General features: G+C 64.3%; 107 protein-coding genes and 2 pseudogenes (1 of these 109 only partly in view). 42 read left to right on the top strand and 67 right to left on the bottom strand.

The genetic code is table 11. The annotated features are described in order from the left end of the window. The 4 genes from AS156_RS13475 to AS156_RS13460 form a co-directional block, all read right to left on the bottom strand. Positions 1-464, bottom strand: the 5' portion of a protein-coding gene (locus AS156_RS13475) for an ABC transporter ATP-binding protein (protein WP_066504774.1). It extends 265 nt beyond the left edge of the window; only the first 464 of its 729 coding nucleotides appear in the window; it begins with the start codon at positions 462-464; its stop codon lies beyond the left edge, outside the window. Beyond that, complete coding sequence (locus AS156_RS13470; protein WP_066504505.1) at positions 464-2,239, bottom strand: branched-chain amino acid ABC transporter ATP-binding protein/permease; 1,776 nt, start codon at positions 2,237-2,239, stop codon at positions 464-466. The genes AS156_RS13475 and AS156_RS13470 overlap by 1 nt, the downstream gene beginning before the upstream one ends. Further along, the gene (locus AS156_RS13465) at positions 2,236-3,111 is read right to left on the bottom strand and encodes a branched-chain amino acid ABC transporter permease (protein ID WP_066504502.1); all 876 of its coding nucleotides are present in this window, start codon (positions 3,109-3,111) and stop codon (positions 2,236-2,238) included. Before AS156_RS13465 ends, AS156_RS13470 begins: the two co-directional genes overlap by 4 nt. An 86-nt stretch (positions 3,112-3,197) precedes the next feature. Further along, positions 3,198-4,343, bottom strand: a complete 1,146-nt coding sequence (locus AS156_RS13460; RefSeq protein ID WP_066504499.1) for an ABC transporter substrate-binding protein — start codon at positions 4,341-4,343, stop codon at positions 3,198-3,200. Between the two features lie 292 nt (positions 4,344-4,635). Here AS156_RS13460 and AS156_RS44325 point away from each other — a divergent pair. Both AS156_RS44325 and AS156_RS13455 read left to right on the top strand, forming a co-directional pair. Then, positions 4,636-4,851 (top strand): annotated as a pseudogene (locus AS156_RS44325) (GntR family transcriptional regulator); the annotation flags it as partial. Between the two features lie 63 nt (positions 4,852-4,914). After that, the gene (locus tag AS156_RS13455) at positions 4,915-5,631 is read left to right on the top strand and encodes a GntR family transcriptional regulator (protein ID WP_245312797.1); all 717 of its coding nucleotides are present in this window, start codon (positions 4,915-4,917) and stop codon (positions 5,629-5,631) included. A gap of 29 nt (positions 5,632-5,660) precedes the next feature. Here AS156_RS13455 and hpaR read toward each other — a convergent pair whose 3' ends face one another. Then, a complete protein-coding gene (gene hpaR / locus AS156_RS13450; protein WP_136626200.1) occupies positions 5,661-6,197 on the bottom strand; it encodes a homoprotocatechuate degradation operon regulator HpaR in 537 nt (178 codons plus the stop codon). A gap of 110 nt (positions 6,198-6,307) precedes the next feature. On the opposite strand from hpaR, the gene hpaH reads away from it, so the two are divergent. The 6 genes from hpaH to AS156_RS13420 all read left to right on the top strand — a co-directional run bounded on the left by hpaH (position 6,308) and on the right by AS156_RS13420 (position 12,852). Further along, positions 6,308-7,114: a 2-oxo-hept-4-ene-1,7-dioate hydratase gene (gene hpaH, locus AS156_RS13445; RefSeq protein ID WP_066504489.1), complete on the top strand. Its 807-nt coding sequence runs from the start codon at positions 6,308-6,310 to the stop codon at positions 7,112-7,114. 29 nt (positions 7,115-7,143) lie between these two features. Continuing rightward, a complete protein-coding gene (locus AS156_RS13440) occupies positions 7,144-7,542 on the top strand; it encodes a 5-carboxymethyl-2-hydroxymuconate Delta-isomerase (protein ID WP_066504487.1) in 399 nt (132 codons plus the stop codon). Then, a complete protein-coding gene (gene hpaE / locus AS156_RS13435; RefSeq protein WP_066504485.1) occupies positions 7,535-9,076 on the top strand; it encodes a 5-carboxymethyl-2-hydroxymuconate semialdehyde dehydrogenase in 1,542 nt (513 codons plus the stop codon). Before AS156_RS13440 ends, hpaE begins: the two co-directional genes overlap by 8 nt. A 105-nt stretch (positions 9,077-9,181) precedes the next feature. Further along, entirely contained in the window at positions 9,182-10,165 is a 984-nt protein-coding gene (gene hpaD, locus AS156_RS13430) for a 3,4-dihydroxyphenylacetate 2,3-dioxygenase (RefSeq protein WP_066504483.1), read from the top strand. Between the two features lie 166 nt (positions 10,166-10,331). Then, the gene (locus tag AS156_RS13425) at positions 10,332-11,207 is read left to right on the top strand and encodes a fumarylacetoacetate hydrolase family protein (RefSeq protein ID WP_066504475.1); all 876 of its coding nucleotides are present in this window, start codon (positions 10,332-10,334) and stop codon (positions 11,205-11,207) included. Between the two features lie 16 nt (positions 11,208-11,223). Further along, positions 11,224-12,852, top strand: coding sequence for a thiamine pyrophosphate-dependent enzyme (locus AS156_RS13420; RefSeq protein ID WP_066504473.1), 1,629 nt, complete (start codon positions 11,224-11,226; stop codon positions 12,850-12,852). A gap of 232 nt (positions 12,853-13,084) precedes the next feature. Here AS156_RS13420 and alkB read toward each other — a convergent pair whose 3' ends face one another. The 9 genes from alkB to AS156_RS13375 all read right to left on the bottom strand — a co-directional run bounded on the left by alkB (position 13,085) and on the right by AS156_RS13375 (position 21,365). Beyond that, complete coding sequence (alkB, locus tag AS156_RS13415) at positions 13,085-13,756, bottom strand: DNA oxidative demethylase AlkB (RefSeq protein WP_066504768.1); 672 nt, start codon at positions 13,754-13,756, stop codon at positions 13,085-13,087. A gap of 12 nt (positions 13,757-13,768) precedes the next feature. Next, on the bottom strand, positions 13,769-14,515 hold the full coding sequence (locus AS156_RS13410; protein WP_066504470.1) for a 2OG-Fe(II) oxygenase: 747 nt from the start codon (positions 14,513-14,515) through the stop codon (positions 13,769-13,771). A gap of 158 nt (positions 14,516-14,673) precedes the next feature. After that, positions 14,674-15,360, bottom strand: coding sequence for a DUF2848 domain-containing protein (locus AS156_RS13405; RefSeq protein WP_066504468.1), 687 nt, complete (start codon positions 15,358-15,360; stop codon positions 14,674-14,676). After that, positions 15,353-16,702, bottom strand: a complete 1,350-nt coding sequence (locus AS156_RS13400) for an amidase (protein ID WP_066504459.1) — start codon at positions 16,700-16,702, stop codon at positions 15,353-15,355. The genes AS156_RS13405 and AS156_RS13400 overlap by 8 nt, the downstream gene beginning before the upstream one ends. Before the next feature lie 91 nt (positions 16,703-16,793). Beyond that, on the bottom strand, positions 16,794-17,513 hold the full coding sequence (locus tag AS156_RS13395; RefSeq protein WP_066504457.1) for an ABC transporter ATP-binding protein: 720 nt from the start codon (positions 17,511-17,513) through the stop codon (positions 16,794-16,796). Then, on the bottom strand, positions 17,503-18,246 hold the full coding sequence (locus AS156_RS13390) for an ABC transporter ATP-binding protein (protein WP_066504456.1): 744 nt from the start codon (positions 18,244-18,246) through the stop codon (positions 17,503-17,505). The genes AS156_RS13395 and AS156_RS13390 overlap by 11 nt, the downstream gene beginning before the upstream one ends. Further along, a complete protein-coding gene (locus AS156_RS13385) occupies positions 18,236-19,156 on the bottom strand; it encodes a branched-chain amino acid ABC transporter permease (RefSeq protein WP_066504454.1) in 921 nt (306 codons plus the stop codon). The genes AS156_RS13390 and AS156_RS13385 overlap by 11 nt, the downstream gene beginning before the upstream one ends. Continuing rightward, entirely contained in the window at positions 19,149-20,072 is a 924-nt protein-coding gene (locus AS156_RS13380) for a branched-chain amino acid ABC transporter permease (RefSeq protein WP_066504452.1), read from the bottom strand. Before AS156_RS13380 ends, AS156_RS13385 begins: the two co-directional genes overlap by 8 nt. A 45-nt stretch (positions 20,073-20,117) precedes the next feature. Beyond that, the gene (locus AS156_RS13375) at positions 20,118-21,365 is read right to left on the bottom strand and encodes an ABC transporter substrate-binding protein (RefSeq protein ID WP_066504450.1); all 1,248 of its coding nucleotides are present in this window, start codon (positions 21,363-21,365) and stop codon (positions 20,118-20,120) included. A 208-nt stretch (positions 21,366-21,573) separates the two neighbouring features. Here AS156_RS13375 and AS156_RS13370 point away from each other — a divergent pair, with 208 nt between their 5' ends. The 4 genes from AS156_RS13370 to AS156_RS13355 all read left to right on the top strand — a co-directional run bounded on the left by AS156_RS13370 (position 21,574) and on the right by AS156_RS13355 (position 25,467). Further along, positions 21,574-21,987, top strand: coding sequence for a Zn-ribbon domain-containing OB-fold protein (locus AS156_RS13370; protein ID WP_066504448.1), 414 nt, complete (start codon positions 21,574-21,576; stop codon positions 21,985-21,987). A 4-nt stretch (positions 21,988-21,991) separates the two neighbouring features. Further along, positions 21,992-23,131 (top strand): thiolase C-terminal domain-containing protein, encoded by a 1,140-nt coding sequence (locus AS156_RS13365; protein ID WP_066504446.1) that lies wholly within the window; start codon positions 21,992-21,994, stop codon positions 23,129-23,131. A gap of 151 nt (positions 23,132-23,282) precedes the next feature. Next, positions 23,283-24,197 (top strand): SDR family oxidoreductase, encoded by a 915-nt coding sequence (locus AS156_RS13360; protein ID WP_066504444.1) that lies wholly within the window; start codon positions 23,283-23,285, stop codon positions 24,195-24,197. A 160-nt stretch (positions 24,198-24,357) separates the two neighbouring features. Next, positions 24,358-25,467 carry an SMP-30/gluconolactonase/LRE family protein gene (locus AS156_RS13355; protein WP_136626199.1) on the top strand — a complete coding sequence of 370 codons (1,110 nt, stop codon included), beginning with the start codon at positions 24,358-24,360 and terminating at the stop codon, positions 25,465-25,467. A gap of 108 nt (positions 25,468-25,575) precedes the next feature. Here AS156_RS13355 and ppc read toward each other — a convergent pair whose 3' ends face one another. The 3 genes from ppc to AS156_RS13340 form a co-directional block, all read right to left on the bottom strand. Next, positions 25,576-28,398: a phosphoenolpyruvate carboxylase gene (ppc, locus tag AS156_RS13350; RefSeq protein WP_066504442.1), complete on the bottom strand. Its 2,823-nt coding sequence runs from the start codon at positions 28,396-28,398 to the stop codon at positions 25,576-25,578. A gap of 125 nt (positions 28,399-28,523) precedes the next feature. Further along, entirely contained in the window at positions 28,524-30,071 is a 1,548-nt protein-coding gene (locus tag AS156_RS13345) for an acyl-CoA synthetase (protein ID WP_066504439.1), read from the bottom strand. A gap of 139 nt (positions 30,072-30,210) precedes the next feature. Further along, positions 30,211-31,023 carry a crotonase/enoyl-CoA hydratase family protein gene (locus AS156_RS13340; protein WP_066504437.1) on the bottom strand — a complete coding sequence of 271 codons (813 nt, stop codon included), beginning with the start codon at positions 31,021-31,023 and terminating at the stop codon, positions 30,211-30,213. Positions 31,024-31,125: 102 nt separating this feature from the next. Here AS156_RS13340 and AS156_RS13335 point away from each other — a divergent pair, with 102 nt between their 5' ends. Further along, positions 31,126-32,001, top strand: a complete 876-nt coding sequence (locus AS156_RS13335; RefSeq protein WP_066504434.1) for an SDR family oxidoreductase — start codon at positions 31,126-31,128, stop codon at positions 31,999-32,001. A 252-nt stretch (positions 32,002-32,253) separates the two neighbouring features. Further along, positions 32,254-33,834, top strand: coding sequence for a fatty acid--CoA ligase (locus AS156_RS13330; RefSeq protein ID WP_066504432.1), 1,581 nt, complete (start codon positions 32,254-32,256; stop codon positions 33,832-33,834). A gap of 196 nt (positions 33,835-34,030) precedes the next feature. Here the strand turns inward: AS156_RS13330 and AS156_RS13320 are convergent, their stop codons facing one another. Then, complete coding sequence (locus tag AS156_RS13320; protein WP_066504426.1) at positions 34,031-34,510, bottom strand: GFA family protein; 480 nt, start codon at positions 34,508-34,510, stop codon at positions 34,031-34,033. 22 nt (positions 34,511-34,532) lie between these two features. Then, a complete protein-coding gene (locus tag AS156_RS13315; protein WP_066504424.1) occupies positions 34,533-35,807 on the bottom strand; it encodes an acyl-CoA dehydrogenase family protein in 1,275 nt (424 codons plus the stop codon). A 220-nt stretch (positions 35,808-36,027) separates the two neighbouring features. Here AS156_RS13315 and AS156_RS13310 point away from each other — a divergent pair, with 220 nt between their 5' ends. Then, positions 36,028-36,807 (top strand): enoyl-CoA hydratase-related protein, encoded by a 780-nt coding sequence (locus tag AS156_RS13310; protein ID WP_066504422.1) that lies wholly within the window; start codon positions 36,028-36,030, stop codon positions 36,805-36,807. Between the two features lie 214 nt (positions 36,808-37,021). Here the strand turns inward: AS156_RS13310 and AS156_RS13305 are convergent, their stop codons facing one another. The 3 genes from AS156_RS13305 to AS156_RS13295 are packed head-to-tail and all read right to left on the bottom strand — an operon-like array spanning position 37,022 to position 39,225. Beyond that, positions 37,022-37,393, bottom strand: a complete 372-nt coding sequence (locus AS156_RS13305; RefSeq protein WP_066504417.1) for a DUF6285 domain-containing protein — start codon at positions 37,391-37,393, stop codon at positions 37,022-37,024. A gap of 60 nt (positions 37,394-37,453) precedes the next feature. Then, on the bottom strand, positions 37,454-38,437 hold the full coding sequence (locus tag AS156_RS13300; protein ID WP_066504414.1) for a phosphotransferase family protein: 984 nt from the start codon (positions 38,435-38,437) through the stop codon (positions 37,454-37,456). Continuing rightward, a complete protein-coding gene (locus AS156_RS13295) occupies positions 38,434-39,225 on the bottom strand; it encodes an enoyl-CoA hydratase/isomerase (protein WP_066504764.1) in 792 nt (263 codons plus the stop codon). Before AS156_RS13295 ends, AS156_RS13300 begins: the two co-directional genes overlap by 4 nt. Before the next feature lie 154 nt (positions 39,226-39,379). On the opposite strand from AS156_RS13295, the gene AS156_RS13290 reads away from it, so the two are divergent. The 5 genes from AS156_RS13290 to AS156_RS13270 all read left to right on the top strand — a co-directional run bounded on the left by AS156_RS13290 (position 39,380) and on the right by AS156_RS13270 (position 43,946). Further along, on the top strand, positions 39,380-40,162 hold the full coding sequence (locus AS156_RS13290) for an SDR family NAD(P)-dependent oxidoreductase (RefSeq protein WP_066504413.1): 783 nt from the start codon (positions 39,380-39,382) through the stop codon (positions 40,160-40,162). Between the two features lie 917 nt (positions 40,163-41,079). After that, positions 41,080-41,457, top strand: a complete 378-nt coding sequence (locus AS156_RS13285; protein ID WP_066504411.1) for a VOC family protein — start codon at positions 41,080-41,082, stop codon at positions 41,455-41,457. Between the two features lie 169 nt (positions 41,458-41,626). After that, entirely contained in the window at positions 41,627-42,901 is a 1,275-nt protein-coding gene (locus AS156_RS13280; RefSeq protein WP_066504408.1) for an acyl-CoA dehydrogenase family protein, read from the top strand. A gap of 136 nt (positions 42,902-43,037) precedes the next feature. Then, positions 43,038-43,655: a flavin reductase family protein gene (locus tag AS156_RS13275; RefSeq protein WP_066504406.1), complete on the top strand. Its 618-nt coding sequence runs from the start codon at positions 43,038-43,040 to the stop codon at positions 43,653-43,655. Between the two features lie 15 nt (positions 43,656-43,670). Next, positions 43,671-43,946 (top strand): GNAT family N-acetyltransferase, encoded by a 276-nt coding sequence (locus tag AS156_RS13270; RefSeq protein ID WP_066504404.1) that lies wholly within the window; start codon positions 43,671-43,673, stop codon positions 43,944-43,946. 107 nt (positions 43,947-44,053) lie between these two features. On the opposite strand, the gene yghU is transcribed toward AS156_RS13270, so the two are convergent. Then, the gene (gene yghU, locus AS156_RS13265) at positions 44,054-44,932 is read right to left on the bottom strand and encodes a glutathione-dependent disulfide-bond oxidoreductase (protein WP_066504401.1); all 879 of its coding nucleotides are present in this window, start codon (positions 44,930-44,932) and stop codon (positions 44,054-44,056) included. 292 nt (positions 44,933-45,224) lie between these two features. Beyond that, positions 45,225-46,883: a flavin-containing monooxygenase gene (locus AS156_RS13260; RefSeq protein ID WP_066504400.1), complete on the bottom strand. Its 1,659-nt coding sequence runs from the start codon at positions 46,881-46,883 to the stop codon at positions 45,225-45,227. Positions 46,884-47,158: 275 nt separating this feature from the next. On the opposite strand from AS156_RS13260, the gene AS156_RS13255 reads away from it, so the two are divergent. Together AS156_RS13255 and AS156_RS13250 are read left to right on the top strand one after the other, a co-directional pair. Then, positions 47,159-48,292 (top strand): nitronate monooxygenase, encoded by a 1,134-nt coding sequence (locus AS156_RS13255; protein WP_066504397.1) that lies wholly within the window; start codon positions 47,159-47,161, stop codon positions 48,290-48,292. A 174-nt stretch (positions 48,293-48,466) separates the two neighbouring features. After that, positions 48,467-49,978, top strand: a complete 1,512-nt coding sequence (locus AS156_RS13250; RefSeq protein WP_066504395.1) for an acetyl-CoA acetyltransferase — start codon at positions 48,467-48,469, stop codon at positions 49,976-49,978. Between the two features lie 123 nt (positions 49,979-50,101). Here AS156_RS13250 and AS156_RS13245 read toward each other — a convergent pair whose 3' ends face one another. The 6 genes from AS156_RS13245 to ltnD form a co-directional block, all read right to left on the bottom strand. Further along, the gene (locus tag AS156_RS13245) at positions 50,102-51,304 is read right to left on the bottom strand and encodes an efflux RND transporter periplasmic adaptor subunit (protein WP_066504393.1); all 1,203 of its coding nucleotides are present in this window, start codon (positions 51,302-51,304) and stop codon (positions 50,102-50,104) included. Then, positions 51,291-54,470 (bottom strand): efflux RND transporter permease subunit, encoded by a 3,180-nt coding sequence (locus AS156_RS13240; RefSeq protein ID WP_066504390.1) that lies wholly within the window; start codon positions 54,468-54,470, stop codon positions 51,291-51,293. Before AS156_RS13240 ends, AS156_RS13245 begins: the two co-directional genes overlap by 14 nt. Positions 54,471-54,858: 388 nt before the next feature. Beyond that, the gene (locus tag AS156_RS13235) at positions 54,859-56,550 is read right to left on the bottom strand and encodes a methyl-accepting chemotaxis protein (RefSeq protein WP_066504387.1); all 1,692 of its coding nucleotides are present in this window, start codon (positions 56,548-56,550) and stop codon (positions 54,859-54,861) included. Positions 56,551-56,719: 169 nt separating this feature from the next. Then, positions 56,720-58,009, bottom strand: coding sequence for a 3-oxo-tetronate kinase (gene otnK, locus AS156_RS13230; RefSeq protein WP_066504383.1), 1,290 nt, complete (start codon positions 58,007-58,009; stop codon positions 56,720-56,722). After that, positions 58,006-58,788 carry a 2-oxo-tetronate isomerase gene (gene otnI / locus AS156_RS13225; RefSeq protein ID WP_066504380.1) on the bottom strand — a complete coding sequence of 261 codons (783 nt, stop codon included), beginning with the start codon at positions 58,786-58,788 and terminating at the stop codon, positions 58,006-58,008. Before otnI ends, otnK begins: the two co-directional genes overlap by 4 nt. A 12-nt stretch (positions 58,789-58,800) precedes the next feature. Next, positions 58,801-59,712 carry an L-threonate dehydrogenase gene (gene ltnD, locus AS156_RS13220; RefSeq protein ID WP_066504378.1) on the bottom strand — a complete coding sequence of 304 codons (912 nt, stop codon included), beginning with the start codon at positions 59,710-59,712 and terminating at the stop codon, positions 58,801-58,803. A 144-nt stretch (positions 59,713-59,856) separates the two neighbouring features. On the opposite strand from ltnD, the gene otnC reads away from it, so the two are divergent. Next, positions 59,857-60,513, top strand: a complete 657-nt coding sequence (gene otnC, locus AS156_RS13215; protein ID WP_066504760.1) for a 3-oxo-tetronate 4-phosphate decarboxylase — start codon at positions 59,857-59,859, stop codon at positions 60,511-60,513. 18 nt (positions 60,514-60,531) lie between these two features. Next, positions 60,532-60,840, top strand: coding sequence for a hypothetical protein (locus AS156_RS13210; protein ID WP_066504375.1), 309 nt, complete (start codon positions 60,532-60,534; stop codon positions 60,838-60,840). A gap of 237 nt (positions 60,841-61,077) precedes the next feature. On the opposite strand, the gene AS156_RS13205 is transcribed toward AS156_RS13210, so the two are convergent. The 6 genes from AS156_RS13205 to AS156_RS13180 all read right to left on the bottom strand — a co-directional run bounded on the left by AS156_RS13205 (position 61,078) and on the right by AS156_RS13180 (position 66,824). After that, a complete protein-coding gene (locus AS156_RS13205; RefSeq protein ID WP_066504373.1) occupies positions 61,078-61,782 on the bottom strand; it encodes an ABC transporter ATP-binding protein in 705 nt (234 codons plus the stop codon). Continuing rightward, complete coding sequence (locus AS156_RS13200; protein ID WP_066504372.1) at positions 61,766-62,527, bottom strand: ABC transporter ATP-binding protein; 762 nt, start codon at positions 62,525-62,527, stop codon at positions 61,766-61,768. The genes AS156_RS13205 and AS156_RS13200 overlap by 17 nt, the downstream gene beginning before the upstream one ends. Beyond that, a complete protein-coding gene (locus tag AS156_RS13195) occupies positions 62,524-63,501 on the bottom strand; it encodes a branched-chain amino acid ABC transporter permease (protein WP_066504371.1) in 978 nt (325 codons plus the stop codon). The genes AS156_RS13200 and AS156_RS13195 overlap by 4 nt, the downstream gene beginning before the upstream one ends. Next, positions 63,501-64,379, bottom strand: a complete 879-nt coding sequence (locus tag AS156_RS13190; protein WP_066504748.1) for a branched-chain amino acid ABC transporter permease — start codon at positions 64,377-64,379, stop codon at positions 63,501-63,503. The genes AS156_RS13195 and AS156_RS13190 overlap by 1 nt, the downstream gene beginning before the upstream one ends. Positions 64,380-64,671: 292 nt before the next feature. Further along, positions 64,672-65,919 (bottom strand): ABC transporter substrate-binding protein, encoded by a 1,248-nt coding sequence (locus AS156_RS13185; protein WP_066504367.1) that lies wholly within the window; start codon positions 65,917-65,919, stop codon positions 64,672-64,674. 89 nt (positions 65,920-66,008) lie between these two features. Next, entirely contained in the window at positions 66,009-66,824 is an 816-nt protein-coding gene (locus AS156_RS13180; RefSeq protein WP_066504365.1) for a putative hydro-lyase, read from the bottom strand. Positions 66,825-66,944: 120 nt separating this feature from the next. On the opposite strand from AS156_RS13180, the gene AS156_RS13175 reads away from it, so the two are divergent. The 3 genes from AS156_RS13175 (at position 66,945) to AS156_RS13165 (ending at position 70,173) form a co-directional block, all read left to right on the top strand. Next, positions 66,945-67,862, top strand: a complete 918-nt coding sequence (locus AS156_RS13175) for a LysR family transcriptional regulator (protein ID WP_066504364.1) — start codon at positions 66,945-66,947, stop codon at positions 67,860-67,862. A 122-nt stretch (positions 67,863-67,984) separates the two neighbouring features. Beyond that, positions 67,985-69,235: a Zn-dependent hydrolase gene (locus tag AS156_RS13170; protein ID WP_066504363.1), complete on the top strand. Its 1,251-nt coding sequence runs from the start codon at positions 67,985-67,987 to the stop codon at positions 69,233-69,235. A 26-nt stretch (positions 69,236-69,261) separates the two neighbouring features. Further along, on the top strand, positions 69,262-70,173 hold the full coding sequence (locus AS156_RS13165; protein WP_066504362.1) for an NAD(P)-dependent oxidoreductase: 912 nt from the start codon (positions 69,262-69,264) through the stop codon (positions 70,171-70,173). Positions 70,174-70,397: 224 nt separating this feature from the next. Here the strand turns inward: AS156_RS13165 and AS156_RS13160 are convergent, their stop codons facing one another. After that, a complete protein-coding gene (locus AS156_RS13160; RefSeq protein ID WP_066504361.1) occupies positions 70,398-71,477 on the bottom strand; it encodes a tartrate dehydrogenase in 1,080 nt (359 codons plus the stop codon). A gap of 170 nt (positions 71,478-71,647) precedes the next feature. Between AS156_RS13160 and AS156_RS13155 the strand changes: the two genes are divergently transcribed. Then, on the top strand, positions 71,648-72,424 hold the full coding sequence (locus tag AS156_RS13155) for an SDR family oxidoreductase (RefSeq protein ID WP_066504359.1): 777 nt from the start codon (positions 71,648-71,650) through the stop codon (positions 72,422-72,424). A gap of 70 nt (positions 72,425-72,494) precedes the next feature. Then, positions 72,495-73,967, top strand: a complete 1,473-nt coding sequence (locus tag AS156_RS13150) for an amidase (protein ID WP_066504358.1) — start codon at positions 72,495-72,497, stop codon at positions 73,965-73,967. A 6-nt stretch (positions 73,968-73,973) separates the two neighbouring features. Here AS156_RS13150 and AS156_RS13145 read toward each other — a convergent pair whose 3' ends face one another. Beyond that, the gene (locus AS156_RS13145; protein WP_066504354.1) at positions 73,974-74,603 is read right to left on the bottom strand and encodes a TetR/AcrR family transcriptional regulator; all 630 of its coding nucleotides are present in this window, start codon (positions 74,601-74,603) and stop codon (positions 73,974-73,976) included. 436 nt (positions 74,604-75,039) lie between these two features. Here AS156_RS13145 and AS156_RS13140 point away from each other — a divergent pair, with 436 nt between their 5' ends. Both AS156_RS13140 and AS156_RS13135 read left to right on the top strand, forming a co-directional pair. Further along, positions 75,040-75,387 carry a hypothetical protein gene (locus tag AS156_RS13140; RefSeq protein ID WP_136626197.1) on the top strand — a complete coding sequence of 116 codons (348 nt, stop codon included), beginning with the start codon at positions 75,040-75,042 and terminating at the stop codon, positions 75,385-75,387. A gap of 73 nt (positions 75,388-75,460) precedes the next feature. Beyond that, a pseudogene (locus AS156_RS13135) lies at positions 75,461-76,130 on the top strand (NAD-dependent epimerase/dehydratase family protein); the annotation flags it as partial. Here the strand turns inward: AS156_RS13135 and gspM are convergent. From gspM to AS156_RS13090, 9 genes are all read right to left on the bottom strand, one after another. After that, entirely contained in the window at positions 76,115-76,663 is a 549-nt protein-coding gene (gene gspM, locus AS156_RS13130) for a type II secretion system protein GspM (protein WP_066504350.1), read from the bottom strand. The pseudogene AS156_RS13135 and the gene gspM overlap by 16 nt on opposite strands. Further along, positions 76,663-77,670, bottom strand: a complete 1,008-nt coding sequence (locus AS156_RS13125; RefSeq protein WP_160331093.1) for a PilN domain-containing protein — start codon at positions 77,668-77,670, stop codon at positions 76,663-76,665. Before AS156_RS13125 ends, gspM begins: the two co-directional genes overlap by 1 nt. 37 nt (positions 77,671-77,707) lie before the next feature. After that, positions 77,708-78,583: a type II secretion system protein GspK gene (locus AS156_RS13120; protein ID WP_160331092.1), complete on the bottom strand. Its 876-nt coding sequence runs from the start codon at positions 78,581-78,583 to the stop codon at positions 77,708-77,710. A 134-nt stretch (positions 78,584-78,717) separates the two neighbouring features. Further along, positions 78,718-79,488, bottom strand: a complete 771-nt coding sequence (locus AS156_RS13115) for a PulJ/GspJ family protein (RefSeq protein WP_066504347.1) — start codon at positions 79,486-79,488, stop codon at positions 78,718-78,720. After that, on the bottom strand, positions 79,485-79,988 hold the full coding sequence (locus AS156_RS42030; protein ID WP_136626196.1) for a prepilin-type N-terminal cleavage/methylation domain-containing protein: 504 nt from the start codon (positions 79,986-79,988) through the stop codon (positions 79,485-79,487). The genes AS156_RS13115 and AS156_RS42030 overlap by 4 nt, the downstream gene beginning before the upstream one ends. After that, the gene (locus AS156_RS13105; protein WP_066504343.1) at positions 79,936-80,388 is read right to left on the bottom strand and encodes a prepilin-type N-terminal cleavage/methylation domain-containing protein; all 453 of its coding nucleotides are present in this window, start codon (positions 80,386-80,388) and stop codon (positions 79,936-79,938) included. The genes AS156_RS42030 and AS156_RS13105 overlap by 53 nt, the downstream gene beginning before the upstream one ends. Continuing rightward, positions 80,366-80,836, bottom strand: a complete 471-nt coding sequence (gene gspG / locus AS156_RS13100; RefSeq protein WP_082747491.1) for a type II secretion system major pseudopilin GspG — start codon at positions 80,834-80,836, stop codon at positions 80,366-80,368. Before gspG ends, AS156_RS13105 begins: the two co-directional genes overlap by 23 nt. Then, positions 80,833-82,014, bottom strand: a complete 1,182-nt coding sequence (locus AS156_RS13095; protein WP_283807919.1) for a type II secretion system F family protein — start codon at positions 82,012-82,014, stop codon at positions 80,833-80,835. Before AS156_RS13095 ends, gspG begins: the two co-directional genes overlap by 4 nt. 31 nt (positions 82,015-82,045) lie before the next feature. Next, positions 82,046-83,722, bottom strand: coding sequence for a GspE/PulE family protein (locus tag AS156_RS13090; protein WP_066504339.1), 1,677 nt, complete (start codon positions 83,720-83,722; stop codon positions 82,046-82,048). Between the two features lie 107 nt (positions 83,723-83,829). On the opposite strand from AS156_RS13090, the gene AS156_RS13085 reads away from it, so the two are divergent. Continuing rightward, on the top strand, positions 83,830-84,423 hold the full coding sequence (locus AS156_RS13085) for a prepilin peptidase (protein WP_082747502.1): 594 nt from the start codon (positions 83,830-83,832) through the stop codon (positions 84,421-84,423). 82 nt (positions 84,424-84,505) lie between these two features. Here AS156_RS13085 and AS156_RS13080 read toward each other — a convergent pair whose 3' ends face one another. Both AS156_RS13080 and AS156_RS13075 read right to left on the bottom strand, forming a co-directional pair. Further along, positions 84,506-84,724: a hypothetical protein gene (locus AS156_RS13080; RefSeq protein WP_066504338.1), complete on the bottom strand. Its 219-nt coding sequence runs from the start codon at positions 84,722-84,724 to the stop codon at positions 84,506-84,508. 208 nt (positions 84,725-84,932) lie between these two features. After that, on the bottom strand, positions 84,933-85,547 hold the full coding sequence (locus AS156_RS13075) for a hypothetical protein (RefSeq protein WP_136626195.1): 615 nt from the start codon (positions 85,545-85,547) through the stop codon (positions 84,933-84,935). Between the two features lie 201 nt (positions 85,548-85,748). On the opposite strand from AS156_RS13075, the gene AS156_RS13070 reads away from it, so the two are divergent. From AS156_RS13070 to AS156_RS13030, 8 genes are all read left to right on the top strand, one after another. Continuing rightward, positions 85,749-87,869, top strand: a complete 2,121-nt coding sequence (locus AS156_RS13070; protein WP_066504333.1) for a hypothetical protein — start codon at positions 85,749-85,751, stop codon at positions 87,867-87,869. Positions 87,870-87,986: 117 nt separating this feature from the next. Continuing rightward, positions 87,987-90,305: a type II secretion system secretin GspD gene (gene gspD / locus AS156_RS13065; RefSeq protein WP_082747490.1), complete on the top strand. Its 2,319-nt coding sequence runs from the start codon at positions 87,987-87,989 to the stop codon at positions 90,303-90,305. 40 nt (positions 90,306-90,345) lie between these two features. Next, complete coding sequence (locus AS156_RS13060) at positions 90,346-91,431, top strand: SEL1-like repeat protein (RefSeq protein WP_066504329.1); 1,086 nt, start codon at positions 90,346-90,348, stop codon at positions 91,429-91,431. Between the two features lie 439 nt (positions 91,432-91,870). Further along, positions 91,871-92,077, top strand: coding sequence for a ferredoxin (locus tag AS156_RS13050; RefSeq protein WP_066504325.1), 207 nt, complete (start codon positions 91,871-91,873; stop codon positions 92,075-92,077). Between the two features lie 71 nt (positions 92,078-92,148). Next, positions 92,149-93,375: a cytochrome P450 gene (locus tag AS156_RS13045; protein ID WP_066504316.1), complete on the top strand. Its 1,227-nt coding sequence runs from the start codon at positions 92,149-92,151 to the stop codon at positions 93,373-93,375. A gap of 86 nt (positions 93,376-93,461) precedes the next feature. Further along, positions 93,462-94,784, top strand: coding sequence for an MFS transporter (locus AS156_RS13040; protein ID WP_066504313.1), 1,323 nt, complete (start codon positions 93,462-93,464; stop codon positions 94,782-94,784). Positions 94,785-94,795: 11 nt separating this feature from the next. Further along, complete coding sequence (locus AS156_RS13035) at positions 94,796-95,461, top strand: sulfite oxidase-like oxidoreductase (RefSeq protein ID WP_066504310.1); 666 nt, start codon at positions 94,796-94,798, stop codon at positions 95,459-95,461. Positions 95,462-95,488: 27 nt separating this feature from the next. Next, positions 95,489-96,712 (top strand): bifunctional alpha/beta hydrolase/OsmC family protein, encoded by a 1,224-nt coding sequence (locus tag AS156_RS13030; RefSeq protein WP_066504309.1) that lies wholly within the window; start codon positions 95,489-95,491, stop codon positions 96,710-96,712. Between the two features lie 213 nt (positions 96,713-96,925). Here AS156_RS13030 and pdxR read toward each other — a convergent pair whose 3' ends face one another. Further along, a complete protein-coding gene (gene pdxR / locus AS156_RS13025; protein ID WP_066504740.1) occupies positions 96,926-98,380 on the bottom strand; it encodes a MocR-like pyridoxine biosynthesis transcription factor PdxR in 1,455 nt (484 codons plus the stop codon). Positions 98,381-98,445: 65 nt separating this feature from the next. Here pdxR and AS156_RS13020 point away from each other — a divergent pair, with 65 nt between their 5' ends. Beyond that, a complete protein-coding gene (locus tag AS156_RS13020) occupies positions 98,446-99,372 on the top strand; it encodes a DMT family transporter (protein ID WP_066504308.1) in 927 nt (308 codons plus the stop codon). Positions 99,373-99,374: 2 nt separating this feature from the next. Here the strand turns inward: AS156_RS13020 and AS156_RS13015 are convergent, their stop codons facing one another. The 16 genes from AS156_RS13015 to AS156_RS12940 all read right to left on the bottom strand — a co-directional run bounded on the left by AS156_RS13015 (position 99,375) and on the right by AS156_RS12940 (position 113,645). After that, positions 99,375-100,430 (bottom strand): YeeE/YedE family protein, encoded by a 1,056-nt coding sequence (locus AS156_RS13015; RefSeq protein ID WP_066504305.1) that lies wholly within the window; start codon positions 100,428-100,430, stop codon positions 99,375-99,377. Positions 100,431-100,539: 109 nt separating this feature from the next. Next, on the bottom strand, positions 100,540-101,553 hold the full coding sequence (locus tag AS156_RS13010) for a quinone oxidoreductase family protein (RefSeq protein WP_066504304.1): 1,014 nt from the start codon (positions 101,551-101,553) through the stop codon (positions 100,540-100,542). A 33-nt stretch (positions 101,554-101,586) separates the two neighbouring features. Then, positions 101,587-102,918, bottom strand: a complete 1,332-nt coding sequence (gene paaK, locus AS156_RS13005) for a phenylacetate--CoA ligase PaaK (protein ID WP_066504737.1) — start codon at positions 102,916-102,918, stop codon at positions 101,587-101,589. Positions 102,919-102,941: 23 nt separating this feature from the next. Continuing rightward, entirely contained in the window at positions 102,942-103,397 is a 456-nt protein-coding gene (gene paaI / locus AS156_RS13000) for a hydroxyphenylacetyl-CoA thioesterase PaaI (RefSeq protein ID WP_066504302.1), read from the bottom strand. A gap of 131 nt (positions 103,398-103,528) precedes the next feature. Beyond that, positions 103,529-104,605, bottom strand: coding sequence for a 1,2-phenylacetyl-CoA epoxidase subunit PaaE (gene paaE, locus AS156_RS12995; protein ID WP_066504301.1), 1,077 nt, complete (start codon positions 104,603-104,605; stop codon positions 103,529-103,531). A gap of 2 nt (positions 104,606-104,607) precedes the next feature. Continuing rightward, positions 104,608-105,111, bottom strand: a complete 504-nt coding sequence (gene paaD / locus AS156_RS12990) for a 1,2-phenylacetyl-CoA epoxidase subunit PaaD (RefSeq protein WP_066504300.1) — start codon at positions 105,109-105,111, stop codon at positions 104,608-104,610. Further along, positions 105,105-105,881, bottom strand: a complete 777-nt coding sequence (paaC, locus tag AS156_RS12985) for a 1,2-phenylacetyl-CoA epoxidase subunit PaaC (protein ID WP_066504299.1) — start codon at positions 105,879-105,881, stop codon at positions 105,105-105,107. The genes paaD and paaC overlap by 7 nt, the downstream gene beginning before the upstream one ends. 147 nt (positions 105,882-106,028) lie before the next feature. Next, positions 106,029-106,316 carry a 1,2-phenylacetyl-CoA epoxidase subunit PaaB gene (gene paaB / locus AS156_RS12980; RefSeq protein ID WP_066504298.1) on the bottom strand — a complete coding sequence of 96 codons (288 nt, stop codon included), beginning with the start codon at positions 106,314-106,316 and terminating at the stop codon, positions 106,029-106,031. Positions 106,317-106,329: 13 nt separating this feature from the next. Next, on the bottom strand, positions 106,330-107,322 hold the full coding sequence (gene paaA, locus AS156_RS12975; protein ID WP_066504296.1) for a 1,2-phenylacetyl-CoA epoxidase subunit PaaA: 993 nt from the start codon (positions 107,320-107,322) through the stop codon (positions 106,330-106,332). A gap of 75 nt (positions 107,323-107,397) precedes the next feature. Further along, positions 107,398-108,267, bottom strand: a complete 870-nt coding sequence (gene paaX / locus AS156_RS12970) for a phenylacetic acid degradation operon negative regulatory protein PaaX (protein ID WP_066504293.1) — start codon at positions 108,265-108,267, stop codon at positions 107,398-107,400. A gap of 244 nt (positions 108,268-108,511) precedes the next feature. After that, positions 108,512-109,282, bottom strand: coding sequence for an esterase/lipase family protein (locus AS156_RS12965; protein WP_066504290.1), 771 nt, complete (start codon positions 109,280-109,282; stop codon positions 108,512-108,514). Between the two features lie 203 nt (positions 109,283-109,485). Further along, a complete protein-coding gene (locus tag AS156_RS12960; protein WP_066504287.1) occupies positions 109,486-110,769 on the bottom strand; it encodes a DUF445 domain-containing protein in 1,284 nt (427 codons plus the stop codon). A gap of 161 nt (positions 110,770-110,930) precedes the next feature. Further along, complete coding sequence (locus tag AS156_RS12955) at positions 110,931-111,407, bottom strand: phasin (protein WP_066504286.1); 477 nt, start codon at positions 111,405-111,407, stop codon at positions 110,931-110,933. 188 nt (positions 111,408-111,595) lie between these two features. Then, the gene (locus AS156_RS12950; protein WP_066504284.1) at positions 111,596-112,186 is read right to left on the bottom strand and encodes a GNAT family N-acetyltransferase; all 591 of its coding nucleotides are present in this window, start codon (positions 112,184-112,186) and stop codon (positions 111,596-111,598) included. After that, complete coding sequence (locus AS156_RS12945) at positions 112,183-113,265, bottom strand: PHA/PHB synthase family protein (protein WP_066504281.1); 1,083 nt, start codon at positions 113,263-113,265, stop codon at positions 112,183-112,185. The genes AS156_RS12950 and AS156_RS12945 overlap by 4 nt, the downstream gene beginning before the upstream one ends. Next, positions 113,262-113,645: a hypothetical protein gene (locus AS156_RS12940; RefSeq protein ID WP_066504278.1), complete on the bottom strand. Its 384-nt coding sequence runs from the start codon at positions 113,643-113,645 to the stop codon at positions 113,262-113,264. Before AS156_RS12940 ends, AS156_RS12945 begins: the two co-directional genes overlap by 4 nt. Before the next feature lie 172 nt (positions 113,646-113,817). Here AS156_RS12940 and AS156_RS12935 point away from each other — a divergent pair, with 172 nt between their 5' ends. Continuing rightward, on the top strand, positions 113,818-114,744 hold the full coding sequence (locus AS156_RS12935) for an alpha/beta fold hydrolase (protein WP_082747487.1): 927 nt from the start codon (positions 113,818-113,820) through the stop codon (positions 114,742-114,744). Here the strand turns inward: AS156_RS12935 and AS156_RS12930 are convergent. Then, positions 114,692-115,343 (bottom strand): spermidine synthase family protein (locus tag AS156_RS12930; protein WP_245312775.1); only part of this gene is annotated, 652 nt, incomplete at its 5' end. The two genes, AS156_RS12935 and AS156_RS12930, sit on opposite strands and share 53 nt — an antisense overlap.

The raw sequence follows: 115,343 nt of genomic DNA, 5'->3' as shown, positions 1-115,343 counted from the left end.
TTGGCCATCAACCCGCGGGCGACCGCCACCATTTGCAGCTGACCGCCGGACAGCGTCCAGCCGAGCGCGTTGGAGAACGTCCGGATGTCCGGGAAGAGGTCGAACATCGCGTCGGCCTCGCGCGAGATCTGCGACGCCGACACCTTCCGGTTCGACGCGCCGAGCATGATGTTCTCTTTCACCGTGAGACCCGGGAACACGCGGCGGCCTTCCGGCACATGCGAGATGCCGAGCCGGACAATCGCTTCCGGCCCGAGGCCCGCGATCGAGTGACCGTCGAACAGGATGTCGCCGGAAGCGGGTTTCTCGAGACCGGAGATCGCGCGCAGCGTGGTCGATTTGCCGGCGCCGTTGGCGCCGAGCAGCGTCACCACCTGCCCCTGCTCCACGGCGATCGTGATGCCGCGTAGCGCTTCGATCTCGCCGTAGCGGACCACGAGATTGCGGATTTCGAGCAGCGGCATCATTCGCTCCCGAGATAGGCGGAGACGACGTCGGGATGGCGCAGCACCGCCATGGACTCGCCGTCCGCGATGCGGCGTCCGAAGTTCAGCACCGTGATGTGCTGGGCGGCTTCCGAAACCAGCGTCATGTCGTGATCGATGATCAGGATGGTGAGCCCCTGTGCCGCGATGCGCTTGAGCAGTTCGTGCAGCTCGAGCTTCTCGGTCGAGTTGAGGCCGGCGGCCGGCTCGTCGAGCAAGAGGAGCGTCGGGTTGGCCGCGAGCGCGCGTGCGATCTCGATCAGGCGCTGGTGGCCGTAGGAGAAGCTCGAGATCAGCTCGTTGGCGCGGTTGCCGAGACCGACGAAGGTCAAGGCCTCCATCGCGCGCTCGGTCAGCGCGTCCTCGCCTTTGCCGATCATGGTGTTGCCGGGACGCTCCGCTCCGATCTCGACGTTCTCCAGCGCCGTCATCGAGCGGAACAGGCGGATGTTCTGGAAGGTGCGCCCCAACCCTGCCGCCGTGCGCTGATGCGGCGCCATGTTGGTGATGTCGGTGCCGTCGAGCACGATCTTGCCTGCGGTGGCCTTGTAGAGGCCGGACAGCACGTTCAGCGTCGTGGTCTTGCCGGAGCCGTTCGGGCCGATCAACGCATGCACGCCGCCACGCTTCACCGCGATGTCGACACCGTCGACTGCCTTCAGGCCACCAAAATGCTTCGTGAGCCCGGTCACCTTAAGGACGATATCGCCGCCGGAGGTCGCCGGCTTGAGCTGCAGCGCGGCCGCGACCGGCGGCGCCTTGGTGTGCGCGCGCCAGCGCGTGAAGGCGTCGGAAACGAAGCCCCAGATGCCGTCTGGCATGAAGCGGATGATCAGGATCACGAACAGGCCGTAGATCGCAAGATAGAGCCCCGGCACGCTCTTGAGGAAGCGCAGCCATTCCGGAATCAGGATCAGAAGCCCGGTGCCGATCACCGATCCGACCGGCGAGGCCACACCGCCGAGCAGCGACATGGTCAGGAACCCGATCGATTCCGCGAACGAGAATTGATCCGGGCTGACATAGGCGAAGCCGCCGGCGAACAGGCCGCCGGCCAAACCGCCGAGCAGCGCGCAGATCCCGAAGGCATAGATCTTGGTGCGGAAGACGTCGATGCCGTTGACCCCGGCCGCGAGCTCGTTATCGCGCACGGCGCGCATCGAACGTCCGAGCTTGGTGTCCGGCAGGTGCCAGACCAGATAGCCGACGATCGCGAGCACCGCGACGCAGAAGGCGAGATAGCTCTGCGAGGACTGGAACAGCTCGGGCCGCGTGATGTTGGAGACGCCGTCCGGCCCGTGCGTCAGCCAGATGGCGTTGATCATCACCAGCGTCACGATCTGCTGGAACGAGATCGTCACCATGGCGAGGTAGTGGCCGCCGAGCCGCAGCGTCGACATGCCCAGGAACGCGCCGGCGATCAGCGCGATCATGCAGCCGCCGACCAGGCAGGGCCAGAAGCTCAAATGCAGGTCGGCGGTGCCAAGACCGACCGCATAGGCGCCGAAACCGAAGAACGTCGCCTGCGCCAGGTTGATCTGGCCGCAGAGACCGAGCACGACTGACAACCCGAACACCGCGATCGAGAAGGTCGTCGCCTGCAGCAAGATATTGAGGACGTAGCCGTCGAAGCCCATGCTGCCGGCAAGCGCGACCAGTACGGCTGCGCCGATAAAATACGGCAGATGACGGATGATCAGCGGCTTCGAACGCACCGCAGGCACCGGGACCTGAATGTTGTCGCTGGCGCTCATGCTTTCTCCGCGACACGTTCGCCGAAGATGCCCTGCGGCCGGAAGATCAGGAAGGCGATCAGCACCAGGAAGGCGAAGCCGTCCTTGTACGGCACCGAGATATAGGCGGCGCCGAAGGTCTCGATCACGCCGAGCGCGAGGCCGCCGATGATGGCGCCGGTGACGTCACCGAAGCCACCAATGATGGTCGCGGCAAACGCCTTCAGCGCGATCGTCGAGCCCATCTGGATCGACACGAACAGCACAGGCGCGACCAGGATGCCGGCGAGACCGCCGAGCACGGCCGAATAGATGAAGGTGATCATGATCATGGTGGAGACGGAAATGCCGAGCAGCGAGGCCATTTCCTTGTCCTGCGAGGTGGCCTGCAGCTTCTTGCCGAGCAGCGTCTTCTCGAAGAACCAGAAATTGAACAGCACCAGCAGGATCGTGACCGCGATGATCAACAGATACTGGCTATCGAGATAGACCGGGCCGAGCTGGATGCCGGGCGTATCGAACCAGCCCTGCAGCACCTGTGGCTGCGGGCCGTAGATCGCCAGCACCGAATTCGACAGCAGGATCGAGGCGCCGATGGTGGCGATGATCACGGGCAGATAGGTGCGGTGGCGCAACGGATAGTAGACGCCGAGATTGAAGATGACGCCGAGCAGCGCCATGCCGGCGAGCGCGATCAGGAACGACAGCCAATAGGGCCAGCCGAGATCGACGGAGAACACCACCATGAGGTAGGCCGCGACCATGGAGAATTCGCCCTGCGCGAAGTTCACCACATTGGTGGCGCGGAAGATCAGCACGAAGCCGAGCGCGACCAGCGCGTAGACCGCGCCGATGCCGATGCCCGTGAACAGGAGTTGAAGGACCAGATCCATGACAAGCGTTCGGTTGAAGGGGAACTCGTTGCAACGGATGACCGACGCGGCCTCCCCGGCGACCGCCGGGGAGGCCCTCGCCCGCGTCAGTCGTTGGACTCGATGTGCTTGTCGAAGACGATCTTGCCCTTGTCGTTCTTCACGATGTTGTAGCCGTGCAGTCCGTCGCCGTTCTGGTCGAAATTGTATTCGCCCTCGGCACCCGGGAATTTCTTGATCGCCAGGATCGCGTCGCGGATCTTCTCGGGCTCGGTCGAACCGGCCTTGTTGATCGCCGCGGCGAGCACCGTGACGGCGTCATAGGTCCAGGCGCTCTGGTTGTCGGGCGCGACCTTCGTCGCATCGCGATAGATCTTGCCGAACGCCTTCGAGGCGTCGCTGGAATCCTCTGCGTAATCGGCGACACCATAGGTATTGTAGAGCGCAGGACCGGCGAGCTTGAGCGCGGTGATGTTGACGATCGAGGGCGAGCCGACCCACGGAATATTCACGCCGAGCTGACGCAACTGGCGGGCGAAGATGCCGAGATCGTTCTCGAAGGTGAAGTACGAGCCGAGGATATCGGCGCCGGACTGCTTGATCGCGAGCACGACGGGCGTGAAGTCCTGGCTCTGGTTGGCATAGCCCTGGTCGAGCACGGGCGGCGCGCCGAGCTTCTGCAGCGCTTCAGTCAGCGCCTTGCCGCCGGCGGTGCCGAACGCGTCGGTCGAATGCAGCACGGCCCACTTCTTCTTGCCGAGCGTGCTGACGCCGTATTCGGCGATGACGCGGCCGGAATAGCTGTCATTCGGGCGGAAGCGGAACAGCCACTTGTTGCCCATATGGGTGAGGTTCGGATCGGTGCCGCCGATCATCACCGGCTTGCCGAGCTTCAACACGTCGGGCGCCATCGCGTGGACCTGAGTGGAGCGGATCGAGCCGAGGAAGCCGACGATGTCGGACTGGGAGGCGAGCTTGGAAAACGCCAGCACGATGCCGGGATTGGTGGTCTGATCGTCCTCGACGATCAGTTCGCCCTGCTTGCCGAGGATGCCGCCGGCCTTGTTGACGGCCTCGAGCGCGAGCTTGGCGCCCTTGATGGCGTAGCCGCCGGATTCGGCCGCGGGGCCGGTGACGGGCGCGCACATGCCGATCTTGATGGTCGCACCTTGCGCATGCGCGCTCCGCAGCAGCGCAGGAGCGGCGAGACCTGCCGCCAAGCCGGCGGAAAACTCACGTCTCGTCAGTTTCATTCAATCCTCCCTGTATAACGCCGAACTTGATGTCGGCTGCATTGAGACGAGCTGGACGCGTAGACTTGTTGCCTCACCCTTGGTCATCACACAGCGCGACGAACAAACGTTTGCGCCGCTGCAGCGCACCCGACGTGCAACGGCGATAATCAATCTAAGCGTATCCCGGCAGCTAATCATGATTGTACATTGCACGCAATAGTCAAAAGTTCATCATAGGCGGTGCGTAAATGCCTGCAACGAGCGACCTCAGCGAGATCACGTGATAGTGTGACCGGCGGGGCAGCCTTCCATGTCGATGCCAAGAGCGAAATCGCAGACCAGACGGAAACAGCCGGCCTATGCGCTGATCAAGGACGCATTGGCAAAGCGCATTCGCACCGGCGACGTTCCGGCCGGCACCGTTCTCTCCGAATCGGCGATCGCGAGTTTGTTCGGCTCCAGCCGCTCCCCGGTGCGCCAAGCCTTCGAGCAGTTGGAGCACAGCGGCCTGGTGCGCCGCTTCGACGGCCGCGGCGTCATCGCCGGCAAGCGCAAGGCCGAACCTCGGCGCGTCCCGATCACGGCGACAATGCTGGGGCTGACCAACGGGCCGGTCGAGGCAGTCAGAAGCGACGCCTGGGACGCCCTCTACTACGAGCTCGAACGTGAAATCATCTATCGGTCGATGTTCGGACGCTTTCGCGTCAGCGAACTCGCGCTGGCGCGACATTTCAGGGTGGGACGCACGGTTGCCCGCAACCTGCTGCTGCGCGCGCAGGCGATCGGAATCCTGGAGAAGGGCGCCAAGGCCCACTGGTATGTCGTGCCACTGGACGAGGATCGCGTGCGCGACATCTTCGAGCTGCGCTCAACTCTCGAACCGCTGTTACTGAAATCGGCCACGACGAGGATCCCGACGGCAATGCTGGACCGGATGGCGGAACGGCTGCGCGAGGGAATCCAGCTCCGCGACCGTATCGGCGTCGGCGAACTCGACGAGATCGAGGGCGACCTCCATATCCGGTGCCTGGGTTACGGCATCAATCGCGAGATGATCGAAGCCCTCAAGCGCTCACACTGCGCGTTCGTGATCGGCAAGCACATCCAGGTGGCCCTGACCGCGCCGCAGATCGATTCCTTCATGGAAGAGCATCTGGTGATCATTGAAGCATTGCGCGCGCGCGACGCCGACGCAGCCGCCGCAACAATGCGCCGTCATATCGAGTGGTCTCATTCGAAAGTTGCCCGCTGGATTGCCGAATTCCGTGCCATCAACGTGATTTCGCGCGTTCCTTACATGGCCTAGCAGGCAACCATGATCGTACGAACTCTCGATCACTCGTCGGCCTCGACCTCGCCGTCATCGGCGGATGTCATTCCGGCCAGGCTCGCCTCCAGCAAGCCCAGCATCTCCTGGAGTTCCGCAAGCCTGCGCGCACCGTAACGTTTGGTGATCGTGGCGTAGATGGCTTCCGACGTCGGCGCCACCGCCTCGATCAGCTTCAGACCCTTCGGCGAGATCGAGACGACCGCGCGCCGCAGATCGTTCTCCGCCGCCTTGCGCTCGATCAGTTGACGAGCCTCGAGATCGCGCAGGATCCGCGACAGGCTCGGCCCCAGCAGAAACGCCACACGCGCGAGCTCGGTGACTTCGATCTCGTCGACCGAAGTCAGCGCGCGCAGGATCCGCCATTGCTGTTCGGTCAGTCCATGATTGCGCAGCGAGGGGCGGAACTGCCGCATCACCGCCTCGCGCGCGCGGAGCAGCGACATCGGCAGCGAGCGCGAGAACTCGCGCATAGGCGCGCGGCGGGTTGCCCCGGTCTCGGCCGGCGCCGATCGCATGTCGTTCGATGATTTCTTGCGCGCCATCCCTCAACCCACTGCCACGAATTTTCGCGTTGCAGCATAGCCTGATTCAGTTTGCGGGAATTCACTTAACATGTTAATCATCTCCCGACATCCAAATTTGTGTATTACGCATGGCCCTCTCCCAAGACGATATCCGCGCTGCCGCCGCAAGCCTCGACCAGGCGGAAAAGACCCGCAAGCAGATCCGCCAGCTCTCGCTGCAATATCCCGGCATTACCCTTGAAGATGCCTACGCGATTCAGAAGGCCTGGGTCGAGATGAAGGTGGCGCAGGGCCGCGTCGTCAAGGGCCACAAGATCGGCCTGACCTCGAAGGCGATGCAGAGCGCGCTGAATATCGACGAGCCCGATTCCGGCATCCTGCTCGACGACATGTTCTTTGCCGATGGCGGGCTGGTGCCGAGCGATCGCTTCATCGGAACGCGCGTCGAAGCCGAGCTCGCCTTCGTGATGAAGCACCGCCTGGCGGGGCCGAACTGCACCCTGTTCGATGTGCTCAACGCCACCGACTTCGTGGTGCCGGCGCTGGAGATCCTCGATACCCGCGTCGAGCGCGTCGACCCCGAGACCAAGGCCACGCGCAAGATCTACGACACCATCGCCGATAACGCCGCCAATGCCGGCATCGTGCTCGGCGGCCGGCCGATCCGTCCGCTGGACGCCGATCTGCGCTGGATCGGCGCGCTCTGCTTCCGCAACGGCCAGCTCGAGGAAACCGGCCTTGCCGCCGGTGTGCTGAATCATCCGGCGACCGCGGTGGCGTGGCTTGCCAACAAGATCGCGCCCAACGGGCTCGCGCTGGAGGCTGGACAGGTCGTGCTGGCAGGCTCCTTCATCCGCCCGATCGAGACCCGCAAAGGCGACACGATTCAGGCCGACTATGGACCCTACGGTTCCGTGAGTTGCTACTTCGCCTGACGCCGGACGCAATTGCAAGGAGACCGCCCATGCCGCACTTCACGCTTGAATATTCAGCCAATCTCGACGGCCTCGTCGATATGGCCGAGACCGTCGAAGTGGTCCGCAAGGCGGCGGTCGAAACCGGCATCTTCCCGCTCGGCGGCATTCGCGTCCGCGCCATCAAATGCGAGCATTACGCAATCGCCGACGGCCGCAAGAGCTACGGCTTCCTCGACATGGTGCTGCGGCTCGGCGAAGGCCGCGATCTCGCCGCGCGCAAGAAGGCCGGCGAGCGCATCTTCAAGGCGCTGTCGGCCCATCTCGACCCGGTGTTTGCAAAGAGCAAGTTCGCTTTGTCGTTCGACATGCAAATCAACGACAAGGAGACGAGCTGGAAGCGCAACAACATTCACGACGCATTGAAGGTGGAGACGGTCAATGGATAAGGCCAGCCCGAAATCGGCAGACGTGTTCCAGGCCAACCGCGACCGTGCGGGTCCCCTGCTCGCCAAGCTGAAAGCCGAAGGCATCGGCCACATGATCGACGGCAAGGTCGTGCCATCGGTGACGGGCGAAACCTTCGAGACTAAGTCGCCGATCGACGGCACGGCTCTGGCATCGGTCGCAAAGGGCAATGCGGAGGACATCGACCGCGCCGCAGCCGCGGCCTGGCGCGCGTTCAAGACCTGGCGCGACATGCCGGCGGCGCAGCGCCGCAAGCTGTTGCATCGTGTGGCCGACGCGATCGAGGAGCGTGCCGACGACATCGCCGTGCTCGAATGTATCGATACCGGGCAGGCGTATCGCTTCATGGCCAAGGCCGCGATCCGGGCCGCCGAGAACTTCCGCTTCTTCGCCGACAAATGCGCCGAAGCGCGTGACGGCCTGAACACGCCGAGCGAGGAGCACTGGAACATCTCGACCCGCGTGCCGATCGGTCCGGTCGGCGTGATCACGCCGTGGAACACGCCGTTCATGCTCTCGACCTGGAAAATTGCGCCTGCGCTGGCCGCTGGCTGCACGGTCGTGCACAAGCCGGCCGAATGGTCGCCGGTCACCGCAGACCTGCTGGTCAAGCTGGCAAAACAAGCCGGGATCCCCGATGGTGTGCTCAACACCGTGCACGGCTTCGGCGAGGACGCCGGCAAGGCGTTGACCGAGCATCCCGCGATCAAGGCGATCGGCTTCGTCGGCGAGAGCTCGACGGGATCGGCGATCATGGCGCAAGGCGCCAAGACACTGAAGCGGGTGCATTTCGAGCTCGGCGGCAAGAATCCGGTGATCGTGTTCGACGACGCCGATCTCGATCGCGCACTCGATGCGGTCGTGTTCATGATCTACTCGCTCAACGGCGAGCGCTGCACGTCGTCGAGCCGCTTGCTGGTCCAGCAGAACATCGCCGACAAGTTCATCGAGAAGCTGACGGCGCGCGTGAAGGCCCTCACGGTCGGCCATCCGCTCGATCCCGCAACTGAAATCGGGCCGCTGATCCACGAGCGGCATCTCGCCAAGGTCTGCAGCTATTTCGACGTTGCGCAGAAGGACGGCGCGACGATCGCGGTCGGCGGCAAACCGCATGACGGTCCCGGCGGCGGACACTATGTGCAGCCAACCCTGGTGACCGGTGCGAACGCCAAAATGCGCGTCGCGCAGGAGGAAGTGTTCGGCCCGTTCCTGACCGTGATCCCGTTCCGCGACGAGGCTGACGCCATCGAGATCGCCAACGGCGTGCAGTACGGGCTGACAGGTTATGTCTGGACCGGCGACATGGGCCGCGCGCTGCGCGTCGCCGATGCGCTGGAAGCCGGCATGATCTGGCTCAACTCGGAAAACGTCCGGCATCTGCCGACGCCGTTCGGCGGCATGAAGGCCTCCGGCATCGGCCGCGACGGCGGCGATTACTCGTTCGAGTTCTACATGGAAACTAAGCACGTCTCGCTCGCGCGCGGGACGCACAAGATTCAGAAACTGGGAATTTGAAACCCGTCGTTCCGGGGCGATGCGCAGCATCGAACCCGGAACCTCGAGATTCCGGGTCTGGTCCTTCGGACCATCCCGGAATGACGACACACAGGGGAAACACCTATGCCCGTTCCGACGCACGTTTTTGATCCGCCGTTCAACATCATCCGTTGCAGCCACGCCATTCTCGACGTCACCAACCTCGACGCGAGCGCGGCGTTCTACGAGAAGACGATCGGCCTCCACATCGAGGACCGCGACGACAAGGCGGTCTACCTGCGCGCCAGCGAGGAGCATCAGCATCACTCGGTGGTGCTGCGCAAGGCGGCGAAAGCGGCCTGCAACCGGCTCGGCTTCAAGGTCGGCAACAACCGCGACCTCGACAAGGCGGCTGCGTTCTGCTCCGAGAACGGCATCGAGCACGCCTTCGTCGACCAGCCGTTCCAGGGCCGCACCCTGCAGTTCACCGATCCCTTCGGCTTCCAGATCGAGCTCTACGCCACGATGGAGAAGCGCCCGCATCTGCTGCGGCGCTACGACCTCTACAAGGGTTGCCACCCGCAGCGGCTCGACCATTTCAACGTGTTCGCAGCGGAGGTGCAGGACACCGTCGACTTCTACGCCCGGCTCGGCTTCCGCCTGACCGAATATGCCGAGGAGGACGGCGCGAACGGCCGCATCGCCGCGGCCTGGATGCACCGCAAGGGCAATGTGCACGACTTCGCCATCACCAACGGCAAGGGTCCGCGCCTGCACCACATCGCCTATTGGGTGCCGACCGCGATGAACATTGTGCATCTCTGCGACGTGATGGCCTCCTCCGGCTTCCTGAGCAACATCGAGCGCGGCCCGGGCCGGCACGGCATCTCCAACGCGTTCTTCCTCTACGCCCGAGATCCCGACGGCCATCGCATCGAACTCTACACCAGCGACTACTTCACCGGCGATCACGACCATGAGCCGCTGCGCTGGTCGCTGCGCGATCCGCGCCGCCAGACGCTGTGGGGCGCGCCCGCACCCCGCTCCTGGTTCGAGGAAGGCTCGCCCTTCGCGGGCCAGGCCGTGCGCGAGCCGCGCTTCGTCGCCGACGTACTGGTTGCGGACTAACGCGCGCCCCTCTCGACACGTCGTCCCTGCGAACGCAGGGACCCATAACCACAGGACCGTATTGCTACCAAGATCGTCGCCCCACGTGCCATAATATGAGGCCTGTGGTTATGGGTCCCGGCTCGCGCTTCGCTTGGCCGGGACGACCTCAAGAATTGGATTGCTAATGTCCACTCCCCGCCTCGCCACCTATTCCGTCGACGGCGCCGTCAAGTATGGCGCCGTCACCGACGCCGGGACCGTCGATCTCTCCTCGCGTTTCGCCAAGGACTATCCGAGCTTGCGCGAAGCCATCGCCGCCGGCGCCCTGACGAAGCTCGTGGACGCCGCTGCCGGACGCTCGCCCGATCACGCGCTCGACGCGGTCGCCTTCCAGCCGCCGATCCCGACACCTGAAAAGATCATCTGCATCGGCGTCAACTATCCGGACCGCAACGCCGAGTACAAGGACGGCTCGGACGCGCCGAAGTATCCGAGCATGTTCCTGCGCGTGCCGCGCTCCTTCGTCGGCCACAACGCTCCTCTGGTGCGCCCGCGCGCCTCGCCGCAACTCGATTATGAAGGCGAACTCGTGCTGGTCATCGGCAAGGCCGGCCGTCACATCCCGAAGAGCGCCGCGCTCGATCACATCGCCGCGATCTCGCTGTGCAACGAGGGCACCATCCGCGACTGGGTGCGCCATGCGAAGTTCAACGTCACCCAGGGCAAGAACTTCGATTCCACCGGCAGCCTCGGCCCGTGGATCGTGCCCTACACCAACGAAGCCCAGATCGCCGATATCCGCCTGACCACGCGGGTGAATGGCGAGACGCGACAAGACGACCGCACCTCGCGCTTGATCTTCGGCTTCCGTTACCTCATCAACTACATCTCGACCTTTGCGACACTGGTTCCCGGCGACATCATCGTCACCGGCACGCCGACCGGCGCGGGCGCGCGGTTCGATCCGCCGCGCTACCTGAAGCCGGGCGACGTCATCGAGGTCGAGGCCGAAGGCGTCGGCATTTTGCGCAACGGCGTCGTCGACGAAGCCAATCAATAAACGAACGGACAGTGCCATGACCTCAACATCCGGCGGCGAAGCGATCGTCAATGGTCTCGTCGCCCACGGCGTCGATACCGTGTTCGGCCTGCCCGGCGCGCAGATCTATGGCCTGTTCGATGCGTTCCACCAGGCACAGCTCAAGGTGATCGGCGCGCGGCACGAGCAGGCCTGCGGCTACATGGCTTTCGGCTATGCGCGCTCCAGCGGACGGCCGGGCGTATTCAGCGTGGTGCCCGGCCCCGGCGTGCTCAATGCCTCGGCGGCGCTGCTCACCGCATTCGGCTGCAACGAACCCGTGCTATGCCTCACCGGACAGGTGCCGACGCAATTTCTGGGCAAGGGCCGCGGACATCTGCACGAGATGCCCGATCAGCTCGCGACCTTGCGCACTTTCGTGAAATGGGCCGACCGCATCGAGTATCCCGACAACGCGCCGGCGATGGTGTCGCGCGCATTCCAGGAGATGCTGTCCGGCCGGCGCGGACCTGCCTCGCTGGAGATGCCCTGGGACGTGTTCACCCAGCGCGCCCAGGTCGCGGCGGTGAAGCCGTTTGATGCACTGCCGGCGCCGCAACCCGACCCCGACCGCATCAAGGCCGCCGCCGACCTGATCGCGGGCAGCAAGGCGCCGATGATCTTCGTCGGCAGCGGCGCTATCGACGCGCGCGAGGAGATTCTCGAGCTCGCCGAGATGATCGACGCGCCGGTCGTCGCCTTCCGCAGCGGCCGCGGCATCGTCTCCAATGCGCACGAGCTCGGGTTGACGATGGCCGCCGCCTACAGACTGTGGCCGAAGACGGATCTGATGATCGGCATCGGCACCCGCCTGGAGCTGCCGACGATGTCGCGCTGGCCCTATCGTCCGGACGGCCTGAAATCCGTGCGGATCGATATCGATCCCGTCGAAATGCGCCGCTGGCCATCCGACGTCGCTGTTATCGCCGACGCCAAGTCCGCGACCAACGATCTCGCCGCCGCCGTCCGCAAGGCCGGCTACAGCAAGACCTCTGGCCGCCGCGCGGCGATCCGTGAAGCAACCGCTGCCGCCGAGCATGAGATCCAGCGCATCCAGCCGCAGATGGCCTACCTGAAGATCCTGCGCGAGGTGCTGCCGGCGAATGCCATCGTCACCGACGAGCTCTCGCAGGTCGGTTTCGCTTCCTGGTACGGCTTCCCGATCTACGAGCCGCGCACCTTCGTGACCTCGGGCTATCAGGGCACGCTCGGCTCGGGCTTCCCGACGGCGCTCGGCGCCAAGGTCGCCAACCCGAACAAGCCGGTGGTCGCGATCACCGGCGACGGGGGCTTCATGTTCGGCGTTCAGGAACTCGCCACCGCGGTGCAGTTCAAGATCGGCGTGGTGACGCTGGTCTTCAACAACAACGCCTATGGCAATGTCCGTCGCGACCAGCACGAACGCTTCGACGGCCGCATTGTCGCCTCCGATCTCGTCAATCCGGATTTCGTCAAGCTCGCGGAGTCCTTCGGCGCGGGTGCGGCGCGCGTTACCTCACCCGATCATTTCCGCCCGGCGCTGGAAAAGGCATTGGCCGACGGCGGCCCCTACGTGATCTCGGTGGAAGTGCCGACGGGATCCGAAGTCTCGCCCTGGGCGTTCATCCACCCCGCGAAGAACATCTGAGGGTGATGAGATTAGGCTGAGCTGCAGCGGCGGGGTGCTTCACCTCTCCCTTGGGAGAGGTCGGCGCGCAGCGCCGGGTGAGGGATTACGGTCTCTCGTTAGCACCGCGGCCCCTCACCCGATTTGCTGCGCACGACCTCTCCCCGGCGTGGAGAGGTGAACCGAACGAGCGGCCCAAACCGATCCGATCTGAATCCATCGCGCTTCAGCGCCGTGTGCGACAGCCGCCGGCTTAACGGCCGGCGGCACCTAGGCGCACCTTACGAAAGGTCAGGTTGATGCGCTGGCGGCCGAGCAGTCCGTGCTCGCCGTCGGCGAGCGGCGCAACGCCGTGGAAGGCCAGCCGCGACGGTCCGCCCCACACCACGACGTCGCCATGCTCCAGCCGGTAGCGGCGCGTCGGATCGCTGCGCTTGAGGCCGCCGAACAGGAAAATCGCCGGCAGCCCCAACGACACCGAGACGATCGGTGCGGCGAAATCCAGTTCGTCCTTGTCCTGATGCAGCGACAGTTTCGCACCGGGAACGTAGCGGTTGATCAGGCAGGCTTCAGACGCAAAACCATTGAAGCCGCCCGCGGCTGCGGCATCGGCGGCGAGCTTGCGCAGCACCGGCGGCATCGGAGGCCACGGCGTACCCGAATTCGGATCGATGCCGTCATAGCGATAGCCGCTGGGGTCGGAGACCCAGCCGAGGCTGCCGCTATTGGTCATCGCAACCGACATGCGATGGCCGCCCGGCGTGATCAGATGGCGGAACGGCGCCTGCCTGACGATCTCCCGCAATGCCGGCATCAACTCAGCCTCGAACGGCTTGGCAAAGCCGCGCAGCAATGCCGCGCCCTCCCCAATCGTCTCGCGCGGGGGCCGTGCGTCGCCAACAGTCTCGAACAGATCAGCGGTCACGCCTGTCCGCACTCACTTCGCATCGTGGAAGATCACACCAACGGTGTGGCGATGGCCGGAGCGGATCCGGCTGACGCCGTGGCGCAAATTAACCCGATAGGACCCGCGTGTCCCCTGCACCGGACGGTGATGCACGGCGAAGGCAACCGCGTCCCCTTGGGTGAGCGGCACCACTTCGGGCCGCGACTGCATCCGCGGCCGCTGCTCCGTCAGCACGAACTCGCCGCCGGTGAAATCGCGCCCCGGCTGCGACAGCAGGATCGCGACCTGGATCGGGAACACATGCTCGCCATAGAGATCCTGATGCAGGCAATTGTAGTCGCCCTCGCCATATTGCAGCAGCAGCGGCGTCGGCCGCGTCTGCCCAGCCTCGTGACAGCGCTTCAGGAACGCCTGATGCGATGCGGGGTATCTGATGTCGATCCCCATCGTCTGGTTCCAGCGATTGGCCGTGGCGGTCAGCCGCGCGTACAACCCCGGCCGCAGTTCCGCGATCAGATCGGGCAGCGGATAGGAGAAGTATTTGTACTCGCCGCGGCCAAAGCCATGGCGGCCCATCACGACCTTGCTGCGAAACAGGCCGTCATCCGGATAGAGCGAGGCGATGCCGTCGCACTCCTGCGGCGTCAGCAACCTCTCCAGGACGGCGCATCCCTGCCCGTCGAGATCGGCCGAGATCCGGCCCCAATCCAGTGCGTCGACGCGGGCGGGGATATCCGATGGTGCCGCGTGTGCGGCGGTCTTGGCTGTTGCTTTCATGAGGCCGAGTCTCGCTCATGATCACGGCCAGCGCCACCCGATTTCCGGCAATTTGACCGTCATTGCGAGCGAAGCGAAGCAATCCATCCTTCCACGTATGCGGAACGATGGATTGCTTCGTCGCTATCGCTCCTCGCAATGACGGCGCGCGGAACCGGCTAGCCCAGCACCGGCAGCGTGATCACGTCATAGCCGTGGCTGATCTTCCGCTTCAGCACGGGGTCTTCCATCTCGAACTCGAAGCGGCTCGCCGGGCGGATGCCGCCCTTCGCCGCAAAGGTGCCACCGAACATCGCGCAGCCGTCCGGCAATCCGCCTGCACCGAAGCCTCCGATGATCAGGGTTCTCACCGGCAGCATGTGGTCGAGCGTGCCTTCCTGGTAGAGCACGCGCTGGCCGCCGATCACGGCCCAGGAGCGCAGGATGAGCTGGTCCCAATGGCCGATCACGTCCTCGAGCTCCCAGAGCTCGGAGGCGATCGGCTTGTCGCACATCTGCTTCGAGACGGTGACGCTGTAGCTCTCGACCTTGCGGTCGGTGTGGTCGGAGCCGCAGCCGACAAAGGTGCGGCCCTGCCAGCCGATCAGCACGAACTCGACCTCGCCGCTGGACTCGGCGCCGCAAACCTCGATCGCGTCGGCGAAGGTGATCCGGCGTGCCGAGCAGCGGTAATAGATCGGCGTCGACGCAGGCCGCGCAATGCCGAGCGCCTCGAGCTCGGCGATATGCTTGTCGCGCGCCACGGGATCGCGGCCGGTCCAGCCGGCGATCACGGCCTGCCTGATCTCGAGCGTGAGCGGCGTCGCGGCGCCCTTGTCGTCGATGTTGAAGGTGAGATCAAACACGAATCACGCTCTCCATCCCGGCAGCAAGTTCGAAGATACGGCGATCCGAACCGCCTGAAGCGGCAAGCATCAGGCCGACCGGAGCCTCGCCTTCACGATGCGCCGGCAGCGAGATCGCACAGCCGTCAAGCGCGTTGATGAGCGAGGGGTTGCGCAGTGCGCGCAGGTTCTGGGTGGCAAACGCCTTGTCGTCGGCGAGATCGGCGATAACAGGCGGCAGGTTCGCCGTGGTCGGCAACACCAACGCATCATAGGGAGCGATGCGCTTCTCGGTGCGCGCGATGAACGACCGGCGCGCATTGATGAGATCGATGTAATCGGCCGCGAGAAAACCCTCGCCGCGCAGAATGCGCACCGACACGCGGGGATCGTAGATGTCGCCCTTGCTCGCGATCAGATAGCGGTGCCAGGCGTAGCTCTCGGCCGCGGCAAAGCCGCCATTGGCATTCATGACGCCGACGTCGAGCAGCTCGGGCACCTCGATCTGCTCGATCAGCGCACCGGCGCGCGACAATGAAGCGAGCGCACGCTCGAAGGTCTTGGCCACGCCATCGTCGAGATCATCGAGCACGACGGTGGTCGGCACCGCGAGCCGCATGCCCTTCACAGGGCGCGGGGTCAGCGGCTTGACCGGCTCGTCGGCAAGCACGGCATCGAGTGTCGCGCAGCAGGCAACCGAATTCGCCAGCGGCCCGTAGCTGTCGAGCGAGAACGACAGCGGCACGCCGCCGTCGAGCGGAATGCGGCGCTGGGTCGGCTTGTAACCGACGATGCCGTTGAAGGCGGCCGGGATCCGGCAGGAGCCGCCGGTGTCGGTGCCGAGCGCACCATAGGCCATCCCGTCGGCGATCGAGACCGCCGCACCCGACGACGAGCCGCCGGGCACGTGGCCGACGCTCCGGTTCCAGGCGCTCTTCGGCGTGCCGTAATGCGGATTGATGCCGATGCCGGAATAAGCGAACTCGGTCATGTTGGTGCGGCCGATCACGATGAAGCCGGCACGACGCAGCCGCGCCACCACCGGCGCATCGGCCTCCGCCGGCGCGGAATCGTCCAGCGCCCGCGAACCTGCCCGCGTCACCTGTCCCTTGATGTCGAACAGATCCTTGATCGAGACCGGGATACCGGCAAAGGGCGACGGCGCCGCGTGCGCCTTGCGCAGCCGGTCCATGGCGTCGGCGGCCTCAAGCGCGGCGTCCTTGTCGACGTGGATGAAGGTGCGCTGGCCCTCGCCTGCGGGATCGGCGATCCTGGCGATGCACTGCTCGACGAGCTTGCGGGCGGAGGTCTTGCCGCTGGCGAGATCGGCGGCAAGGGAGGCGAGTGTCGGATTGTTCGGCATGGCTCTCACTTCATGGCTGACATCTGATTGTCGCGCGAACCGGCGCCGATTTCCAGATGGCCCGCACCACCCCCGGTCCGGGCCGTCGGTATCACGTCAGCCCGAAATAGGCGCGGTGCAGCTCTTCATTGCCGCTCATCTCGGCAACCGTGCCGGAGAAACGGATGCGTCCGCCTTCCAGCACGAATACGCGGGTGGCGACATCGAGGAAACTGATATTTTGCTCGGCGATCAAGAGCGACAATCCCCGCCCCTGCAGGCTGGAGAGAGCACGGATCACCTCCTTGACGAACAGCGGCGACAGGCCGGCCGAGGGCTCGTCCATGACAAGCAGCTTCGGGTCGGCCGACAACGCCTTGGCGATGCCGAGCATCTTGCGCTGGCCACCGGACAGACTGGAGGCGGGATCGCGACGCTTGTCACGCAGCACCGGGAACAGGCCGTACAATTCGTCGACCCGCGCGCCCGGATTGGCATGTCCGAGCGCCTGCGCGCCGACGCGGATGTTCTCCTCGATCGACAGATCGGGGAACACCGCAAGCTCCGACATGTAGGTCATGCCGCGCTTCATGCGGTCCGACGAGCGCATCCGCGTGACGTCCTCGCCACCGAGCCTGATGTGCCCGTTACGGGTCTCGATCAGGCCGACCAGCGATTTCAGGAATGTGGTCTTGCCCGCGCCGTTGGCGCCAAGCAGCAACACTGTTTCACCGGCGCGGACGTCGAGATCGATGCCCCACAACACCTGCATGGTGCCATAGCCGGCATCGACGCCCTTGGCGTCCAGAAGCGACCCTGCATCAGTGGGCATGCTCGCCTCCCAAGAACACTTCGATCACCTGCGGCTCGTGGACTGCGGTGGCGAGCGTGCCTTCGAATATCTCCTTGCCCGCGTTGAGCACGATGACACGGTCGGTGATCTGCTCGATGAAGCCCATGAGATGCTCGACCACGATGATCGCCATCCCGGTCGCGGCCAGCGCCTTGATGCGTCCGGCGATCCAGTCGAGCTCGGCCGGATTGAGGCCGGCCGCGAGCTCGTCGAGCAGCAACAGCCGAGGGCGCGTGGCGAGCGCTCGGGTGAGATCCAGCATCTTCTGCTGCGCGCTGTTGAGGTCGGCGGCGGGTCGGTCGGCGACCTCCTTCAGCCTGTATTCCTCGAGCAGCTGCGCCATCGATGGCGGCGCCGCCGCAGCGTCGCCCGCAGCCTGGCCATAGGCCAGCGCCACCTGGATGTTCTGGCGCACGGTCAGCGACAGGAACGGCTTCGGCACCTGGAAGGTGCGGTTGATGCCGCGGTGAACCAGCTTGTGGGAGGCGGCGCCGCCGATGCTTGCGCCGTCGAACACGACCTCGCCGCCATCGGGCCCATAGAGGCCGGAGATCACGTTGATCGACGTCGTCTTGCCCGAGCCATTGGGGCCGACGAGACCCAGGATCTCGCCGGGCACGACGTGGAAGCTCAGCCCGTCGAGCGCGTAGAAGCCGCCGAACCGCTTGACCAGCTTCGAGACCTTGAGGATGGGTGATTTATCAGGGGACATGCCACCCCCTGCGCGTTGCCAGCGACACCAGCCCTGCGGGCAGGAACAGCACCAGGCCCATGATCAGCAGGCCATAGATCAACTGGAAATATTGCGGCGTGGTGAACCCGATCAGGTTGTAGATGCCATAGAGGATGAGCACGCCGACGATCGGTCCGGTGATGGTGGCAACGCCGCCGAACAGCGCGAACACGATCGCGAAGATGCTGAACTCGCTGGAGAACACGTTGTCCGGATAGAACACCGAGACGTACCAGGCGTAGATGCCGCCGGCGAGCCCGGCGACCAGCGCCGAGCCGAGCCAGGCGATCACCCGCATCTTCACGATGTTGACCCCGGCCATCGAGGCGGAGACCGAGTCTTCCCGCACGGCCTGCAGCGCAAGGCCGAACGGTGAGTTCTTCAGGTAGACGACGCCGCCAACGGTCAGCGCCAGCACGGCGATGGCCGCGTAGTAGGCGTTGGTCGGATTGAACGTGCCGGTGAGCGACACGCCGTAGGGTCCCTTGGTGATCCCTTCCAGCGCCGGGTTGGCGACGAAATGCAGCACGGCAAGCGAGGCCGCCAGATTGGCGATCGCAAAATACGCACCCGACAGCCGCAGCAACGGCGTCAGCAGCAGACCGAGCGCGACAGCGACGAGACCGCCAACCAGCACGGCCAGAAGCGCCGGCGTCTGCAGATGCATCACCATGACGGCAAAGCCATACGCGCCGGCGCCGAAGAAGCCGACATAGCCGAACGGCAGATAGCCGGTGAAGCCATAGATGATGTTCACGCCTTGCGCGAGGATCAGAAAGATCACGAAGTTGAACAACAGCAGATGGTTTTGATAGGCGCCGGGCAGCAGCGCGAACACGACAACCAGCGGCGCGAGGATGAACAGCAGATGTTTCGAAGCGTCACGCAACGCGCACCCGCCTTCCGAGCAGACCGCTCGGGCGCAACAAGAGAATCAGGATCAGCAGCACATAGGGCAGCAGGTCGGCCCAGGAACTGAGATAGGTCTGCACCAGCATATAGAAGACGCCGTAAACGATACCGCCGAGCGCAGTGCCGAGCGGATTGCCGAGCGAGCCCAGCACCACGATCGCGAACGACGTCACCGTCGCATCCGCGCCGAAGGCCGGAGTTACCGAGCCGAACATGAAGGGCGCGAACACGCCGGCGACAGCGGCGAGCCCGAGCCCGATGCCGAACGCCGCCGCCGACACGCGGTCGACGTCGATGCCCGTCGCCAGAGCCTCATCGCGCCGTGACATCACCGCGCGGGTCAGCGTGCCGAGCCGCGTGTGATAGAGATAGAGGTAGACGAGCGCGATCGCGACCAGACTCGTGGCGGCCGCGATCACCCAGGGCGCGGGAAAGCCCTGGCCGAGGATCTGGATCGGCCCTGCCCCACCGGCCTTGCCGCCGAACCACTTGACCTTGATGGTCGTGAACACGGTTCCGAGCAGCCGGCTCTGGATCGAGCGCTCGCTGGTGCCGGCGAAGATCGTGGTGACGGCTTCGATCACCTGCGACAGGCCGAAGAACAGGATGATCGACAGCATTTCCGGGTTGGTCGAGCCCTGCAGCCGCGGCACCAGCACCCAATAGAGCAGAAAACCTGCGAGCACGAAGACCACGAAGGCCAGCGGCACCGCGAACAGCGGATCGATGCCGGCAATGCCGACCACCCCGACCGCGATGAAGGCGCCGAGCATCAGCATATCGCCATGCGCAAGATTGACGATGCGCATGACGCCGAACACGAGATTGAGACCGATGCCGACAAGGCTGAAATACAGCCCGAACAGCACGCCGGCGACGAGCGCGTAGGTCATGCTAGCGCCCGCCCCCGATGGTCATTGTTGACGTCGATGACCGCATCACGGTGCCGGATAAACCGGCTTGCCGGTCGCCGTCTCGTGCGGGTAGATCGAGACGAACTTGATGTGGTCGTGCTCGTCGAGGATGAGCTGGCCGAGCGGCGTCAGTTCGCCGATCTGCCCGCCGGTCTCGTCCAGCTCGAAGGTGCCGTCGAGCGTCTTGAGCTTGCCGTTGAGCGAGAACACCGCGCGGCGCAGCTCCATCTGGTCGAGGCTGGTCGCCTCCGACAGCGTCTTCTCGATCACCAGCGCGGTGGTGTAGCCGGCCACCGCATTGAAGCCGAACTCCATCTTGCCGTCGCTGTACTTCTTCTCCCAGGCGGCGCGGAAATCCTTCATGTTCATCCCGAAATTGACGGGATAATTCAGCTCGGACGGCGGCACATAGGTCCAGACGTGCTCGAGTCCCTTGGCGCCGACATTCTTTTCGAGCAGCTCGGTCTCGAGGCCGGCATAGATCGCGAACAGCATCTTGAACTTGATGCCGACGTCCTGGACGTTGCGCAGGAAGGCGATGTCGTTCGGCGCGTAGCCGAAATGGATCACCGCATCCGGATTGGCATTGTTGATGTTGTTGATGATGACGTTGTAGTTCGTGGTCTCGGTCGGGACGCCCTGGTCATAGACGATCTCGATCGGCGCGCCCGAATCCTTGACGAACTTGCGGAAGGCGTTGGCTTGCGTTCCCGTGAACTCGTTGGTCGAGTACAGGATCGCGACCTTCTTGATGCCGAGGCCGGGACCGTCATGGCTGATGAAGTCAGCCACCGGCTTCGGCCAGACGGTCGACGCCGGGTCGGCCATCAGGGCGATATACGGATTGTCTTTCGAGAAGAAGCTCGCGCCGGTGCCGGTCTGATCGAACAGGAACATCTTGTGGTCGCGCGCGATCGCAACCGCCGGCGCCGTCAGCACCGATCCGGAATCCGCGACCAGGAGGTCGACCTTATCCTGCGTGATGAGCTGGTTATAGAGCGTCGCGGCGGTCGCCGTGTTGCTCTGGTCGTCATAGGAGACGAGCTTGATCGGGATCTTCTTGTCGAACGCCTTCACGAAGACGCCGCCCTCGGCGTTCTTCTGTTCGACCCAGAACTTCAGCGAGCTGTAGACCGGCATCGAGATCGAGGCAAAGCGCCCCGAAGACGCATACAGCGTGCCGATCTTGATCTCCGACGGCGCGTCCGCGGCCATGGCGTGTGTGGCAAACGCGAGGCTGGCAGCGAGTGCCGCGCCCGTCATCCTCAGCATGATATTTCCTCCCGGATGCTTGCTAACGGGGCCCTTCTACGCGCGGGATCGGAGGGACACAAGCAGGCTCGCCTTATCAATTGTGCGAGGGGCGGAATATGCGGCATGCACTTGGCACAGGGGCATGCGCGGAGCACGGATGGACCGTTGACGGGCCTTGGTCCAATGTCGCATCAAGATTGGAACGATTTCGGGAGGATTTTCAGAAATGGCCGAACCCGCACGCGCGAAACCAAAACCGACGCCGGAGACCCAGCATTTCTGGGACGGCACCAAGGCCGGCGAATTGCGCCTGCAGCGCTGCGATGCCTGCGCCAACGTTTACTTCCCGCCGCGGCCGTTCTGCCCCTCCTGCGCCTCGCGCAAGGTCTCCGTCTTCAAGGCTAGCGGCAAGGGCAAGCTCTATAGTTATGTCATCAACCATCGTCCCGCCGCGCCCGGCTTCACGCCGCCTTACGCGATTGCCGTCGTCGAGCTCGACGAAGGCCCACGCATGATGAGCAACATCATCGATTGCCCGCAGACGCCCGAGGCGCTCGAGCTCGACATGCCGCTCGAGGTCGCGTTCCAGCAGCTCGACGACAAGATCACCCTTCCCGTCTTCCGTCCGGCAAAGGGGTAATACGATGCGCAGGAACCAGGTTGCTGTCGTCGGTGCGGCTGAAACCACCGAACTCGGCGTCATCCCGAACATGTCGCAGATCCAGCTGCATGCGGACGCGGCACTGAACGCGATCGCAGATGCCGGGCTGAAACTGTCCGACATTGACGGCATTGCCACCGCAGTCGAAACGCCGCAACAGATCGCCCACTATCTCGGCATCACGCCGACCTGGGTCGACGGTACGTCGGTCGGCGGCTGTTCCTTCATGCTGCATGTCCGCCACGCCGCGGCGGCGATCGAGGCTGGCCTCTGCAAGACCGTGCTGATCACTCATGCCGAGAGCGGCAAGTCGATGATCGGCAAGCAGCCGCGCTTCACGCCGGCCGACAGTCTCAACGGACAGTTCGAAGCGCCATTCGGCGTCTACGGCCCGCCCAGCATGTTCCCGATTCCCGTTCTGCGCTTCATGAAGACCCACGGCATCACCCATGAGCAACTCGCCATGGTCGCCGTCGTGCAACGCGAGTGGGCGGCGAAGAACCCGCGCGCGACGATGAAGGACCCGATCACTGTCGCCGACGTTCTGAACTCGCGGATGATCGCCTATCCGTTCCGCCTCTTGCAGTGCTGCCTCGTCACCGACGGCGGCGGTGCGCTGATCCTCACTTCGGCCGATCGCGCCAAGGATTTCCCGAAGAAGCCGGTCTATATCCTCGGCACCGGCGAGAGCGTGGAAACCCCGATGGTCAGCCAGATGAAGACGTTCGATTCGTCGCGCGCCTTCAAGGTTGCAGGCCCCCTGGCGTTCAAGGAGGCCGGCATCACGCACAAGGACGTCGACCATCTGATGATCTACGACGCCTTCGCGCATCTGCCGCTTTACGGCCTCGGCGATCTCGGCTTCATGCCGCATGAGGAGACCGGCAAGTTCATCGCCGACGGCAACACCCGCCCTGGCGGCAAGCTGCCGCTCAACACCAATGGCGGCGGCCTGAGCTACATGCACTCCGGCATGTACGGCATGTACGCGCTGCAGGAAAGCGTGCGGCAGATGCGCGGCATCGCGCCGGCGCAGGTGCCGAATGCCAAGATCTCGGTCTGCCACGGCGTCGGCGGCATGTTCGCAGCGTCAGGCACGATCATCTTTACGAACGAACGGTAGCAATGGCTGGCGCGAGCGCAGCACTCAATCCGTCATTGCCGGGCTTGACCCGGCAATCCATCTTCTGAAGAACGATGGATGCGCGGGTCAAGCCCGCGCATGATGAGTGGGTCCTGCATCGGCCTGCGAATACGGATACAAGGAGAACCACATGGCAAAATCACTGCAGGACAAGGTCATTATCGTCACCGGCGCGGGTCGCGGTATTGGTCGCGAGATCGCGCTGCTCTGCGCGGCTGAGGGCGCCAAGGTCGTCGTCAACGATCCCGGCGGCGCTGCCGACGGCGGCGGCTCGAGCGCGGCGCCCGCCGAAGAGGTAGTCGCGGAGATCAAGAAGCGCGGCGGCACTGCGGTCGCGAACTTCGAGTCGGTGGCGGAAGCAATTCCGGCCAGCAAGATCGTGAAGACCGCGACCGATCATTTCGGCCGGCTCGACGGCGTCGTCAACAACGCCGGCATCCTGCGCGACATGATCTTCCACAAGATGAGCGTGGAAGCCTTCGAGGCCGTCATCAAGGTGCATCTGATGGGCTCGTTCTACGTCTCCCACGCTGCGGCGCGCATCTATCGCGAGCAGGAGAGCGGCTCGTTCGTGCACTTCACCTCGACCTCGGGCCTGATCGGCAATTACGGCCAGGCCAACTATGCCGCCGCCAAGCTCGGCATCGTTGGCCTGTCGAAGTCGATCGCGCTCGACATGGGCCGCTTCAATGTGCGCTCGAACTGCGTGTCGCCGTTCGCCTGGACCCGCATGATCGGCACCATCCCGACCGAGACCGACGCCGAGAAGGCGCGCGTCGAGAAGATCAAGCAGATGGGACCGGAGAAGATCGCGCCGGTCTGCGCCTATCTGCTGTCGGACGCCGCCAAGGACGTCACCGGCCAGATCTTCGGCGTGCGCATGAACGAGATATTCCTGTTCGGCCAGCATCGTCCGGTGCGCTCGGTGCATCGCGGCGAAGGCTGGACGCCGGAGACGATTGCGGAACACGGCATGCCGGCACTGAAGGGATCGTTCTCTAAGCTCGACCGCTCGGCCGACATCTTCACCTGGGATCCGATCTGACAGTTTTATGAAAAAGTCGCCTCGGCGAACGGCGCGCGCAATCGCGCACGAGGCCGGGGCGACACACTCTTTGGTTGTTTCTTTATAGCGTGCCCGCATTGTGCCCGAATTGCGGGCGCATGATCGTCCTCCCCATAACAAAAAACCTGGGAGGACTTTCGTGACAAATCCAAGCAACAACGTGAAACACGCAGGCGACGGCGCGAAGGCGTTCGACCGTCGGACAATTTTGCGCGGCGCAACCGCGCTTGCTGCAACTGCGATGGCGTCAGATGCCGTCGCGCGCGACTACGGCCGCAATGCGGAACCGCAGCGCTATCCCGACCCAGATATCGTCGTGATCGACGACAAGCGCTTCAAGGCCAAGGTCGGCAACACCGCGATCAAGCGGCTTTACACCGGATGTCTGTGGGCGGAAGGGCCGGCCTGGAATGCGCAGGGCCAATATCTCGTGTGGAGTGACATCCCGGCCAACCGGCAGTTGCGCTATCTCGACGATGACGGCCACATTTCCGAGCAGTTCCACAAGCCATCGAACGAGGCCAACGGCTCGACATTCGATTTCGAGGGCCGGCAGATCACCGCCGAGCGCACGCGGCTGGTCCGCTACGAACACGACGGGACCATCACATCACTGGCAGAGCAGGCCAACGGCAAGCAGCTCAATGGGCCGAACGACATGGTCGTGCATCCCAACGACAAGTCGATCTGGTTCACCGATCCCGGCTACGGCGCGCTTTCGGGGTATGAAGGGCAGCACGTCAACACCGGTTCGCTCCAGCCCTACCAGAAGGAAGCGGTCTACCGGATCGACGCCTCGACCGGACAGATCAGCAAGGTCGCCGACGAGCCGTTCAAGCCCAACGGCATCGCCTTCAGCCACGATTACAAGAAGGTCTATGTCTGCGACACCGGCATCACGCATTATCCGAACGCGAAGAACATTGTCTGGCAGTACGACCTGAACGGCGACAAGCTCTCGAACCCACGCACGCTGATCGACATGACGCTCGACGGCAAGTCGGGCTTCCCGGACGGCATGCGCGTCGACGTCGACGGCAATATCTGGGTCGGTGCCGGCTGGGTCGGACCGGGTTATGACGGCGTGCAGATATTCGCGCCCGACGGTCAGCGTATCGGCCAGATCCTGCTGCCGGAGACCTGCGCCAACCTCACCTTCGGCGGCAAGAAGCGCAACCGCCTGTTCATGACCGCGAGCCAGTCGTTGTATGCGGTCTATGTTGAGACCAGAGGCGCGCATAATTGCTGAGGGACTCGTCTTCCGTCGTCATTGCGAGGAGCGAAGCGACGAAGCAATCCATCTCACCGCTTGTGGCCCAATGGATTGCTTCGCTGCGCTCGCAATGACGGCGCACTCTCAGCCGCTGTTCCTCAGCCCCGCCGAGATCCCGTTGATCGTGATCTGGATCCCGCGCAGCACCTGCTCGTCCGGGTTCTGCGCGCGATGTTCCTTCAATAGCTCCACCTGCACATGGTTGAGCGGGTCGAGATAGGGGAAGCGATTGCGGATGCCGCGCTCCAGCAGCGGGTTGCCCTGCAACAGCCGGTCATGGCCCATGATGTCGAGCAGCGTCTCGATCGAGAGATGCCATTCCCTGCGGATCTGGCCGAATATCCTCTCGCGCAAGTTGACGTCGGAGACGAGCTCGGCATAGCGCGAAGCGATCGCGATCGAGCTCTTCGCCAGCACCATGTCCATGTTTGACAGCAGCGTGCGGAAGAACGGCCATTCCTTGTAGAGCTCCTGCAAGAACGGCATGCCCTGCTCCGGATGCTCGGCGATCCAGCGCTCGACCGCGCTGCCGAACCCGTACCAGCCCGGCAGCATCAGCCGGCACTGCGCCCAGGAGAACACCCAGGGAATGGCGCGAAGGTCCTCGATCTCGCGGGTCTTCTTGCGCGACGCTGGGCGGCTGCCGATGTTCAGCGTCGCGATCTCGTTGATGACAGTCGAGCCCCAGAAATAATCGGCGAAGCCTTCGGTCTCGTAGACGAGGCCGCGATAGGCCTTGAAGGCGAGCGCCGAGATCTGCTCCATCGCCTGCAGATATTCCGGGCGCGGCGCGCTCCGCCGCGGCTGCAGCAGGCTGGTCTCGAGCGTCGCCGCGGCGAGGATCTCGAGATTGCTGCGGCCGACCTCGGCATTGGAATATTTCGAGGAGATGATCTCGCCCTGCTCGGTGATGCGGATCTGGCCGTTCACCGCGCCGCCGGGCTGGGCGATGATCGCATCATAGCTCGGGCCGCCGCCGCGTCCGACCGAACCGCCGCGGCCGTGGAACAGCCGCAGGCGCACGCCGTGCCGCTCGAACACCTCGACGAGGCCGATCTCGGCCTTGTAGAGCTCCCAGCCCGAGGTGACGAAGCCGCCATCCTTGTTGCTGTCGGAATAGCCGAGCATGACCTCCTGCACGCTGCCGAGACTGTCGACCAGCTTGCGGTAATCGTGCAGCGCCAGCATGCGGTCCATGATGCCGCTGGACGCCTGCAGATCCTCGATCGTCTCGAACAGCGGCACGATGTTGACGGCGCTGCGGCCGGACGGATTGACCAGCCCGACCTCCTTCAGCAGCACCGCGACTTCGAGCATGTCGGACATGCCCGTGCACATCGAGATGATACATTGGGAGATCACCTCGGGCCCGAATTTGGCATGTGCCTCGGCCGCCGCACGGAACACGGCGAGCTCGCTCTGGGTCTCCTCCGAATATTTAACGAAGGGCGAGGCGAGCGGCCGAGCGTTGCGCAACTCGTTTAGCAGCAAGCTGACGCGCGCGTCCTCGTTGAGCGCCAGATAGGACATGCCAGGATTGGCAGTATCGAGCAGCTCGGCAATGGTGCGCTCGTGCACCGCCGAATTCTGCCGGATGTCGAGCCGCGCGAGATGGAAGCCGAAGCAATCCACCGCGCGCCGCAGCAGCCGCAGCCGGCCGCGGGCTATCACGCCCGAATTACTGGCAATCAACGAGCGGTCCAGCACGTCAAGATCAGTTTGGAATTCCCTGACGCTCGCATAAGGCTCAGCCTTGCCGACCGGCGGCCGCGTGGTTTCGACCTCGAGTCGTGCGGCGGTTGCCGCGAGCCGCGCATAGATGCCCGACACCGCGAGGCGATAAGGCTCGCCGCTTCGGTGCGGCGAGGTGTCGGGCGAGCGTTCGGCAAGCATCCGCAGTTCGTCCGAGATATCGGCAAGATGCGCGGCCAGCGACAGCTCAGCGCCGAGCGCGTGCAGCTCCTCGAGATAGAAGCTGAGCACGCAGCTCGACTGCAGCCGCAGCGTGCCGCGCATCACCTCGGCCGTGACGAACGGATTGCCGTCGCGGTCGCCGCCGATCCAGCTTCCCATCTTGAGGAAGGAGGCGAGATCACCGGCCTCGCCCCCCTCCTTGTTCAGCCGGTCCTCGAGCGCGCAATGCAGCCGCGGGACTTCCTGGAGGAAGGTGTAGTCATAGAACGACAGGCCGTTGGCGACCTCGTCGAGCACGGTCAGCTTGGTCCGCCGCAACAGATTGGTCTGCCACAACGTCACCACCGCGCGGCGGAGCTGCTCGTCGGCGGCCTCGCTCTCATCAGGGGTCATCTTCAGCCGCTCGCGGCGGTCGAGCAGGTCCGCGACCTCCATCTCGCGGTCCATCGTGCTCTTGCGGCGGACCTCGGTCGGGTGAGCGGTCAGCACCGGGCTGACCAGCGCGCCCTTGAAGAAGCTGCGGAGGTCAGCCGGGGCGATGCCGGCGTCACGGGCATGGAGCAGCGTCTGCTCCAGCGTGCTCGTACGCGGCGCCCCGCCCGGGCCGCCGCTGCGCATCTGGCGGATGTTGTTCTGGTCCTCGGCGATGTTGGCGAGATGGGAGAAGTAGCTGAAGGCGCGGACGATCCGCAGCGTCTCGGCAATCGACATGCCGTCGAGGATGGCTTCGAGATCCCGCCGGGCCACCTTGTCCTCGTCGCGGTGGAACCGGACCGAAGTCTGGCGGATGCGCTCGACCAGGTCGAAGACCTCAGCCCCCTCCTGGTCCCGCACGGTATCGCCGAGGACGCGGCCCAGCAGCCGGATGTCGTTCCGGAGCTGCGTGTCCGCCTCCTGCGCCGCATTATCCAGGACGCTCGTTTCCTCGGCGCGTTTGGCGCCGATATCGGCCTCGGAACGCACGGTCTGGGGAGGCAAGACCTGGGAAGACATGGCTGGCTACTCCAGAAGCTGCCCGGCGATGCCCTGGAGTGTGCAAGTTTTTTGCCGCAGCGCAAGATGAACTTGCGCGGTGCACACTGTGCCTCCCCGATGCTGCCCTACCCTCCGGGGGCCGCCTAGATCCTCCTCCCCGCCCGCTCCCAATACGGGTCGCGCAGGCGGCGCTTGAAGATCTTGCCGGAATCCTCGCGCGGCAGATTGGTCTGGATCTCGACGTGCTTGGGCACCTTGTAGTCGGCAAGCGAGGCCTTGAGCTGGGTGCGGATCGCCGCCGTGTCGAGCGCCACGCCCGGTTGCGGCTCGATCACCGCCATCAGCGCCTCGCCGAACTCCGCATCGGGGATGCCGAACACCGCGCAATCGTGCACGCCGGGGACCGCGTGCAGCACTGCCTCGATCTCCGCCGGATAGATGTTGACGCCGCCCGAGATCACCATGTCGCGCTTGCGGTCGCAGATGAAGACGTAGCCGTCCTCATCGATATAACCGACGTCGCCCGAGGTGATGAATCCTTCGCGGTCGATCTCGGTCCGCTTCTCGGGCTTGTTGTGATAGGTGAAGTCGGGGTTGCCCGCGATCCGCGAATAGATCTCGCCGATCTGGCCCTGCGGCACCTCCTTGCCGTCGTCGCCGACGAAACGCAGCTCGGCGCCGGGCGAGATCTTGCCGACCGTGCCGGGCTTCTTCAGCGCATCCTCGGAATTGGCGAAGGTGACCGCGCCCGACTCGGTCGAGCCGTAGAATTCGTAGATCACCGGGCCCCACCACTCGATCATCGCGCGCTTGACGTCGGCCGGACACGGCGCGGCGGCGTGGATGATATGACGCAGCGACGACACGTCGTACTTCCCGCGTACCTCGTCCGGCAGCTTCATCAGACGGATGAACATGGTCGGCACCATGAAGATGGTGTCGATCTTCTCGCGCTCGATCAGCGCCAGGAATTCCTCCGCGTCGAACCGCGGCATCAGCACCAGCACGCCGCCAAGCCGCCCCGAGCGCAGCCCGAAGGAATTCGGCGCGGAATGGTACAGCGGCCCCGGCAGAATCGCTCGCGCTCCCGGCTTCAATCCGTAGATCATCGCCCGCATGGCTTCGGCGTTGGCGGTCTGCGCCGGCGTCGGCGCGAAGCGGCGCACGCCCTTGGGATGACCCGTGGTGCCCGAGGTGTAGATCATGTTCTGCGGCTGCGGAACCGCCGGCCCCTCGTAGCGAGAATGCTCCGTCAGCCAGGTCTCGAAATCGATCGCGAAGTCCGGCGTGGCGAGGTGATCGGGATTGATCTTGTAGTTAGCCAGGATCTCCGGCGGCGTCGGCACGCTGAGCACGGTGACGCCAGGCGGAATGGCGCCGCGTAGCGCGTGCAGCATGTCGGCATGGGCGATCAGGACGCGCGTGCCGGAATCGGTCAGCACGTAGTTGATCTCCTCCGGCTTGAAGTGCCAGTTGATCGGCACGCCATAGGCGCCGAGCCGCATCGCGGCATAGGCGGCCTCGATGAAGGCGATGTCGTTGCGCATCAGCATGCAGACACTGTCGCCCGGCTTGACGCCAAGCTTGTGCAAGCCGCTCGCGATGCGGTCGGCACGCTCGGCGACCGCATCATGATCGCGCTTGCGGTCGCCGCTGACGATGCCGCGGAAGAGTTGGGACGTTTCGCTCATTTTTCTTTTGTTCTTCGTTATTCGTTAGCGACCCTGGTTGTTTTCGTCATCACCGGGCTTGTCCCGGTGATCCACGTCTTCATCGCCGCAAGAAAGACGTGGATGGCCGGGACAAGCCCGGCCATCCGGGCGACGACAGTTACCCAACGTCCGCAAACCTTGGCGCACGCTTCTCCAGATTGGCGCGCACGGACTCGGTCTGGTTCGGACTGCCCAGCAGCTTCTGCTGCTCGACGGATTCCGCAAGCAGCGCTGAGGCCGGATCGACGGAGAGATTGTTCAGCATTCGCTTCGCCGCGCGGATCGCATCCGGGCTCTTGCCGGCGATCTCGCGTGCAACTTCGAGCGCTGCGGCGCGGGGATCGTCGCAGATGCGGGTGGCGAGGCCGTAGCTCTGGGCTTCCTGCGCCGAGAAGATCCGACCGGTATAGGTGAGCTCACGCAGGATATCGTCGCGCACCAGGCTCGCGAGGATCGGTGTCCCCGCCATGTCGGGTACCAAGCCCCATTTGATTTCCATGATCGACATCCGCGCATCGGGCGAGAGGAAGCGCATGTCGGCGCCGAGCGCGAGCTGGAAGCCGCCGCCGAACGCGACGCCGTGGACCGCGGCGATGACCGGCACCGGAAGCTGGCGCCAGCCCCAGACTGCCTGCTGCGGGAAATTGGCCTTGCCATGGGTGCGTACGCTGAGGTCACGCTTCTCGCCGCCCGGCACCCCGTTACCGCCATCCTTCATGGCGGCGAACCGGCCCATGTCGAGGCCGGCGCAGAACGCCCTGCCCTCGCCTGACAGCACGACCACCCGGAGGCCTTTTTCCTTGGAAAGACGGTCGGTTGCGGCCACCAGCGCCTCGAACATCGCGGCATCGAGCGCGTTCATCTTGTCCGCCCGCACTAGGCGCACGTCGGCGATACCGTCCGAAATCGATATCGAAACGCGATCTTCCATTGAAATCTCCTCCGCTTTTCCTCGTTGGCGCTTTACAGAAAGGCTGCGGTCCGGTTTTAGTCAATCGACCAATTAACTGACAACCCCCCGTGGGAGGAAACGATGTTCACTAATCAGCTTCTCGCCGGGCGGCGCATCCTCGTGACCGGTGGCGGCACCGGCCTCGGCAAGTCCATGGCCTCCCGGTTCCTGCAGCTCGGGGCCGAGGTCCACATCTGCGGACGCCGCAAGAGCGTCTGCGACGAGACGGCCACCGAGCTGATGGGCGAATATGGCGGACGCGTCGTCAGCCACGGCGTCGACATCCGCAGCGCGCAGGCCGTCGACGACATGATCGAGGCGATCTGGACCACCAGCGGTCCCCTCACCGACCTCATCAACAACGCCGCCGGCAATTTCATCTCGCGCTCGGAGGAGCTGTCGCCGCGCGGCTTCGACGCGGTCGCCAACATCGTGATGCACGGCACGTTCTACGTGACGCATGCGGTCGGCCGCCGCTGGATCGCGGGCAAGCATCGCGGCAACGTGGTATCGATCACCGTGACCTGGGTGCGCAACGGCTCGCCCTATGTGGTGCCGTCGGCGATGAGCAAGTCGGCGATCCACGCCATGACGATGTCGCTTGCGATCGAATGGGGCAAACACGGCATCCGCCTCAACACCATCGCACCGGGCGAAATCCCGACCGAGGGCATGAGCAAGCGCATCAAGCCGGGCGACGAGGCCGGCGCGCGGACCAAGGCGATGAACCCGATGGGCCGCGTCGGCACCATGGAGGAATTGCAGAACCTCGCGGTGTTCCTGATCTCCGGCGGCTGCGACTGGATCAACGGCGAGACCATCGCGATGGACGGCGCGCAGGCGCTCGCGATGGGCGGCAACTTCTATCAGCTGCGCGACTGGAGTGACGACGACTGGACCAAGGCGCGCGAGTCGATCAAGGCGCAGAACGAGAAGGATCGCGCGGCGCGGGGCTAAGGCAACAGCTCGCGCCCCGATCACCGCTGTCGTCCCTGCGAAAGCAGGGACCCATAACCACGCCTCGAAAACATCGAGCACGCTGGGGCCACAGCGTGCTCGACAACTCGACCTCGTGGTTATGGGTCCCGGGTCGCGCTTCGCTTGCCCGGGACGACGGTGTGGATGGATCGTACTCAACACCCCGTATTGTTTTTCGCGCGAGATGCCGCCACACTCCTCGCAAGCAAAACAAAACACCACGGGGGAAACATGTCCGCTGCAGAGCAACTGGCGAACCTTGCCGATATGGTGCGTGACCGCGCCAGAAGTCGCGGCGACGCGCTGGCCTACGAGTTCGAGGGCCGCCAGACCACCTTCACCGAGTTCGACATCAAGACCAACCGCGTCGCCAATGCGCTTGTTGCGATTGGCGTGAAGAAGGGCGAGCGGATCGCCTATCTCGGCAAGAACAGCGACTTCTATTTCGAGCTCCTGATGGGCGCGATGAAGGCCGGTGTGGTGATGGCGCCGGTGAACTGGCGGCTTGCTGGGCCCGAGGTTGCTTTCATCGTCGACGACTGCAAGGCGCCGGTGCTGTTCGTCGGCCCTGAATTCATCACGCTGGCGCGCAATATCAGGGATAAGCTCCCCAGCGTCCGCACCATCATCACGACCGAAGGCGGCGCACCGGAATGGCCCGACTATCTCGCCTGGCGCGATGCGCAGAGCGGCGACGATCCGCGCCTGCCGATCGCTCCGAAGGATATCGCAATCCAGCTCTACACCTCGGGCACGACAGGCAAGCCGAAGGGCGCGATGCTGTCGCACGCCAACTTCCTCAATTTGGTGCAGACCGGCAATGAGGCCGACAAGCCGGACTGGAATAAATGGACTACCGACGACGTCTCGCTGGTTGCGATGCCGATCTTCCATATCGGCGGCTCCGGTTGGGGCGTCATGGGGCTCTATCACGGCGCCCGCGGCGTGATCGCGCGCGAGTTCGATCCGACCAAGGTGCTCGACTTCTTCGAGCAGTCCGGCATCACCAAGCTGTTCATGGTGCCGGCCGCGATGCAGTTCGTGGTGCGGCAGCCGCGGGCGCGGCAGGTCGACTTCTCCCGCCTGAAATACATGCTCTATGGCGCTTCTCCGATCCCCGCGGCGCTGCTGAAGGAATGCATCGAGGTCTTCAAATGCGGCTTCGTGCAGATGTACGGCATGACCGAGACGACGGGCACAATCGTCGCGCTGCCGCCGGAAGACCATATCGAAGGACTCGACCGCATGCGCTCGGCCGGGAAGGCGCTGCCCGGCATCGAGCTTGCGATCCTCGATCCGGACGGCAAGCCGCTGCCGCCGGGCGAGGTCGGCGAGATCGCGACCCGCTCCGGCTCCAACATGGCGGGCTACTGGAATCTGCCCGAGGCGACCGCCCGCACGATCGACAAGGACGGCTGGCTGCGCACCGGTGACGCCGGCTACATGGACAACGACGGCTATCTCTACATCCACGACCGCATCAAGGACATGATCATCTCCGGCGGCGAGAACATCTATCCGGCCGAAGTCGAGAGCGCGATCTGCGATCACCCCGACGTCGCTGAAGCCGCCGTGATCGGCATCCCCGACGACAAATGGGGTGAGGCGGTGAAGGCCGTGGTGGTGATGAAGGCGGGCAAGACGGCCACCGCGACGGACATCATCAACTTCACCCGCGAGCGGATCGCGGGCTACAAGACACCGAAATCGGTCGACTTCATCCCGGCGCTGCCGCGCAACCCGTCGGGCAAGATCCTGCGACGGAATTTGCGTGATCCGTATTGGGCGGGGAAAGACCGGCAGGTGAATTAGCCCTTTCTGTCGTCCCGGCCGAGCCAACGGGTCGGCGCAAAGCGCCGCCCGATGACAGGCTCCGCGCGAGCCCGGACCCATAACCACTGCCGTTCATTGTCGAGCGATGCTTGGGCCACAGCCGGATCTATCAACAACCGGCTGTGGCTATGGGTCCCTGCTTTCGCGGGGACGACGATGGAAAGATTGACCCGCATCACTTCTTCCCCGCCTTCTCCCGCATGATCCGGCGGCGCTCTTTGGCTTCGTCGGACCAGACCTCGTCGATCCCGTAGAACTCTGCGAACACCTTCGCGCTGGGCGGCAGCGTCACCCAGGGCTGCTTGGTCGAGGTGAAGATATGGACGTCGGGCGGACATTGGCTCGGGTCATCCATCGTGCCGACGCGGACGAAGCGCACCGCGGGCCCCGAGCCCGGGTAGTTGCTCCAGACCGCGACCTTGCAGATCGGGCAGCGCGCGATCTTCTGTCCCTTGCCGCTCGCCGAAGGGGTATCGATGATCTCCGGCTCGGCCGCGAGATGCTCGACCCGCTCGGCCTCGTACATCGCGTTGACCGCGTGCACGGTGCCGGTCTCGCGCTGGCACCAGGTGCAGTGGCACGCGTGCACGATCAGCGGCCCCCCGGTCAGGCGGTAGCGAACATTTCTGCAGGTGCACCCACCTTCCATGCTCATGCCCGCATCCTCCGTTGATTGGTCAGTGCTTACCGGCTCCCATGTAGCCGAACAGGAAACCCGCCACCTTGCGCTTCTGGATCTCCTCGCTGCCCTCCGTGATGCGATAGCGGCGGTGATGGCGATAGATGTGCTCGAACGGCTTGTGGCGCGAATAGCCCATGCCGCCATGCACCTGCATCGCACGGTCGGCGGCATCGCAGCAGAGACGGTTTGCCCAGAAGTTACACATCGAGACACGGTCCGACAGCGTGTGCTCGACCTGCGCCTGAGTGAGTTGGTCCATCTCCCATGCGGTCTTGCGGATCAGGAGCCGCAGCATTTCGGCCTGGGTCGCAAGCTCGACCAGCGGCCACTGGATCGCCTGGTTCTCGGCCAGCGCCTTGCCGAACGGCTTGCGCTCCCGCGCATACTTCACGCTCTCGTTGATGCAGTAGACGGCCGCGCCCAGCGAGCTCGCCGCCTGGCGGATGCGGTTCTCGTGGACGAAGCATTGCGCCAGCGACAGGCCACGGCCGACCTCGCCGAACTGAGCATCTTCAGGCACGAACACGTCGGTGAAGCTGACGCGCGGGTGATCGGTCGGCATGTTGAAGGTCCACATATATTGCTCGACCTTCACGCCCGGCGATTTCGCCGGCACCAGGAAGCAGCTGATTCCACGTGCATCGCCGTCATTGCCTGACGTGCGGGCAAACAGCGCGCAGTGCGTGGCGACGTGCATCCCGGTCGTCCACATCTTCTCGCCGTTGATGATCCAGCCCTTGACGTTGTCGCGGGTCGCCGGAACCGCCTTGGTTTCCATATGCGTGGCGTCGGAACCGTGGTCGGGCTCCGTCAGACCGAACGTGATGCGGTACTTGCCGGTGATCGAGCCGTCGATCATCGCCTTCTGCTCGTCGGATCCGTAACGGTCGAGCATGGTGACGACGGGGAAATTGCCGACGATCGAATGCTCGTTCTGCAGGTCGTTGTGCAGGCCGAGCCCCTTTGAGGCGAAATGCTCGCGGATCACCGCCATCCAGAGGTTGGAGCCGTCCTTGCCGCCATAGCGCTTCGAGATCGCAAAGCGCAGGTGACCGGCGGCATCCGCGCGATTCTTGGCCTGGCGCAGCAGCGCTTCCCATTCGTGGCGCGGCAGGCCGCCATTGTCGAAATCGGTACGCGCCCATTCGCGGCGATGGTCGAAGAAGCGGATGTTGTCGTCCGTCTCTTCGAGCGGCTTGATCTCGCGTTCGATGAAACGATCGAGTTCACCGAGATAGGCTGTCAGGTCAGCCGGCAGATTGAAATCCAAGGCGGTCTCTCCCGGAAATATCGTTGATTTTGGTTTTGCGTTTAGACGCTATCGCGCTCTCGCGTTCGGATCGATTAAGGTGAGAAGCCCGCGTCCAAGTCAAGCAGGTGGATGACGCTTGCATGCGCGGTCGCGTTGCGTAATTGGATGGCACGGAACGGCGCGCACGCGCTAGGATGGCGTTCATATTCTTCGCCACAGAAAATCGACGGGAGCAAAAATGGACCTCAAATTCTCCAAGGTGACACGCAAGGGCCCCATCACCATCGTGACGTTGTCGCGCCCCGAGGTTTACAACGCGCTGCATATCGACGCGCATTTCGAGCTCAACAAGGTGTTCGACGACTTCTCCGCCGATCCTGACCAGTGGGTCGCGATCGTCACCGGCGCGGGCGACAAGGCGTTCTGCGCGGGCAACGATTTGAAATGGCAGGCCGCGGGCGGCAAGCGCGGCTGGGACAAGGGCGGCTTCGCCGGCCTCACCACGCGCTTCGACTGCGACAAGCCGATCATCGCCGCCGTCAACGGCGTCGCGATGGGCGGCGGTTTCGAGATTGCGCTCGCCTGCGACCTGATCATCGCCTCGGAGAATGCGACCTTCGCGCTGCCCGAGCCGCGCGTCGGCCTCGCCGCGCTGGCCGGCGGCCTGCACCGCCTGCCGCGGCAGATCGGGCTGAAGCGCGCGATGGGCATGATCCTCACCGCCCGCCACGTCAGCGCCAAGGAAGGCCATGAACTCGGCTTCGTCAACGAGGTCGTGCCGCAGGGCGAGGCGCTCGCCGCCGCCGAGCGCTGGGCCGAGACCATCGCCAAGAACTCGCCGATGTCGATCCGCGCCTCGAAGCAGACCATCCAGCGCGGCCTGGAAACGTCGCTGGAGCAGGCGATGACCGAGCAGCGCGAATATCCGGCCGTCAAGGCAATGGTCGCCTCGCAGGACTACATCGAGGGCCCGAAGGCGTTTTCGGAGAAGCGGCCGCCGAAGTGGCTGGGGCGGTAAGCGCTCATCCGTCATTGCGAGCCACCCGGTCGGCGCGAAGCGCCGCCGGATGACAGGCTCCGCGAAGCAATCCATCTCGCTACGCGTGGAGACGTGGATTGCTTCGTCGCTTCGCTCCTCGCAATGACGATTCCTTCGTAGGATGAGTAGAGCACAGCGAAACCCATCGGCGCTTGGCGCGTGTCGTGATGGGTTTCGCTTCGCTCTACTCATCCTACTTTCCGAATTCCCTCTTGTAGGACGCGTAGTTCGGCTGATCGACGGCGAGCTTGTCCATCGTGGTCTGCCAGAGATGCTCTGACAGGCCCGGCGTCTTCAGATCGACCTCACCGCGCGCGATCTTCTCCGACAGCGCGCGGTTGAGCTCCGCCAGCGAACCATCGACACCGAGTAACTGCTTCAGCCGCGCGGCTTCGGCCGTGTCGCTCTCCTCCGCCAGCGCGAGTTGCCGCGTCACCAAATCGAGCGCGTTGATGCCGACGCGAAGCTTGAAGGCATTGTGCCCCTTGATCGCCGGCGTGATCTCGCTGCGCAGGAAATCGGCGACGGCCTTGATCAGCTCGGTGAGTGTCGGTTCGTCCTGCATGTCAGTTGTTCTCTTTCTTGCGCATGATCTATTCCGAAAACCGGACTCCACTTTTCGGGATCATGCGCGTGGCGCCAGCAGCCGCAACAGATCGATCTCGGTCTCCGACGCGCGGCGCCCGATCATCGCGCGCTCCATCGAATGATCGGGGCCGGCGCGGAAGCGCTGCATCATGCCGCAGCACATCACGCCCCAACGCAGCGTCCCCATCACTTCCCAGAACATCACGCGCGCCGGGTCCGCCCTGCGGCCCGCCTCCTCGTATCCGGCGAACAGGTCCTCGCGCGAGCCGAAGCCGCCGACCGGCTTGTCGATCTCGCCGAAGCGCCAGGAGTTGACGCAGATCCACCCCAAGTCTTCCATCGGGTCACCGAAATGCGCGAGCTCCCAGTCGAGCACCGCGCGCACCCCGTCGGCGCCGATGATCAGATTGCCGTGGCGGAAATCGCCATGCACCAGCGTCACCTCGGACGACGGGCCGGGATCGTGATCACGCAGCCAGCGCAGCGCCAGCTCGAACACCGGCCGCGGCCAGTTGAAGCTGCGGTACTCGCGCTCGAGATCCTCGATCTCCCTGGTCGCGGTCATGCTGCGCAGCTGCGGCAGCTTCGCCCGCGGCAGGCCGTGAATGCCGGCGATGACGCGGCCGAGCTGGCGCGCCAGGATCGGACGTGCGTTGGCGAATTCATCGTCGCGCAAGATCTTGCGTGCGATGGTCTCGCCCTCGACGCGCGCCATGATGAAGCCGCGGCCGAGACCGTCGTCCGGCGTCAGAACATGCATCACCTTCGGCGACGGCAGGCCGGCGTCATGCGCGAGCTGCATCAGTGTGGCCTCGGCATCGAGCCCCGCGGCACGGCCGGGCGCCGCGCCATAACCCGGCGGCGCGCGGCGCAGGATCGCGCCGACATTGCCGCTCGCATGGACAATGTCGAAACTCCAGGTCTCCTGGCTGGCGCCGCCGGAGAGTTTTGCGGCGCCGGTGACGCCGGTCGCGCCGGGATAAAAGGACGCGACGCAACGTCCGAGCTCGGTCTCGATCATTTGCCCTTGAACTTTGCCGGCCGCTTCTCGAGGAATGCGGTGACGCCTTCCTTGAAGTCTTCGGCACCACCCGCGATGCGCTGCGACTCAAATTCGAGGTTGAGCTGCTCCTCGAAGGAATTCTCCGGGCTGTCCCAATAGAGCTTGCGGATCAGCGACAGCGCGACGGTCGGGCCGTTGGCGAGTTCGTGCGCGAGCTTCATTGCCTCCTCCATCAAGACGCCGTCGTCATAGACGCGGTTGACGAGGCCCCACTCCAACGCCTTCTCGGCCGGCAGCCGCTCGCCGAGCAGCGACAGCTCCACCGAACGCGCTTTGCCGATCAGCCGCGGCAGCAGCCAGGTCGAGCCGCAATCCGGCACCAGACCGATGCGGCGGAACGCCTGCAGGAAATAGGACGAGCGCGCGCACAGGATCAGGTCGCCCATCAAGGCAAAGCTCATTCCGGCGCCGGCCGCCGGGCCGTTCACGGCTGTCACGATGGGACAGTGCAGCTTACGCAAACGGCGCAGGAACGGATGGAATGCGGTCTCGAGCGCCGCGCCGGCGTTGGTCTTGCCGGGCTTCTGCTGGTTGCGGCCCTGCAGATTGGCGCCGGTGCAGAACGCCCTGCCCGCGCCCGTGATCACCAGGCAGCGCACCTCGTCACGCTTGTCGTCGATCGCATCGAGCGCCTCGGCAAGGCCGCCCAGCATGTCGAGCGACACCGCGTTCATGACCTCCTGATGGTCGAGCTTGAGGATCGCGACCGATCCGTCGAAGTCGAGCGTGACGTGCTTGAACTGCATGGTTTCCTCTTTACGTTGTTTCGGCAGCGGGTACCGCGGTAGGTCGAATTTGATGTCGACCATATTTGATTTTTGTTCCGGGCTTGTCCATGGTTGCGGCCAAGCCCATCCTCGGACGCGTGCTTAACGCGCGCCAAACCAAATGGAAACCCCAATGAGTGGCATCTTCGACCTCACCGGCCGCGTCGCGGTCATCACCGGCGGCAATGGGGGCATCGGCCTCGGCATCGCGCAGGCGCTCAACGCCGCAGGCTGCAACGTCGCGATCTGGGGCCGCAACGCGGAGAAGAATGCGGCCGCAGCCGCGTCCATGGCGGCGGGTCCCGGCAAGGTCGCGACGCAATTCTGCGACGTCAGCGATCCCGGCTCCGTCAAGACGGCGATGAAGGTAACGCTCGATACATTCGGACGCGTCGACGGCTGCTTCGCCAATGCCGGCATCGGCGGCGGCGGACGTCGCGCCTTCATCGACCGCACCGAGGAAGAATGGCGCAGGATGTTTGCGACCAATCTCGACGGCGTCTTCCATGTCTTCCAGGTCGCCGCGCGCCACATGACCGAGCGAGCCGACGCCGGCGACAAGTTCGGCCGGCTGGTCGCGACCTCCAGCCTCGCCTCGCTGTTCGGCACCGCGCGCAACGAGCACTATGCCGGCACCAAGGCGGCGCTGAACGCGCTGTGCCGCGCACTCGGCGTCGAGCTCGCGCGCTACGGCGTCACCGCGAACGCGATCCTGCCCGGCTGGATCAAGAGCGACATGACCGCGGGCATCATGGCCAACGACAAATTCGTCGCCAACGTGATGCCCCGCATCCCGGTGCGCCGCTTCGGCGAGCCCTCCGATTTCGGCGGCATCGCCGTCTACATCATGAGCAAGGCATCGTCCTATCATACGGCCGACTGCTTCGTGATCGACGGCGGGTATACGGCGTTCTAGGCTGTCTCTTGCCGCACCAACGGTGTCGTCCCTGCGAAAGCAGGGATCCATAACCACGGGGCTGTGTTGTCGAAACAAGCTGCGGCCCAAGCGTCGCTCGAATAGTTGCCATACGTGGTTGTGGGTCCCGGGTCGCGCGGAGCCCGTCATCGGGCGGCGCTTCGCGCCGACCCGTTGGCTTGCCCGGGACGACACCGGATTTGTTGGACGAATTCGAGCCATACATCCGCATCCTCGCGGCGCCGATGCGCCCGAGTCTTGCGTTGAGTTGCTCCTCCGCCGTTAGCAGAGGGCGCAGGGAAAGCCGGGTGCCGATCGCACCCATGGGCCCTGTGCAATGAAAAAAGCACAGGGGGTAGGACCACAGGTGTAACCGGAGCAATCCGGCTTTCCCTGCGCGATGGGCTACGGCTTACTTCGTGCTCTCTCCGGCGAGACTGGGCTTTTTTGTCACCGCCCTTTCAAGCCGCAATAGCGCCTTGAAAGAGGACACCTGCCACTAGGTGTCAGGACCACACGACTTCACCGTCCGCGTCATGCGCACTCGTCAGTTGCGCATTCCGCGTCCACCGCATCCCACACCGCGTTCGTGACGATCGCGATCCGCCCCTCGATCGGGTGAGACGGACCAATTCATACACCAAATCGTAATTCTGTAAAACAGAAATATTTTTGATGCCGGGACTTGCGCCGTCGGGCAACTCAGTGCCAAGGGGCAACCCCTCTCCTCCCCGTCCTTCCGGCCTCGCGAAACGAGAACCCGGAATGACGACCGAGGACGACGTTGCATCAGAACGCGGCGCGACGCAGCGTCACTTCCGTTGCAACAGGACAGCTGCTAGCGTTCGCTTCGCGAGTACGCAGCGGACGATCATTTCCGACATGCGGCTCGCGCAAACAACAGGAGGACCCTTGAAATGTTTTCACACGTGATGGTCGGCACCAACGACCTGGACAAGGCCAAGGCATTCTATGACGCGCTGCTGGCCACCCTCGAAGTCCGGCCGGCGAGGGTCGACGGTCACCGTATTTTCTACATGACCAAGACAGGCGTTTTCTCCGTCTCCAAGCCGATCAATGGCGAACCCGCGACGCATGCCAATGGCGGCACGATCGGTTTTGCCTGCAATTCGCCCGAGCAGGTGCAAGCCTGGCACGCCGCCGGCGTCGCCAACGGCGGCAAGTCGTGCGAGGAGCCGCCCGGTGTCCGCGAAGGTAACGTCGGCAAGCTCTACCTGGCCTATCTGCGCGATCTCGACGGCAACAAGCTCTGCGCGATGCACCGGATGGGCTGACGCCTCTCCGTCGAAATTCCGCGAGCAAGACCGCGTTCAAACAACGTTTGAAACGCCGTCGACATATTCCGCGATGCGGCACGCACTCTCTTGAAATCGATGCTCGCGCTTCGCGTCGGCCGCGTCTATTGTCCGCCGCGAAGCGCCTTCGTCGATGGGAGAAACGACAATGAAACACGCCTACGTGCCCCGCACGACCAACTACACGCTCAGTCCGGGCGACGAGCTGAACGACCTCAGGATGTCGGATCAGGTCCGGCCACTGTACGACCACGTGAAGCAGTTCATCCGCGACGTCGTCGACCCGATGTCCGTCGAGTTCTACCGCGCCGGCGAGAAGAAGACCGACCGCTGGAGCTTTACGCCCGAGCAGCTCGCGATCTTGCAGAAGGCCAAGGACAAGGCGAAAGAGGTCGGCCTCTGGAACTTCTTCCTGCCCGACGCCGAGACCGGCGACGGCCTGAAGAATCTCGACTACGCCTATATCGCCGCCGAGCTTGGCAAGAGCCCGCTGGCCTCCGAGACCATGAACTGCTCGGCGCCCGACACAGGCAACATGGAAGTGCTGGAGCGCGTCGGCACCAAGGAGCAGAAGGAGAAGTGGCTGAAGCCGCTGCTCAACGGCGAGATCCGCTCGGCCTATGCGATGACCGAGCCGAACGTCGCCTCGTCCGATGCCAAGAACATCTCGACCACCGCGAAGCTGGTCGGCGACGAATGGGTGATCAACGGCGAGAAGTACTACATCTCCGGCGCCGGCGATCCGCGCTGCAAGATCATGATCGTGATGGTGAAGACCAATCCCGACGCGCCGCCGAGCAAGCAGCAGTCGCAGATCCTGGTGCCGACCGACACGCCTGGCGTCGAGATCCTTGGCCCGATGCATGTGTTCGGCCATGATCATGCACCGCGTGGCCACATGCATCTGCGCTTCAACAATGTGAAGGTGCCGAAGGCGAACATGCTGCTCGGCGAAGGCCGCGGCTTCGAGATCTCGCAGGTCCGCCTCGGCCCGGGCCGCATCCATCACTGCATGCGCACCATCGGCAAGGCCGAGAAAGCGCTCGACATGATGGTGCAGCGTGGCCTGACCCGCGAAGCCTTCGGCAAGAAGATCGCCCATCTCGGCGGCAACACCCAGATCATCGCGCAAGCTCGCTGCGAGATCGAGGCGATGCGGCTGATGGTGTTGAAGGCGGCCAAGGCGATGGACGTGCTCGGCAACAAGGAAGCGCGCGTCTGGGTCTCGATGGTCAAGGCAATGGTCCCCGAACGCGCCTGCAAGGTGATCGACCAGGCGATCCAGATGCACGGCGCCACCGGCATCTCGCAGTGGTCCCCGCTCGGCGAAATGTATCAGGACGTCCGCCACCTCCGCTTCGCCGACGGCCCGGACGAGGTGCACTGGATGGTGGTCGGCCGGCACGAACTGAGCATGCCGTAGGCCTTCTCCCCGCAAGCGAGAAGGCGAACAAGCAGAGTCGTAGGGCGGGTTCGCGTCGGCGTAACCCGCCTTTTGCTTTCTTGTCCGCCGACGGCGGATTACGCTTCACCAACCCAACCTACGTTCGGATCGCCTCATGGAATACGCCGCTAGCGACCTCACCCAGCGCGAACGCTACAAGGTGCTGACCTCCTTCGTGCTGCCGCGGCCGATCGCCTGGGTGACGAGCACGGGCCCGGACGGCGTGGTCAATGCAGCGCCGTTCTCCTTCTTCAACGTGTTCTGCGAGGACCCGCCGCTCTGCATGTTCGCGGTCAACCGCCGGCCCGACGGCCGCCACAAGGATACGCTGATCAACATCCAGCGCGCGGGCGAGTTCGTCGTCAACCTCGCCGACGAGGATCTGGCGCGCGCGATGCACGAGACGAGCGGTGACTTTCCGCCCGAGATCGGCGAGCCCGGCTATCTCGGCCTGAAGCTTGCGCCCTCAAGCAAGATCGCGGTGCCACGGCTTGCCGATGCGCCCTGGGCGATGGAATGCAAGACCTGGAAGCTGATCGACGTCAACGGCGACCGTCAGCTCATCATGGGCGAGGGCATCCATTTTCATATTCGCGATGAGTTGTGGGACCGTGAGGCGATGCGCGTCCACATGGATCGCTATCACCCGATTGGCCGCATGTTCGCCGACCGCTACTGCCGCACCGACGACCGGGTGGTGTTTCCGGCCGCCGAAGGCGCGCAGAAGGCATAGACGAGGAACGGGACAATGAGCGAAACATTCCGCGACAATGAGACACAGAACCGGTTCGAGCTGGAGGTCGACGGCGCGATCGCCTTCGTCGTCTACCGCAAGACACCGGATACGATCACGCTGGTTCATACCGAAGTGCCGCCGGAGCTTGGCGGCCGCGGCATCGGCTCCAAGCTCGCCCGCGCCGCGCTCGGAGCGGTGCGGGCGCAAGGCCGCAATCTCATCGTCAAATGCGAATTCATTCAGGGCTTCATGAAGAAGAACCCGGAATACAACGACCTGCTGGGGTAGCGCACCCTGTAGAGCGGGTTCGCCTCAGCGTAACCCGCCAATTTTTCCGCGCATGATGGCGGATTACGCTGGCGCTAATCCGCCCCACCCATTGCCTTTGAGTCGTCTTACGGCGCAACCGGCTCGCCGACCTTGTCCTGCGTCTTCGTATCGAAGTCACCGGCGTCGTGGCGTTCGTGGAGCTGGCTCGAGGGTTCGCCCCAGGTGCGGTTGACCATGCGGCCGCGCTTCACCGCGGGCCGCGCGGCGATCGCGTCGGTCCAGCGCTGCACGTTCTTGTACTCATGCACCGAGAGGAATTCGCCGGCGCCATAGAGCAGGCCCTTGGCGAGACCACCGTACCAGGGCCACACCGCGATGTCGGCGATGGTGTAGACCTTGCCGGCGAGGTATTCGTTGTCGGCGAGCCTGCGGTCGAGCACGTCGAGCTGCCGCTTCACCTCCATCGCGAAGCGGTCGATCGCGTATTCGATCTTGCTCGGCGCATAGGCGTAGAAGTGTCCGAAGCCGCCGCCGAGATAGGGCGCGGCGCCCATCTGCCAGAACAGCCAGGAGAAGGTCTCCGCTCGCGTCTTGACGTCGGTCGGCAGGAACGCGCCGAACTTCTCGGCGAGATAGACCAGGATCGAGCCGGACTCGAACACCCGGATCGGCTCCGACCCGCTGCGGTCCATCAGCGCCGGGATCTTCGAGTTGGGATTGACGTCGACAAAGCCGCTGCCGAACTGGTTGCCGTCGATCTTGATCAGCCAGGCATCGTACTCGGCGCCCTTGTGGCCGGCGGCCAGCAGTTCCTCCAGCATCACGGTGGCCTTCACGCCGTTCGGCGTCGCCAGAGAATAAAGTTGCAGCGGATGACGCCCGACCGGCAATTCCTTCTCATGGGTGGGACCGGCGATCGGCCGGTTGATGCTGGCGAAGCGGCCGCCGCTCTCCTTGTTCCAGGTCCAGACTTTCGGCGGTTCGTAGACAGGGGTATCGGTCATGCAATTGGCTCCGGCGCAAAACGCGCATGTCGGTTAGCTAGCGTTGATGCGGGAATTGGCAAGGGTGCAGGCGATGATGCGCGGCCTCTCATCATGGCCGGGCTCGTCCCGGCCATCCACGCCTTTCTCGCCAGTGACGGCCAAAGACGTAGATGCCTGGCACAGCCCGGGCCATGACGAATCTAGGTCTTGCGTTGCCCTACCGTCATTGCGAGCGAAGCGAAGCAATCCATCTCTCCACTTGAGGCGGCATGGATTGCTTCGTCGCTTCGCTCCTCGCAATGACGGAGAACTACGACGCGGCCGCTTGGTGCCGCTGCTGCTCGCCCGTCATCGCAAAGCCCTCATAGCCCCTCGCCGCGACCTCGTTGCATATCTGCCGGTACGGGCCGACGCCGCCGATATAGGGCATGAAGATGCGCGGCTTGCCGGGGATGTTGGCGCCCATGTACCAGGAATCCGCCTGCGGATAGAGCGTCGCGAAGGCGACCTCGTTGACATGGGCGACCCATTTGTCCTCGGCGTCCTTTTCCGCCTCGATCGTCGCAAGCCTATGATCGCGCATGTAGCTCAGGCAGTCGCTGATCCAGTCGACATGCTGCTCGATCGACACGATCATGTTCGACAGCACGGAGGGACTGCCGGGACCGGTGACGACGAAGAGATTGGGGAAGTCCGCGCTCATCAGGCCGAGATAGGTGCGCGGCCCCTCCGCCCATTTCTGGTTCAGCGTCTGCCCGTTGCGGCCACGAATGTCGATCTTGGCCACCGAGCCGGTCATGGCATCGAAGCCGGTCGCCAGCACCAGCGCGTCGAGTTCGTAATCCTTGCCGCCGGAGCGCACCGCAATCTCGGTGATCTCCTCGATCGGATTGGTCTTGATATCGACCAGCGTCACGTTCGGACGATTGAAGGTCGCGAAATAATCCGTGTCGATGCAGATGCGCTTGGTGCCGATCGGATAGCTGATCGGCGTCAGCAATTTTGCGGTCGCGGCGTCCTTGACGATCTCGGCGATCTTGCCGCGCACGAAATCGGCCGCGGTGTCGTTGGCCGCCTTGTCGAGCGCAAGGTTGTTGTAAACGGTCATGAAGGTGAGACCGCCGCGCTGCCAGCGCGCCTCATACTTGGTGCGGCGCTCGTTGTCGCCGTCGTCGAGCGCGCCGCGATCTGGCAATTCCGTGTAGATACCGTTCTTCGCCTGCTCGCGCGCGAACGTCCTGATCTCCGGATAGTTGGCGCGAAACCAGTTGCGCTCGTCCTCCGTCAGCTTGGCGTTGCGCGCCGGGATCGAGAACTGCGCGGTGCGCTGGAAGACCGCCAGATGCTTGGCCTGCTCGGCGATCACAGGCACCGACTGGATGCCGGACGAGCCGGTGCCGATCACGCCCACGCGCTGACCGGTGAAATCCACCGGCTGATGCGGCCAGTGGCCGGTGTGATAGACCTCGCCCTTGAAGCGATCGAGCCCCTTGATATCGGGCTTGCGCGCGTTCGACAGGCAGCCGGTCGCCAGCACGACGAACCGTGCCGTCACCGTCTTGCCGTCCGATGTCGCGACCTGCCAGAGATTGTTGCGCTCATCGAACCCCGCGCGCTCGACCTTGGTGTCGAACTGGATGTCGCGCCTGAGGTCGAAGCGGTCGGCGACATGGTTGGCGTATTGCAGGATCTCCGGCTGCGGCGCGTAGCGCTCGCTCCAATTCCATTCCTGCTGCAGCTCTTCGGAGAAGGAATAGGAGTACTGCATGCTCTCGACGTCGCAACGTGCGCCGGGATAGCGGTTCCAGTACCAGGTGCCGCCGACGCCGCTGCCCTGCTCGTAGACGCGCGCGGAAAAGCCGAGGCCACGCAGACGATGCAGCATGTACATGCCGGCGAATCCCGCACCGACCACGACGACGTCGTAGTGGCCTGCGCTTGCGTTGACGGCTAACGGTTGGGCGGACATTCCAGTAAGCTCCCCGATGAGTTCTTCTCGCTTTGCCGAACACAATTCTCTGTCGATCGCGAAAGCGCAAGGGGGCAATGCGCCGGCGCATACGTCCTATATTTTGCCTTACGGAATGCGTTGCGCACCACGCCGCACGGGCAGCGCCTGCACGCAAGATCGTGATTCACGAAAGCCGCTTGGCTTGATCGGCTATCAGGGCTAGCGTCATTGCCGCTGGTGCCATCGAACAAGACAAGCAGCCATCGAAGCTGCGGCCGGGAGAGAACGCATCCATGAAATCACCGATCTGCGACATGCTGGGAATAGAATTCCCCCTGCTCGCCTTCAGCCATTGCCGCGACGTGGTGGCGGCGGTGAGCCGCGCCGGCGGCTTCGGCGTGTTCGGCGCGACCGCGCATTCCCCGGAGACGCTGGAGCAGGAGCTCGCATGGATCGACGCTCATGTCGACGGCAAGCCCTACGGCATCGACGTCTTGATCCCCGAGAACATCTCGACCGCGGGCGAGAAGAATGTCACCTGGAAGAGCCTCGAGAAGCGCGTTTCGCAGGAACATCGTGACTTCACCCGCAACCTGCTGAAGAAGTACGACATCGAGCTCGCAACCAGGAACGTCGCCGACAACCAGCCGCAGCCGTTCGATGCCGAGACCGCGCTGCAGCTGCTCGACGTCTCGTTCCGTCATCCGATCAAGCTGATCGCGAATGCGCTCGGCGTGCCGCCGAAGGCGATGATCGATCGCGGCAAGGCGCACGGCGTGCCGGTCGCAGCGCTGGTCGGCGCCAAGGAGCATGCGTTGCGGCAGGTCGCGGCCGGCGTGGATATCCTCGTCGTGCAGGGCACCGAGGCCGGCGGCCATTGCGGCGAGGTCTCGACCATGGTGCTGGTACCCGAGGTGATCAAGGCGATCAAGCCGATCCGAGACGTGCCGGTGCTGGCGGCCGGCGGTATCATGACGGGGCGGCAGATGGCGGCGTGCATGGCGATGGGTGCGGCGGGCGCCTGGACCGGCTCGGTGTGGCTCGCGACCGTGGAATCGGAAACCTCGGAAATCTTCCGCGAGAAGATGATCGCGGCCTCTTCGCGCGACGCGGTGCGCTCCAAGGGCCGCACCGGCAAGCCGGCGCGGCAGCTCCGCTCGGTCTGGACCGATGCGTGGGACCGCTCGCCGGACAGCCCCGGCGCGCTGCCGATGCCGCTGCAAAGCATCATCAGCCGCGACGCTTTCAACTCGATCGACCGCGCCGCCGCGGCCGGCAACGAAAAGGCGCGCGATCTCGTCAGCTACTTCGTCGGCCAGGGCGTCGGCCTCATCGACAGCGTGAAGTCGGCCGGCGCCGTGGTGCAGGAATTCAAGGAAGATTTCATCGAAGCTGTCGAGCACATGAACGCGCTGGTGGCGGAGTGACATAGCCCGCCGCCGTCATTGCGAGGAGCTCGCGACAAGATTGCGAAACAATTTGCGCAGAAGCGACGAAGCAATGCATCTTTCCCCGAGTCGCGATATGGATTGCTTCGCTTCGCTCGCAATGACGCCTAGAACAACAATCGATTCTCAACATCTCTGAGTGAAACAACAAGAATGTCCAACAACCTCCCCGAAGACCGCATTCCCGTCATCGTCGGCGTCGGCGAGATCGTCGATCGTCCGAAGGACATCGCAGCCGGCCTCGAGCCGCTCACGCTGCTGGAACAGGCGCTGAAGCGCGCGGAGGCCGACTCCGGCGCGAAGCTGCTTGGCGACATCCAGTCGCTCGATATCGTCAACTTCCTGAGCTGGCGCTACCGCGATCCGGAGAGGCAGCTCGCGCAGCGGCTCGGCATCAATCCGGCGCATCTCTATTACGGCCCGGTCGGTGGCGAGAGCCCGATCCGTTATCTGCACGAGGCGGCACAGCGCATCGCGCGCGGCGAATGCAGCGTCGCCGCGGTCTGCGGCGCGGAGGCGCAATCAACCGCGACGAAAGCGCAGCGCGGCAATATCGAACTGCCGTGGACACCGTTCGCCACTGACGTCGAGGAGCCGAAGCGCGGCGCCGCGTTCCAGAAACCGATGGCGGTGACGCTCGGCGTCTTCCGGCCGATCACGGTCTATCCGCTCTACGAGTCCGCAACCTCTGCGCATTGGGGCCAGACGCCGCGCGAGGCGCTGAAGGAATCCGGCGAGCTGTGGTCGACTTATGCGCGGGTCGCGGCCGATAACCCGACCTCCTGGCTGAAGAAGCGCTTCACCGGCGACGAGATCACGACGGCGACGCCGGACAACCGGATGATCGCCTGGCCCTACACCAAGCTGATGGTGGCGAACCCGACCGTGAACATGGGCGGCGCGCTGATACTGACCAGCCTTGCAAAAGCGCGCGCCGCGGGCGTGCCGGAGGATAAGTTGATTTATCCGCTCGGCGGCGCCTCGGCAGAGGAGCCGCGCGACTATTTGACCCGCGACCAATTCGTCGAGAGCCATTCGCAGACCGCGGTGCTCAAGTCCGTGATGGACCTCGTCGAGGGTGACGGCAAGAAGTTCGACGCGATCGAACTCTATAGCTGCTTCCCCTGCGTGCCGAAGATGGCGCGCCGGACGCTGGGCTTAGGCCGTGACGTGCAGCCGACCGTGACCGGCGGGCTCACGTTCTTCGGCGCACCGCTCAACACCTATATGACGCACGCGGCCTGCGCGATGGTGCGGAAACTGCGCGGCGGCGGCAAGCTCGGCCTGCTCTACGGCCAGGGCGGATTCGTCACCAAGCATCACGGCCTCGTGCTGTCGCGCCAGGCGCCGAAGGCCGCGCTGACGCAGGAGACCAGCGTGCAGGCGGAGGCTGACCGCCATCGCCGCAAGGTGCCGGAGTTCACCACCGAGGCGCGCGGCAAGGGGAAGGTCGAGGCCTTCACCGTGATCTATCGCGGCAATGGCGAGGTCGAGCACGGTGTGGCGATGCTGCGCACGGAAGACGACCGCCGCACGCTCGGCCGTATCCCGGCCAGCGACACAACCACGCTGGCATATCTGCAGAACATGGATCGCACGCCAGTCGGCACGACAGGCGAGATCGTCACCGCCGGCGACGGCATGCTGGAGTGGCGAGTGGGCTAAGACCCTTTCGGCGTCAAGGCCAGGCTCGACCCGGGCCATCCACGTCTTTGCTCAACGAAGGACCGTAAGACGCGGATGCCCGGGTCCAAGGCCCGGGCATGACGAAGAGGAAGGAGGCCGCTCCTACCCCTTCACGTCCTGCTTTTCGGAGGCCGTGGTCGGCTTGCCCTTGGCGCCGGCGCCGACCACGCGCACGTGCTCGCCGTCACTAAGTCCATCCGGCGGAGCGGTGATGACGCGGTCGTCGGGCGCAAGGCCGGATGCGAGCTCGATCTCCTTGCCGAGGTCGCGGCCGATCTTCACCGTCTTGAACACCACCTTGTCGTCCGGGCTCACGGTCGCGACCCGCAACCCGCTGGCATTGAAGATCAGCGCGCTGGCAGGAATGCTGAGCGGCGTGGAATCGCGCTGCAGATTGAGTTTCACGCTGGCATAGCCGCCCGGCATCAGCTCGCCGGAGGAGTTGTCGAGCCCGAGCTGCATCCGCGTGGTGCCGGAGGCGACATCGACCGCCTGCGAGGAGGCCTCGACCGTCGCCTGGAACGTCCGGTTCGGATATTCCGGCATCGACAGCGTGGCCTTGGCGCCGATCCTGATCGACGGCACGTAATTCTGCGGCACGTTGACGTAGACGCGCAGCTTCTTGATATCAGAGATCGTGAACATCGCCGGACCCGAGCCGCCACCGGCATTGATCAGCGCGCCGACGTCGGTGTCGCGCGACGTCACCACGCCGTCGAACGGCGCCGTGATCTTCTTGTAGCCGGCGAGCGCTTCGAGCCGCTCGACATTGGCCTGGCCGGCCTTGACCGACGCGTTCTTGTTGGAGAGGTCGGCGGTACGCTCGTCGATCTCCTGCGCGGAGACGAAGTTCGACGCCACGAGCGTCTTGCGCCGGTTCAGCGTGGCTTCCGAGAGCCTGGCGCTGGCCTGCGCGCTGGCGAGGTCGGCGCGTGCCTGAAGCAATTGCTGGTCGAGATCGGGGGCTTCGATCTCGGCGATCACTTGGCCGGCCTTGACCCGCGCACCGATGTCCGCGTCCCAGCTCTTGAGGTATCCGGAAACCCGCGCGAAGATCGGCGCACGGTAATAGGCCTCCAGCCGTCCCGGCAGGTCGAGGGTCGGGCTGAGAGCCTTGGCATTGGGCAGCGCCACGGCAACGGTCGGAATGGCCTGGTCGTCGGTCCATTCCTTCAGCTGCGCGCCCTGCTCCTCACGAGCACGGATGCCGGTGCCGACAATCAGGCCTGCGCCGATCAGTGCGACCACGCCGAATATGCCCAATTTCCGGCGAGAAACCGGCGGGCGCTGTTCAGTGGGCGGCATGCGGCATCTCCGATGAGGCGGCGGCTTTGGCGCCTTGTTTCTTGTGTACCATACTGAATACCACGGGAACAAACATCAGGGTCGCGAAGGTCGCGAAGATCAGGCCGCCGATCACGGCCCGGCCGAGCGGCGCGTTCTGCTCACCGCCCTCGCCCAGCCCCAGCGCCATCGGCGTCATGCCGATGATCATGGCGAGCGCCGTCATCAGGACCGGGCGGAATCGGACGAAACCGGCTTCCAGCGCAGCCGCGACGGGGTCGCCGAGTTCCTCATAGCGCTCGCGGGCGAAGCTGATCACGAGCACGCTGTTCGCGGTCGCCACGCCCATGCACATGATGGCCCCGGTCAGCGCCGGAACCGACAGCGTCGTCTGCGTCGTGAACAGCATCCAGACAATGCCGGCGAGCGCGGCGGGCAGCGCCGTGATGATCACGAACGGATCCGACCAGGACTGGAAGTTCACGACGATCAGCAAGTAGATCAGCACGACGGCGCCGAGCAGGCCGAACAACAGGCCGGTGAAGGCCGAGTTCATGGTCTGCACCTGGCCGAGCAGCACCACGGAGGAGCCCTTCGGCACCTCCTTGGCGGTATCCGCGATCAGCTTCCGCACGTCGGTCGCGACCCCGCCGAGGTCGCGGCCCTGCGTCGTCGCGTAGATCTGCACCAGCGACTGGATGTCGTATTGCGACACCACCGCGCTCGAGGTCGAACGCTTGATATCGGCAATGCCGCCGAGGATCGGCGCCTGCGTGTTGCCGGTCGCGGTGATCGGCAGCGTCTGCAGCGCGCTCAACGAGTCGATCTGGTATTGCGGCGTCTGCATCACGATCGAATAGGACACGCCGTTGTCACGATTGAGGTAGTAGGTCGGCGCGACCTGCGACGAGCCGGCGAGATTGACGACCAGGGAGTTGGTGACGTCACGCTCGGTCAGGCCGACATATTGCGCGCGGGTGCGGTCGACATCGATGTTGAAGGTCGGGTTGTTCGGCGACTGCTGGATGCGCGCGTCGGCGATGCCGGGAATTCGGCGGATCTTGCTGAGCAGCTTGTTGGCATAGGCGAAGTTGGCGTCGAGATCGGCACCGCGGATCTGCAGATCGATCGGCGCCGGCGCGCCGAAGTTCAGGATCTGGCTGACGATATCGGCCGGCAGGAACGCGAAGTTGGTACCCGGGAACATTCGTGGCAATTGCTCACGCAGCGTCCGCACGTGCTCCGCGGTGGGCTTGTGACCTTCCTTCAGCTTGATCTGGATATCGCCGTCCTGCGGGCCGATCACGCCGGTGTTGTTGTAGGTCATGTTGATGCCGGAGATCGGCATGCCGATGTTGTCGGTCAGGGTCTCGACTTCACCGGGGATCAGCTTGCGGATCGCCTTCTGGACGTCGGCGAGCTGGTTGGCGGTCTCCTCGACGCGGGTGCCGACCTGGGTGCGGACATGCATCAGGATGTTGCCGGCATCGACCGACGGGAAGAAGTTGCGCCCGAGGAACGGCACCAGCAGGAACGACGCGGCAACGACCGCGAGGAACGAGGCCACGAACACCTTGCGATGGCCGAGCGCCATCGCAAGCAAACCATGATAGCCGCCGCGGATGCGCTCGAACCGCGCCTCGAAGCCGCGCTGGAACCAGACGAAGGGATTGCGCGACTTCGGCGGCCCGCCCTCGTGATGGACATGCGCCTGCAGCAAATAGTTCGCCATGGTCGGCACCAGCGTGCGCGACAGGACGAACGACCAGATCATCGCGAACATCACCGCTTCCGCCATCGGCACGAACAGGAAGCGCGCGACGCCGGTCAGGAAGAACATCGGCACGAACACGATGCAGATACAGAGCAGCGAGACGAAGGCCGGCGTCACGATCTGGTTGGCGCCGTCGAGGATCGACTGCTCGACCGGCTTGCCCTGCTCGAGATGGTAGTTGATATTCTCGATCGTCACCGTGGCGTCGTCGACGAGGATACCGACCGCGAGCGCCAGACCGCCGAGCGTCATGATGTTCAGCGTCTCGCCGATCGCCGACAGCATGATGATGGCGCCGAGCACCGACAGCGGGATCGACACCGCGATGATAACCGTCGAGCGCCAGCTGCCCAGGAACAGCAGGATCATCACGCTGGTGAGCAGCGCCGCGATCACGCCTTCGAAGGCGACGCCCTGGATCGCGCCGCGGACGAACAAGGACTGGTCGCCGATGAAGCCGATCTTGAGCGCATCCGGCATCTGGTCCTTGACCTCGATCACCTTCTTCTTGATGCCGGAGATAATATCGAGCGTCGAGGTCGCGCCGGCCTTCAGCACCATCATCAGCACAGAACGGTTGCCATCGACGTGCACGATATTGGTTTGCGGCGGATTGCCGTCGCGCACGCTGGCAACGTCGCGGATGTAGACCATCGCGCCGTTGACGGTCCTGATCGGCAGGTCCCCGAGCTCCTCGATCTTGAGCGGCGAGTTGTTCAGGTTGATGGTGTACTCGAACTCGCCGATCTTCTGGGTGCCGACCGGCGTGATCAGGTTCTGGGCGGCGAGCGCATTGGCGACGTCCTGCCCCGACAGACCGCGCGCCTGCAGCGCGGTCGAATTGAGATCGATCTGGACCTGGCGCTGCTTGCCGCCGAACGGATAGGGAATCGCGGCGCCGGGCACCGTGACCAGCGGTGTGCGCAGCTGGTTGATGCCGATATCGGCGAGGTTCTGCTCGGTCAGTCCGTCACCGGACAGCGCCAGCTGGATGATCGGAACGGTCGACGCACTGTAGTTCAGGATCAGCGGCGGCGTCGCGCCCGGCGGCATCTGCTTGAGCAAGGTCTGCGAGATCGCGGTGACCTGCGCGTTGGCCGTGCGGATATCGACGTTGGGCTGGAAGAAGATCTTGATGATGCCGACGCCGTTGTAGGAATTGGCGACGATATGCTCGATGTCGTTGACCGTCGTGGTCAGCGCGCGCTGGAACGGTGTGGTGATACGTCCGGACATCTGGTCCGGCGGCAGGCCGGTATACGACCAGACCACGCCGATCACGGGAATGCGAATTTCAGGAAAGATGTCGGTCGGCGTGCGCAGCGCCGCCAGCGGTCCGATGATCAGCAGCAGGAGCGCGAGCACGACGAAAGTATATGGCCGGCTCAGCGCGATACGGACCAGTGCGATCATAGAAAGGGTATTCCCGAAATTCCCGAAAAAGCCTGCCCAGGCAAAGGAATCGGCGCTTCAAAAAAGCGCCGTTCCACTGGGGTCGATTTACCCGAAGGACGGCAAAACGCCAACCCGTGGTGTGCCAGCAGCCTTCACTTCATTGGCATAGCTCGTGAGCAAGCCCGCCGAAATGCCTGCAGCCTGGGCCGGCTGGCGCTCAAAAGAGACAGACCTGCTCCGAAAACCGGCAAGGCAGGGACACTGCTTTGGCCCTACGAAGCTGATGCATCGCAGGTCTGCGAAATTGCAAAGCGTGGTGAGCGGCCCCCATCCCCGCGTCGCGCGTCCGTCGCGCCAACAGGCGAGCATCGAAGGGCTTCGATGCTCGCCCGATTGGCGTTCGTCGTCAGGCGGCACGGACAGCGTCGAGGAACTTGCCGACCTCGAGCTTGAGGCGGTTGCTGTCGCCGGAGAGCGACTGCGCCGCCGACAGCACCTGGGTCGAGGCCGAGCCGGTTTCGGTCGCGCCCTGCTGCACGTCGGTAATATTGGCCGAGACCTGCTGGGTGCCGAGCGCCGCCTGCTGCACGTTGCGCGAAATCTCCTGGGTCGCCGCGCCCTGCTCCTCGACGGCGGCCGCGATGGTGGAGGAGATCTCGGACAGCCGCTCGATGGTCGAGGAAATCTCCTTGATTGCACCGACGGATTCCTGCGTCGCAGCCTGAATGCCGGAAATCTGCTGGCCGATCTCGCCGGTCGCCTTGGCAGTCTGCTCGGCCAGCGCCTTGACCTCGGATGCCACGACCGCGAAGCCGCGGCCGGCCTCGCCGGCGCGCGCCGCCTCGATGGTGGCGTTCAGCGCCAGCAGATTGGTCTGGCCGGCGATGGTGTTGATGAGCTCGACGACGTCGCCGATGCGCGCGGCGGCCTTCGACAGCTCGCTGACGCGATCATTCGTGGTGCGCGCTTGGCCGACGGCGTCGCCGGCCATCCGTGCCGATTCCTGCACCTGGCGGCTGATCTCCGTCACCGACGACGACATCTCCTCGGTCGCCGACGCCACCGACTGCACGTTGGCGGAAGCTTCTTCCGAAGCCGCGGCGACCGTGGTGGTCAGTTGCTGCGAACGCGTGGCCGTCGTCGACAGCGTGCCTGCGGAGGCTTCGAGCTGGGTCGAGGCCGACGATACGGTCTGCACGATCTCGCCGATCATCTGCTCGAAATTGCGGGTGATACCATCGACCCGACGGCCGCGCTCGATCTTGGCTTCGGCATCCGCCGCGGCAGCCTCGTCAGCGGCCTTCTTGGCGATCAGGGCTTCCTTGAACACCTGCAGGGTGTCGGCCATCATGCCGACCTCGGTCTTCTCGCCCTGATGGGGAACGATCGCGGTGAGGTCCCCGCGGCCCAGAGCCTGCATCGGCGTGACGATCGACGCGATACCGGCAGAGACATCGCGAACCAGATAGAAGCTGACGCCGATGCCGATCAGGATGGCGACGCCGAGAATGGTCGCCAGCACCATGACGGCCGAATTGTAATTGTCGGCCGCATCCTTCGCCGCCTTGTCAGCACCGGCGTTGTTGAGCGCGATGTCCTTGCGGAGGATTTCATCGGCATCGAGGCCGATCTTGTTCACGACCTTGGTGTTGAGCTCATGCGCTTCCTGCGGGAGCCTGCCCGCTTCCTTGCGCGACAGGGCCATCACATCCTCGGTGCCCTTCTTGTATCTGGTCCAGGTTTCGGCCCACTGGTTGTAGAGCGCCCGCTCCTCCGGAGAGGAGATCATCGCCTCGTAGGTCGCCCGTGCCTTGGTATTGGCTTCGACCACGCTGGCAAGCGTCTTCTCGGCCGCCAGCTTCTCTTCAAGCGTCTCGGCGAGCATGTGCTCGCGGATCACGTTGCGATAGGTGATGACGCCGGCGCGCAGTTCGCCGAGAACGCGCACGCTCGGCAGCCAGTTCGTCGTGATGTCGGTCGTATTGGCGTTGATCGTGTGCATGTCCCTGACTGCGAGCAAGCCCATGCCCGCCATCGCGACAAGCAGTAGCGCCACGACGGAAATGATCTTGGCGCGAATCGAGAGTTTGGCAAACATCGTGATGTCTCTTGCTGGCGGGAGCGGGTCCGGGTCGGGAATCAAACGGCGACGCGACGGGACGTCGCGGGCATCAAAGCCTGCGCCCGTCCTTCGGTTGGGTTAATTTGAATCCCCGTTGAACTACGGAGTCGCAATTTGTTGCCGCGAAGTGAGGCGCGCGGCGCGCTCAGCGCATCAAGGCGAGCGCATCCGAGAAGAATTCCGGTCCGCCGAAATTGCCCGATTTCAAGGCAAGCAACATGTCGCCGCTGCTGATTCCGACGGCGCGCAGAACCGGAACGCCCGCGGCGATTTCCGCACCGACGAGGAATCCCGGGATGCGCAGGCGGTCGACCACGGCGCCCGAAGTTTCACCACCAGCCACCACCAGCCTGCGCACGCCCGACTGCACCAGACCGTCGGCGATGTCGGCCATCGCCTGCTCGATGGCGTGTCCGGCTGCATCGCGGCCATGACGGGATTGCAGGGCTGCAACCTCATCCGGAGTAGCGCTGCTCGCGATCAGGATCGGGCCGTCGCCGATCCGGTCCTTGGCCCAGGCCAGCGCGCGTTGCGCCTCGTCCTTGCCAGCGACGACCCTTTCGGGATCGAGATGCAGCACCGGCATCACCTTCTCGGCGCTCGCGATCTGCTGCAAGGTCGCCTGCGAACAACTACCGGCGAGGCAGGCCGGCGGCCCGCCGACCGCCATGTCCTGCATTGCGTTCACGGCATCCGGTTTGACCTTGCCCGCGGCAACCAGCGCCCGCGCCAATCCGAGCCCGATCCCGGAGGCGCCGACCGAGACGCGATGGTCGAGCGCCACCTGCCCGATAATCTCGAGGTCGCGGTCGAACACCGCGTCGACAACGGCCGCGCCGATGCCCTTGGCCGCGAGATCGGCGAGCTTGGCGCGGACCGCGTCCACGCCGCGGCCGAGGGTCGCGAGATCGACCAAGCCCACCTTGGTCTTGCTCTGGCGCGCCAGCACCCGCACCAGGTTGGAATCGTGCATCGGATTGAGCGGGTGGTCCTTCAGCGGGCTCTCGTTCAGCGGCACCGCGCCGACGAACAGATTGCCCTGATAGACGGTGCGGCCGGTCTCCGGGAACGCCGGAGTGACCAGCACGATCGTATCGCCGGAATCTGCACGCAGCGCATCCATCACCGGACCGATGTTGCCGGCGTCGGTGGAATCGAAGGTGGAGCAGATCTTGAACAGGATGTGCTCCGCACCGCGGCCGCGCAGCCACTGCTCAGCCGCGCGCGAGCGCGTCACCGCAAGGCCGGCCTCGATCGAGCGGCTCTTCAACGACACCACGACGGCATCGACCTCCGGCAGCACAAGATCGGCCGCGGGCACGCCGATGGTCTGCACGGTGCGCAGCCCGGCGCGAGTCAGCGTGTTGGCGAGGTCGGAGGCGCCGGTATAGTCGTCGGCGATGCAGCCCAGAGACAGTTTCGCTGCGACCGTCACGGCTTCACTCCCGCATAGGGCTTGAACCAGGCGAGACCATCCGTGGTCTTGCCGCGCGGATTGTACTCACAGCCGACGAAGCCGCCATAGCCGAGCCGGTCCAGTTCGCCGAACAGGAACGGATAATTGAGCTCCTCCCCGTCGGGCTCATTGCGCGAGGGGATCGAGGCGATCTGGATGTGGCCGATGACAGGCATCATCTCGCGCAGCCGCATCGTGACGTCGCCGTGGACGATCTGGCAGTGATAGATGTCGAATTGCAGCTTGAGGTTCGGAATCTTCAGCTCGTTGATCAGGTCGTGGGCGAAGGTGAAGTCGTTGAGGAAGTAGCCCGGCACGTTGCGCGGGTTGATCGGCTCGATCACGACGTCAAGGCCGTGCGGCGCGAAGAATTCCGCGGCGTACGCGACGGATTTGCGAAACGCGGCGACTGCCTTCGGATCGTTGCGGTTGGCGATACCCGCCATCAGATGCAGCCGCTTCACTCCGGTCGCCTGCGCATAGGGCAGCGCGGCGGTCAGGCTCCGCTGCAGATCGGTGAAACGATCGGGCAGCGCGGCAAAGCCCTTCTCGCCGGCGTTCCAATCGCCCGGCGGCAGGTTGAACAGCGCCTGCGTCAGCCCATTGCCGTGCAACCGTTTGCCGACCTCATCGGCCGGATGATCATAGGGAAACAGGAACTCGACCGCGGTAAAGCCCGCCTTCGCCGCCGCCTGGAAGCGGTCGAGGAACGGGACCTCGTTGAACATCATGGAGAGATTGGCGGCAAAGCGGGGCATCTGGAGGTCCTCTTATTTCTCGCCGGGCAGTTTGGTGCCGGTGACCTGCGCATACATCCGCGCCACCGACGCATCGTCGTCGCGGCCCATGCCGGCGGCCGCCGTCATCAGGAACATCTGCAGCGCCGCGGCGGAGACCGGCACCGGGAAGCGGGCATTACGCGCCATGTCCTGGATGATGCCGAGGTCCTTGACGAAAATCTCGACCGCACTGCGCGGCGTGTAGTCGCCGTCGAGCACGTGCGGCATGCGGTTCTCGAACATCCAGGAATTGCCGGCGGAAGCCGTGATCACCTCGTAGACTTTCCGGATATCGAGGCCCTGCTTGGCGGCAAAGGCGATCGCCTCGGAGGCGGCGGCGATATGCACGCCGGCGAGCAATTGGTTGATCATCTTGAAGGCGGCGCCCTGCCCCGCCGCATCGCCGAGCTCGTAGAGCTTCGCCGCCATCGCATCCAGTGCCGGCCGCGCCTTCGCGAACGCCGCCGCGCTGCCTGAGGCAAGGATGGTAAGTTCGCCCTGCGCCGCGCGCTGCGCACCGCCGGAAATCGGGGCATCGAGATAGTGCCGGCCGGTCGCTTCGAGCTGTCTGGCGAGACGCCGTGCGATGTCGGGATCCATGGTCGCCGACGACACGAACACCGCGTCCTTCGGCAACGTCTCGGCCACGCCGCCGGCGCCAAACAGGATCGCTTCGGTCTGCGCCGCATTGACCACGACGCTGACCACGATATCGGTGCCCCTGGCGGCCTCGGCCGGCGTCTTCGCGCCCTTGCCGCCGTCGGCGACAAACCGTCCGACCGCGTCCGCCGAGACGTCGCAGCCGGTCAACTCGAAGCCCGCGCGCTTGAGCGAGGTTGCCATGCCGTATCCCATCGACCCCAGCCCGATGACGGCGACGCGTTGTGTTGCGGAACTGGACATGCGGCGATCCCTGAACATTCTTGGTTGTTTGAGCATTTTCGGAAAACCGGCTTTCACCCTTCCGGATCATGCTCGTTGTTGCCTGCCTATCACGGCTTGGCCGCGCTGCCAAAGCATGAGACAAAGCGGAAAACGGATAGCGCCATGAGCGAAACAAAGCTTCGTGAGGATATCTGCCGCTTCGGCCGCTCGCTGTTCGAGCGCGGGCTGACGCCGGGCTCCTCGGGCAATATCAGCGTCCGGCTCGACGACGGCGGCTGGCTGGTGACGCCGACCAACGCTTCGCTCGGCTTCCTCGATCCGGCGAAAATGTCGCGGCTCGGCGGCAATGGCCGGCTGGTCTCCGGCGATGCTCCGACCAAGGAAGTGCCGCTGCACACCGCGCTCTACCAGACGCGCGCTTCCGCCGGCGCCGTGGTGCATCTGCACTCCACCCACTCGGTCGCACTCTCGATGCTGCCCGAGATCGACCCGCGCGCCGTGCTGCCGGCGATGACGGCCTACTACGTCATGAAATGCGGCCAGACCGCGCTGGTGCCATACTATCGCCCCGGCGACCCCGCCGTCGCGGATGCGATCAGGGGACTGGCCGGGAAATATTCGTCCGTGCTGCTCGCCAATCACGGTCCCGTCGTCTCCGGCGACACGCTGGAAGCGGCGGTGTTCGCGACCGAGGAGCTGGAGGAAACCGCAAAACTCTATCTGCTGCTGCGCGGGCTGAACCCGCGCTATCTCTCGCCCGAACAGGTGGCGGATTTGACCAGGACGTTCGGGCTCGTGCTGCCGGATCACCCTCACTAGATCAAGCGGAGGACGGATATGCGGAAGACAGTCATGATGAAGTTCGCAGGCTTGGCGTTCGCGGTTCTGTTCACCAGCGGCCTTGCGGCATCATCCGCACGGACCGAAGAGACCTTGCAAGGCATGCTGGCAACCCAACTGCGGGCGCAGGGCTATCCTTGCGACAAGCCGGTCAAGGCCGAACGGGACGAGAAGCTCTCCAAGCCCGACAACGAGGCTTGGGTTCTCACATGCGACAACGCGACCTACCGCATCAGCCGCGTGCCGGACCTCGCCGCCAAGGTCGAGGTCGTTCCCCAGGACCATCCGGACAAGACCAAACAATGAAGTCGGGCGACTGCCCGCCACGGACACCGACGTCGTCCTGATCGGGATGACGGTCTATTCCCCGTCATTGCGAACGAAGCGAAGCAATCCATCGTGCGGCGTACGCGGAAGCATGGATTGCTTCGTCGCTTCAGCGCAAAATTGCTTCGCAATCTTGTCGCGAGCTCCTCGCAATGACGGGCCGCAAGGACTCACAGCCTCTCAGGTGGCGTGGTGGGCGCGGAAACTTCACGGCGATTACAGCCCCAGATACGCCTTGCGCACGTCCGGATTGGTGCTGATCTCCGCCGCCGTGCCCTGCATCAGCACGCGGCCGGTCTGCAGGATGTAGGCGCGGTCAGCGATCTCCAGGCACTCGGCCATGCGTTGCTCGACGATCAGCACGGTCATGCCGGCGTCGCGGATGCGTTTCACGGCCTGGAAGATCTCGTCGACCAGTTTCGGCATGATGCCCTGCGACGGCTCGTCCAGCATCAACAGCCGCGGCCGCGTCATCAGCGCGCGGCCGATCGCCAGCATCTGCTGCTCGCCGCCGGACAGTGTCTCGGCGCGCTGGTCCAGCCGCTCGGAGAGCCGCGGGAACAGCTTGAACACGAGATCGAGCGGCTCGTCGCGATTGGCTTGGCTGCGATAGAGGTAGCTGCCGAGCCGGAGATTGTCGCGTACCGACAGCCGCGGAAACAGCCGGCGATTCTCCGGCACGAAGGCGATGCCGCCGGCGGTGATGACATGCTGCGGCTTGCCATCGATGCGGGCGCCATCAAAAGTCACGCTGCCTGAACGCGGCCGCTCCGCGCCGGCGATCGACTTCAGCAGCGTCGACTTGCCCGCGCCATTGGCGCCGGCGACGCAGACGATCTCGCCCTTGCTGACGTCGATCGAGACCGCGGAGATCGCAACCAGGCCCTGATAGGCGGTGGTGACTTCACGCACCGACAGCATGACGATCCCCGAGATAGGCAGAAATGACTTCAGGATTGCGAACCACTTCGGTGGGCTTGCCTTCGACCAGCACCTTGCCGAGATTGAGCACGATGGCGCGATCGACCAGCGGCATCACGATCTCCATGACGTGCTCGACCATCAGCACGGTGATGCCGGCAGCACGTACCTTGCGCACCAGTTCGACGCCGGTCTGCGCCTCGACCGGCGTCAATCCGGTCAGCACTTCGTCGAGCAACAGCAGCTTCGGCTCAGTCGCCAGCGCACGCGCAACCTCGAGCCGCCGCTTCTCCGACGGCACCAGATCGCTGGCCATCACATTGGCGCGCGCGGCAAGGCCGCAGAACTCCAGCACCTCGTAGGCCTTTTTCCGCGCAACCCGCATCACGGTGTTGCGGATCAGCGCGCCGACGATGACATTGTCGATCACAGTCATGGTCTCGAAGCTCTTGACCACCTGGAAGGTGCGTCCGATGCCGCGCTGGCAGCGCTCGGCCGCCCCCAATGTGGTGACGTCCTCGCCGTCGAAGATGATCGAACCTTGAGTGGGCGGCAGCACGCCAGCGATCAGGTTGAACAGCGTCGACTTGCCGGCGCCGTTCGGGCCGATCAGGCCGACGATCTCGCCGCGGCCGACCGAGATCGAGACGTCGCTGTTGGCGACGAGGCCGCCGAAACGCTGCCAGACGCCGCGGGTTTCCAAGAGTGGGGTTTCCAGGAGCGGGGTTTCAAGGGGCGCCGTCATCGCGCAGCCTCCTTGCGCAAGGAGAACACGCTGACCAGCCCTCGCGGCAGCGCCAGCGAGATCAAGACGATCAGGGTGCCGTAGACGATCAGGTCGACGCCGCGCCCGGAGCCGCCGACGAACGAGCGCGTCAGCTCGGTGAGCGGGATCAGGATGACGGCACCGAGCACCGGCCCCCACAGCGTGCCGATGCCCCCTAACACCGCGGGCAGCGCCATCAGCAGCGAGAACTGGAAGCCCATCACGCTTTCAGGGTCGATATAGGAGACGAACTGGGCGTAGAAGCTGCCGCCGACCGCGACCAGGAAGGCGGAGACCGCGGCCGCGCCCATCTTGGAATTGAACACGACCACGCCGAGGCTTTCGGCGGCGTCGGGATTGTCCTTCACCGCGCGCCACCAATAGCCCCATTTGGAATCTTCCAGCCACCAGGTGACGAGCCAGGCGATGCAGGCGAGCGCCAGCGCAAAATAGAAGTACGGCAGTTTTGAACGGGTGAACTGGAATTTCAGCCAGCTGTCGCCGCGCACAGGGATGTCGATGCCGAGCGCCGCACCGGCCCAATCCCAGTTCTGGATCAAGAGCAGCGCGATCTCGGCGATCACAATGGTCGCGATCACGAAGTAATGGCCACGCAGGCGGAAGCAGGGATAACCCAACGCCATCGCGATCACCGCGGAGATCGCGCCGCCCGCCAGCATGCCGAACCACGGCAGCACACCGAATTTGGTGAACAGCAACGCAGTGGTGTAGGCTCCGAGCCCAAAATAGAGCGCGTGGCCGAGCGAGATCTGCCCACAATAGCCGGACAGGATGTTCCAGCTCTGCGACAGCGCCGCATACATCAGGGTCAGCACCATGATGTTCTGGACGTAGACGTCCTTGACGAACAGCGGCACCAGTGCGGCGATCACGGTCAGGCAACCGGCCATGATCAGGTCACGCCTGCGGCGTTGGGCGAAGTGCGTATCCATCACATCGATCCGAACAGGCCGCGTGGGCGGATGAAGACGATCAAGAGGTAGACGGCATAGATGCCGACCGATTTCAGCGACGGCGGCAGGATCAGCGCGGTGGTCGCTTCCACCAGGCCGACGATGATGCCGCCGGCAAAGGCGCCGAACACGCTGCCGAAGCCGCCGAGCGCCACGGTGACGTAGGCAATCAGCGCGAAGGACGCGCCAACATCAGGATAGACGTAGAAGAAGATCGCCATGATGGCGCCGGCGAGCCCCACCAGCGCGGCACCAAGGCCCCAGCCCAGCGCGAACACCTTGTTCTTGTCGATGCCGACCAGGGCCACCGCGCCCGCGTCCTCACGCGTCGCCTCGAGCGCGCGGCCGAAATCGGTGCGGTGGATGAAGAAATAGAGCGCAATGAAGGCGACGACCGAGACCAGCGCTCCGACCAGTTGCGGCTCCGGCAGATAGATGCCGGCGACTGACACCGTCTTCCCGCCCAGCCAGGAGTGAGTGACGCTGCGGTAGTCGGGCGTGAAGAAGAACTGCGCCAGGCCGCGCATCACGATCGCCAGACCGAAGGTCGAGAAGATCTGCACCATGCCGGCATTGGCTTTGGCGCGCACGGCGAAGCGGACCACCAAAAGGTAGACCACGGCACCGAACACGAACAGCGCCGCGGCGACCAGCGGCGCCGCAAGCAGAGGATCGATCGCGAAGTACGCGAACAGGAAGAAGGTCGCGTACATCGCTATCATCAGGAACTCGCCGTGCGCGAAATTCACGACGTCCATCAATCCGAAGATCAATGCGAGCCCGGCGGCGATCAGTCCGTAGAGCAGCCCCATCAACAGGCCGCTCGCCAGACTCTGGATAATGGTCTCGGCTGTCACCGCTGACACTCCATGCCCCGGCTGTTGTGATTAGCTCCCGTCATTGCGAGGAGCGAAGCGACGAAGCAATCCATTCTTCCTTCTAGTGGCGCGATGGATTGCTTCGCTTCGCTCGCAATGGCGGAGCATGCGAGACTCTGAATCGTGTCGTCGGATGTCACCGCCGTCTGTCCCCCACTAGAGCGTTTTCGAGCGAACTGGATACGGGTTCGCGTGAAGAAAACGCGTCAAAACAAGAATCCAGAGCTCCGTTCCGATTCCATCGGAACGGAAGTCTCTGGCGCCCGGCCGATCAGCTGTTCATCGGCCAGATCGCCTCGGAGACGGCGGCCTGTTCCGGGAAGATCGTCACGAAGTTCTTCGCCGCGTACTGCAGCAGCACCGGATCGGCGAAGTTGTTCTGCCCCATCTCGTCGAACTTGACGCGCTTCCACGGCATGATGGTCACATCGCCCGGCATGTCGGTCGCGGCCAGCGCCTCGCGAATCTTCTCGCCGTCGGTCGACTTGGCGCGGTTGATCGCATCGGCCATCACGATCAGGCCCATGAACTGGCGCGACGAATAGTCGTTGAAATCCTTGCCGGACTTGGCGCGATACATCTCGTTGATGAGACCGACCATCGGACGTTTCTGAGCCAGGTCGAGCGAGAAGCTGCCGCGCGAGATCACGCCCTCGAGCTTGTCGCCGACGGCGTCATAGGTGGCCTTTTCCGAGAAGCCGGCGTCCTGCGCCACGATGTTCTTCGGCTTGTAGCCGAGTTCGGCCATGGTCTTCACCAGCAGGATTGCATCGGTGGTGTAGCTCGACGGCATCAACACGTCGGCATTCGCGGCCTTGAGCTGCTGCACCTCGGCGGTCAGCGACGGCGAGTTCGCGCGATATTTGATGTCGGCGACGACCTTGTAGCCGCGCTCACTGGCGAGCTTGAGCTGTGAGTTGGCCGAATCGGTGCCGAAGATGGTGTCCTCGTGGAACAGCGACAGCGTCTTGATCTTCTGGCCCTTCTTCTTCATCGCATCGAAGAAGTCGAACATCGCGGTCGAGAACATCTCGTCATGCGGGGCTGCGCGGAAATAGTACTTCAGGCCGCGGCGATGCAGGCTCGGCGAGGAGTTGTCGGCCGAGATGAACGGAATCTGGTAGCGCTCGCAGATCTGGCTGACGGTAACGGCGACCGCGCTCTGATAGGTGCCGATCACGGCGCACACCTTGTCCTGCGTGATAAGGCGCTCGGCTTCAGCGCGGCCCTTCTGCGGGTCGGCCTGGTGGTCGGCGAACACGAGTTTGACCTTTGCGCCGCCGAGGCCGGGCAGACCTTCGCCCTTGGCCAGCGGCAATGCGAAATCATAGTTCTTATTGATGATGTCGGCCGCGGTCTCGAACGCGCGCTGCGCATCGACGCCGATCTGGGCGCTGGACCCGGACAGCGGGTAGATGACGCCGATCGCCACCTCGCTGGCCTGCGCGCGTGCGGCCATCGGACCGAGCGCCGCGGCGGCGGTGGCACCGAGCAATACGTTACGGCGAGAGATCGTCATTTCCCAATTCCCTTTAGGTCATTTCGTTTTTATCGATGAAGTGCTTGTAGCGCGCGGTAAAGCCTCAATGAATTGCACGAATTGCCTATTCAGAGCACAGCGAGCTGCTTGTTCCTGAGATCGGTCACAAGCATCAGTCCAGGCGCGTGCGTGATCGCGAACGGCAATCTCGCGTTGGCAATCACCGCTTGCGGCGTCACGCCGCAGGCCCAGAACACCGGGATCTCGTCGGCAGCGACTGGCACCGGATCGCCGTAATCGGGCTTCGCGATGTCCTTGATGCCGATCGAATGCGGATGGCCGAGGTGAACCGGCGCGCCGTGCACCGACGGGAAGCGCGAGGTAATCTGCACCGCGCGGATTGCGTGTGCCGGCTTGAACGGACGCATTGAGACCACCATGGGGCCGGCGAACGGGCCGGACGGGCTGCAGGCGATATTGGTGCGGTACATCGGCACCCGCACATTGTGCTCGATGTGACGGATCGGCAGCCCCTCGTCCATCAACGCCTCTTCGAACGAGAACGAGCAGCCGAGCACGAAGGAAACCAGATCGTCACGCCAGTATTTCATGATGTCGGTCGGCTCGTCGGCCACCTCGCCGTCGCGCCAGACGCGATAGCGCGGCACGTCGGTCCGGATGTCGAGGTCGAGGCCGAGCGCCGGTATGCTGGGGTCGCCGACATCGGACATGCCGATGATCGGGCACGGCTTGGGATTGAGCTGGCAGAAGCGGTGGAAGGCGCCGGCCAGCTTCTCCGGCAGGATCGCGAGATTGCCCTGGACGAAGCCATTGGCGACGCCGGCGGTGGTCGAGGCCATGCCGTTGCGGCAGGCCCGCCGCGCCTCAACGCTTGGAAGCACCGTCTCCCCCTGAGATCGCTGCGCTGCCGCAAAAACAGTCATGGGAGCCTCCTGCCCATAATCTCGACAAGGACAAGCCAACACCAAGCATGATATAATGTCTAATCGTCCTTTCTAATCAAAATCGATAATTTGGATTTATCGATTGGAAAAATGCTTCCAATGACGGACTTCCGCTCGATCGAAACTTTCCTCTGGGTCGTCAAGCTCGGCAGCTTCCGCGGCGCCGCCCAGCGGCTCAACACCACACAGCCGGCGATTTCCCAGCGCATTGCACAACTCGAGCGTGAGATGGGGGTCAAGCTGTTGAACCGCGACCATCGGGTGGCCTCGCCCACGCCGAGCGGACGGCAGATGATGGTCTACGCCGAGAAGCTGATCGGGTTGCGCTCGGAGATGATGGCTGAGGTCGGCGACCGTTCGGCGATGCGTGGCGCGCTCCGCCTCGGCGTCGCGGAGACCATCGTGCACACCTGGCTGCCGCGGCTGGTCAAGAGCGTGAACGAGGTCTATCCGAACCTGTCGCTGGAGATCGAGGTCGATATCACGCCGAATTTGACGGCCCGGCTGCTGGCGCAGGAGATCGAACTTGCGTTCGTCCTTGGGCCGGTCTCGGCCTCCGGCGCGCACAACCGCGTGCTGTGCGATTACCCGATCGGCTTCCTGGCGAGCCCGGCGCTTGGCCTCGGCGACGGCCCGGTGGCGCGGCAGGACCTGGCGCGGTTTCCGATCATCACCTTTCCGCGCAAGACCCAGCCCTACGAGACCGTGCGCGCGCTGTTCAACACGCCGGATCTGCCGCCGATCCGCCTGCACGCCTCTACGTCGCTCGCGACCGTGATCCACATGGCCAATGAAGGTCTCGGCATCGCCGTGATCCCGTCGGCGATCGTCGAGAACGAGCTTGCCGACGGACGCCTGCAACTGCTCGATACCGACCTCAAGCTGCCGCCCCTCACCTTCACCGCAAGCTGGCTCGCCTCCCCCGATGCCGTGGCGATCGAGCGTGTCGCCAATCTCGCAGAGCAGATCGCACAAGCGCGCGTCGTGGTTGACGAGGTCGAAACGGCGCGCCATTGAAACGAGAGCCGGAGATGAACTGTCATTCCGGGGCGGCTCGAAGAGCCGAACCCGGAATCTCGAGATTCCGGGTTCGATGCTGGCGCATCGCCCCGGAATGACACCTGAAATGGACTGACCGCATGAGCCGAGCCGCCACCAACCTGCAGATCGATTCCGCCCGCCTCTGGGGCACCATCCATGACACCGCGAAGTTCGGTGCGACGCCGAAGGGCGGCGTGCGGCGGCTGACGTTGAGCGCCGAAGACAAGCAGGTGCGCGACTGGTTCCGCAAGGCATGCGAAGACGCCGGCCTCGAGGTTCAGGTCGATGCGCTCGGTTCGATGTTCGGGTTGAGGAAAGGAAGGGACATGTCGAAGCCGCCGATCGGCGTCGGCTCGCATCTCGACACCCAGCCGACCGGCGGCAAATATGACGGCGTGCTCGGCACGCTCGCTGCGCTCGAAATGGTGCGCACGCTGAACGATGCGGGGATCGAAACCGAGCTGCCGATCTGCATCTGCAACTGGACCAACGAGGAAGGCTCGCGGTTTGCGCCGGCGATGATGGCCTCGGCGGCCTATGTCGGCGATTTCACCACCGACGACATTTTGTCGCGCAGGGATGCCGAGGGGATCACGGTGGCGCAGGCGCTGGACACGATCGGTTATCGCGGCGACGCCCCGGTCGGCCGCCAGAAATTCACCAGCTTCGTCGAGCTGCATATCGAGCAGGGCCCGATCCTGGAGGCCGAGAACAAGACCATCGGCGTGGTCGATTCCGGCCAGGGCGTGCTGTGGTACGACGGCAAGATCACCGGCTTCGAGAGCCATGCGGGCTCGACCCCGATGCCGCTGCGCCGCGATGCGCTGGCGACGCTGTCGGAGATCGTGCTGGCGATGGAAAGCATCGCAAAGAAGCATGGGCCGAAGGCGGTCGGCACCATCGGCGAGGCCGTGATTGCGGCGCCCTCGCGCAACGTCATCCCCGGCGAGATCGCCTTCACCGTCGATTGCCGCAGCGCCGATGCCGCGATCATGGATGCGCTGGACCGCGATCTGCGTGCCGCGGTTGCTGAGATAGCGACACGGCGCAAGGTCGACGTACAACTCGATCTGGTCTGGCGCAAGGCGCCGACGCATTTCGATCCCAAACTGGTCGATGCGGTCGAGAACGCCGCGACGCAGCTTGGCTACCCGCACCGACGCATCACCTCCGGCGCCGGCCACGACGCCTGCAACCTCAACACCGTGATGCCGGCCGCGATGGTGTTCGTGCCCTGCAAGGACGGCATCAGCCACAACGAGCTGGAGGACGCGACGCAGAGCGATTGCGCGGCCGGCGCAAACGTCCTGATGCACACGGTGCTGGCGCTCGCCGGCGTCGCATCCTGATCCTTCCTTCAGCTACGGAGGCTTTCGTGCGCGGAGTGTTTGTCGACGCCAATGAATCGCTCGCTGTGATCACGGAGCGGCTGGAAAGGCCCGGCGATCCCAAGGTGAGGATCAACCGCAATCCCGACATCAAGCCCGAGGACTATCCGGCGGTGCTCGACGGCGCGGAGATCGCGATCATCGACCACACTGCGCTGCCGACCGACGTCGCCAAAAAGTGCGCCGGATTGAAGCACGTCGTGTTCCTCGGCACCGGCGCGCGCAGCTACATGAACCCGGAGGAGCTCGCCGAGCTCGGCATCTCCGTGCACCTGATCAAGGGCTATGGCGACACCGCGGTTGCGGAATCCGCGATCGCGCTGATGTGGTCGTCGGCGCGCGTAATCGCGCAGATGGACCGCGAGATGCGTGCCGGCAATTGGCTGCGCGAGGACGGCATGCAGCTCACCGGCAAGACGCTCGGCCTCGTTGGCTTCGGCGGCATCGCAGCCGAAGTCGCCCGCATCGCGCTCGGCAGCGGCATGGAGGTGATCGCCTGGAACCGGTCACCGAAGACCTATCCCGGCGTCGAGTTCGTCGATCTCGACACGGTGCTGGCGCGGAGCGACGTGGTCTCGATCCATCTGCTGCTCAACGACGAGACCCGCGGCCTGATCACGCGCGAGACAATCTCGAAGATGAAGCGGGGCGTGATCCTGGTGAACACCGCGCGCGCCGCGATCGTCGACGAGCAGGCGATGATCGACGCGCTGAAGTCGGGCCACATCCGCCACGCCGGCCTCGACGTCTTCAACATCGAGCCGCTGCCGAAGGATCACCCGCTGACGAGGATCCCCAACGTGACGCTGTCGGCGCATTCGGCGTTCCGCACACCCGAGGCGAGCGAGAATTTGATCCACGCGGCATGGGAGCATTGCCGCAGGATCGCGAGGGGATAATCTCCGCCGTCGTCCCGGCCAAGCCAACGGGTCGGCGCGCAGCGCCGCCCGATGACAGGCTCCGCGCGAGCCGGGACCCATAACCACCGCTAAACGTTGTCACGAAGGCTGGGGCCACAGCGAGCTATGACGACAAGATCCTGTGGTGATGGGTCCCTGCTTTCGCAGGGACGACAGCACGGGTTGGGCGACGAGCTACCCCACAAGGGAGAGGGTAAGATCGATCAATCCACCATCTCCGCGACCGCCTTGCCGCATGCTGTCGTATCCGCATTGCCGCCGAGGTCGCGCGTCCGCAGCGTGCGTTCGCCGAGCGTGCGCTCGATGGCACCGACGATGGCGTCTGCCGCCTGCTTCTCGCCGAGATGCTCCAGCATCATCGCGCCCGACCAGATCATGCCGATCGGGTTGGCGATGCCCTGCCCTGCGATGTCAGGCGCCGAGCCGTGCACCGGCTCGAAGACTGACGGAAAATCGCCTTCCGGATTGATATTGCCGGACGGCGCGATGCCGATGGTGCCGGTGCAGGCCGGGCCGAGATCGGAGAGGATATCGCCGAACAAATTGGAGCCGACCACGACGTCGAACCAATCCGGATGCAGCACGAAGTTCGCGGTCAGGATATCGATGTGGTACTTGTCCCACTTCACGCCGGGATATTTCTTGGCCATCGCCTCCACGCGCTCGTCCCAGTAGGGCATGGTGATGGAGATGCCGTTCGACTTGGTCGCCGAGGTCAAATGCTTCTTCGGCCGCGACTGCGCCAGATCGAACGCGAATTTCAGGATGCGGTCAACGCCGGTGCGGGTCATCACCGTCTGCTGCGTCACGAATTCGCGGTCGGTGTCCGGGAACATGCGGCCGCCGACCGAGGAGTATTCACCCTCCGTGTTCTCGCGCACCACCCAGAAATCGATATCGCCGGGCTTGCGGCCCGCAAGCGGCGACGGTACGCCGGGCATCAGCCGCACCGGGCGCAGGTTGACGTACTGGTCGAACTCGCGGCGGAACTTGATCAGCGAGCCCCACAGCGAGACGTGATCCGGGATCTTGGCCGGCCAGCCGACCGCGCCGAAATAGATCGCATCATGCTTGCCTATCTTGTCCTTCCAGTCGGCCGGCATCATTTCGCCGTGCTTCTCGTAGTAGTCGTAGGAGGCGAAGTCGAAATGGTCGAACTTCACGTCGACACCGTGCTTTTTCGCCGCGGTCTCGATGACGCGCAGCCCCTCGGGCATCACTTCCTTGCCGATGCCGTCGCCGGGAATGACCGCAATCCGATACTGCTTCTTCGCGCTGCTCATCGAGAACACCCTTGTGATTTGCCCGGCCGGCAATGCCGCCTATCCTGGTTGCCCTGCAATGGACCAAACTTCGCGCGAGCGCAACGCTGCAGTGCAGTGTTGACCACCGCGCGACCCTGCCCTTACGAATTCGCCGACATCCCGTTCCTCTCCAGCAAGCGAGAATTCACATGGATCTGCATCTGCGCGGCAAGCGTGTCCTGATCACCGGCGCCTCCAAGGGCATTGGCGCGGCGGCCGCCGAGGCCTTTGCCGAGGAAGGCGCCCACCTACTGCTGGCGGCGCGCAACGGCGACCAGCTCAAGGCGCTCGCGGAGCGGCTCCGGTCGGCGCATCAGATCGACGCCGCAACCAGCGTGGTCGATCTGCGCAAGTCAGAGGATCTGGCGCGACTGGCCAAGGAGGCTGCAGACATCGACATCCTCGTCAACAATGCCGGCGATATTCCCGGCGGCTCGATCGACAAGATCGACGAGGCGACCTGGCGTCACGCCTGGGAGCTGAAGGTGTTCGGCTACATCAATCTCACGCGCGCGATCTATGCCCAGATGAAAGCGCGCGGTGGCGGCGTCATCGTCAACGATATCGGCGCCGCCGGCGAGAAGTTCGACGCCAATTACATCTGCGGCAGCGCCGGCAATGCGGCGCTGATGTCCTTCACCCGCGCGCTCGGCGGCAAGAGCCTGGCCGACAACATCCGCGTGGTCGGCATCAATCCCGGCCCGGTCGGCACCGATCGCCACGTCACGCTGCTCAAGACCCGCGCCAAGAACCAGTTCGGCGACGAGAACCGCTACAAGGAATTCCAGAAAGGCCTGCCGCTCGGCCGCCCTGCGCATGCGCGCGAGATCGGCGACCTCATGGCGTTCCTGGCGTCCGACCGTGCGGGCTATACATCAGGCGTGATCTACACGGTGGATGGCGGGCTGACGTCAGGGTGGGGCTAGGCACCTCTTTCTCCCCCGTCATTGCAATGACGGGCTGGGTTCGTCCCGCGCATTGCCACAACGACGATAAATGTTCTACAGCAGCAGGAACAGAAGACTTCCAACAAACGGAGACAAGCAAGTGGCAGACCAGGGGCTGATCCGTGAAACCGCGTGCGCCGTCGTCGAGAAACTGAAGGCCGGCGACGTTACGCCGCTCGACCTGCTCGACGTGCTGGAACAGCGCATCGCCGAGGTTGACGGCAAGGTCAATGCGTTGCCAACGCTCTGCTTCGACCGGGCGCGCGACCATGCCAAGGCCCTGATGCAGAAACCCGCCGCCGAGCGCGGGCTGCTCGCCGGGCTTCCCGTTCCGATCAAGGACCTCACCGCTGTCGAGGGCGTGCTGACCACGCAGGGCTCGCCGATCTTCAAGGACAACATCCCCGCGAAGTCCGATCTCCTGGTCGAGCACCTCGAGAGCAATGGCGGCGTGATCTACGCCAAGTCGAACACGCCGGAATTCGGCGCCGGCGCCAACACCTTCAACGAGGTGTTCGGGCCGACCCGCAATCCCTGGGACACGTCGCGCTCGGCCGCAGGCTCCTCCGGCGGCGCCGCGGTGGCGCTGGCGACCGGCACGGCCTGGCTCGCGCACGGCTCCGACATGGGCGGCAGCTTGCGCAACCCGGCGAGCTTCTGCGGCATCGTGGGCTTGCGACCGAGCATCGGCCGCGTCGCACACACGCCGAAATTCGGGGTCAACCGCACGCTGGGCGTGCAGGGACCGATGGCGCGTAACGTCGAGGACCTGGCGCTGCTGCTGGATGCAATGAGCGGCGAGCACGCCGCCGATCCGCTGTCCCTGCCCGCGCTGCCGACCTCGTTCCTCTCGGCGGCGCGCTCGAACCAGAAGCCGAAGCGCATCGCCTATTCTCCGGATCTCGGCATCACGCCCGTCGATCCCGAGGTCAAGGCCGTCACCCGCAAGGCGGCCGAGCGTTTCGCCGAGGCCGGCGCGATCGTCGAGGAGGCGCATCCCGACCTACACGAAGCCCATGAATGCTTCCACGTGCTGCGCGCATTCGACTTCGCGATCAGCAAGGCCGCGCTGCTGCGCTCCAAGCGCGACCTGCTCAAGCCCGAGGTGATCTGGAACATCGAGGAAGGGCTGAAACTCACCGTCGAAAAGCTCGAACGCGCCGAGGCGCAGCGCGTGGCGATGACCGAGCGTGCGCTTGCCTTCTTCGACAAATACGATCTCCTGCTGGCGCCCGCGACCATCGTGCCGCCGTTCCTGGTCGAGAACCGCTACGTTGCCGAATGCGACGGCAAGAAGTTCGACAACTACGTCGAATGGCTCGGCATCGTCTACGCGATCACGCTGGCCTGCTGCCCGGCGCTATCGCTGCCCTGCGGCTTCACCACGTCGGGCCTGCCGGTCGGTCTGCAGATGGTGGCAAAGCCTCGCGCCGAGGCGCAGCTCCTGGCCGGTGCGAAGGCGCTGGAGGACATTCTGGGCCTACGCGACTCGACGCCGATCGATCCGCGGCCGCCGAAGTAAGCCGGCTTACGCCTTCTCGGCAGCCTGCAGGGCGACGGTGAGCGCAAGCTTGGTCTGCTCGACGATCTCGTCCATCAACTCCTCGCGGCTGATCTGGCCGACCTCGCCGGTGAGCAGCCCCTGCTCCGCGAGCATCACGATGCCATGCAGCCCGGCCCAGATCTTCAGCGCCTGGCGTTCGCGCAGCAGGCCGACGGCGGGCGCCTCGAACGCCTCGATCAGCAGCGCCAGCGTTTCCATCGCCGCGGTGTGCAGCTCGCTGCCCTCTGGCGCGCCGGCCATGATGCGCGATGCGAACATCAGGCGGTAGACGCCGTGACGCTGCAGGCCGAAAGCGAGCGCCGCCTGCGCGAAGCGCGACAGCTTCGACTGCTTGCCCGGCTTGTCGATCGCCTCGCGCATGATCACGTTGAACTGCCGGAACGCCTCCGCCGTCACCGCCTGGAGCAGCGCGTCGCGGTCGGCAAAATGCCGGTACGGCGCAGGCTGCGAGACGCCGAGCTGCCTGGCCAACGCCTTGATGCTGATCGCCTCCGGCCCACCGAGCTCGATCTCCTGCAAGGCAGCCTGGATCAGGGCGTCGCGCAGATCGCCATGGTGGTAGGTCTTGAACGGCTTACGAACGATTTGTCCCATCGCGGAAATAAATCACTGGTGGGTTAATCAAGGACTGACAGTAGCATACCAGCACTCTCGGGCCTCCACTTCAACCGGTCCAACGTCGATTACAAAATCCGTAAATCAAGTGCGAGACCAGACCGTGGGCCTGCCAAAACACCACACAAATAAGGGAATATATTCCTATCAATCGACATTGCTGGACTGCACGCGCCAGACGACATGGCCCCGACGTGATCGCCAGGCAGCTGGGGCGTATCGATGGCGTGCGGGCCGAGCGTAACGCGTATGCCGATGCGACGGATCGCAATAATTCCGAGCGCCCGGGTCAACAACGTGGAAGCGCCACAAATCTGCAATGGTACGAATGCTAGTCTTGCCGATGATCGGAAGCGCGTGAAAACACGTACTCGGCGTCATGTATCGAACGTTCATCATAGCGGCGATGATAGCGATGAGTTCGTTTGCCGCGGACGCTGCCGAATTCACCATCATCAACGGGTCGCACGTCCCGCTCGAGCACCTCTACATTTCGCCGTGCGGAGCGAAGGATTGGGGACCCGATCAGCTCACGGGATCGCTCCCCCCGTCGCGGCTCTTCACGGTGTCGCACATCGCCCCCGGCTGTTACGACGTCGAATTCGTGGTTGCTCCCTGGAACGTCTGCGTGGCCGCCGGTGCAGCTCTGCGCCGAAGCGAGGTCTGGCGCGTTTCCCAGTGGACGGTGTTTGGTTCGCAGAGCGGCGATTGCTCCAATGTCGCCGGCTACGTGTCCGCGGGGCGACGATCGTGGACCTGGTAACCGGTTGATCCCATCAAAGGCTGTGCATCGATTTGCCTCCGGTGACGGAGAGCAACGCATATCGGTTTGGCTATCGACGTCGGAGGTTTATGGCGACCCCGAAATACATCCGCAGACCGAGGATTATTGGGGCCGCGTAAATCCGATCGGCCTGCGTTCGTGCTACGACGAGGGCAAACGCTGCGCCGAGACCCTGTTCTTCGATTACCGGCGACAGCACGGCGTGCGGATCAAGGTGGTCCGGATCTTCAACACCTATGGGCCCCGCATGCACCCGAACGACGGCCGCGTCGTCTCGAACTTCATCGTCCAGGCGCTCAAGGGTGAAGACATCACGCTCTACGGCGACGGCAGCCAGACCCGCAGCTTCTGCTATGTGGACGATCTCATCGAATCCATGATCCGGGCGATGAACACACCGGACGAGTTCACCGGCCCGATCAATATCGGCCCCCCGCGAATTCACAATCCGCGAGCTGGCTGAAGAGGTGACTACGCTGACACGCTCACGGAGCGGCCTGACATTCAGGCCGCTGCCATCCGATGACCCGCGCCAGCGCAAGCCGGATATCTCGCAAGCTCATACGGTGCTCGATTGGGCGCCGAGGATTGATCTCAAGAGCGGGCTTGAGAAGACCATCGCCTATTTCCGCGGCCAGATGGACACGTACTCCAGCGAGCGAGACGTTGACTGGCAGGTCAGCCTGAAACCAGCTCCGGCGGCTGCTCAGATCGTCCCGTGATGCCAGAAGGCCTGCAGCGTCAGATTGACCCTCAGAGTTGGATTTGCGGTCGTGCGCTCGCCGGAGCTGCTGGGTTGCATCGATAGTCCCTCGACAAGCACATAGGGCGCGCCGCTTTCGAGCCGATAAAGCAGCCCTTGCAGGGCGGGAAGCGTGGCATTCAGCGCGACCTGGAGCTTGATCGCGTCGCTCTTGTCGTCACGGTCGGCTGACGGCACTCCGGATGAGACAAGGACGGCGTGCTGATCGGCGATCAGTTGCGATAGATAGGCCTGGAACCGGGCCGTAGCGAGCCCGCTTGTTGGCGCATCCAGGAATGCCTGCGCTGGCGCTGCCAGGTTTCTCAACTGCCGATGCGGATTGGTCGTCGATCGCATATGCCTCTCGAGGCTCTGCAGCTCGTCGTGGCGTTCTGCGAGGTTCGCCAACGCCTCGCCGCGCAGCTGCAACGTCCAGACGACTGCAAACATGCAGATGATCAGGAGGGCACCGAGGCCTCCAATCGCGAACGCTTGCTCCCGGTTGAGATTCATCAGTTTGCGCCGATCTTCAGATGCGGCTCGACGCGGGCCTCGATGTGGAACAGAAAGCGCGCGCCGTCGGAATCACGCGTTGTCGGGGCGAAGAAGTGCACGTCCTTGAGGTGTCCCGACTGCTCCAGGGGAGCAATCAGCGACGGCGCATCGTTGGCCAGACCGACGATGCGCAGCGTCGCGCGCTCGAGATGCAACTCCGTCAGATATGACGTGTCCGGAAGCGAACGCGAGAGCGCCTCAATGACGACCACCGCGACAGGCGACGTTTCCTTGAGGGCCCAGGCGCGCTCCGGAGGGGCCAGCGAGGCGATGGACGCCCGAGGCAGATCGCCCTGGAGCTGCCGCTGTAGCGTCGCGACGCGCGCCGCGACCTCGTCATTCTCGCTGTCCGCCGACGACGCCGTGATGAAAGCCCAAGCGCTCACGGCCACGGATATCGCGACCGTGGCGGCGACGAAGCCCGCGATCATTTTGCGCGCCCGCGACAAGCTCTGGTCGGATGCATCCGCGGCCCGGGACCACATCGTGACAGGCGCGGCGACATCGGCCAGGCCCTCGCCGGCCACGACGCGGTCGACCCTCAGCCCTAACGCACCGGCGCGCTGGCTCGCCTCATCGAGTACGGCGCGCGAGGTGATCAGCACCCGCACATCGAGTCCGGCCGTATCTCCGCGATCGCGCGCGTCGAAGCCATAGACGGCCTGGTTCACGCGCCAGGGCGAAAGCCGCTCGATCTGATTGCGCACGATGCCGGGCAACAGGTCTCGGGCCTGGGCCGGAACGTCCATGCGACGCGAGATGATATCGTCAGCCGACAGCTCCACCACCGTGAAGGATTTTTGCGCGACGCGGGCAATCTCGGGCGGAAGCGCTGCGCCGCTGGCAAGGGCATCGAACGAGACGACTTCCTGTCCCCGCATCTGCTGAACGACCAACTGATCGCGCCGCTGCGCGATCTTCAGCCAGTGCCGGGCGGGACGTCCCTCGCGCCAGCCGATCAGCATGGCGGCCAGAATGTCGAGCCCTCGGACGAAAATCCTGTCAATACGCATCGGCGCGATCCCGATTGTTGTCGGCGACGGCCTGCTCGGAGGTCGAGGCGGGATTCCAGGCGAGAACCTGATACGGCTGCTTGCTGTCTGACAGCAGCATGATGAAGGCCTTGGCTGCGGCGGTGTATCCGTCGTGGGTGCTGGCCACGAGGTCCACAGAGACGACCTGGCGCTCCTGAACCTTGAGATATTTCTGTGCCGGGCCGAGCGCGAAAGCGAGCCGCTCGGGGTCCACCAGCGCCCCCCGCATGTTGAGGAAGGTGTCCAGCCGCGCCTCATCGACAAACGGCAGCGCCCTGATGACCGCGACCGGTGCCGCAAGCGGGTTGACGGTATCGCTCCCGTAAACGGTGATCAGCGGCGCCAAGGCGGAAATCCATTCCGGCCGCATTCCTTGTATGCCGGCGAGCTGCCGTATGTCGGTAAACGGCGCAGGGTGCACGGGCGCTGCCTTGGACGGATCCTTGGACGGATCAGTGTTCGCTTGGGGTGCATTAGCTTGCGGTGCGTTCCCTTGCGGCGTTGTTGCCGCCTTCTGGGCATCGCTGTTCCCTGCCGCGGGCTGCTGTTTCGCCGGGTCATTCGGCTTGGCCTTCTGCTCCGGGCCCCGCCGATCGACAATCCTCTTGGCAATGACGTCAGCGTCGCCGTCGTCGGCGCCGACATAACGGAGCAGCGAGGCAAGCAGCTCGACGGGCGCCTTGCCGATGTCGACGCGGCCGCTCTCGTCACCCAGACGGATACTGACCGACCCGGTCGACAAGGTGACGACGGTGCTGCGATCGGTAATCGGCGTATTCGGCATGTCTCCGGCAATGCCGGCAGCGACCTCGAGGCCGGCAGTCAAGAGGCCGTCGGCCTGCACACGGTCGCGATCAATCACGATGATTCCAGTGAGGCTGCGAAAAGTCGTCGACGTCGCCATCGCCAGCGCCGCACAAAACGCGATCGCCCACAGCACGTTGAACAGAACCATGCCTCGTCGGGTGTCGTTGCGGCTCATCGCCGTTCTCCCGTCGGCGCGTCCTTGGTCGGCGCGTCCTGTGCCTGCTCATCTTTCGCCGGCTCGTTTGGCTTGCCGCCGCTCTGACACGCTGCGTTGCCCGCGCAATCGGCCGGCGCGTCGGCGCGGAGCACGAACTGCGCACCGGGTATCAGTTCCGCGCCGCTGGCGCGGTCGCGAACCGTCAGCCGCACAAGGCCCGGCAGCCGCGGTTGCGCCGTCCAGGTCTCGCTCCACGTGACCGCGCCATTCGGAGCCACACGACCGAATGCGAAGGCAATGTCGACCCGTCCTTCGATCAAGTCGACCTTGTCGCCAAGGGGGACGCCGTCGAATCGTGTGAGCGGTCCGCGCCAGGCGGCGCGGCGCCTGATCAGTCGGCTCGCGCGGTCCGTTTGCTCGACCGTCAGGCTGACCAGCTCTTCCCCTTGCGGTCCGGCGGCGACCCCACCTGCCGCGACGAACTTGACCATGGTGGGCGCGCCCACGAACGCCACCTTGGTTGCCTCACCTGCCTGCGGCACCGGACGAGCCGATCCAAAATCGGCCGAGAGGCGGTCGACGGCGAGCAGCATATGTTCCGCATTGCCCACCACCTGCGTTCCACGATCGAAGTTGAGCGCGACGTCGTGAAGGAAGGCGGCCGTGGCAACGATCACGACCGAGGAAATCGCCAGCGCGGCCAGCACCTCGATCAGGGTGAAGCCTGCCAGGTCAGCTCTGGAGCCTGCGCGCGAGCGACGGACCGGTGCGGCGGTCGTGGTCATCCCCCGACTCCAAGCCGCACCGTCTCGGCGGTGACCATCTGCCCAGGTCCCCACGACACTTTCGCGATCACCCGGAACGCCGTCCAGTGTGGGCGTTTGGGTGCGGGATTCTTCTTGGGTACGGGGTCCTTGGCAGCCGCTTTCAGGACTGACGGTTCCGGACCATCCGCCGGCAGCATCGCGTCGACGAACATCGGCTCGGCCTCGACCGACCATTGCAAGCCGTCGGTTTCGCCTTCGCGAGGCCCCTTCCGCAGCGCCAGACGATCAAGGGGGGCGTCCAGAAGCCCACGCAGAAATCCCTGCGCGGCAACGCGCTGCTGCGCATTCACAGCGATGCGACGCGCCTGAAACATGTGGGGCACCAGCACCGATACGAACGCCAGGAGCAGAGCCATGGCGACCAGCGCCTCGATCAAGGTAAAGCCTGCACGACTGATGACAACGTCACGGCGGATCGATCGCAACGCGGCCGGTGTACCAATTGACGTTGACCTCATAGTCGGCTCCTTCCCGCGAAAACCTCAGCTTTGCACCGGTCGACGCGCCATCGGGTTCGAAGCGAACGACGGCCTGTCGTCCGGACCACCGCTCGTCCACGCCGACGACATCGAGGACGACGTCGCGCGGAATGGGAAGAACCTCGCCGCCGTCCCCGACCAGCGCCCGCTCTCCGACATCGAGCGCGATCCGGCGACTGTGCCCCGTCAAGATCGCTCCGAGCCGCTCGCGGCGAAGCAACGCGGCCGTCCGTAGCGTCAGGACTTTAATATCCGCCCGGCCAGTGCCCGGAATGAACGCCACCGCAAGCGAAGCCAGCATGGCAATGATCGTCATCACCGCCATGACTTCGATCAGGGTGAAGCCCGATCTGGGATCAGTGCGCGATGCTTGTGACATCGGCCGCGTTACCCGATCCGCCTTCATTTCCATCAGAGCCCAAGGACACGATCTCGTAGGGCGGCGAGTGATCGACAGGCGCACGGTATTGGTAAGGGTGGCCCCAGGGATCGAGCGGAATACGTCCTCCCTTCACATAGGGACCGTTCCAGACTTCGACGCCGCTCGGGCGCGCAACGAGCGACTGCAGCCCCTCCGAGCTCGACGGGTAGCGTCCGGCGTCGAGATAGAACAGGTCCAGCGACGAGCTGAGGCTTTCGATCTGCAGCTTCGCGGTCTTGACCTTGGACTCCGACAGATAGCCCAGCACCCGCGGGCCGATGAGGCCCATGATGAGGCCGATGATGGTGAGCACCACCAGCATTTCGACCAGCGTAAACCCGGGGCTGCCGCGGAGATGAACGGCGCGAGCACGAACCGGACGGCATCCTTGAAGCAACTCATTCATAGTGCGAGCTCCGTTATGCTTAGTAGGGCACTCATGATCGATACGACGAGCGCGCCGATACCGACACTGACCAGGATGATCGTCACCGGTCCGATCGCGCCCATCAGCCGATCGAGTCCAATGCCGAGCCGTTCCTCGTAATATTGGGCCGCGTGTCGCGCGATCGCCGACAGGTCGCCGGTGGCGTCGCCGACCCCGAGCATGCGGACGGCCAGCGGCGGCACCAGGTCGCTCTCGGCCAGCGCGTCGATGAAGCGGCGGCCGTTGCGCACCTGCTCATGCACCTGCTCGACCGCGGCGGCATATCGAGGCTCCGTCATGACGTCGCGCAGGATCTTCAGCGACGCCGGCAGCGCCACGCCGTTCTCGACCAGCAGGCCGAGCGTGCCGACGAACCGGGCGGTGCGCCGGTCACGCATCGGCCCGGACACGCCGGGAATCGTTGCCACCATCCCCAGCAGCGCCGCCCGGGTGGTCGGTTGCCGCAACACCAGCCAGCCGATCAGAATGGCGGCCAGGCAGATGCACATGAACAGATCGAGATGGGCACGCAACCCGGTCGACGCCGCAAGCACGAACGCCGCGCCGGAATTCAGCCGGCCGCCCAGCTCCCTGAACACGGGTTCGAATTGCGGCACCACGGCGAGCAGGAAGAAAAACAAAATGAGGACGGCCGATCCGACCAAAAACATCGGGTATCGGATTGCCGCGACGATCCGTTGCGAGAGCTGCTCCCGTCGTGCCCGGTCTTCGACGATCGCCCGCAGCACCGTTTCGAGCTTGCCGGACATCTCGCCCGCGCGCACCATCGCGATATAGATCGGCTCGATGATCGAAGGATAGCGCTCCAGCGTCTCGGCGAAGCCGTCGCCCGCCGAAATCGACGAACGAAGTCCGCCGGCAAAACGCGCAACCGCCTTATTGGGATCATCCTCGAGGGTTTGCAGGGCGGTCTCGAGCGTCAATCCCGAGCGCAGCAGCAACGCAAGCAGACGCAAGAAGATCGTCAGCTCGCGAGGGTTCGGCAATCCGCGACCAAGCAGGCTCGCGCGCAACGCCTGGTCTGCGATGACCTCCATCTCGATCGGCAGGTGCCCGAGATACTCGATGCGCCGCAAGACCTCCTCGCGCGAGGGCGCATCGGCGTCGCCGAGCACGACCTCGCCGGTCTTGGTCATTGCGCTGTAGCGATAGTGCGGCATCCGTCCCTCACAGGCTCATGGTGAGGCGAAAGACCTCTTCCAGCGTCGTCTGCCCTGCCCGCAGCTTGGCAACTCCGTCCTCGGTCATGGTGGTCATGCCCTCGCGTCTGGCGATGGCCTCGAGATCATTCGCATCGGTTTTCGGACCGATCGCCCGTCGCAGCTCCGGGCCGATCTCCATGACCTCGAACACGCCCTTACGGCCTCGGAATCCCGAGAAGCCGCACCATTCGCAGCCCTTGGGCCGGCACATGGTCTCGCCAACGTGAACACCGAGCGCCGCGTAGCGCTCGTCGGCGGCAATATCCGTGGCCGTCAAGCGGTAGGATTCCTTGCAATGGTCGCACAGGATGCGCACCAGCCGCTGGCCGACGATCGCCCGCGCGCACGAGGCCAGCAGGAAGCTCTCGATCCCCATGTCGACCAATCGCGTGATCGCGCCCGCCGCCGTGTTGGTGTGCAAGGTCGTGAGCACGAGATGCCCGGTCAGCGCGGCATGGACGCCGATATGCGCCGTCTCAGCGTCGCGCATCTCGCCGACCATGATAACGTCAGGATCGTGCCGCAGGAACGAGCGCAAGGCGGACGCGAAGGTGAGCCCGATGCCCGGATGCACCTGGGTCTGCGTGATGCCCTGAATCTGGTACTCGACCGGATCCTCAACGGTCAGGATCTTGCGGGTTGGCTCGTTGATGACAGCGAGCGACGCAGCCAGCGTGGTGGTCTTGCCCGATCCGGTCGGGCCGGTCACGATCACCATCCCGAATGGCGCCTGAAGCGTCTTGCGCAGGATGCCCTCGTCTCGCGCGCCAAGACCGATCTGGTCGAGAGCCACGAGACCGGCCCCCTTGCGCAACAGTCGCACGACCGCGCTCTCGCCGTGCATCGAGGGCGCCGTGGCGACGCGCAGGTCGATCTCGGCACCGCTGACAGTGATGCGCGCCCGTCCATCTTGCGGCAGGCGCCGCTCGGTGATGTTCAAGCCGGCCATGATCTTGAGGCGCGACAGAATGCCCTTGGCCATGCTCACCGGCAGCGACGGAATGGTCTTCAGCATGCCGTCGACGCGCAGCCTGACCTGAAGCATGCTGCCGTCCGGCTCGATGTGCAGGTCGGTTGCACGCTGCTCGACCGCGAGCCGCAGCATGTCGTCCAGCGCGCGAACCACCGGTGCGCCCCGCGCGAGGTCGCGCAAATTATCAAGATCGTCCTCGCGCGGACTGGCGGCCGCCTCCGGCGCGGCATCGTGCTGATCGGCCTTGAGCGTCACCGACAGTGCGGCCTCGAGGTCGTCGCTGGTGGTCACTGTCAGCGCGATCGGCTGACGCAGCGCGAGTTCGATCGCCCGCAGGGTCTCCTTGTCGATCGGGGCCGCGATCGCAAGCTTGAGCGTGCCGGCCGGATTTTCGTAGGGAAACAGCCGGCACTCCCGCAGGAAACGCGTTGACATCTCGGCGCCGGCAAAGCGCCCTCCGACCAGGTCGTCACGCTGGACACGGCTGCAGCTGTAAAATGCCGCCAGTTCGTCGGCGAGAGCGGTGGGCGTCAGTTTCGTCACTGCGCCCCAATCGATATTGCCGGACCAGCCATCGCCGGCGCGTGCGGCGAGCGCAATATCCGCGCTCTGACCGTCAGGCAGCACGCCCCTGCTGGCGAGATGGCCTATGAAATCAGTCGGTAGCATGCGCTGTCTTCCGCTTGTATCTTTCGCACCGCTATGTTGGTTCTCAGGTCAGCGCGCGGACCGCGCGCGATGGCACCACGTTTCACGCAACGCCGAGCGAGGCGACGATGTCGATCGACCAGAATGCCGATCCCGCCGCAACGGACGAAAACCTCCGTCCGAACCTCGTCGTGCTGATTTTCGGATCTGCTGCCGTCGGGTTGGTCTCCGCAGCCACGCTGCCGTGGCCGGACGCTGCGGCATCGACCGTGCTGGGAGCGTTGATGATCGCCGGCGCCGACGTCGATATGCGAATCTTCCTGCTTCCGGATATCGTGACCGGCGGCGCCGCATTGTCCGGACTTGTCGCAGCAAGCGCGCTCGATCCCTTCGATCCCCTGGCCAGCTTCGCCATCGCGGCCGCGGGCGCATTGCTCGTTGGTGGGGGGCTCTGGCTCGTGCGCTGGGCGTACGCGCGGCTGCGGCACCGCGAAGGAATCGGGCTCGGCGACGTCAAGCTCGCCGCCGCCATCGGCGCCTGGCTGCCGCTCGATGTCGTGCCGATCTGCCTCACGCTGGCGACCAGCGCGGCGCTGATCGCGGTGCTCATTGCGCGCTGGCGCGGCGAACCCATCGAAAGGACCGCGAGGATTCCGCTCGGCGCATTTCTGTGCCCAGCCCTCTGGCTCACCTACTATTCGACGCGGCTGCTGCGCGGTTGACGCCAGATCAAAATCCGGCGGAGCGCTGCCGATGCTCGCTCTGACCCGCCGCTGCGCGGTCCGTGTAAACGTTATCCGCATATCACGACAACCGCTCATCGGCAGACAACAGCCCGCAATCGACCGCAGATGTCACCTGCTCCGACAGAAGCGCCTGACGAACGCCATTCCGTTGCACGATCGAACGAAGACGCCGACGCGCGGCCGTTGGTGAGCTGACTTCGCGGCCGATGCGTATTGCTCGATGCATCAGCGCCTGCTTGAGCTCGACCTGAACGGTTCGCCCGCTGATGCCAAACATCCGGGCTGCGGCATTAAGCCTCGTGCCGCTTCAATTCGATCTTCTACGGAAGTTAGATGACGCGCGAATGAAGTTTCTCTACGTGACCAGCCTGCGAGACGCTTGACGATTGACCGCTGGCGGACGGTCTTGTGCTTTATTATTGGAACCAGCTGATATGTCGCTATTATCTACGGCCTCGCAGCCCAGAGACAGATCCCTAATGTCTCTAATGGACCTGCCGGGGATGTCGCTCGGCCACAACAGGCTCTGCTGCTTTCCGGGCCTTCGCCGCCGTACTGAACATCGAAAAATCAACCGAACGCTCGCCCTGCGTCAGAACCAGCCGGCGCGGTTCGATCCGATCAACCTTCCAGCCGCTGACATCATCACCGATACGCACACGCGTGACCTTGTCCTTGTCGCGAGAGCGAATGGCGGCACGCCCATCGCCGTCCTCGCTGACGATGCCGAGGACGACCACGCTGGGCGGCGGAGAAGGCGGGGCGGGCGGCGCCGGAGGGCTGACGACGGCTACTGCCGGCTTCGGCGGCGGCCGTCGAGCCGGCGAGAACAGCGGGCGGTTCGTGGTCGCAGATAGCTGATCAAGCGGCTCAAGCTCCAGCGGGGTGACTGGAGCATCCTTGATCGGAGCAACCTTGATTGCGGCATCCTGGATTGAGCCAGCATTGGCGATAGCATTGCCGTTCTGAGCCGGGTCCGCCGCGCACGCCAAGGACGAATATAGGCACAGGACTGCCCCTAGCGAACAGCACCGCCAAGCACCCACGCCGCCTCTCCTTGCTCTTTCCAGACCAACAACCTGCGCGACAAGATCGCACATTGCAAGCCATCATGGAGAGTTGGGTCGGCAAATTGTTTTACGTCAGTTCTGTGACGATGAATCGTCTCTCGACATTCGCGTCATGCGCGACGTCAGGCGCTGCCGCCATATCACCGTCATCGACGCCGTGCACATTAGGATGGTTTAAGACACCGTCCCATCCCTGAGATTGTGCATCACGATCAACACCGACGTGGCTTCATGCGTTCGCGTTGCTTCATTGTCGGCGTCGTGCCGCCGCTGCTTGGCGTCGTGTTCCTGGCTCTGGGGTCCACGCGGGCTGCCGCTACCGCGTGCGCATTGCGTTCCCGCGACGGCGCCACCAAGCATGTGGTTCAAATTCAGCTCGGTTACGCGCATTTGCGGCGCGAAAATCCAAACGTCCCGTCGGATCTCGAGCAGATGCCTCACCTGCTCGACTTTTTTGCGCGTGACGGAACCGTTGGCGGCAACCATCGCGTGCCGCTCGTGCAGAAAGCCGCCGCCGCTTTGACCATCCTGACCGGCCTCTATGGCGATCGCACCGGTGTACCCGTGGCGGACAGCTACGGTTACTTCCGCGGGGACGGCAGCATTGGCTTTGCAAACTCGCGCGCCTATTGGACCACGACCGGCGGTGACGGCAAGCCGCTGATGCTGGCCGACACCGGCAAGACGGTGTCTGCCCCTTGGGTGCCATTTACGCGCGCAGGCTGCGACGTCGGCGCCCTTGCGACCGCCAATCTCGAGCTCCAAAACCTCGCGCCCGATGTTGTGAACGTGTTCGGCCCGAGTTCGCCCGAGGCATCGGAGGCAGCAAGCGATCCCGCCAGGGCCAAGGCGGATCTGCTGGGGATCGCGATCCATTGCGCGCGCGCAAGCAGCCTTTGCGCCAATGCCGAAACGCGCCCCGACATTCTGCCCGACGAGCCCGGAGGCTATTCCGGATTCAGCGCCCTGTTCGGCAATCGTCACGTCCAACCCGTAATCTCGCCGGGCGGTCCGATCAAGGACCTCGGCGGCAACGTCCTGAACACCGCCGACAATGCGGGTTCACAGAACGTATTCGAGCTCGGCGCCGCGCAGTCGCTCAGCTACGCTGCAACGATGCTCGAAGCAGGGGTGCCGGTCGTCTACGTATCGATCGGCGACATCAGCGATCCTCGCTCGGAACGCGCGTCCGGCCCTGGCGAGCCGGCTTCCCAGGCCGGCCTCTCGGCCTTCGATACCGCCTTCAAGCTCTTCATCGACCGGCTTGCCGCTGACGGGATCAACAAGGCCAACACCCTCTTCATCATCGTTGCCGCGGAGAACGACCATTTCGCCAGCGGGCCGCCGACCCCGCCGGATTGCGACGGCGTAGCGCTACCTTGCGCCTATCCGCAGATCGGCGAGATCGACACCGCGATCAATCGTCTGCTCGTCACCCAGCGCCGCAACGTAACCGCGTTTGATATTCATTTCGGCAGCGCACCGTCGTTCTATATCCGCGACAACCCGCTTGCGACCGATCCGCTGACGCGCACGCTCGAGCAGGACGTCAGCAAGCTCATCGTGCTCAATCCAATCACCAACAAGAACGACAATTTGGCTGCATTCTTCGCAGATCGTGCAGAGATGCAGCTCCTGCACATGATCACCGGAAGTTCGGCGCGCTCGGCGAACTTCATCATGTTTGGCGACCCCAACTATTTCAACGAGACCGTCACGAGCCAGGCGGACTGCAGCGCATCGGCTCCCTGCGTCGAGCAGAATCCAAAATATGCGCGGACCGACGGCAACGTTCCGCAAATCTCCGACAACGCCTGGTTCGGGATGGCCGGTCCCGGTGTCGCACATCTCGGACTCAACATGGAGATCGTCTCCGGTCACACCGATCTGCGGCCAACCATGCTTGCCCTTGTCGGCCTGACCGACAGCTACGTGCACGATGGCGTAGTGCTGGCGGAGGCGGTGGAGCCCGGCGCGCTGGCTCCGGAGCTGCAGCGCGGCCGCGACGCGTTCATTGCTCTGGCGTATGCCTACAGGGAGCTGAATGATCCGCTCGGGCAGCTCGGGCGCAACAGCCTCGCGTTCTCCACCCAGGCCATCAAGAGCACCGACACCGATTATGCGCGCTATCTCGACGCGATCGGTGCGGTGATTGCCGCCCGCGCCCCCCTCGTCCGAGAGACCAAGGCGCTGCTCGATGGCGCGGCTTTCGCACACCGACCGATTGATCCGGCCTACGCCCGCGTTCTGATCGATCGCGCCGACGCGTTGGTCAGACAGGTCGAAGACCTTGCCGGGAGCAGCATCGGTCGCACCGGTCGTCCTTGGAAAGCAGCAAACGATCAGCATTGACGAAAGGCCTGCCGGCATCACCGGCGCGTCGCAGGGAGAATTGTAGTGGAGTGTATCGGCTGGTCTCGTCGCTCACGCCCGGCGGCATTCGCCGCCAAGGTGGGCTTGTGTCTCTTGATGGGCAGCCTGCTGGGCGGTTGCTGGGTCGAGAAGAGCGCAGATCTGCCTGGCCGCGATCTGGTCATCGATCCGATCCGCGATGCGGATCTGCGCGCGCACTGGACGAACGCGAACGGCGGTCAACTCACAGGCCAGACCGCGCCCGGCCGATCACAACGGCCCCTGGTGTTCCCAGGCGCCGCGCAAGATGATGGCACCACGGCCCCCGCATCGCCCGACAAGCCCGGGACCGAAGTGCACGTCGCAACGACGGAAGACGGCGTGGCGACGACGGGCGACGGCATCGAGATGAATTTCGACAACGCCGATATTCAGACGGTTGCAAAATCACTGCTCGGCGACAGCCTCGGACTGAATTACGTGATTGACTCGCGCGTCCAGGGGAACGTGACGCTTGCGTCGGCGCGCCCCATCCAGCGCAAGGATGTGCTGCCGATATTCGAGAACGTGCTGCGCATGTCGAATGCCGCGGTGCTCCGTGAGGGCAACCTGGTCAAGATCGTACCGCTCCCTGAGGCGGCCGGAGTCGGGGCCGCCACTTTCGGCGCCGGCGAGCCCGGGTTTGGCGTCTCGATCGTTCCACTGCGCTACACCTCGGCCGCGGCGATCGCAAAGACTGCTGAGAGCTTCCTGTCGCGGCCCGGCTCGGTTCGGGTCGATCAGGCGCGGAATGTCCTTCTTATCCAAGGTACCGCCTCGGAGCGCCAGGCCGCGCTTGGGGTCATCGAAAACCTCGACGTCGAATGGCTGCGCAACCAATCTGTCGGGCTCTATCCTCTGAAATCGACATCCCCCGACACGATCATCCGCGAGCTCGAGCGTGTGTTCGACACCGCTGACGGCGGCCAAGGACAGGGTGTGATCAAGTTCCAGCCGGTGACGCGCATGAATGCGGTGCTGGCCGTGAGCAAGAACAGCAAGATGCTGGAGCGCGCCACCCAGTGGGTCAGCCGGCTGGACCGTTCCGACCCCAGCGGCACCACGGTGCGGGTCTACAGTTTGCGCTTCGGCAATGCGCGCAGCATCGCCCGCCTGCTCAACGAGATGTTCGTCGGCCGCTCCTCGCAGCAAGGCGGCGGCTCCGACGGCCAGAGCACAACCGCACCCGGACAAGGCGCGGCGACGTCGCGCCTGGATTCACTCGGCAGCGGCACGCTCAGCAGCAATAACAACAGCCAGGGATCGACAACCCAGCAGGGCGGCACTGACAACTCAGGCTCGGCGACAAATCGCGGCGGCGCAACGCAAGCCGGCTTTTCGAAGGACGACGACCAGGATGCGTCGTCGAACCTTGGCGGCGCGGGACCCGGGGCCATGCCGCGCGGCGTGTTCCAGAACGTCCGGATCACGGCCGATACATCCACCAACTCAATCATGGTCTATTCCAACCAGGACGACTACGTCGTGATCGAGCGCGCGCTGGCGGCGATCGATCGCCCGCGGCTGCAGGTCGCGGTTGATGCGATGGTCGCCGAAGTGACGCTGACGGACCAGTTGCAGTATGGCGTGCAGGCCTACCTCACGAGCGCCGCCGCCACCGGCGGCGCCTACGGCGACAAGGGGTCGGTCGGGCTGTTCAATGCCGCGCAGTCGACGGCGCAAACCGCCCTGCTGTCGCGCGTACTGCCCGGATTCAATATGCTGCTCGGATCCGAAGCGAACCCCAAGCTGATCCTGAGTGCGCTCTCCACCTTGACGACCGTCAAGGTGCTCTCGGCGCCTTCGCTGTCGGTTTCCGACAACCAGCCGGCGATTCTCGAGGTCGGCGACCAGGTTCCGATTTCGACCGGCAGCGCCACCGTGCTGTCCTCGTCGAACACCGTGGTGAACACGATCACGATGCACAACACCGGAATCATCCTGAAGGTGCTGCCGCACGTTCATCCGAACGGATCGATCGAACTCGAGATCGAGCAGGAGATCTCCAACGTCGTCAATCCAGGTGGAGCCAGCAGCCAGAATTTGACCCCGACGATCTCGCAACGGCGCATCCACTCGACGATCAACACGACGAGCGGACAGACAGTGCTGCTTGGTGGGCTGATCAAGGAAGACGACGAAAGAACCATCGCCGGAGTTCCAGGGATTGCCGAGATCAAGTATCTGGGCGATCTGCTCAGCAACAAGAGTGACAGCAAGACCCGCTCCGAGATCATCGTCTTCGTCACGACGAAACTCGTCCGCAACAGCCTCGATGCTCAGGTAGTGGCCGAGGAATTCAGGGCACGCCTTGATACGATGCACCGCACGCCTTCCGCCTTCAATCGGCCGCCGGAGCCTCCGCCTGCGCCCCCGCCACATTCGAAGCAGAACTGATAGAAAGGTCGCGAAGCCGAAGATGTCGATACGGACATCCATGTTGGGCCTTCTGGGTGCAGTCGTCGCAAGCGCGGCCGGGACTGCCGCCGAACTCTCCAGCGTGACATCGAAGGATGACGCGACCATCATCGAGCTCAGCGGCGACGTCGCAGAAGGTGATACCGAAGCGATGGAGGCGTTGCTCCGCACCGCCAATGAAAACGGTCGGCTCGTGTCGGCGGTGCGCCTCGATTCACCGGGTGGGAGCCTTGTGGAGGCGGTCAAGTTCGCCGATTTGATCCGCCGGGCGAAACTCCCGACGGTCGTCGCGGGAGGCGCACACTGCGCATCGGCATGCTTCATCATATTCGCCGCCGGGATCGAGAAGTTCGCAGGCTATGAAGCCGCGATCGGCGTCCACGGCGTATCCGACAAATTGGGCCATGAGACCGCGCAGACCGAGGCGGCAACGATCTCCATGGCGAGGATCGTCAGTGCATATGGCGTGCCGCCGCGCATCATCGGGCAAATCGTGGTCACGCCAGCTCAGAGCATCGCATGGCTGACGCCCGACGATCTGCGCTCGATGGGAGCGATCATGATTGGACGGCCTCGGCCGTCCCCCTCGCCGCCCTCGGTCGATCGGCAGATTGCAAGCCTCGATCTGCCGCCTGCAGGAGACACCGCTGGATCGCCGCACCCGCCCCGGACCGATCAACGCTTCGCCGCGGCCTACCTGGCCGCGAGCCGGAGCGACTATGCGAGCGCAATCCGACTCTGGCGTCGCCTGGCCGATGAAGGTGACGGCACGTCGCAATACAATCTCGGCCAGATGTATGAAACCGGACAAGGCGTGGCGCAGGATTTCGCGGTAGCCGCCGAATGGTATCGACGCGCTGCCGAGAGCGGCATCCCGCACGCCCGGCTCAGTCTCGGCGTCGCCTACGCACTCGGCCGCGGCGTGCCTCAAGACGATCTCCAGGCGTATAAATGGCTCAGCCTCGCTGTCTTGTCATACAAGGCTAACGAAGGCCGCCGCAGTGCCGAACGCGCGCGCGACCTCGTGGCAACACGAATGACGTCGCGTGAGATCACCGAAGCGCAGCACCTCGTGCGCGAATGGGGACAGCAGCGAGGACGCTGATCTGCGCAAGACTCTTGCCTTTCTGCCCGGCTGCGTAAGGGATCACGTCGCGCCTCATCGCGACCGCGGCATTTTTATATCGCTTATGTGACGTTATTCTATCTCCATCGAATTGGCCGAACGCCGCAGGAAAATGCCTGCGTTTGATCCCATGGATGCGAGAACGGTTCGGCTTATCTCTGCGGCGGTCCGGACCGACACCACTTGCGTCGGCGGGCGAACGTTCAACCCGGACGTCCTCATGCACTGCAACCAGAAGCCGGGAAGTATCATCACGATTGCCCGTTGGCCGAATTTTCGCTTGACGCGCGAGCGGATCAATAATGTAATAGACTATAACTTGGCGGAGCCGAACTGCCCAAGCAAGACAAACTTGCAAGTTGAAAAATGAGGAACCCAGCGCGCCCATTGCGCGCGAGAGCCGAGGGAGAGCGCTTGCATGTCCAAGCTGAAGATTCGCGTCGACCAGGATAAATGCCAAGGGCACGCGCGCTGCAAATCACTCGCCCCCGAACTGTTCGAGCTCGACGAATACGGCAACGCCCATGAAGTTGGCGATGGATCCGTTCCGGCCGGGCTCGAGGACAAGGCGTGGCTCGCACAGACCAACTGTCCGGAGATCGCGATCGAGGTCACCGAGGAATAGCCGCGACCGAAAGGCGCGCTACATTCCATAGAACCGACCAACGTTTGAACGAACGAGAAGGAAACGAACCGATGTCCGATTCCCCGTCCGCCAGTTATCTGCCCGAACATCCTCCGGTCACCGACTGGGTCAACGACTTCGACCACACCGATCCGGTCTGGACCGAAGATCCGTTTCCGATCTGGGAAGAGCTACGCGCCGCTTCTCCCGTCGTGCACACCGAGCGCTTCCTCGGCTGCTACATGCCGACCACCTATCAGGCGGTGAAGGAGATCGCCTACGATACCGAGCACTTCTCCTCGCGCCGCGTGATCGTGCGCGACGTCCGCCCCGAGATCGGCGCCCGCGCGCCGCCGATCACCTCTGACCCGCCGGAGCACAAGCCTGCCAAGCAGGTGCTGCTGCCGCCCTTCACGCCCGACGCGATGAAGAAGCTCGAGCCGCGGGTGCGCGCGATCTGCAACGAGCTGATCGACGAGTTCATCAATGACGGCCGGTGCGACGCTGCGGCGTGCTACACCAAGCACATCCCGGTGCGCGCGATCGCCCATATGCTCGGCATTCCCGAAAAGGACGGCGACCTCTTCATCAAGTGGATTCACCAGATCCTCGAGCTCGGCATCAAGGACGAGAATGAACTAATGAACGGCATCCGCGAGATGACCGGCTACTTCACGGCCCATCTCGAGCAACGCAAGCAGCAGCCGGGCGACGACCTGATCTCGCAGTTGATGCGGGCGAAGGGCCCCGGCGGCCAGCCGCTCTCCGACGAGCACGTATTGGGCTCGGTACGGCTGCTCCTGATCGCCGGCATCGACACCACCTGGAGCGCAATCGGCTCCTCGCTCTGGCACCTGGCCAAGACACCGGTCGATCGCGAGCGCCTGATTGCGGAGCCCGGACTGATCCCGACCGCGATCGAGGAATTCCTCCGCGCCTATTCGCCGGTAACGATGGCGCGCGAGGTGATGAAGGAAACCACCATCAGCGGCTGCCCGGTGAAATCGGGCAACATGGTGCTGCTGTCGTTTCCGGCAGCCAATCGCGATCCCGCGATGTTCCCCGACGCGGACAAGGTGGTGATCGACCGCAAGGAGAACCGCCACGCCGCCTTCGGCCTCGGCATCCACCGCTGCGTTGGCTCCAATTTGGCTCGAATGGAAATGACTGTCGCGATCGAGGAATGGCTGAAGCGGATCCCGGATTTCCGCCTTGACCCGGCAGGCAAGGTGACATGGTCGGAAGGCACGGTCCGCGGCCCGCGTCAGCTGCCATTGCTGTTCGGCAAGAACGCCTGAGGTAATCAGCGACCGATTAGATCGCGCGCAAGAAATGCGCTAGCTTGGCTCCCGGAATCGAACTGAAGAGTCCGGGAGGCCGCGCTATGCCCGATCAAACCGCTCAGCCCACGAGCGACCACCTCGACGTCCACGATGTCGAGCGGCGCGTGAAGGCCATCTTCATCGGCTCGGTCGGCAATCTCGTCGAGTGGTACGATTTCTACGCCTACACCGCGTTTGCGCTCTATTTCGCGCCCGCGTTCTTTCCCCACAGCGATCCGGTGGTGCAGCAGCTCAATGCGGCCGTGCTGTTCGCCGCCACCTTCCTGATGCGCCCGCTCGGCGGCTGGCTGTTCGGTTTCATCGCCGACCGCTACGGCCGGCGATTGTCGCTGACGGCCTCGGTGGTTTGCATGTGCTTCGGCTCGCTGATCATCGCGGCGACGCCGACCTACGCCACCATCGGTTTTGCCGCGCCCGCGATTCTGGCGGTGGCACGCGTCATCGAAGGCCTAAGCTTGGGCGGCGAGTACGGCGCAAGCGCCACCTATCTCAGCGAGGTCGCCGATGCCAAGCATCGCGGCTTCTATTCCAGCTTTCAATACGTCACGCTGATCGGCGGCCAGCTCACCGCGATCATCGTGTTGTTGCTTCTGCAAAAGGTGTTCCTGACACCGGAAGAGCTCAAGGCCTGGGGCTGGCGGATTCCATTCGTGATCGGCGCCATGCTCGCGATCACCGCGGCCGTGATGCGCCGCAGCCTGCACGAGACCGAGGCTTTCATTGAAGCCAAGAAAGTCTCCAAGCCGACCGGTTCGATCGTTGGATTGCTGAACTATCCCCGCGAGCTGCTGCTGGTGGTCGGGCTTACCGCTGGCGGCACCGCGGCGTTCTACACCTTCACCACCTACATGCAGACCTTCGTGAAGCTGTCCGTCGGATTGACCGAAGACCAGACCACCATCGTGATCTTCGGTTCGCTGATCTTCGCGACCATCCTGCAGCCGATCTATGGTGCGATCTCCGATCGCGTCGGCCGCAAGCCGCTCCTGATCTTCTTCGGTGTCGCCGGCACGCTGGCAACTGTCCCGATCCTGACCGCATTGAAGGAGACCAGATCGCCCTTCACCGCCTTTCTCCTGATCTGCGGCGCCTGGATCTTTGTCGCCGGCTACACCTCGATCAACGCGATCGTGAAGGCCGAGCTGTTCCCGACCAATGTGCGCGCACTCGGCGTCGGCCTGCCCTACGCGATCACGGTGTCGATATTCGGAGGCACAGCGCCGGCCGTTGCACTCTATTTCAAGAGCATCGGGCACGAGGATTGGTTCTACTACTACCTCAGCGGCATGATCTTCCTCTCGCTCCTGATCTATGCGACGATGCGCGACACCAAGCATGACTCCGCGATGCATCGCCACGAGTGACGGCGTAGCTGATGACCGACGACACCGATCCGCCCGCTGAGAGCAAGCTGACGCGCAGTAAGCAGCGCTGGGCGCGTGAAGGCAAATTCCTGACCGGTAAAGTCGCCAGGCCCGACGAGCAACGCCTGCCCCCGGGCCAGCATCTGACGCGGGATTGGCCGGTGCTCGACCTCGGCCTGATGCCCAACATCTCGCAGGCCCGCTGGCGGCTCGACGTCTACGGCGCGGTCGAGCAGCCGATCTATTGGACGTGGGAGCAGTTTCTGGCGCAACCGCAGACGCAATTCGTGTCCGACATCCATTGCGTCACGACATGGTCGCGTTACGACAACCAGTGGGAAGGCCTTGCCACGCGTGACCTGCTCGCTGCCTGCCAGCCTCGCGAGGACGCGCGCTTCGTGGTGCTGCATTCGCATGACGGCTACACGACAAACCTGCCGCTGGAAGACTTCGCCGCCGAGGACGCGCTGCTGGCCCATCGCTGGTCCGGTCAACCGCTGGAGCAAGAACACGGCGGTCCAGTGCGGCTCGTGGTGCCGCATCTGTATTTCTGGAAGAGCGCCAAGTGGCTGCAGCGCATCGAATTCCTGACCGAGGACGCGCCGGGCTATTGGGAGGTGCGCGGCTATCACAACCGCGGTGATCCTTGGGCCGAACAGCGCTATTCTGGTGATTGATCCCGACGACAATGATGGAGCCAGCCCGTGCCGCACGAACGCTTTCAATTCACCGGTGTGGGCGGCCATCAGCTCGCCGCGACCCTTGATAGCCCCGACGGTCCGATCAGGGCCTACGCGCTGTTCGCGCATTGCTTCACCTGCGGCAAGGACGTGCTTGCCGCAAAGCGCATCGCGGTCGCGCTTACGGCCAAGGGCATCGCAACCCTGCGGTTCGACTTCACGGGACTTGGCTCCAGCGAAGGCGATTTCGCCAATTCGACGTTCTCGTCGAATGTCGCCGATCTCGTCCGCGCCGCCGACCATCTGCGCGAGACACGCGCGGCACCCGCGATCCTGATCGGCCACAGTCTTGGCGGCGCGGCAATCCTCGCGGCGGCCGGGCAGATTGCCGAGGCGAAAGCCGTCGTCACCATCGCCGCGCCGTCCGACCCCGCCCATGTCACGCATCTGTTCAAGGACAAGGTCGACGACATTCGCGCGCAGGGCGAGGTCGAGGTGTCGCTCGCCGGCCGTCCCTTCCGCATCAAGCGGGAATTCCTCGATGATGTCGCCGAGCAGAACCTGATGGCGCAGGTCACCAAGCTGCACAAGGCCCTGCTGGTCATGCACTCGCCGACGGACGATACCGTCGGCATCGACAGCGCGACACATATCTTCGTCGCGGCCAGGCATCCGAAAAGCTTCGTATCGCTTGCGGGCTCCGATCACCTCCTGACCGGGACGCAGGATGCGGCCTATGTCGCCGACCTCATCGGCGCGTGGGCCGAGCGCTACGTCGACCTCGCGGCGCCGCAGCTGGCAGCCGACGCGGGCAGCGCGCCACGCAACGTCGTGGTGCAGGAGACCCGTGCCAGCAAGTTCCAGCAGACCGTCACCACAGGTCCGCACCGGATGCTGGCCGACGAGCCGGCGGCCGTCGGCGGCCAGGACTCAGGTCCCGGCCCCTATGATTTTGTATTGGCCGGGCTCGGCGCCTGCACGTCGATGACCATGCGCATGTATGCCGACCGCAAATCGCTGCGGCTTGACCGCGTCACCGTGACGCTCACGCACAGCAAGATCTACGCCAAGGATTGCGAGGAGTGCGAGACACGCGACGGCATGCTCGACCAGATCGACCGCGTCATCAGGATCGAGGGCGAGCTCGACGCCGACCAGCGCAAGCGGCTGATGGAAATCGCCGACAAATGCCCGGTGCACAAAACGCTGACGTCGGAGATCCGGATCATCACCAAGGCCACGGAGTAAGCCTGCAACGCAGCGAGATGGGCCGAGCCGTAGCAGCATGTCGGCTGCCCCCTCGCCCGCTTGCCGGCCGTCGCAGAGGCGAGCTCAAAATATCGAAAACAACCCCATGCAAAGTAGCCGGCAGCCGCCGGCGTTTGAAAACGCAGCTTGACACGTCGGGCAACTCAGCGAGATATTTCCAATATTCCGAAATCGTGCAGTCCACCTTGCCGTCTACCCACGAGCCGCGCGCTTGCCGGCCAGGCAGTTGGCCATGATCCGGACCGCGGCGCCGATCTCATTCTCACGCCAGGCCGCGAAGCCGAGCAAGAGACCGCTGTCGCGCGGCCGTTCCACCGCGAGGCTGGACAACGCACGCACCTCAACGCCTGCGGCGACCAGCCGCGCCACGGCGTCGCTATCTGCTGCGCGGTCCCTGAAGCGGGCAATCAGTTGCATGCCGCCCGGCGGGATCTCCGCCGCAAGGACGTCGCCCAGGTGACGCGTGAGCCCTGCCGCAAGATGATCCCGGCGCGACCGATAGATGCGCCGCATGCGCCTGATATGCGCCAGAAAATGCCCGTCGGCCATGAAGTCGGACAGCGCCTCTTGGATGTGCACGGACGCGATCAGCCCGAGATGCCGCTGCGCGATCTCCATCGTCCGCGCCAGCGCGGACGGCACGACGAGATAGCCGAAGCGAATGTCAGCAGTCATCGCCTTGGCGAAGGTGCCGACATAGAGCACGCGCCCTTCCCGATCGAGCCCCTGTAGTGCCGGCATCGGACGGCTGTCGTAGTGAAACTCGCCGTCATAGTCGTCCTCGACGATCCAGGTCTTGCCGGGCTCGGCAGCCGCAAGGAGTTCGCTACGGCGTGCCACCGGCATCACCCGCCCCGTCGGATGTTGGTGCGAGGGCGTCGTGAAGATCAGCTTTGGTGCCCGCGCCTCACGCATGCGCATCATGCCCCATTCGTCCAACCGAATACCGAGGACATCCGCGCCGGCCGCGCGGAACGCCGCAGCCGCACCGGGATATCCGGGATCCTCCGTCCAGACCGCATCGCCTGGCACGATCGCGGTCGCCGCAATCAGCGTCAGCGCCGCCTGCGCCGTCGGCAGGATCAGGACCTGCTCCGCCTCGGCGCGCACGCCTCGGTTGACCTCAAGATAGCCGCGCAATGCATCCCGCAGGCTTTGCCGGTTGACGACTGTCTGCTCGTTGAAGCGGCGGCGTAGCGCGCTGCGGCGCAGACAGCGCGCCCAGATCTCATGTGGAAATTCGCGCGCATCCGCGAGCCCCGGGCGAAGCGGCCGAAAATCCGCCTGATACGACAGCGGCCAGTCGACATCCTGGAGCCTCAGGGCCCAGGGTGACAGCAGCGGCTTGCGCGCGGCATCACGCTTCGGCACCGGCGCGGCTTTGGCAAACCGCTCCTCGATATCATCGGTCACGACCGGGCGCCGCCGTTCGGCGACGTGCAGATAGCCTTCGGCCGCGAGCTGCTCATAGGCATGCGTGACCGTATTTCGCGATACGTCGAGCTCGGCCGCAAGTTGGCGGCTCGACGGAAGCGCGGCACCACGCCTGATGCTGCCCGCCGAAATCAGCTCGCGAAGCTGATGCGTCAGCTGTTCCGCCAGCCCGGCCTCATCCGACCGCTTCAGCGTGATCAGTTCAGCGAGGATCAATCTGGCTCCCTAACTCTCTAAAATCTGGCTCTTTCGAGAGAGCCAGACAGATCCTATTCAGGATGTCTCCCGCCTGCAAGGACACTGCCGTGAACCAATCACTCGCGCCCGCCAAAGCCGCCATCCTGTTCATCATCGTGGTGCTGGGCTGGGGCATCAACTGGTCGGTGACCAAATCGCTGGTAGCGGAGGTCCCGCCGCTGTGGACCGCGGCGATCCGGAGCTGGATCGCACTGATCGGCCTGCTCGTGATCCTGCGCGCAACCGGCAACCTGATCGTTCCAAGGATGGCCGACGTCCCGGTCGTGCTGAGCGTGGCGCTCCTGCACATGACGCTGTTCTCGACATTGGTCGCCGCCGGCCTGCGTTATCTCCCGGCGAGCAAGGGGATCGTGCTGGGCTACACCACTCCGTTGTGGGTCGCACTCGCCGCCGGCATCGCCGGAACGGAACGGCTCGGCGTGCTCAAGCTCGTCGGCGTCGCTGCCGGCTTGCTGGGCCTTTGCGTGATCCTCAACCCCGCCTCGCTCGACTGGACCAATCTGCACGTGATCGTCGGTGCCGGCATGATCATCCTGGCTGCGATCAGCTGGGCCGCGAACATCATCTACATCCGGTCGCATCGCTGGATCGCGACGCCGCTGCAGCTCCTGCTATGGCAGGTGCTGGTCGCGACCATTGTGCTGAGCGCGATGTCGCTGGCATCGGAAGGCGCCCCCCGCATGACGTGGTCGCCTCACCTTGCGCTGCTGTTCCTCTATTCCGGATTCATCGGCACCGCGCTGGCCTACTGGGCGATGTCGATGGTCAACAAGAGCCTGCCGGCGCTGACGACGTCGCTGGGCACGACCGCGACGCCCATCATCGGCATCGGCAGCGCAGCGCTTCTGCTTGGCGAACCGGTCGATCTCTCGCTGGCGCTCGCGGCGGCCCTGATCGTCGGAGGGATCGCGCTGAGCACGGTTGCCGACGCGCCGTCGCGCGCTTGAGGTCAAGCCGTCGCCAACGGCCTCACCCGGAGCGCGCCGCGCAGACCCGCGCCAGTGCCGAGCAAGATGCCGGCGATCGCGACAAGAGACGACAGCGACAGCGTCGACAGCCCCGTCAGTCCCTGCCCGACCGAGCATCCGAACGCCATCACGCCGCCAATTCCCATCAGCGCGCCGCCACTTGCCGAACGCAGCATATGCTGCGGCGACTGATAGCCCTCCAAATGGAACCGCCCGGTGACGAGCGCCGTGAGCAAGCTGCCGGCGAACACGCCGAACACGGTGACGATGCCGAAATTCAGCGTCGATCCGGTCGACAGCATCATATATTGCAGGGCGTCGGCAATCGGCGCGATGAAGGTGAGCGAGGTTACCGGCGTCGGGTTGAAATCATCGGCGCCGAGGTGGCCGGTGGCGTACCAGCCGGCAGCAACGAGGCCGCCGACGATCAGGCCGGCAACGATCTGACCGAGCGATCTCCGGAACGGGGCATGCGCGAACGCGAAGATGATCAGCGCGGCGGCAAGCACCGAGGCGGCAATCATCCGCGCCTGCGGGGCGCCGAGGCCGAAGCTCGCGAGCACTGCGGGCACCGAATTGGTCGTGAGCGTTAGCTGCGATACCTGCACCATCGCGATCCGCGCCGGCGCGATCAGCCCTTTCAGCGTCATCTCGGCGAAGATGCCAAGCACGATCACGACCACGAAGGAACGGAGATTGCCGCGGCCGAGCAGCACCAGCGCGCGCGAACCGCAGCCGTTCGACAGCACCATGCCGTAGCCGAACAAGAGGCCGCCGACGAACATCACTGGTGCCGAGAACGACGGCTGCAAGTAGATCGACTTGCCGAGATCGACGAGGCCCGCGGTCACGAGCAGCTGCGAAGCCGCGATTGCGACGCCCATCGCCAGCGCATAAGTGCGGACGAGCCGCCCGTCACCTTGCGCCCACCAACCGCGCAGGCTGCTCATCATGCAGAAGCCGCTGACGAGGCCGACCGAACCATAGATCAGGCCGATGATCAGGGCGGAGAGGATGACAATGGTGGTCGGGTCCATGCAAATCCTTCGGTTGTTTCGTCATTGCGAGCGCAGCGAAGCAATCCATGTCACCGCGGCGGGAGAGAATGGATTGCTTCGTCGCTTCGCTCCTCGCAATGACGGTGAATTACGGTCTCAGAATCACGCGGTCGCGCGACGAGCCGGCGACCGCGAGAAACGCCGCCCTCGCCTGCTCCAGCGGATAGACCGCGCCTGGCTCGATCGGAAACGGCTTCAGATGCCCGCTCGCGAAACCGGGTGCTAGCTCACGCAGCACCGCCCCGCTCGCAATCGATGACAGTGCAAGCGTATCGATGCCGACATAGGTGTGCTGGCCGCGGTAGAATTCCAGGATGTTGAACTGAACGATGCGATCGACCGCGGCGATCAGGATCTGTCGGCCGCGCAACGCCAGCGACTCATGCGCGGCCTGGAAATAGGGATCGCCGACCGTATTGTAGACGATGTCGGCGCCCTTGCCGCCGGTCAGCGCGCGCACCTGCTCCGCAATGTCGGTTGTCGAAGCATCGATCACCTCGACCGGTGAATTGGTATGGCCGGCATAGGGCTCGTTCTTGCGCACGACGCCGATGACCCGTGCACCGTGCCAGCTCGCGATCTGCACCGCAGCCTGGCCGACTTTGCCGTTGACGCCCATGACGAGCACGGTCTCGCCCTTCTGCGGCAACCCGGCGCGGCGCAGGCCTTCCATCGCGGTGACGAAGGGCACGCCGATCCCGGCCGCTTCCTCCCACGAGATGCCGGCCGGCCTCTCCACGACCGCATCGGCCTCGACCACCAGATGGGTGGCGTGGGTGCCGTCGCGGCGGATGCCGAGGTCGCCGGACGAGCCGAATACCTCGCGCCCGATCCAGCCCGACGGGCCGTCAACCACGACGCCGGCATAATCACGCCCGGAGGTACGCGGGAACACGGCATAGGGCATCAGCCCAGTCGCCGCCTTGACGTCGGACGGATTGACGGCGGCCGCTTTGACCTCGATCAGGACGTCGGCAGCGCCGCGCGACAGCGCGTGCGTCTCGACCACCGGCGCAATCGCCGCCGCGTTCTCCGCCTTGGCCAGAAGCCGCACGCAGCGCGCGTCTACCGAGAGGGCGTCAGGCTCAGGGGAAACCGGCATCGAGGGCAGTCCTGCTCTATTTCAAAGCAGGAGTTACCCTTTCGGCCGCTTGTCGTAAACACGTTTTGCCTTGCCGAGCGAACGTTCCAGGGTCTCGGGGGCAACGGCGCGGACGCGGGTGGTGATGCCGATCGTGTTCTTGATGAAGTTGGAGACCTTCTCGGCGTGCACGATCAGGCCGTTGCCGTCCCAGCTCTCGGGGCGGGCTTCGGCAAGCACGGTCATCTCGTCCATCCGCCCCTCGCGTGTCAACTCGATGATGAAATGGCCGCCGCACCAGTCGGTCGCCAGCAGGACCTCCTCGATCTGGGTCGGGAACACGTTGACGCCGCGCAGGATGATCATGTCGTCGGAGCGGCCGGTGACCTTCTCCATCCGCCGCATGCCGGGTCGCGCGGTGCCCGGCAGCAGCCGCGTCAGGTCGCGGGTGCGGTAGCGGATAATCGGAAAGCCTTCCTTGGTCAGCGAGGTGAACACCAGCTCGCCCTTCTCGCCATCGGGCAGCACCTTGCCCGTCGCAGGGTCGATCACCTCCGGATAGAAATGATCTTCCCAGATGTGCAGACCGTCCTTCGTCTCCACGCATTCCTGCGCGACGCCGGGGCCGATCACCTCGGAGAGCCCGTAGATGTCGGTGGCGTCCATATCGAAGGCCTGCTCGATCTCGATGCGCATTGCGTTGGTCCAGGGCTCCGCACCGAAGATGCCGAATTTCAGCGACGATTTGCGCGGGTCGAGTCCCTGCTTCTTAAACTCGTCGAGGATCGCCAGCATGTAGCTCGGCGTCACCGTGATGATGTCGGGCTTGAAGTCGTTGATGAGCTGCACCTGCCGCTCGGTCATGCCGCCGGAGATCGGGATCACCGTGCAACCGAGTCGCTCGGCGCCGTAATGCGCGCCGAGGCCACCGGTGAACAGACCGTAACCATAGGCGTTGTGCATCAGCATTCCGGTACGGCCACCGGCGGCGCGGATCGAGCGCGCCATCACATCCGACCAGACATCGATGTCACCCCTGGTGTAGCCGACCACGATCGGCTTGCCTGTCGTGCCGGACGAAGCGTGGACCCGCACCAGCTTCTCGCGCGGCACGGCGAACATATTGAAGGGGTAGTTGTCGCGCAGATCCGTCTTCACCGTGAACGGGAACTTAGCAAGGTCCGAGAGCTCTTTGAAATCCGACGGATGCACCCCGGCCGCGTCGAACGCTTTCCTGTAGTGCGCGACATTGTCGTAGGCATGCTTGAGCGACCAGGCGAGCCGTGTGGTCTGCAGCGCCCTGATCTCGTCCCGCGAAGCGCGTTCGGCCTCGTCGAGCTCGGAGCGATAGCCGCCCTCCTTCACCTTCTGCTTTGCCGTAACCATCGCAAGTCCCTCGAGATCGATCGTTATGTCGTGCTGTCCGTCTCCGGCAACCATGTGCCCGAGATCACCCGCGAGTGGCCGCGAAATTCGGCGATCACGGTGTCGCCTGCTGTCACGCGTACATCGTAGATTCCCGAACGGGCGCTGCGCGAAATCTCGCGCGCGGTGGCGACCAGGCGGTCACCGAGTTTACCGGGCCGGATGAAGGTGATATTGCCCTGCGCTGCCACGACGCGCTCATTGTGGCTGTTGCAGGCAAACGCGAAGGCGGAATCGGCCAGCGTGAAGATGAAGCCGCCATGGCAGATGCGCTGGCCGTTGACCATGTGCGGCTGCACCGTCATCGCCATCACCGCGAGCCCCGGCTTGATCTCGACGATCTCCATGCCGAGCCCCTTGCTGGCGTCGTCCTCCTTCCACATCGCCTCCGCGCAAGCACGGGCAATGTCTTCGGGCGATAGCGTGGCCTTGACGTTCACATCGAACTCCCTGTCATCGAGCCCGTTACGACGAGCCTCTTGTCGGCATCAGTCTTGAGCGCCACGCCGACTGCGTCAACGCTACTTCCGTCATTCCAGGGCGATGCGCAGCATCGACCCCGGAATGACAGCTAAACGTGGTCGTAATCGACCACGACCTTCTCGGAGCACGGCTTGGCCTGGCAGGTGAGGATGAACCCCGCCTTCAGCTCCCACGGCTCGAGCGAATAATTCAGATCCATCGCGGCATCACCCTCGACCAGCTTGGCGCGGCAGGTCGAGCACATGCCGCCCTTGCAGGCGAACGGCAGGTCCATGCCGGCGCGCAGCGCGGCGTCGAGGATCGACTCGCCGTCGGCCACGGGCACCTCACGTCGCTTGCCGTCGATGATCAGGCTCGCCGTCGCCTTCGGCGGTGCGCCGGCAGGAACAACGATCTTCGGCCGCGGTTTGCCGCCGAATTCCGAGACGAAGCGCTCGACATGGATACGTTCGTCGGTGATCCCGATATTGCGGCAAGCCACCTCGATCGCCTCGCTCATCCCGGCTGGACCGCAGATGAAGACGTGATCGATGCTCTCAGCCGGCACCAGCGAGCGCAGCAGCACCCGCACCTTCTCGCCGTCGAGCCGACCATGCAGGATCGGAATGTCCTGCTCCTCGCCCGAGATGACGTGGAACACCGATAGCCGCTGCATGAAGCGGTCCTTCAGCTCCTCCAGCTCCTCGCGGAACAACATGCCCTCGGTCGAGCGGTTGCCGTAGAACAGGAAGAACCGGCTGTCCGGCTCCCGCGCCAGCACGCCCTTGATGATCGAGAGGATCGGCGTGATGCCGCTGCCGGCGGCAAAGCCGGCATAGGTCCGCGCCTGCTCGGGTGCATGCGCGATGCCGAAGCGCCCGGTCGGCGTCATCACATCGAGCTCGTCGCCGGCCTTCAAATCGTGCGCCGCCCAGCTCGAGAACGCGCCACCATCGACCTTCTTCACCGCAATGCGCAGCTCGCCATCATCGGGCCCCGAGCAGATCGAATAGGAGCGGCGGACCTCCTCGCCGTCCATCGTGGTGCGCAGCGTCAGGTACTGGCCGGGCGTGAAACCATAGTCGCTGCGGAGTTCTTCGGGGATCGCAAACGTCATGGAGACGGCATCGGACGCCTCGCGGCGCAGGTCGTTGACGGCCAGACGGTGAAAGCGCGGAGTCGACATGATCAATGACACTTGAAGTAATCGAAGGGTTCGCGGCAGCTCTTGCAACGCCACAACGCCTTGCAGGAGGTCGAGCCAAACTCGGACAGCAGTTCGGTCTCAGTGGAGCCGCATTGCGGGCACGCGACCATCTGCTCGCCGAACAGCGCGCGGCGCGAGGAGCCCGGCAGCGGCGGCGCGATGCCGTACTCCTTGAGCTTGCGGCGACCGTCCTCGCTCATCCAGTCGGTGGTCCAGGCCGGCGACAGCACGGTCCGCACCCTGGGTCGTTGAATGCCTTCGCGTTCCAGCGCGACCGCGATTTCAAGCGCGATCATGTTCATCGCGGGGCAGCCGGAATAGGTCGGCGTAATCGCGACCTCGACATGCCCGTCGTGGACTGCGACATTCCGCAGCACGCCGAGATCGGCGATGGTCAGCACTGGGATTTCGGGATCGACCACCTGCGCCGCCGCAGCCCAGGCACGCTGGCGCAGGTCGGCGTCGCTGATCGCTGATGTCACCATGTCGCCCCCGGAAAGGTTCGTTGCAACGACTGCAACTCGCTGAGGAGATGGCCGAGATGCTCGCTGTGCCGGCCGCTGCGGCCGCCCTGCTGCATCCAGCTGCTTGTCGGCAGCGACAGTGTCGCCTCGTTGACCACGCCCGTGACGGTTTTCAGCCAGCGCGGCTGCAGCACCGCCGGATCGGTCGCGATGCCGGCGTCGATCAGGCCGCGCTCGCTGCCGTCGACGGCAAACATCTCGCCGGTAAAGGCCCAGAGATCGTCGATCGCGGTTTGAGCACGACGATGGCTTTCCTCGGTACCGTCGCCGAGACGGACGATCCATTCTGACGTATGCCGCAGGTGGTAAGCACTCTCCTTCTCCGACTTTGCCGCGATCGCAGCCAGCGTCGGATCCGCCGATGCCATCATCGCGCGCCAGTAGAGATCGGCAAACGCCGCATAGAAGAACTGCCGCACCATGGTACGGGCGAAGTCGCCGTTCGGCTGCTCTACCAGCAGCAGATTGCGGTACTGTCGGACATGACGCAGATAGGCGAACTTGTCCTCGTCATTGTCCTTGCCTTCGACCTTGGCAGCGTAGGCGTAGAGCTCGCGAGCCTGGCCGAGCAGGTCAAGCCCCATATTGGCGAGCGCCATGTCCTCTTCCATCGCCGGCGCATGGCCGCACCATTCGGAGAGCCGGTGGCCGAGGATCAAGGCATCGTCGCCGCGGCGCAGCGCGTAGAGCACCAGCGGCGTTTCGGAAACCACAATGTTGGCGGCTGCCATTCTGCTTTTCCTACCTGGATCCACTTGCTCAGACCTCAACCTGAGGAGCGCCGAAGGCGCGTCTCGAAGGATGGGCCACGATCACTGTGCACGGGCCTCATGGTTCGAGACGCGCGTTCCGCGCTCCTCACCATGAGGGGAGAGAGATCACATATGCCCGACTTCGTCGGGTACGTCGTAAAACGTCGGATGGCGGTAGATCTTCGACTCCGCCGGCTCGAACATCATGCCCTTCTCGGACGGATCGGACGCGGTGATCGCATTCGACGGCACCACCCAGATCGAGAGGCCCTCGCCGCGGCGGGTGTAGATGTCGCGCGCGGCCTGCAGCGCCAACGTGGCATCCGTCGCATGCAACGAGCCGACATGCTTGTGCGCGAGCCCGTTGCGGCTGCGGATGAAGACTTCCCAGAGCGGCGTGTTCGGCGTGGCCATCGGCTGCGTTCCCTTATTCGGCGGCTTGCGCGAGCTGGCGGCTCTTGCGCTTCTCGGCATAGGCCATCGCGGCCTCGCGCACCCAGGCGCCCTCCTCATGCGCCTTGCGGCGCGCCGCGAGCCGATCGCGGTTGCAGGGACCATTGCCGGCCAGCACCTGCTTGAACTCTTCCCAGTCGATCGGGCTGTATTCCCAGTTGCCGTTTTCGTTCTGCTTCATGCCGGGATCGGGAATGGTCAGACCCAGGAACTGCGCCTGCGGCACGGTGGCATCGACGAATTTCTGGCGCAGCTCGTCGTTGGAGAAGCGCTTGATCTTCCACCTGGTCGAGGTGTCGCCGTGCTGGCTCGCCTGGTCCGGCGGGCCGAACATCATCAGCACCGGCCACCACCAGCGATCCAGCGCGTTCTGGGCCATCGCCTTCTGCTCCGCCGTGCCGCGGCACAGCGTCACCATGATCTCGAAGCCCTGGCGCTGGTGGAACGACTCCTCCTTGCAGACGCGGATCATCGCGCGCGCATAGGGACCGTAGGAGCAGCGGCACAGCGGGATCTGGTTCATGATCGCCGCGCCGTCGACCAGCCAGCCGATGGTGCCGATATCGGCCCAGGTCAGCGTCGGATAGTTGAAGATCGAGGAATATTTCGCCTTCCCCGCCAGCATCGCATCGACCAGTTCTTCGCGCGATGTGCCGAGTGTCTCGGCGGCGGCATAAAGATAGAGACCGTGGCCGCACTCGTCCTGCACCTTGGCGAGCAGCGCGGCCTTGCGGCGCAGGCTCGGCGCGCGCGTGATCCAGTTGCCTTCCGGCAGCATGCCGACGATTTCGGAATGGGCGTGTTGGGAAATCTGCCGGGTCAGCGTCTTGCGATAGGCGGCCGGCATCCAGTCGTTCGGCTCGATCCGCTCGTCCTGATCGATACGTGCCTGAAACTCCGCGGCTCGGGCGGCATCCTCGACCGCGCGATCGTCGCCGTCGGACGTGTTGAGCGCCTGCGTATACATGGCCGACCTCCCGGGGTGTTATTGGGGCCAATATATAACATAAATTTCATAATGCAAGAAGTTTTTGTAACATATTTACGTCCCCTCGAAGCGCCGGCCGACCGCTCCATTGGGCTTCGAAAGCGGGCCGTCCTCGTTGGATGCGTGATCGTCAAGCCATTGTTCGGACTGCGAAAGCACGCCTCGATAGATCTCACCGCAGAGCTTTCGCGCGGCCCTGCCCGGCCAGTCCTTCGGCAAGAGCGGCGCCGGCAACAGGGGATCGCGCAGCACCACACGACGGTAGTGGTGGATCAGAAGAATCCGCGCGGTGAAGGCGTCGGCGTCGGCCAGCGGTTCGCCACGAACGATCCAGCCGTGCAACGGCTCGAACGTCTTCATGAACTTCAGATAGGCGTCCGCGGTGCGGTCGAGCGGCCAGCTCTCGCTGAGCAGCCGCCGCCCACTGTCGTCTTCCGCGGAGACTTCGAGGCGGATCGCATGCGCGGCCTCATCGGGAATCGGCACGCCCGACGGTGCGACCCACACGCCGGGCAGCGGACTGCCGAAGCCGGAGTTCTTCAGCGCCTCGCGCGAGGCATCGCGATCCTCGACATTGCCGATCAACAGCAATTCGAAGCGGCCGGTCCAGTCCGACGGCGGCGGATCGTAGATGTGTTTGGTCGCGGTATCGAAGGTCTGCCGGCCCTTTGCGTTCAGCCGATAGAAGCTGTTGCGTCCGACCTTGCTGCGTTCGAGCCAGCCGTCGGCGGCGAGCCGCGACATCGCGGTGCGCACCACGTTGCCGTCGATGTCGAGCGACTTGAAAAACTCGAGCAACGTGCCGAGCCACACCGAGGCGCCGCGCGGCACGATGGCGTCGCCGAACACGGTGATGATGATCGAGCCGGTGCGCGACGGCTCGCGCTTCAATTGGTCGACGATGCGGGCAAGCGGCGGTGGCATGCCTCAACGCATAGCGCGTTTGTCGATTCACGACAATGCGCGAGACGACGCCTCTGCTCCCTCACCGCGCTCTTGCGGGGGGTCGAGACGAGCGAAGCTCGCTCTTAGAGGGTTGGGTGAGGGGCTGCCTCGGCGAATTGGATGGGTATGAGTCTGCGGAGAATCCCCCTCACCCGGATTGCATCTACGATGCAATCCGACCTCTCCCCGCACGCGGGGCGAGGTGAAGAGGGACCGACAAGTTCTACCGATTGGGATCCGGATAGACGATGCTGCGCCAGCCGCCCCGATCGAACGGCGCCCATTCGCCTTCGTTCTGTCCGAGACGATCGGCAACCGCGTAGACCACCGCCGGATGATGGCCCATGCCGCAATGGCTGCTCTCGACCTCGATGCTCTCGGACATCGCGGACGCCTGCTCGCGGCAGCCCTGCCAAGCGCAGACGCCGTCGGTGCGGCTGAAGATCGCGGTGGTCGGCACGGGGGGCGCACCAGCGAGCGAGCCGCCGAAGCGGGCATCCTCTTCGTCGGCGCGACGGCCGCTGGCCATCTCATAGACCCGCCAGGCGTTGGTCGCCTTCGGACCCGCCGCGAACGGGCTGCCAAGCGTGATTACCTGACGCACCCGCTCCGGCATCATCTTGGCGAGTTGACGCGCATAGAGGCCGCCGAGGCTCCAGCCGACCAGCGAGACCTTGCGGCCGTGCTCATCGTTCATTTCCTGCAGCAGATCGATCATCGCATTCTGCACGCCGTCGCGAAGCCCAAGGTTGCGGCCCTGCCGCCAACCGCTGACGGCGTAGCCCTTGCTCCTGAGGAAGTGACGCAGAGGACGGGTTGAAACATCCGACGCGATCAGGCCGGGCAGCACCAGCACCGGATGTCCGTCACCGCGCGGGGCGAGGCTCAACAGCGGCAAAGCACCGAGGAAGGCACCGAGCTCATGGATGGCGCGGCCTTCCAGAAACATCAGCGTCCTGGACGGCGGGCGTAGCGTCTGCGCGGCAACGGGCATTTCAACTCCTCTTCCAGCGCGGCCCCTGACATCTCGGGCGGCCGGTGACGATCAACAGGATGGGTCAATAGGACTGACGCAAACCCGGCGGAATCGTTCCGCAACGCAACAATCAACCTTGAAAAGCTAGGGAACTGATCACTTTCCTGCAAGCGGAGCAGATCACACTTGCCACAACTAAAACGGCTTCCGTGCCAAATCGGTCACAGCAACCGCAGCACATATTCGAGCGTGTAAAGCGCGAGACCGGCAAGCCCGCCGATCAGCGAGCCGTTGAAGCGGATGTATTGCAGATCCTTGCCGACATTGACCTCGATCAACGAGATCAATTGCTCCATGTCCCAGCTCTTCATCTGGTCGGCGATGAAGCTCGAAACGCCGCTCTTCTGCTCGGCGACGACCGTGCGCAGGATCGCGACCAGGCCCTGGTTGATTTCGCCGCGCAGGTCGGCATCGCCGTCGAGCGCGTCGCCCGCCTCGACGAACATTCGTGCCAGCTGATGCTGCAGCACCTGCGACTCGCCCGAAGCGCTGCGCTCGATGAAATCCTTGACGTTGGCCCAGATGGTGCGCCCGAGATTGGCGAGCTCCGGCCGCGCCATCAGATCGCGCTTGAGCCCGTCGATGCGATCGGCGAATGCCTTGTCGCTGCCGAGCCGGTCGACGAAAGACAGCAGCATGCGGTCGAACTCACCGCGGAACGGATGCTGCGGATCGTTGCGTACCTCCTCGAAGAATTTCGTGGCCGAGGCGATGATCCGGTTCACCACGAACTTGTCGGCACGATAGAGTCTCAACAGCGTCGGCATCTCCGCGCGCACCTTGTCGCGGATCACCGCCATGGTCTCTTTCTGCGTCAGCGTCTGGTGCAGCACGCGCAGGATATCGTCGAGCAGGCCGCCATGCTTGCCCTCCTGCACGAAGCCGCGCAGCGCGCCGGCCGCAAGCGGCGCGAGGTCAATCGAGAGCACCTGCGTCGTGATGCGGCGGCTGATGAACTGCATCAAGCCCGAGCTCTCCGTCGCCGCAAACGCTTCGGGCAGCATCCGCAGCACGAAGCGGGCGAGATCCTCGGATCGTTTGCGGTCGCGCAGCCAGTCGGCAATGAAGCTGCCGAAATCGATCTCGCGCAGCTTGGCCTCGACCGGGCCGGATTCCAGAAAGTTGTTCTCGATGAACTCGCCGAGCTTCTCGGCGATGCGCTCCTGATTGCTCTGGATGATCGCGGTGTGCGGGATCGGCAGCCCCAGCGGCCGCTTGAACAGGGCGACGACGGCATACCAGTCGGCCAGTCCGCCGATGGTCGCGGCCTCGGCAAATGCAGCGATGAAGCCGAACACGGGATGCATCGGCAGCAGCGCCTTCGAGACGACGAAGATGATGAGGGTTGCCGCCAGTACACCGGTCGCCAGCCACTTCACCCGCCGCAGCTCGGCGGCGCGTTCGGCATCGACGGGTGTCGCAATGAGGGCGGCAGGAAGGGTCATGGGGATCGAGGAAGCTCTCGCACTGGCCGCACACTAGCCTTCATTGCGAACGAAGCGAAGCAATCGGCGCGACGTCACCGATGTATGAGAAGCGTCGGCAAAAAAGAAGGCCCGCGAAACGGCGGGCCTTCGAAAAGGGCAGTTGTTCAGTGCAAGTGCGATCAGGCGGTCTTGCCGTAGACCTTGGCGAAGTTGTCCTGCGCGGTCTTGGCACCGTCGGCGACGAGCTTGCCGAGATATTCGGTCGTGGCCTTCGCCCGCGAGACGAACACTTCGCCGCTCGCACGGGCCAACTCCGACTGGATCTGGGCAGCTTCGCTCAGCGACTTCGCGGACGCGAGCTTGTCGATGCCCGAGAAGAACGCCTCGGCATCCTGATAGATCGCCTGCTGGATGTTGCGGCTGATCTTGGCGGCTTCGGTCACCGAACCGGCGACAGCGGACTCGATCACGGCGGTCACCTTCTCAGAACCGGCGTGCAGGTCGGCGGCGCGCACCTTGGCGGTCTCAGCCTGCTTCTTCACGAACTCACGGGCGGCTTCCGGCACTTCCAGGTTCTGGAGCTTGGTGAACGCCTCGGTGACGGGCGCGAAAGCTTCCTTGACGCTGTTCAGCACGGAATTGGTCTCGGTGGTCATTGGGGTCTCTCCATCCTCATTTTTGAGCTATGGGCTCACCCCGTCCGGAATGGCCCGGGGCAATGCTGTTGTGCCACAGCGAATGATGCACCGCAACATTAATGTTGCAGCGCGATATCACGAACCGGTGAAGAGCATAAGGAGCGGGCTGATTGCCTGCGGATTAGACAATTAGCGGTATTAAAATACTACTGAACTGCGCCTGGCAGCCCGTAGGCCTCCATCTGCGCCCGAACCTGCGCCACATTGTGCCCGAGCACCACGATGTCATGGGTCTTGCCTTCGACATCGCGGACATGGTCGCGCAGCAGGGCCTCCGCCTTGAAGCCGAGGCTTTCGAACAGCGCGATCGCCGCCCGCTGGTCGACCGTCATCTGCACCGAGAACTTCTCGAGCCCCGCTCCCAGTGCGATGGCAAAGGTTTCCTGCGAAAGCGCCCGGCCGACACCCTGCCCGCGCACCTCGAGCGACACCACCATCCGGATCTCGCCGACGTGCGGTGACCACGAATGCGGATCGCGCACCAGCGTGCCGCAGCCGACCACCTTACCGTCCTTGATCGCGAGCAGGCTCGTGATGTCGCCACGCTCGATCTCGTTGATCCAGGCCGACAGCACCTTGGGCTGGCTGATGTTGCGCGGCAGGAACAGGAGGTCATGCGTCGGCAGCTTCTGCGCGAAGGCCAGCACCGCGGCCTCGTCGCTGCGCGTCATCAGCCGGAATTCGATGTGACCGGCCTCGGTCTTGACGTGGCGCGGATAGGAACGTTGTTCGGTCATGTCGATCTCTTGCCCAACCAGGAGTCCAGTTTCGGCCACAGCCGCTTGATTGCATTGGCGCCGGCGACGAGCGAGACGTGACCGCCTTTCAGCATCACCTCCTCCTTGTCCTCGGAGCCGATCTTGGTGATCAGGTGCTTCGCCGCATCATAAGGCACGATGTGATCGTGCTCGGCGACCGCGTGCAGGATCGGCACCTTGATGTCGGCAAGCTTCGCCTCGCGGCCGCCGACCGTCATGGTGTCGTTGTAGAGCTTGTTGTCCCACATCAGGTCCTTGGTGATGGTGCGGAAATATTCGCCCGCGAGCGGTAGCGTATCGGTCGCCCAGCGATCGAACATCCGGTAGGACTTCACGAACTCGTCGTTCCAGATGTTGTCCCAGAGCTGGATCTGGCCGACGACACGCGCGGCCGGCCGCAACATGTCGAACGATTGCAGGATCAGTTCCGGCGGCATGTTGCCGGTGCTCTCGATCAGGCGGTCGACGTCGAAATAGCGGCGGTCGGCGAAGTTCGAGAACAACTTCATCTCGTGGAAGTCGATCGGCGTGGTGAAGCAGATCAGGTTCTTCATCGGCCCATCGTTGAAGATCGAGCCGTAGAGCAACGATAGCACGCCGCCGAAGCAATAGCCGATGACCGAGATATCCTTCTCGCCGGAATCCTGCTGCACGCGGCGAACAGAGTCCGGGATGAAGTCCAGGACGTAGTCCTCCATCCGCAGCGATTTCTCTTCCGGCTTCGGCGCGGTCCAGTCCAGCATGTAGACGTCGTAGCCGCGCTTGAGCAGGAATTCGATGAAGCTCTGCCCCGGCACCAGATCGAGGATGTAGCCGCGGTTGGTGGTCGCCATCACGATCAGGACCGGCACGCGATAGACTTCGCTCGCCTGCGGCCGGTAGTGATAGAGGTTCATGGTGCCGCGCGAATACAACACATCCTTCGGCGTCTCGCCGAGCGAGGGCCCGGAGGTCGAGAAATATTCGACGCCCTTGATGCTGCGCTGGATCGCGCGCTGCACTTCGGATTGCACCCGTTCCGAGATCGAGGCGAAATCAAACCCGGTGGGAGCATTCATTTTGGCTCTCCCTCCGACGGCGGCTGCTTGGTGCGTGGCGGCCGTGGCGTTGCGCCGTGGCCGTCATCCGGCGCGAGCGAGTTGTGGTGCACCTGCTGCAGCAGCGTCTTGATCTCGTTGAGCTGCCCCTCGATCGACTGCAGGCGTTCGGCCATGCCGACGAGCTGGGCGCGGCTCGGCAGGTTCATCGCGAGCAGATATTTCTCCATCAGCTCGCCAAGCTGCTTCTGCGCGCCAGCCGCGACGCCGCCGGCCTGGTTCATCACCTTGGAAAATTCCGGCGAGGTCATCAACTGGTTGCCGAAGGAGTTGAACCCCTTCTCCATCTCGCCAATCATCGTCTGCCAGATCACGGCAGGGTCGTTGCCCTTGTCGGCCATGCGGCGCTCCTCCTCACCAATTCCGAGCGCTTGCCGCGCTTCGACTTGTTTGTGCCATACGACACTGTTGTCGCTGATCGGTCAACAGCACGGCGCGAGCCGCGGCGTTGAAGGCCTTCTGCGCTGCGTCAAACCATGGCATAGAGGTTCCTGACCGCGATACCAACAGGGGATGCCCGTGACCTCGCTTGCCCATCAGCCGCCGCAGATCGTCCGCGCCAATGGCATCGACATCTGCTACGAGATCTTCGGTGATGCGGATGCTGAACCGTTGCTGCTGATCATGGGCCTCGGCGCCCAGATGATCCACTGGGACGACGAGTTCTGCCGGCAGCTCGCCGCGCGCGGCTTTCGCGTGATCCGGTTCGACAACCGCGACATCGGCAAATCCTCGCATATGAGCGGCGGCAAGCGGCTGACGGCGCTCGAGCTGCTCAAGCTGCGTTTCCTGAGGATCCCCGTCGCGGCGCCCTACCGACTGATCGACATGGCGCGAGACGCGATCGGGCTGATGGACGCACTCGGTATCAGGAAAGCGCACGTGGTCGGGGCATCGATGGGCGGCATGATCGCACAGGAGATCGCGATCACGTTTCCGGAGCGCGTGCTCTCGCTGACCTCGATCATGTCGACCACGGGCAATCCCAAGGTGCCGGGGCCGAGCCGAGAGGCAGGCGCGGTGCTGATGGCGCCGCCGCCGGCGACCAAGGAGGAATATTTCGCGCGGTTCGCACAGACCTGGAAGGTGCTGCGCAACGGCTCGTTCCCGGAGGACGAAGCGCTCGACCGTTCACGCGCGGAACGCACCTACGCGCGCGGGCTCAATCCGGCCGGCGTTGGACGCCAGCTCCGCGCGGTGCTGGCGTCCGGCAGCCGCAAGGAGCGCTTGCGCAGCGTCAAGGCGCCGACACTGGTCATCCACGGCACGGTCGACCCGCTGGTGCGCCCCGAGGGCGGCAAGGACACCGCGGCCTCGATCCCCGGCGCAAAGCTCCTGATGATCGAGGGCATGGGACACGCATTGCCGATCCCAATGTGGCCACAGATCATCGACGCGATCGACGCGCACGCGCATCGGGCGACGGCGAAAGCTGCGTAGGCTCATTCGTCGCGATCCAGATGACGTGTCGTGCGCCACCACCTCTGCCGGTGGCGCGGACGGCCACTTCGTTGACGGCAAACCCGGCCTGACGAAGCGACCTCGTGAACTTCGCATTCGGCCCTGATGACCAGACCGCGAGCACGCCGCCTGGTCGCAGCGCGGACCGTGCAACTCTCAGTCCGGACACGTCGTACAGCGCGTCATTGGCCTTGCGGGTGAGGCCTTCCGGTCCGTTGTCGACATCGAGCAGGATCGCATCGAAGGTGAGCGGCTGTCGCTCGATCAGCCTCGCGACGTCGGCCTCCTGGATGCTGACGCGCCGATCGTTGAGGCTATCGCCAAACAGCTCCGCCATCGGCCCCCGCGCCCAGGCGACAACCTGCGGCACCAGCTCGGCCACCACGATCGTTGCCTTGCTCCCGAGCACACCGAGCGCGGCGCGCAACGTAAAGCCCATGCCGAGGCCGCCAATGAGCACATGCGGCTTGGCAGCCTTTTCGATCCTTTTCGCGGCAAGCGTCGCGAGCGCGGCTTCCGAGCCGGAGAGACGGCTGTTCATCAGCTCGTTGGTGCCGAGCTTGATGGAGAATTCGCTC

The sequence above is a fragment of the Bradyrhizobium macuxiense genome, from assembly GCF_001542415.1.
Lineage (GTDB): Bacteria > Pseudomonadota > Alphaproteobacteria > Rhizobiales > Xanthobacteraceae > Bradyrhizobium > Bradyrhizobium macuxiense.
Note: the sequence above shows the minus strand (reverse complement) of the source record. Positions and strands in the feature narration are given on the sequence as shown.

Coding starts and splice junctions, on each gene's coding strand:
- AS156_RS13010 (WP_066504304.1), bottom strand. CDS start 101,553: ATGCCGGTTTCCCCTGAGCCTGACGCCCTCTCGGTAGACGCGCGCTGC.
- AS156_RS13185 (WP_066504367.1), bottom strand. CDS start 65,919: ATGACGATCTCTCGCCGTAACGTATTGCTCGGTGCCACCGCCGCCGCG.
- AS156_RS13070 (WP_066504333.1), top strand. CDS start 85,749: ATGCGTTCGCGTTGCTTCATTGTCGGCGTCGTGCCGCCGCTGCTTGGC.
- AS156_RS13085 (WP_082747502.1), top strand. CDS start 83,830: ATGTCGATCGACCAGAATGCCGATCCCGCCGCAACGGACGAAAACCTC.
- hpaE (WP_066504485.1), top strand. CDS start 7,535: ATGGATAAGGCCAGCCCGAAATCGGCAGACGTGTTCCAGGCCAACCGC.
- AS156_RS13425 (WP_066504475.1), top strand. CDS start 10,332: ATGTCCACTCCCCGCCTCGCCACCTATTCCGTCGACGGCGCCGTCAAG.
- paaB (WP_066504298.1), bottom strand. CDS start 106,316: ATGGCCACGCCGAACACGCCGCTCTGGGAAGTCTTCATCCGCAGCCGC.
- AS156_RS13240 (WP_066504390.1), bottom strand. CDS start 54,470: ATGATCGCACTGGTCCGTATCGCGCTGAGCCGGCCATATACTTTCGTC.
- AS156_RS13365 (WP_066504446.1), top strand. CDS start 21,992: ATGCGCAGGAACCAGGTTGCTGTCGTCGGTGCGGCTGAAACCACCGAA.
- AS156_RS13380 (WP_066504452.1), bottom strand. CDS start 20,072: ATGACCTACGCGCTCGTCGCCGGCGTGCTGTTCGGGCTGTATTTCAGC.
- AS156_RS13440 (WP_066504487.1), top strand. CDS start 7,144: ATGCCGCACTTCACGCTTGAATATTCAGCCAATCTCGACGGCCTCGTC.
- AS156_RS13260 (WP_066504400.1), bottom strand. CDS start 46,883: ATGTCCGCCCAACCGTTAGCCGTCAACGCAAGCGCAGGCCACTACGAC.
- AS156_RS13340 (WP_066504437.1), bottom strand. CDS start 31,023: ATGGAAGATCGCGTTTCGATATCGATTTCGGACGGTATCGCCGACGTG.
- AS156_RS13460 (WP_066504499.1), bottom strand. CDS start 4,343: ATGAAACTGACGAGACGTGAGTTTTCCGCCGGCTTGGCGGCAGGTCTC.
- AS156_RS13210 (WP_066504375.1), top strand. CDS start 60,532: ATGCGGAAGACAGTCATGATGAAGTTCGCAGGCTTGGCGTTCGCGGTT.
- AS156_RS13410 (WP_066504470.1), bottom strand. CDS start 14,515: ATGAAAGCAACAGCCAAGACCGCCGCACACGCGGCACCATCGGATATC.
- AS156_RS13400 (WP_066504459.1), bottom strand. CDS start 16,702: ATGCCGAACAATCCGACACTCGCCTCCCTTGCCGCCGATCTCGCCAGC.
- AS156_RS13035 (WP_066504310.1), top strand. CDS start 94,796: ATGACCGACGACACCGATCCGCCCGCTGAGAGCAAGCTGACGCGCAGT.
- AS156_RS13470 (WP_066504505.1), bottom strand. CDS start 2,239: ATGAGCGCCAGCGACAACATTCAGGTCCCGGTGCCTGCGGTGCGTTCG.
- AS156_RS13455 (WP_245312797.1), top strand. CDS start 4,915: ATGCTGGGGCTGACCAACGGGCCGGTCGAGGCAGTCAGAAGCGACGCC.
- hpaH (WP_066504489.1), top strand. CDS start 6,308: ATGGCCCTCTCCCAAGACGATATCCGCGCTGCCGCCGCAAGCCTCGAC.
- AS156_RS13235 (WP_066504387.1), bottom strand. CDS start 56,550: ATGTTTGCCAAACTCTCGATTCGCGCCAAGATCATTTCCGTCGTGGCG.
- AS156_RS13020 (WP_066504308.1), top strand. CDS start 98,446: ATGTCTCCCGCCTGCAAGGACACTGCCGTGAACCAATCACTCGCGCCC.
- AS156_RS13290 (WP_066504413.1), top strand. CDS start 39,380: ATGAGTGGCATCTTCGACCTCACCGGCCGCGTCGCGGTCATCACCGGC.
- gspD (WP_082747490.1), top strand. CDS start 87,987: ATGGGCAGCCTGCTGGGCGGTTGCTGGGTCGAGAAGAGCGCAGATCTG.
- paaK (WP_066504737.1), bottom strand. CDS start 102,918: ATGGTTACGGCAAAGCAGAAGGTGAAGGAGGGCGGCTATCGCTCCGAG.
- AS156_RS13155 (WP_066504359.1), top strand. CDS start 71,648: ATGGATCTGCATCTGCGCGGCAAGCGTGTCCTGATCACCGGCGCCTCC.
- ppc (WP_066504442.1), bottom strand. CDS start 28,398: ATGTCTTCCCAGGTCTTGCCTCCCCAGACCGTGCGTTCCGAGGCCGAT.
- AS156_RS13045 (WP_066504316.1), top strand. CDS start 92,149: ATGTCCGATTCCCCGTCCGCCAGTTATCTGCCCGAACATCCTCCGGTC.
- paaA (WP_066504296.1), bottom strand. CDS start 107,322: ATGTATACGCAGGCGCTCAACACGTCCGACGGCGACGATCGCGCGGTC.
- AS156_RS13295 (WP_066504764.1), bottom strand. CDS start 39,225: ATGCAGTTCAAGCACGTCACGCTCGACTTCGACGGATCGGTCGCGATC.
- AS156_RS13075 (WP_136626195.1), bottom strand. CDS start 85,547: ATGTGCGATCTTGTCGCGCAGGTTGTTGGTCTGGAAAGAGCAAGGAGA.
- AS156_RS13320 (WP_066504426.1), bottom strand. CDS start 34,510: ATGAGCATGGAAGGTGGGTGCACCTGCAGAAATGTTCGCTACCGCCTG.
- AS156_RS12935 (WP_082747487.1), top strand. CDS start 113,818: ATGCCCGTGACCTCGCTTGCCCATCAGCCGCCGCAGATCGTCCGCGCC.
- AS156_RS13200 (WP_066504372.1), bottom strand. CDS start 62,527: ATGACGGCGCCCCTTGAAACCCCGCTCCTGGAAACCCCACTCTTGGAA.
- AS156_RS13255 (WP_066504397.1), top strand. CDS start 47,159: ATGAAATCACCGATCTGCGACATGCTGGGAATAGAATTCCCCCTGCTC.
- AS156_RS13175 (WP_066504364.1), top strand. CDS start 66,945: ATGACGGACTTCCGCTCGATCGAAACTTTCCTCTGGGTCGTCAAGCTC.
- AS156_RS13420 (WP_066504473.1), top strand. CDS start 11,224: ATGACCTCAACATCCGGCGGCGAAGCGATCGTCAATGGTCTCGTCGCC.
- AS156_RS13140 (WP_136626197.1), top strand. CDS start 75,040: ATGAGTTCGTTTGCCGCGGACGCTGCCGAATTCACCATCATCAACGGG.
- AS156_RS13205 (WP_066504373.1), bottom strand. CDS start 61,782: ATGCTGTCGGTGCGTGAAGTCACCACCGCCTATCAGGGCCTGGTTGCG.
- AS156_RS13300 (WP_066504414.1), bottom strand. CDS start 38,437: ATGATCGAGACCGAGCTCGGACGTTGCGTCGCGTCCTTTTATCCCGGC.
- AS156_RS13390 (WP_066504456.1), bottom strand. CDS start 18,246: ATGTCCCCTGATAAATCACCCATCCTCAAGGTCTCGAAGCTGGTCAAG.
- AS156_RS13015 (WP_066504305.1), bottom strand. CDS start 100,430: ATGGACCCGACCACCATTGTCATCCTCTCCGCCCTGATCATCGGCCTG.
- AS156_RS13095 (WP_283807919.1), bottom strand. CDS start 82,014: ATGACCAAGACCGGCGAGGTCGTGCTCGGCGACGCCGATGCGCCCTCG.
- AS156_RS13465 (WP_066504502.1), bottom strand. CDS start 3,111: ATGGATCTGGTCCTTCAACTCCTGTTCACGGGCATCGGCATCGGCGCG.
- yghU (WP_066504401.1), bottom strand. CDS start 44,932: ATGACCGATACCCCTGTCTACGAACCGCCGAAAGTCTGGACCTGGAAC.
- AS156_RS13180 (WP_066504365.1), bottom strand. CDS start 66,824: ATGACTGTTTTTGCGGCAGCGCAGCGATCTCAGGGGGAGACGGTGCTT.
- AS156_RS12955 (WP_066504286.1), bottom strand. CDS start 111,407: ATGACCACCGAGACCAATTCCGTGCTGAACAGCGTCAAGGAAGCTTTC.
- AS156_RS13170 (WP_066504363.1), top strand. CDS start 67,985: ATGAGCCGAGCCGCCACCAACCTGCAGATCGATTCCGCCCGCCTCTGG.
- paaD (WP_066504300.1), bottom strand. CDS start 105,111: ATGGTGACATCAGCGATCAGCGACGCCGACCTGCGCCAGCGTGCCTGG.
- AS156_RS13345 (WP_066504439.1), bottom strand. CDS start 30,071: ATGAGCGAAACGTCCCAACTCTTCCGCGGCATCGTCAGCGGCGACCGC.
- AS156_RS13080 (WP_066504338.1), bottom strand. CDS start 84,724: ATGTTTGGCATCAGCGGGCGAACCGTTCAGGTCGAGCTCAAGCAGGCG.
- AS156_RS13250 (WP_066504395.1), top strand. CDS start 48,467: ATGTCCAACAACCTCCCCGAAGACCGCATTCCCGTCATCGTCGGCGTC.
- AS156_RS13395 (WP_066504457.1), bottom strand. CDS start 17,513: ATGCCCACTGATGCAGGGTCGCTTCTGGACGCCAAGGGCGTCGATGCC.
- AS156_RS13335 (WP_066504434.1), top strand. CDS start 31,126: ATGTTCACTAATCAGCTTCTCGCCGGGCGGCGCATCCTCGTGACCGGT.
- gspG (WP_082747491.1), bottom strand. CDS start 80,836: ATGAATGAGTTGCTTCAAGGATGCCGTCCGGTTCGTGCTCGCGCCGTT.
- AS156_RS12940 (WP_066504278.1), bottom strand. CDS start 113,645: ATGGCCGACAAGGGCAACGACCCTGCCGTGATCTGGCAGACGATGATT.
- AS156_RS13285 (WP_066504411.1), top strand. CDS start 41,080: ATGTTTTCACACGTGATGGTCGGCACCAACGACCTGGACAAGGCCAAG.
- AS156_RS13115 (WP_066504347.1), bottom strand. CDS start 79,488: ATGACCACGACCGCCGCACCGGTCCGTCGCTCGCGCGCAGGCTCCAGA.
- otnC (WP_066504760.1), top strand. CDS start 59,857: ATGAGCGAAACAAAGCTTCGTGAGGATATCTGCCGCTTCGGCCGCTCG.
- AS156_RS13360 (WP_066504444.1), top strand. CDS start 23,283: ATGGCAAAATCACTGCAGGACAAGGTCATTATCGTCACCGGCGCGGGT.
- AS156_RS13105 (WP_066504343.1), bottom strand. CDS start 80,388: ATGTCACAAGCATCGCGCACTGATCCCAGATCGGGCTTCACCCTGATC.
- AS156_RS13040 (WP_066504313.1), top strand. CDS start 93,462: ATGCCCGATCAAACCGCTCAGCCCACGAGCGACCACCTCGACGTCCAC.
- AS156_RS13275 (WP_066504406.1), top strand. CDS start 43,038: ATGGAATACGCCGCTAGCGACCTCACCCAGCGCGAACGCTACAAGGTG.
- AS156_RS13310 (WP_066504422.1), top strand. CDS start 36,028: ATGGACCTCAAATTCTCCAAGGTGACACGCAAGGGCCCCATCACCATC.
- AS156_RS13245 (WP_066504393.1), bottom strand. CDS start 51,304: ATGCCGCCCACTGAACAGCGCCCGCCGGTTTCTCGCCGGAAATTGGGC.
- AS156_RS12945 (WP_066504281.1), bottom strand. CDS start 113,265: ATGAATGCTCCCACCGGGTTTGATTTCGCCTCGATCTCGGAACGGGTG.
- AS156_RS13280 (WP_066504408.1), top strand. CDS start 41,627: ATGAAACACGCCTACGTGCCCCGCACGACCAACTACACGCTCAGTCCG.
- AS156_RS13145 (WP_066504354.1), bottom strand. CDS start 74,603: ATGGGACAAATCGTTCGTAAGCCGTTCAAGACCTACCACCATGGCGAT.
- hpaD (WP_066504483.1), top strand. CDS start 9,182: ATGCCCGTTCCGACGCACGTTTTTGATCCGCCGTTCAACATCATCCGT.
- AS156_RS13305 (WP_066504417.1), bottom strand. CDS start 37,393: ATGCAGGACGAACCGACACTCACCGAGCTGATCAAGGCCGTCGCCGAT.
- ltnD (WP_066504378.1), bottom strand. CDS start 59,712: ATGTCCAGTTCCGCAACACAACGCGTCGCCGTCATCGGGCTGGGGTCG.
- paaE (WP_066504301.1), bottom strand. CDS start 104,605: ATGTCGACTCCGCGCTTTCACCGTCTGGCCGTCAACGACCTGCGCCGC.
- AS156_RS12960 (WP_066504287.1), bottom strand. CDS start 110,769: ATGACCCTTCCTGCCGCCCTCATTGCGACACCCGTCGATGCCGAACGC.
- AS156_RS13060 (WP_066504329.1), top strand. CDS start 90,346: ATGTTGGGCCTTCTGGGTGCAGTCGTCGCAAGCGCGGCCGGGACTGCC.
- paaC (WP_066504299.1), bottom strand. CDS start 105,881: ATGGCAGCCGCCAACATTGTGGTTTCCGAAACGCCGCTGGTGCTCTAC.
- paaX (WP_066504293.1), bottom strand. CDS start 108,267: ATGCCACCGCCGCTTGCCCGCATCGTCGACCAATTGAAGCGCGAGCCG.
- AS156_RS13050 (WP_066504325.1), top strand. CDS start 91,871: ATGTCCAAGCTGAAGATTCGCGTCGACCAGGATAAATGCCAAGGGCAC.
- AS156_RS13375 (WP_066504450.1), bottom strand. CDS start 21,365: ATGCTGAGGATGACGGGCGCGGCACTCGCTGCCAGCCTCGCGTTTGCC.
- AS156_RS13150 (WP_066504358.1), top strand. CDS start 72,495: ATGTTCTACAGCAGCAGGAACAGAAGACTTCCAACAAACGGAGACAAG.
- AS156_RS12950 (WP_066504284.1), bottom strand. CDS start 112,186: ATGACCGAACAACGTTCCTATCCGCGCCACGTCAAGACCGAGGCCGGT.
- AS156_RS13270 (WP_066504404.1), top strand. CDS start 43,671: ATGAGCGAAACATTCCGCGACAATGAGACACAGAACCGGTTCGAGCTG.
- AS156_RS13195 (WP_066504371.1), bottom strand. CDS start 63,501: ATGGATACGCACTTCGCCCAACGCCGCAGGCGTGACCTGATCATGGCC.
- AS156_RS13370 (WP_066504448.1), top strand. CDS start 21,574: ATGGCCGAACCCGCACGCGCGAAACCAAAACCGACGCCGGAGACCCAG.
- AS156_RS12965 (WP_066504290.1), bottom strand. CDS start 109,282: ATGCCCGTTGCCGCGCAGACGCTACGCCCGCCGTCCAGGACGCTGATG.
- AS156_RS13090 (WP_066504339.1), bottom strand. CDS start 83,722: ATGCTACCGACTGATTTCATAGGCCATCTCGCCAGCAGGGGCGTGCTG.
- AS156_RS13160 (WP_066504361.1), bottom strand. CDS start 71,477: ATGAGCAGCGCGAAGAAGCAGTATCGGATTGCGGTCATTCCCGGCGAC.
- hpaR (WP_136626200.1), bottom strand. CDS start 6,197: ATGGCGCGCAAGAAATCATCGAACGACATGCGATCGGCGCCGGCCGAG.
- AS156_RS13125 (WP_160331093.1), bottom strand. CDS start 77,670: ATGCTGATCGGCTGGCGCGAGGGACGTCCCGCCCGGCACTGGCTGAAG.
- AS156_RS42030 (WP_136626196.1), bottom strand. CDS start 79,988: ATGAGGTCAACGTCAATTGGTACACCGGCCGCGTTGCGATCGATCCGC.
- gspM (WP_066504350.1), bottom strand. CDS start 76,663: ATGAATCTCAACCGGGAGCAAGCGTTCGCGATTGGAGGCCTCGGTGCC.
- otnI (WP_066504380.1), bottom strand. CDS start 58,788: ATGCCCCGCTTTGCCGCCAATCTCTCCATGATGTTCAACGAGGTCCCG.
- AS156_RS13330 (WP_066504432.1), top strand. CDS start 32,254: ATGTCCGCTGCAGAGCAACTGGCGAACCTTGCCGATATGGTGCGTGAC.